Origin of the sequence: Arthrobacter ginkgonis, from assembly GCF_039540195.1 — a bacterium.
GTDB lineage: Bacteria > Actinomycetota > Actinomycetes > Actinomycetales > Micrococcaceae > Zafaria > Zafaria ginkgonis.
The window spans coordinates 173015-288357 of sequence record NZ_BAABEO010000019.1 but is presented as its reverse complement, the minus strand read 5'-3'; the positions used below and the strand labels follow the sequence as shown (position 1 = coordinate 288357).

Annotated in this window: 93 protein-coding genes (2 of these 93 running past the window's edge); 30 read left to right on the top strand and 63 right to left on the bottom strand. The window is 71.2% G+C overall.

What is annotated here, in order from left to right; all coding sequences use genetic code 11:
- Positions 1-255: the beginning of a Na+/H+ antiporter NhaA gene (gene nhaA / locus ABD912_RS14380; protein WP_345151747.1), read on the bottom strand. 1080 nt of this gene lie to the left of the window's left edge; 255 of the gene's 1335 nt are visible here — the first part of the coding sequence; it begins with the start codon at positions 253-255; its stop codon lies off the left edge, out of view.
- Positions 256-547: 292 nt separating this feature from the next.
- Here nhaA and ABD912_RS14375 point away from each other — a divergent pair, with 292 nt between their 5' ends.
- Entirely contained in the window at positions 548-1801 is a 1254-nt protein-coding gene (locus tag ABD912_RS14375; protein WP_345151745.1) for an ammonium transporter, read from the top strand.
- A gap of 12 nt (positions 1802-1813) precedes the next feature.
- On the opposite strand, the gene ABD912_RS14370 is transcribed toward ABD912_RS14375, so the two are convergent.
- From ABD912_RS14370 to ABD912_RS14360, 3 genes are read right to left on the bottom strand one after another with little or no spacing between them, the layout of a single operon-like run.
- Complete coding sequence (locus ABD912_RS14370; RefSeq protein ID WP_345151744.1) at positions 1814-2788, bottom strand: MaoC family dehydratase; 975 nt, start codon at positions 2786-2788, stop codon at positions 1814-1816.
- Positions 2785-4125, bottom strand: coding sequence for a 3-oxoacyl-ACP reductase (locus tag ABD912_RS14365; protein ID WP_345151743.1), 1341 nt, complete (start codon positions 4123-4125; stop codon positions 2785-2787). The genes ABD912_RS14370 and ABD912_RS14365 overlap by 4 nt, the downstream gene beginning before the upstream one ends.
- A gap of 2 nt (positions 4126-4127) precedes the next feature.
- Positions 4128-5462 (bottom strand): acetyl-CoA C-acetyltransferase, encoded by a 1335-nt coding sequence (locus tag ABD912_RS14360; RefSeq protein WP_345151742.1) that lies wholly within the window; start codon positions 5460-5462, stop codon positions 4128-4130.
- Between the two features lie 76 nt (positions 5463-5538).
- Here ABD912_RS14360 and ABD912_RS14355 point away from each other — a divergent pair, with 76 nt between their 5' ends.
- From ABD912_RS14355 to ABD912_RS14345, 3 genes are all read left to right on the top strand, one after another.
- A complete protein-coding gene (locus ABD912_RS14355) occupies positions 5539-6330 on the top strand; it encodes a TetR/AcrR family transcriptional regulator (protein WP_345151740.1) in 792 nt (263 codons plus the stop codon).
- 68 nt (positions 6331-6398) lie between these two features.
- Positions 6399-8441, top strand: coding sequence for an acyl-CoA dehydrogenase family protein (locus ABD912_RS14350; RefSeq protein WP_345151989.1), 2043 nt, complete (start codon positions 6399-6401; stop codon positions 8439-8441).
- A 233-nt stretch (positions 8442-8674) separates the two neighbouring features.
- Positions 8675-10258 carry a glycosyltransferase family 39 protein gene (locus ABD912_RS14345; RefSeq protein ID WP_345151738.1) on the top strand — a complete coding sequence of 528 codons (1584 nt, stop codon included), beginning with the start codon at positions 8675-8677 and terminating at the stop codon, positions 10256-10258.
- A gap of 74 nt (positions 10259-10332) precedes the next feature.
- Here ABD912_RS14345 and glgA read toward each other — a convergent pair whose 3' ends face one another.
- The gene (glgA, locus tag ABD912_RS14340; RefSeq protein WP_345151736.1) at positions 10333-11532 is read right to left on the bottom strand and encodes a glycogen synthase; all 1200 of its coding nucleotides are present in this window, start codon (positions 11530-11532) and stop codon (positions 10333-10335) included.
- A 102-nt stretch (positions 11533-11634) separates the two neighbouring features.
- Between glgA and glgC the strand changes: the two genes are divergently transcribed.
- Positions 11635-12876, top strand: a complete 1242-nt coding sequence (glgC, locus tag ABD912_RS14335) for a glucose-1-phosphate adenylyltransferase (RefSeq protein ID WP_345151735.1) — start codon at positions 11635-11637, stop codon at positions 12874-12876.
- 73 nt (positions 12877-12949) lie between these two features.
- Positions 12950-14437, top strand: coding sequence for an SDR family NAD(P)-dependent oxidoreductase (locus tag ABD912_RS14330; RefSeq protein WP_345151734.1), 1488 nt, complete (start codon positions 12950-12952; stop codon positions 14435-14437).
- A 28-nt stretch (positions 14438-14465) separates the two neighbouring features.
- Here ABD912_RS14330 and ABD912_RS14325 read toward each other — a convergent pair whose 3' ends face one another.
- The 3 genes from ABD912_RS14325 to ABD912_RS14315 are packed head-to-tail and all read right to left on the bottom strand — an operon-like array spanning position 14466 to position 17852.
- Complete coding sequence (locus ABD912_RS14325; RefSeq protein ID WP_345151732.1) at positions 14466-15311, bottom strand: transglutaminase family protein; 846 nt, start codon at positions 15309-15311, stop codon at positions 14466-14468.
- Positions 15308-16234, bottom strand: coding sequence for an alpha-E domain-containing protein (locus ABD912_RS14320; protein ID WP_345151730.1), 927 nt, complete (start codon positions 16232-16234; stop codon positions 15308-15310). The genes ABD912_RS14325 and ABD912_RS14320 overlap by 4 nt, the downstream gene beginning before the upstream one ends.
- 52 nt (positions 16235-16286) lie before the next feature.
- Entirely contained in the window at positions 16287-17852 is a 1566-nt protein-coding gene (locus tag ABD912_RS14315; protein ID WP_345151728.1) for a circularly permuted type 2 ATP-grasp protein, read from the bottom strand.
- Between the two features lie 154 nt (positions 17853-18006).
- On the opposite strand from ABD912_RS14315, the gene pepN reads away from it, so the two are divergent.
- From pepN to ABD912_RS14300, 3 genes are all read left to right on the top strand, one after another.
- Positions 18007-20679, top strand: coding sequence for an aminopeptidase N (gene pepN / locus ABD912_RS14310; RefSeq protein WP_345151726.1), 2673 nt, complete (start codon positions 18007-18009; stop codon positions 20677-20679).
- A 74-nt stretch (positions 20680-20753) separates the two neighbouring features.
- The gene (locus ABD912_RS14305; RefSeq protein ID WP_345151724.1) at positions 20754-21230 is read left to right on the top strand and encodes a hypothetical protein; all 477 of its coding nucleotides are present in this window, start codon (positions 20754-20756) and stop codon (positions 21228-21230) included.
- 7 nt (positions 21231-21237) lie between these two features.
- Complete coding sequence (locus ABD912_RS14300; RefSeq protein WP_345151723.1) at positions 21238-21921, top strand: dihydrofolate reductase family protein; 684 nt, start codon at positions 21238-21240, stop codon at positions 21919-21921.
- Between the two features lie 9 nt (positions 21922-21930).
- Here the strand turns inward: ABD912_RS14300 and ABD912_RS14295 are convergent, their stop codons facing one another.
- From ABD912_RS14295 to ABD912_RS14275, 5 genes are all read right to left on the bottom strand, one after another.
- Complete coding sequence (locus ABD912_RS14295; RefSeq protein WP_425548072.1) at positions 21931-23022, bottom strand: lipoate--protein ligase family protein; 1092 nt, start codon at positions 23020-23022, stop codon at positions 21931-21933.
- Positions 23023-23156: 134 nt separating this feature from the next.
- Positions 23157-23411, bottom strand: coding sequence for a type B 50S ribosomal protein L31 (locus ABD912_RS14290; RefSeq protein WP_345151721.1), 255 nt, complete (start codon positions 23409-23411; stop codon positions 23157-23159).
- 157 nt (positions 23412-23568) lie between these two features.
- Entirely contained in the window at positions 23569-24375 is an 807-nt protein-coding gene (locus ABD912_RS14285) for a TrmH family RNA methyltransferase (RefSeq protein ID WP_345151719.1), read from the bottom strand.
- The gene (locus tag ABD912_RS14280) at positions 24375-25172 is read right to left on the bottom strand and encodes a sulfite exporter TauE/SafE family protein (protein WP_345151718.1); all 798 of its coding nucleotides are present in this window, start codon (positions 25170-25172) and stop codon (positions 24375-24377) included. The genes ABD912_RS14285 and ABD912_RS14280 overlap by 1 nt, the downstream gene beginning before the upstream one ends.
- A 17-nt stretch (positions 25173-25189) precedes the next feature.
- Positions 25190-25981, bottom strand: a complete 792-nt coding sequence (locus ABD912_RS14275; RefSeq protein WP_345151716.1) for an ABC transporter ATP-binding protein — start codon at positions 25979-25981, stop codon at positions 25190-25192.
- Positions 25982-26115: 134 nt separating this feature from the next.
- Here ABD912_RS14275 and serB point away from each other — a divergent pair, with 134 nt between their 5' ends.
- Together serB and ABD912_RS14265 are read left to right on the top strand one after the other, a co-directional pair.
- Positions 26116-27009: a phosphoserine phosphatase SerB gene (serB, locus tag ABD912_RS14270; protein WP_345151714.1), complete on the top strand. Its 894-nt coding sequence runs from the start codon at positions 26116-26118 to the stop codon at positions 27007-27009.
- 193 nt (positions 27010-27202) lie between these two features.
- The gene (locus tag ABD912_RS14265) at positions 27203-28924 is read left to right on the top strand and encodes a VanW family protein (protein ID WP_345151713.1); all 1722 of its coding nucleotides are present in this window, start codon (positions 27203-27205) and stop codon (positions 28922-28924) included.
- A gap of 75 nt (positions 28925-28999) precedes the next feature.
- On the opposite strand, the gene ABD912_RS14260 is transcribed toward ABD912_RS14265, so the two are convergent.
- Complete coding sequence (locus tag ABD912_RS14260) at positions 29000-29746, bottom strand: SDR family oxidoreductase (protein WP_345151712.1); 747 nt, start codon at positions 29744-29746, stop codon at positions 29000-29002.
- 175 nt (positions 29747-29921) lie between these two features.
- The gene (gene fabG / locus ABD912_RS14255) at positions 29922-30644 is read right to left on the bottom strand and encodes a beta-ketoacyl-ACP reductase (RefSeq protein WP_345151710.1); all 723 of its coding nucleotides are present in this window, start codon (positions 30642-30644) and stop codon (positions 29922-29924) included.
- Positions 30645-30824: 180 nt separating this feature from the next.
- Between fabG and ABD912_RS14250 the strand changes: the two genes are divergently transcribed.
- The 4 genes from ABD912_RS14250 (at position 30825) to ABD912_RS14235 (ending at position 33250) form a co-directional block, all read left to right on the top strand.
- The gene (locus tag ABD912_RS14250; protein ID WP_345151709.1) at positions 30825-31424 is read left to right on the top strand and encodes a DUF3099 domain-containing protein; all 600 of its coding nucleotides are present in this window, start codon (positions 30825-30827) and stop codon (positions 31422-31424) included.
- Positions 31421-31684, top strand: coding sequence for a hypothetical protein (locus tag ABD912_RS14245; protein WP_345151707.1), 264 nt, complete (start codon positions 31421-31423; stop codon positions 31682-31684). The genes ABD912_RS14250 and ABD912_RS14245 overlap by 4 nt, the downstream gene beginning before the upstream one ends.
- A gap of 3 nt (positions 31685-31687) precedes the next feature.
- On the top strand, positions 31688-32599 hold the full coding sequence (locus ABD912_RS14240) for an SURF1 family cytochrome oxidase biogenesis protein (RefSeq protein ID WP_345151705.1): 912 nt from the start codon (positions 31688-31690) through the stop codon (positions 32597-32599).
- A 165-nt stretch (positions 32600-32764) separates the two neighbouring features.
- A complete protein-coding gene (locus ABD912_RS14235) occupies positions 32765-33250 on the top strand; it encodes a hypothetical protein (RefSeq protein WP_345151703.1) in 486 nt (161 codons plus the stop codon).
- On the opposite strand, the gene ABD912_RS14230 is transcribed toward ABD912_RS14235, so the two are convergent.
- Positions 33247-34848, bottom strand: coding sequence for an ABC-F family ATP-binding cassette domain-containing protein (locus ABD912_RS14230; protein ID WP_345151702.1), 1602 nt, complete (start codon positions 34846-34848; stop codon positions 33247-33249). The genes ABD912_RS14235 and ABD912_RS14230 overlap by 4 nt on opposite strands.
- Before the next feature lie 337 nt (positions 34849-35185).
- Between ABD912_RS14230 and ypfJ the strand changes: the two genes are divergently transcribed.
- Positions 35186-36091, top strand: a complete 906-nt coding sequence (gene ypfJ / locus ABD912_RS14225; protein WP_345151701.1) for a KPN_02809 family neutral zinc metallopeptidase — start codon at positions 35186-35188, stop codon at positions 36089-36091.
- Positions 36092-36171: 80 nt separating this feature from the next.
- Here ypfJ and ABD912_RS14220 read toward each other — a convergent pair whose 3' ends face one another.
- The 5 genes from ABD912_RS14220 to ABD912_RS14200 all read right to left on the bottom strand — a co-directional run bounded on the left by ABD912_RS14220 (position 36172) and on the right by ABD912_RS14200 (position 40844).
- Positions 36172-36513: a metal-sulfur cluster assembly factor gene (locus tag ABD912_RS14220; protein ID WP_345151700.1), complete on the bottom strand. Its 342-nt coding sequence runs from the start codon at positions 36511-36513 to the stop codon at positions 36172-36174.
- Positions 36514-36515: 2 nt separating this feature from the next.
- Positions 36516-37274, bottom strand: coding sequence for a Fe-S cluster assembly ATPase SufC (gene sufC / locus ABD912_RS14215; protein WP_345151698.1), 759 nt, complete (start codon positions 37272-37274; stop codon positions 36516-36518).
- A 68-nt stretch (positions 37275-37342) separates the two neighbouring features.
- Complete coding sequence (sufD, locus tag ABD912_RS14210) at positions 37343-38593, bottom strand: Fe-S cluster assembly protein SufD (RefSeq protein ID WP_345151696.1); 1251 nt, start codon at positions 38591-38593, stop codon at positions 37343-37345.
- Between the two features lie 2 nt (positions 38594-38595).
- Positions 38596-40056 carry a Fe-S cluster assembly protein SufB gene (gene sufB, locus ABD912_RS14205; RefSeq protein WP_345151693.1) on the bottom strand — a complete coding sequence of 487 codons (1461 nt, stop codon included), beginning with the start codon at positions 40054-40056 and terminating at the stop codon, positions 38596-38598.
- Positions 40053-40844, bottom strand: a complete 792-nt coding sequence (locus ABD912_RS14200) for a helix-turn-helix transcriptional regulator (RefSeq protein WP_425548071.1) — start codon at positions 40842-40844, stop codon at positions 40053-40055. Before ABD912_RS14200 ends, sufB begins: the two co-directional genes overlap by 4 nt.
- A 102-nt stretch (positions 40845-40946) precedes the next feature.
- Between ABD912_RS14200 and ABD912_RS14195 the strand changes: the two genes are divergently transcribed.
- Genes ABD912_RS14195 through ABD912_RS14185 form a run of 3 tightly spaced genes read left to right on the top strand, consistent with a single transcriptional unit; the run spans position 40947 to position 43597 of the window.
- Positions 40947-41900, top strand: coding sequence for an ABC transporter ATP-binding protein (locus ABD912_RS14195; RefSeq protein ID WP_345151691.1), 954 nt, complete (start codon positions 40947-40949; stop codon positions 41898-41900).
- Positions 41893-42642, top strand: a complete 750-nt coding sequence (locus ABD912_RS14190; protein ID WP_345151689.1) for an ABC transporter permease — start codon at positions 41893-41895, stop codon at positions 42640-42642. The genes ABD912_RS14195 and ABD912_RS14190 overlap by 8 nt, the downstream gene beginning before the upstream one ends.
- Positions 42643-42661: 19 nt before the next feature.
- The gene (locus tag ABD912_RS14185) at positions 42662-43597 is read left to right on the top strand and encodes a COX15/CtaA family protein (protein WP_345151685.1); all 936 of its coding nucleotides are present in this window, start codon (positions 42662-42664) and stop codon (positions 43595-43597) included.
- A 20-nt stretch (positions 43598-43617) separates the two neighbouring features.
- Here the strand turns inward: ABD912_RS14185 and ABD912_RS14180 are convergent, their stop codons facing one another.
- From ABD912_RS14180 to ABD912_RS14170, 3 genes are all read right to left on the bottom strand, one after another.
- Entirely contained in the window at positions 43618-46836 is a 3219-nt protein-coding gene (locus ABD912_RS14180) for a bifunctional cytochrome P450/NADPH--P450 reductase (RefSeq protein WP_345151684.1), read from the bottom strand.
- A 177-nt stretch (positions 46837-47013) separates the two neighbouring features.
- Positions 47014-47424, bottom strand: coding sequence for a hypothetical protein (locus ABD912_RS14175; RefSeq protein ID WP_345151682.1), 411 nt, complete (start codon positions 47422-47424; stop codon positions 47014-47016).
- A 161-nt stretch (positions 47425-47585) separates the two neighbouring features.
- Positions 47586-48569, bottom strand: coding sequence for a heme o synthase (locus ABD912_RS14170; RefSeq protein WP_345151680.1), 984 nt, complete (start codon positions 48567-48569; stop codon positions 47586-47588).
- 315 nt (positions 48570-48884) lie between these two features.
- Here ABD912_RS14170 and tkt point away from each other — a divergent pair, with 315 nt between their 5' ends.
- The 6 genes from tkt (at position 48885) to pgl (ending at position 57183) form a co-directional block, all read left to right on the top strand.
- Positions 48885-50972, top strand: coding sequence for a transketolase (tkt, locus tag ABD912_RS14165; protein ID WP_425548070.1), 2088 nt, complete (start codon positions 48885-48887; stop codon positions 50970-50972).
- Positions 50973-51065: 93 nt separating this feature from the next.
- The gene (tal, locus tag ABD912_RS14160; RefSeq protein ID WP_345151677.1) at positions 51066-52184 is read left to right on the top strand and encodes a transaldolase; all 1119 of its coding nucleotides are present in this window, start codon (positions 51066-51068) and stop codon (positions 52182-52184) included.
- 3 nt (positions 52185-52187) lie between these two features.
- Positions 52188-53837, top strand: coding sequence for a glucose-6-phosphate isomerase (locus tag ABD912_RS14155; RefSeq protein ID WP_345151676.1), 1650 nt, complete (start codon positions 52188-52190; stop codon positions 53835-53837).
- A gap of 79 nt (positions 53838-53916) precedes the next feature.
- On the top strand, positions 53917-55458 hold the full coding sequence (gene zwf, locus ABD912_RS14150) for a glucose-6-phosphate dehydrogenase (RefSeq protein WP_345151675.1): 1542 nt from the start codon (positions 53917-53919) through the stop codon (positions 55456-55458).
- Complete coding sequence (locus ABD912_RS14145; RefSeq protein WP_345151674.1) at positions 55455-56396, top strand: glucose-6-phosphate dehydrogenase assembly protein OpcA; 942 nt, start codon at positions 55455-55457, stop codon at positions 56394-56396. The genes zwf and ABD912_RS14145 overlap by 4 nt, the downstream gene beginning before the upstream one ends.
- Positions 56386-57183 carry a 6-phosphogluconolactonase gene (pgl, locus tag ABD912_RS14140; RefSeq protein WP_425548079.1) on the top strand — a complete coding sequence of 266 codons (798 nt, stop codon included), beginning with the start codon at positions 56386-56388 and terminating at the stop codon, positions 57181-57183. The genes ABD912_RS14145 and pgl overlap by 11 nt, the downstream gene beginning before the upstream one ends.
- A gap of 51 nt (positions 57184-57234) precedes the next feature.
- On the opposite strand, the gene ABD912_RS14135 is transcribed toward pgl, so the two are convergent.
- From ABD912_RS14135 to rapZ, 10 genes are all read right to left on the bottom strand, one after another.
- Positions 57235-58428 (bottom strand): low temperature requirement protein A, encoded by a 1194-nt coding sequence (locus tag ABD912_RS14135; RefSeq protein WP_345151672.1) that lies wholly within the window; start codon positions 58426-58428, stop codon positions 57235-57237.
- A complete protein-coding gene (locus ABD912_RS14130; RefSeq protein ID WP_345151670.1) occupies positions 58425-59069 on the bottom strand; it encodes an isochorismatase family protein in 645 nt (214 codons plus the stop codon). Before ABD912_RS14130 ends, ABD912_RS14135 begins: the two co-directional genes overlap by 4 nt.
- Before the next feature lie 191 nt (positions 59070-59260).
- Positions 59261-59512, bottom strand: a complete 252-nt coding sequence (secG, locus tag ABD912_RS14125; protein ID WP_345151669.1) for a preprotein translocase subunit SecG — start codon at positions 59510-59512, stop codon at positions 59261-59263.
- Between the two features lie 38 nt (positions 59513-59550).
- Positions 59551-60366 (bottom strand): triose-phosphate isomerase, encoded by an 816-nt coding sequence (gene tpiA / locus ABD912_RS14120; RefSeq protein ID WP_345151668.1) that lies wholly within the window; start codon positions 60364-60366, stop codon positions 59551-59553.
- Between the two features lie 9 nt (positions 60367-60375).
- Positions 60376-61602 carry a phosphoglycerate kinase gene (locus ABD912_RS14115; RefSeq protein WP_345151667.1) on the bottom strand — a complete coding sequence of 409 codons (1227 nt, stop codon included), beginning with the start codon at positions 61600-61602 and terminating at the stop codon, positions 60376-60378.
- A 29-nt stretch (positions 61603-61631) separates the two neighbouring features.
- On the bottom strand, positions 61632-62642 hold the full coding sequence (gene gap / locus ABD912_RS14110; RefSeq protein WP_345151666.1) for a type I glyceraldehyde-3-phosphate dehydrogenase: 1011 nt from the start codon (positions 62640-62642) through the stop codon (positions 61632-61634).
- 222 nt (positions 62643-62864) lie between these two features.
- The gene (locus ABD912_RS14105) at positions 62865-63494 is read right to left on the bottom strand and encodes a superoxide dismutase (protein ID WP_345151665.1); all 630 of its coding nucleotides are present in this window, start codon (positions 63492-63494) and stop codon (positions 62865-62867) included.
- Positions 63495-63583: 89 nt separating this feature from the next.
- Positions 63584-64564: a DNA-binding protein WhiA gene (gene whiA / locus ABD912_RS14100; protein WP_345151664.1), complete on the bottom strand. Its 981-nt coding sequence runs from the start codon at positions 64562-64564 to the stop codon at positions 63584-63586.
- Positions 64565-64577: 13 nt separating this feature from the next.
- Complete coding sequence (locus tag ABD912_RS14095) at positions 64578-65618, bottom strand: gluconeogenesis factor YvcK family protein (protein WP_345151662.1); 1041 nt, start codon at positions 65616-65618, stop codon at positions 64578-64580.
- 6 nt (positions 65619-65624) lie between these two features.
- Positions 65625-66518, bottom strand: coding sequence for an RNase adapter RapZ (rapZ, locus tag ABD912_RS14090; RefSeq protein WP_345151661.1), 894 nt, complete (start codon positions 66516-66518; stop codon positions 65625-65627).
- 138 nt (positions 66519-66656) lie between these two features.
- Here rapZ and dtd point away from each other — a divergent pair, with 138 nt between their 5' ends.
- Positions 66657-67097: a D-aminoacyl-tRNA deacylase gene (gene dtd / locus ABD912_RS14085; protein ID WP_345151660.1), complete on the top strand. Its 441-nt coding sequence runs from the start codon at positions 66657-66659 to the stop codon at positions 67095-67097.
- A gap of 1869 nt (positions 67098-68966) precedes the next feature.
- Here the strand turns inward: dtd and uvrC are convergent.
- From uvrC to ABD912_RS14060, 5 genes are all read right to left on the bottom strand, one after another.
- Positions 68967-70931, bottom strand: a complete 1965-nt coding sequence (gene uvrC, locus ABD912_RS14080; protein ID WP_345151659.1) for an excinuclease ABC subunit UvrC — start codon at positions 70929-70931, stop codon at positions 68967-68969.
- A gap of 10 nt (positions 70932-70941) precedes the next feature.
- Positions 70942-71610 carry a lysophospholipid acyltransferase family protein gene (locus ABD912_RS14075; protein ID WP_345151657.1) on the bottom strand — a complete coding sequence of 223 codons (669 nt, stop codon included), beginning with the start codon at positions 71608-71610 and terminating at the stop codon, positions 70942-70944.
- Positions 71611-72324, bottom strand: a complete 714-nt coding sequence (locus ABD912_RS14070; RefSeq protein WP_345151654.1) for an HAD hydrolase-like protein — start codon at positions 72322-72324, stop codon at positions 71611-71613.
- A gap of 87 nt (positions 72325-72411) precedes the next feature.
- On the bottom strand, positions 72412-75306 hold the full coding sequence (gene uvrA / locus ABD912_RS14065; RefSeq protein ID WP_345151652.1) for an excinuclease ABC subunit UvrA: 2895 nt from the start codon (positions 75304-75306) through the stop codon (positions 72412-72414).
- 63 nt (positions 75307-75369) lie between these two features.
- Complete coding sequence (locus ABD912_RS14060; RefSeq protein ID WP_345151650.1) at positions 75370-75747, bottom strand: GntR family transcriptional regulator; 378 nt, start codon at positions 75745-75747, stop codon at positions 75370-75372.
- Between the two features lie 145 nt (positions 75748-75892).
- On the opposite strand from ABD912_RS14060, the gene ABD912_RS14055 reads away from it, so the two are divergent.
- Positions 75893-76564, top strand: a complete 672-nt coding sequence (locus ABD912_RS14055) for an MBL fold metallo-hydrolase (protein ID WP_345151649.1) — start codon at positions 75893-75895, stop codon at positions 76562-76564.
- Between the two features lie 21 nt (positions 76565-76585).
- Here the strand turns inward: ABD912_RS14055 and ABD912_RS14050 are convergent, their stop codons facing one another.
- Together ABD912_RS14050 and ABD912_RS14045 are read right to left on the bottom strand one after the other, a co-directional pair.
- A complete protein-coding gene (locus tag ABD912_RS14050) occupies positions 76586-77293 on the bottom strand; it encodes a PIG-L deacetylase family protein (protein WP_345151648.1) in 708 nt (235 codons plus the stop codon).
- A 64-nt stretch (positions 77294-77357) separates the two neighbouring features.
- Complete coding sequence (locus ABD912_RS14045) at positions 77358-78251, bottom strand: methyltransferase domain-containing protein (protein ID WP_345151647.1); 894 nt, start codon at positions 78249-78251, stop codon at positions 77358-77360.
- 48 nt (positions 78252-78299) lie between these two features.
- Between ABD912_RS14045 and ABD912_RS14040 the strand changes: the two genes are divergently transcribed.
- Positions 78300-80834, top strand: a complete 2535-nt coding sequence (locus ABD912_RS14040) for a DEAD/DEAH box helicase (protein WP_345151645.1) — start codon at positions 78300-78302, stop codon at positions 80832-80834.
- A gap of 162 nt (positions 80835-80996) precedes the next feature.
- On the opposite strand, the gene ABD912_RS14035 is transcribed toward ABD912_RS14040, so the two are convergent.
- The 20 genes from ABD912_RS14035 to ABD912_RS13940 all read right to left on the bottom strand — a co-directional run bounded on the left by ABD912_RS14035 (position 80997) and on the right by ABD912_RS13940 (position 110872).
- Positions 80997-84656, bottom strand: coding sequence for an eCIS core domain-containing protein (locus ABD912_RS14035; protein ID WP_345151642.1), 3660 nt, complete (start codon positions 84654-84656; stop codon positions 80997-80999).
- A 6-nt stretch (positions 84657-84662) separates the two neighbouring features.
- On the bottom strand, positions 84663-85649 hold the full coding sequence (locus ABD912_RS14030; protein WP_345151641.1) for a hypothetical protein: 987 nt from the start codon (positions 85647-85649) through the stop codon (positions 84663-84665).
- Positions 85650-85724: 75 nt separating this feature from the next.
- Positions 85725-89183 carry a hypothetical protein gene (locus tag ABD912_RS14025; protein WP_345151640.1) on the bottom strand — a complete coding sequence of 1153 codons (3459 nt, stop codon included), beginning with the start codon at positions 89181-89183 and terminating at the stop codon, positions 85725-85727.
- Positions 89184-89193: 10 nt separating this feature from the next.
- Positions 89194-91431: a hypothetical protein gene (locus ABD912_RS14020; RefSeq protein ID WP_345151638.1), complete on the bottom strand. Its 2238-nt coding sequence runs from the start codon at positions 91429-91431 to the stop codon at positions 89194-89196.
- A 1-nt stretch (position 91432) separates the two neighbouring features.
- Complete coding sequence (locus ABD912_RS14015; RefSeq protein ID WP_345151635.1) at positions 91433-93811, bottom strand: baseplate J/gp47 family protein; 2379 nt, start codon at positions 93809-93811, stop codon at positions 91433-91435.
- A 1-nt stretch (position 93812) separates the two neighbouring features.
- On the bottom strand, positions 93813-96374 hold the full coding sequence (locus ABD912_RS14010; protein WP_345151633.1) for a baseplate J/gp47 family protein: 2562 nt from the start codon (positions 96372-96374) through the stop codon (positions 93813-93815).
- On the bottom strand, positions 96374-96751 hold the full coding sequence (locus tag ABD912_RS14005; protein WP_345151631.1) for a GPW/gp25 family protein: 378 nt from the start codon (positions 96749-96751) through the stop codon (positions 96374-96376). The genes ABD912_RS14010 and ABD912_RS14005 overlap by 1 nt, the downstream gene beginning before the upstream one ends.
- A gap of 2 nt (positions 96752-96753) precedes the next feature.
- Entirely contained in the window at positions 96754-97050 is a 297-nt protein-coding gene (locus ABD912_RS14000; RefSeq protein ID WP_345151630.1) for a hypothetical protein, read from the bottom strand.
- A 12-nt stretch (positions 97051-97062) separates the two neighbouring features.
- Positions 97063-97593: a phage baseplate assembly protein V gene (locus ABD912_RS13995; RefSeq protein WP_345151629.1), complete on the bottom strand. Its 531-nt coding sequence runs from the start codon at positions 97591-97593 to the stop codon at positions 97063-97065.
- On the bottom strand, positions 97590-98756 hold the full coding sequence (locus ABD912_RS13990) for a hypothetical protein (RefSeq protein ID WP_345151628.1): 1167 nt from the start codon (positions 98754-98756) through the stop codon (positions 97590-97592). Before ABD912_RS13990 ends, ABD912_RS13995 begins: the two co-directional genes overlap by 4 nt.
- On the bottom strand, positions 98756-99040 hold the full coding sequence (locus ABD912_RS13985) for a hypothetical protein (RefSeq protein ID WP_345151625.1): 285 nt from the start codon (positions 99038-99040) through the stop codon (positions 98756-98758). Before ABD912_RS13985 ends, ABD912_RS13990 begins: the two co-directional genes overlap by 1 nt.
- Positions 99041-99065: 25 nt before the next feature.
- Positions 99066-99764, bottom strand: coding sequence for a hypothetical protein (locus ABD912_RS13980; protein WP_345151622.1), 699 nt, complete (start codon positions 99762-99764; stop codon positions 99066-99068).
- A complete protein-coding gene (locus ABD912_RS13975) occupies positions 99757-101670 on the bottom strand; it encodes an ATP-binding protein (RefSeq protein WP_345151620.1) in 1914 nt (637 codons plus the stop codon). The genes ABD912_RS13980 and ABD912_RS13975 overlap by 8 nt, the downstream gene beginning before the upstream one ends.
- A 1-nt stretch (position 101671) precedes the next feature.
- The gene (locus ABD912_RS13970; protein WP_345151619.1) at positions 101672-103033 is read right to left on the bottom strand and encodes a DUF4255 domain-containing protein; all 1362 of its coding nucleotides are present in this window, start codon (positions 103031-103033) and stop codon (positions 101672-101674) included.
- Positions 103034-103037: 4 nt separating this feature from the next.
- Positions 103038-104048, bottom strand: coding sequence for a hypothetical protein (locus ABD912_RS13965; protein WP_345151616.1), 1011 nt, complete (start codon positions 104046-104048; stop codon positions 103038-103040).
- Positions 104045-104809, bottom strand: coding sequence for a hypothetical protein (locus ABD912_RS13960; protein WP_345151615.1), 765 nt, complete (start codon positions 104807-104809; stop codon positions 104045-104047). Before ABD912_RS13960 ends, ABD912_RS13965 begins: the two co-directional genes overlap by 4 nt.
- 10 nt (positions 104810-104819) lie before the next feature.
- On the bottom strand, positions 104820-105320 hold the full coding sequence (locus tag ABD912_RS13955; RefSeq protein WP_345151613.1) for a phage tail protein: 501 nt from the start codon (positions 105318-105320) through the stop codon (positions 104820-104822).
- 20 nt (positions 105321-105340) lie between these two features.
- Positions 105341-107782 carry a phage tail sheath family protein gene (locus ABD912_RS13950; RefSeq protein ID WP_345151611.1) on the bottom strand — a complete coding sequence of 814 codons (2442 nt, stop codon included), beginning with the start codon at positions 107780-107782 and terminating at the stop codon, positions 105341-105343.
- 464 nt (positions 107783-108246) lie between these two features.
- Positions 108247-109842, bottom strand: a complete 1596-nt coding sequence (locus ABD912_RS13945; protein ID WP_345151609.1) for an AAA family ATPase — start codon at positions 109840-109842, stop codon at positions 108247-108249.
- Positions 109843-110017: 175 nt separating this feature from the next.
- Positions 110018-110872: a metal-dependent hydrolase gene (locus ABD912_RS13940; RefSeq protein WP_345151607.1), complete on the bottom strand. Its 855-nt coding sequence runs from the start codon at positions 110870-110872 to the stop codon at positions 110018-110020.
- A 280-nt stretch (positions 110873-111152) separates the two neighbouring features.
- On the opposite strand from ABD912_RS13940, the gene ABD912_RS13935 reads away from it, so the two are divergent.
- Together ABD912_RS13935 and ABD912_RS13930 are read left to right on the top strand one after the other, a co-directional pair.
- Positions 111153-111674: a GNAT family N-acetyltransferase gene (locus ABD912_RS13935; RefSeq protein WP_345151604.1), complete on the top strand. Its 522-nt coding sequence runs from the start codon at positions 111153-111155 to the stop codon at positions 111672-111674.
- A 170-nt stretch (positions 111675-111844) separates the two neighbouring features.
- Positions 111845-113146 carry an alpha/beta fold hydrolase gene (locus tag ABD912_RS13930; RefSeq protein WP_345151985.1) on the top strand — a complete coding sequence of 434 codons (1302 nt, stop codon included), beginning with the start codon at positions 111845-111847 and terminating at the stop codon, positions 113144-113146.
- Here the strand turns inward: ABD912_RS13930 and ABD912_RS13925 are convergent.
- Entirely contained in the window at positions 113143-114615 is a 1473-nt protein-coding gene (locus ABD912_RS13925; RefSeq protein WP_345151601.1) for an MFS transporter, read from the bottom strand. The two genes, ABD912_RS13930 and ABD912_RS13925, sit on opposite strands and share 4 nt — an antisense overlap.
- Positions 114616-114858: 243 nt before the next feature.
- Positions 114859-115343: the final stretch of a TerC family protein gene (locus ABD912_RS13920; protein ID WP_345151599.1), read on the bottom strand. 580 nt of this gene lie beyond the right edge of the window; only the last 485 of its 1065 coding nucleotides appear in the window; its start codon lies beyond the right edge, outside the window — the gene reads right to left on this strand; it ends in the stop codon at positions 114859-114861.

Below are 115343 nucleotides of genomic sequence, written 5' to 3'. Positions count from 1 at the left end.
CAGGAGCCCGTCCGCGGCCCAGGCGCCGAGGCTCAGTTCCAGGTGCCAGGGCGCGTAGCCGACCTTCAGGTCCCGCAGGGCGAAGTAGCTCTCCGCCGCCGGGGAATTGGCCCAGACCAGGGCGATCGCCGCCGCGGCGACCAGCAGCGCGCCACCGACGGTTTCCTTGCGGAGGATCTCGCCGATGCGCAGGGCCTCGGCGTAGCTGCCGTGTCCGATCAGCGGACGGGAGGGACGGCTCTTAGGTGCGGTCATGGGATTCCTTTGCGGGAGGGGTCGGCAACGAACGTGCCGACCAGACTTCCCGGCTCACCTGCCAACCACTTTACCGCCTATGCCCCGCTCCCTTCCTGAGGCCGGCCCCACCGGGCGTTAAACATTTCCGAAACATGGATGTCACCGGATTTTCACCTGCGAGCCGCGTCCGTAATCTTCCCGCAATCCCGCCAACAGGGTGCCGAAACACGGGATGGCCAATATTAAGGACAGATAACGCCGGGCCGCAGCGCCGGGCCAGGTACGGCGGATGTGACGGGAAGGGACGCAGGTGGAACTCACTGCGCAGGACGTGTGGATGATGGTCTCGGCGGCGCTGGTGCTGTTGATGACACCGGCGCTGGGACTGTTCTACGGCGGCATGACCCGGGCGAAGGCCATCCTCAACATGATGATGATGAGCTTCAGCGCGGCAGGCATCGTCGGCGTCGTCTGGGTGCTCTGGGGCTACTCCGTGTCCGTGGCCGGCGACGCCGGCGGCCTGTTCGGGAGCCCCTTCGCCCACTTCGGCCTGCAGGACCTGATCGGGACCCCCGAGCTGATCAAGGCCGGGTTCAGCGCAACGTTCGCGATGATCACCGTGGCCCTGATCAGCGGCGCCATCGCCGACCGCGCCAAGTTCAGCGCCTGGGCAGCCTTCGTTCCGGCCTGGGTCACCCTGGTCTACGCGCCGCTGGCGTTCATGGTCTGGGGCGGCGGCCTGCTCGGCCCGGACGGGGCCCTGGGCTCCGTGTTCGGCCCGGTGATCGATTTCGCCGGCGGCACGGTCGTGGAGATCAGTTCCGGCACCGCCGCGCTGGTCCTGGCCCTGGTCCTCGGCCCGCGCCAAGGCTTCGGCCAGGATCCGGCCCACCGCCCGCACAACATCCCCTTCGTCATGATCGGTGCGGGCCTGCTGTGGTTCGGCTGGTTCGGCTTCAACGCCGGAGCGGCCACAACGGCCGAACAGGCCGGACTGATTTGGATCAACACCCTCGCCGCGCCGGCGGCGGCCCTGCTGGGCTGGGTCGCCACGGAAAAGGTCCGCGACGGCCACCCCACCTCCCTGGGCGCGGCCTCCGGCGTCGTGGCGGGCCTGGTCGCGATCACCCCGTCCTGCGCCAACGTCAGCCCCCTCGCGGCGGTGGGCCTCGGCCTGGTCGCCGGCGTCGTGTGCGCCCTGGCCGTCGGGCTGAAGTACCGGTTCGGCTTCGACGATTCGCTCGACGTGGTGGGCGTCCACCTGGTTGCCGGCATCGTCGGCACCCTGGCGCTGGGTTTCATCGCGCTGCCGCTCGACGGCGCCGGCGGGCTCCTCTACGGCGGCGGGCTCGGGCAGCTCATGGCCCAACTGGTGGCGGTCCTGGTCGCCGTCCTGCTCTCCGGCCTGGTCACGCTGGTCATCGGGCTGGCCATCCACGCGACCATCGGCTTCCGGATCAGCCACGAGGACGAAATCGCAGGCGTCGACGTCACCGAACATGCCGAGACCGCCTACGAGTTCGCCCTGGACGGGCTGGGCGGCAGTGAACGGGTCCGCCACTAGGGTCAGCGCCATTCAGTCCGTCCAGGACCCGTCCGGCCGCAGGGCGTCGACGCGGCCGGCGAAGTGCCGCCGCCCGGACGCCGCGTTCCAGCCCTCGAAGGCCAGGGCGCCGTCCCGCGGGTGCAGGGCGACCTCGACCGTGCCCGGCAGGAACACAGGCGCCTCGAAGGAGATGCTCCAGCGGTAGGCGCGGTCGTTGGGCGCGGCATTGGCAAGGACCCGCCCGGCGAGGTACATCCCGTGGGCGATGTGCCGTTTCAGGCCCAGCGCCTTCGCCGGCAGGGCCCCGAGGTGGATGGGGTTGTAGTCCCCCAGCACCGCCGCATAGGCCCTGCCCGTGTCCGCTCCCAGCCGCCACCGCGCGGTGGGCACCGGCGGGACGTAGGCCGGCCGCTTCCCCGGCTCGGGCGCGGACCCTCCTTCCCGGACCCCCTGCCCGATGCCCTTGGCAAGGTAGGTGGAGACGCCGCGCCAGGCCGTCTCGCCGCCGGCGGAAACCTCGACCACCATGTCCAGCTGCGTTCCGGCCCGGTGGGGGCGCAGGTTTTCCGCCCAGGCGGCGATCTCCAGCTCCTCCGCCGTCCCGAGGGGCCGCCGGTGCTCCACCACGTTGTCCAGGTGCACCATGCCCAGCAGGGGCAGGGGAAAGTCGGCGCGGACCATGAGGTCCATCGCCACCGGGAAGGCCATGCCGTGGACGAACACGCTGGGCAGCGTGTCCCTGACGGTGTCCCCCACCAGCCGCTGGTAGGCCACCAGGCGTTCGGGGTCGGCCGCCACCCCGCGCACCACGTGGCGGACCGCGGGCAGCCGCAGCGCCTCCTGCGCGGCGCCCCGGTCCGGGGTCCCGGCGGCCTGCCGACCCAGCCGCCCGGCAGCCAGTCGTCCCAGCGCGGTCGCGTAGAGGGAAGCGAGTCCGGGGACGGATCCGAGCACGACGTCCGTGCGCTCCGGCCGTCCGGCAGCCTGTTCGTTTGGCGCGCTCATGCGCCCACCAGGCTTTGTCCGCACACCCGCAGCGTCTGCCCGTTGATGCCGGCGGCCGCGTCCCAGGCCAGGAAGCCGACGGCCTCGGCCACGTCCACCGGCAGGCCCCCTTGCATCAGCGAGGGCATCAGCAGGCGTGCGACGCTGCGGGTCGCCAGCGGGACCGCTGCCGTCATGTCCGTCTCGATGAATCCCGGCGCCACGGCGTTGATGCCGCCGCCCCGGGCAGCGAACGCCGCGGCGCTCGCCCCCACCATGCCGATCACGCCGGCCTTGGAGGCGGCGTAGTTGGTCTGTCCGCGGTTGCCGGCGATGCCGCTGGTGGAGGCCAGGGAAACGATGCGCAGCCCCTCCAGTCCGGCGTCGAGGAAGGCGCCGTTCATGCGCAGCTGGGATTCGAGGTTGACGGCGAGCACGGAATTCCAGCGGGACTCGTCCATGTTGGCCAGCAGCTTGTCGCGGGTGATGCCGGCGTTGTGCACCATGATGTCGAGCCGTCCGTGGCGGTCCCGGGCGTGGGCGAGGACCGCTTGTCCGGCGTCGGGCCGCGTGACGTCCAGCTGCAGCGCGGTTCCGCCGACCTCGTTGGCCACGGCCGCCAGCGCCTCGCCCGCGGCGGGGACGTCGACCGCGACGACGGTGGCGCCGTCGCGGTGCAGGGTGCGGGCGATGGCCGCACCGATGCCCCGGGCGGCTCCGGTGACGACGGCGACCTTGCCCTCCAGTGGATGCTCCCAGTTCCGCGGCAGGGTGCCGGCGGTGGTGTCCACGCGCACGAACTGCCCGTCGACGTAGGCGCTGCGTCCCGAGAGCAGGAAACGCAGGGCCGCGACGGCGGAGGGAGCATAGGCGGTCAGCGTTTCGCCGCCGAGCACGATCCCGTTGGCGGTGGCGCCCCCGCGCAGTTCGCGGCCGAGGGAGCGCAGGAATCCTTCCGCGCCGCTCCGGGCCGCGGCGCGGGCGGGGTCGCCGGCGTCGTCCCCGGCACCGTGCAGGTAGGCGGCGATCCGGCCGCCCGGCGTCAGCCGGCGCACCGCCTCGGCGGTGGCCAGCGCGGGGGCGGAGAGGTCGGCGGGCGTCCGCAGCGCGTCCAGGGCGAGCACGATCGCCCCGATCCGTTCGGCATCGGCGGCGTGCCGGCGCACGTCCAGCCCCCACCCGAGCAGGATGTCCGCGGCGGCTCCGGCCGCGGGGCCCTCGCCGAGGATGAGCACGGGCCCGGGCACCAGCGGGTCCCCGGGCCGGTGCCGGCGCAGGATGGCCGGCCGCGGCAGTCCCAGCTTCCTGGCGATTTCCTTGGTCAGGCCGGAGTTGACGAGGGACAGGTAGGTATCCATCCTCAGCGCGCCTCCAGGATCGCGGCGACGCCCTGCCCGCCGGCCGCGCAGACGGAGACCAGGCCGCGGCCGGAACCCTTCTCGTGGAGCAGTTTGGCGAGGGTGGCCACGATGCGCCCGCCGGTGGCGGCGAACGGGTGTCCGGCGGCCAGCGAGGAGCCGTTGACGTTGAGCCGGCCGCGGTCGATCGGCCCCAGCGGGGCGTCCAGGCCCAGCTTGTTGCGGCAGAAGTCGGCGTCCTCCCAGGCGGCAAGGGTGCTCAGCACGGTGCCGGCGAACGCCTCGTGGATCTCGTAGAAGTCGAAGTCCTGCAGGGACAGGCCGTTGCGCTCCAGCAGGCGCGGCACGGCATAGGCCGGGGCCATCAGCAGGCCTTCGCGGCCGCGGACGAAGTCCACCGAGGCGGCCTCGAAGTCCACGAAGTTCGCCAGCATGGGCAGGTTGTGCTCCCGCGCGAAGTCCTCGGAGCCCAGCAGCACGGCGGCGGCGCCGTCGGTGAGGGGGGTGGAGTTGCCGGCGGTCATGGTCGCCTCGGTTCCGAGGTCCTTGCCGAAGACGGGCTTCAGGGACGCGAGTTTTTCGGCGGTGGTGTCCGCGCGCAGGTTGGCGTCCCGCACCAGCCCGCGGTAGGGGGTGAGGAGGTCGTCGAAGAAGTTCCTCTCGTAGGCCGCGGCCAGGTTGCGGTGGCTGGCCAGCGCCAGCTCGTCCTGCGCCTCGCGGGTGATCCCCCACGCGGCAGTGGTCAGGGCCTGGTGCTCCCCCATGGACAGTCCGGTGCGCGGTTCGGCGGTGCTCGGGGCGTCGGGAGCCAGGTCCTTGGGGCGCAGCCTGGACAGGGCGGCGAGCTTCTGCTGGGCGGTCTTGGCGCGGTTGAGTTCCAGCAGCACCTTGCGCAGGCCCTCGCTGACCGCGATGGGAGCGTCGGAGGTGGAGTCGACGCCGCCGCCGATGCCGGATTCGAGCTGTCCGAGGCTGATCTTGTTGGCCAGCGAACCGATCGCCTCCATCCCGGTGGCGCAGGCCATCTGCACGTCGTAGGCGGGGGTGTCCGGGGCCAGCGCGGTGCCCAGCACCGCTTCCCGCACCAGGTTGAAGTTCCGCGAATGCTTCAGCACCGCGCCGCCGGCCACGGCGCCCAGGCGCTGGCCCTGCAGCCCGAAGCGGGCAACGAGCCCGTCGATCGCCGCGGTGAGCATGTCCTGGTTGGAGGCGTGTGCGTAGGGGCCGTGCGCCCTGGCGAACGGGATGCGGTTGCCGCCGATGACGACGGCGGGGCGCACCCGGCGCGCCTCGTGCGGGGATGCCTGCGGGGCGGGGGTCTCGGGGGACGCGGCCATGGGTCGAGCTCCTTCGGAATCGTGCCAAACGGCGGAAGGTTTACCGATACCGAGCGTACCTGATACTCTCCGTAACGTGAAGCAGATCACTGTGGCGGGAGCGGCCCTCCCGGACGGGCGCTCGGCCCGCTGGGACGGGCACCGGCAGCAGCGGCGCCTGGAACTGGTCAAGGTGGCCCGCAAGGCCGTCCACCGGCTGGGCCCGGGCGCCCCGATGGGGGACATCGCCGCCGCTGCCGGCACCAGCAAGTCCGTGTTCTACCGCTACTTCGGGGACAAGGACGGCTTGCGCCAGGCCGTGGGCGAGGTGGTGATCGGGCAGATGCGGGCCGAGGTCCTCGCGGCCGGACGCGGCGCCACCTCGGCCGAAGAAGGCCTGCGCGCCATGGTGTCGGCGTACCTCCAGATGGCCGAGACCTCCCCGAACGTGTACTTCTTCGTGACCGCCGACCGCGAGGCCGGCTCCGGGCCGGCAGCCCGGGCCCACGGCGAGGTGCTCGATGCCTTCTTCGACGAGGTCCTCTCCATCATGCGGGAGGGGATGCAGGCCTACCTCGCCTCCCGCGACGCCGAATTGGACGGCGTCGGCCCGGAGCCCGCCACCGCCCGCACCGCCTCCCCCAACGGCACGGGCTCCCCCGACGGGCCAGACCTTCCCAACGGGCCCGTCGGGACCGGCGCGGCGGTCGCCTACTGGCCGCGCGCGGCGCTGGGCATGGTCCGGGCCGTCGGCGAGGACTGGCTGCGCCAGCCCCCCGGCCCCGTCCGCCCCTCCGCCGGGGAACTGACAGACACCCTCACGGGATGGCTTGCCCGCGGCATCGCCGGCAGCCCCTTGCAGGAAACCGCAGAAAGGCAAACGAAGTGACGCAGGCACCCGAAATGAGCAGCGCCTCCGAAACGGACCAGGCACCCCCAATGCACCGTGCCGCCCGGATGGTCCAGGCGCCCGGAACCGCCGGCGAATCCGCCGCCGCGCGCGTGGACGTGGAGGCCCTCGGTGCGCAGTTGCTGGGCAAGTGGGCCGACGCCCGCCGCGCCGCCCGCGACCTGGCCGGCCGCCCCGAGGTCCAGGGCATTCCCGGCCTGGACATGGAGGGGCACCGGGCCCGGGTCCTGTCCCAGCTGTCCTGCCTGGTGGACAACGGGGCCATCCAGCGCGCCTTCCCGGCCCGCTTCGGGGGCGCCGACAACCACGGCGGCAACGTCGCCGCCTTCGAGGAACTGGTCCTCGCCGACCCCTCCCTGCAGATCAAGGCCGGAGTCCAGTGGGGTCTTTTCGGTTCGGCGGTGCTGCACCTGGGCACCGCCGAACACCATGAGAAGTGGCTGCCGGGCATCATCTCCCTGGAGGTCCCCGGCGCCTTCGCGATGACGGAGACCGGGCACGGGTCCGACGTCGCCAGCATCGCCACCACGGCCACCTACGACGGCGGGACCGGCGAGTTCGTCATCGACACCCCGTTCCGCGGGGCGTGGAAGGACTACCTGGGCAACGCCGCGCTGCACGGGCGTGCCGCCGTCGTCTTCGCCCAGCTCATCACCCGCGGGGTCAACCACGGCGTGCACGCGTTCTACGTGCCGATCCGCGACGCGAACGGCTTCCTGCCGGGGATCGGCGGCGAGGACGACGGCCTCAAGGGCGGCCTGAACGGGGTCGACAACGGCCGCCTGCATTTCAGCCGGGTGCGCATCCCGCGGACCAACCTGCTGAACCGCTACGGCGACGTCGCCCCGGACGGAACCTATTCCTCCCCCATCGCCAGCCCTGCCCGGCGCTTCTTCACGATGCTGGGCACCCTGGTCCAGGGCCGGGTCTCCCTGGACGGGGCAGCGATCGCCGCAAGCAAGGCGGCCCTGCAGATCGCGGTCACCTACGCCAACCAGCGCCGCCAGTTCAACGCCTCCTCCGGCACCGCCGAGGAGGTGCTGCTGGACTACCAGCGCCACCAGCGCCGCCTGATCCCGCGCATCGCCACCACCTACGCCGCCGCGTTCGCGCACGAGGAACTGCTGGAGAAGTTCGACGGCGTCTTCTCCGGGGCCCTGGACACCGACGCCGACCGGCAGGACCTCGAAACCCTGGCCGCCGCGCTGAAGCCGACCTCGACCTGGCACGCCCTGGACACCCTGCAGGAGTGCCGCGAGGCCTGCGGCGGCGCCGGCTTCCTGGCCGAGAACCGCCTCGTCTCGCTGCGCGCCGACCTGGACGTCTACGCCACCTTCGAGGGCGACAACAACGTGCTCCTGCAGCTGGTCGCCAAGCGCCTGCTCGCCGATTACGCCGAGGAGTTCCGCCACGTCAACGCCGGCGTGCTGGCCAGGTATGTCGTCCGCCAGGCAGGCAGCACCGCGCTCAGCCGCACGGGCCTGCGCCAGCTGGCCCAGACGGTCACCGACACCGGGTCCGGGGCCCGCGCGGCGACGGCCCTCAGGGACGCCGACACCCAGCGCGACCTGCTCTCCGACCGGGTGCGGACCATGGTCTCCGAGGTGGGCGGAACCCTGCGCGGGGCCTCCCGGCTGCCGCGGGCCCGGTCCGCGCAGCTGTTCAACCGGCACCAGGAGGAGATCATTGCCGCCGCCGCCGCGCACGCCGAGCTGCTGCAGTGGGAGGCCTTCACGCGGGGCCTGGAGCAGGTGCGGGATCCGGGGACCAGGACGGTCCTGACGTGGCTGCGCAACGTGTTTGGCCTGTGCCTGATCGAGAAGCACCTGGCCTGGTACCTGATGCATGGCCGAATCTCCGCGCAGCGCGCCCGCACCGTGGGCCCGTACGTCAACCGGCTGCTCGAGCGCCTGCGGCCCCACGCGCAGGACCTGGTCGATGCGTTCGGCTACGGCCCCGAGCACCTGCGCGCCCCGATCGCCACCGGTGCGGAAGGCCGGCGCCAGGCCGAAGCCATGGAGTACCTGCGCCGCCTGCGGGCCTCGGCCGACGCGCCGGTGGACGAGAAGACGCTCCGGGCCGCCCGCTAGCACGCGGGGCAGGCCCTCTCGTGTCGACTTCGTCGCCACGCAGGGAACCCGGCTGCCCCGCGCTGGCGAGGGAACGGCCCTCTCGTGTCGACTTCGTCGCCACGCAGGGAACCCGGCTGCCCCGCGCTTACCCGCGCGCCACGCCCGGGAGTGGCGGCATACCTCCCCTCGGGGCGGCGTTCGCGCTACTCTGGGCCGCGGAAACCGGCCCCGAACATCAGGACGCTGGCAACATGGCGACTACCCAGACCCAGTTCCCGCCCTCCTCCGGGCCCGCCCGGTCCCTCGACCCCGGCAGGGGCCAGGGACGCGTCCATCCCGGCGATGCCTGGCTGCTGGCGACGGCGGCCTTCACGGTCGCGTTCGCGGGCAGTTGGGCCCGCAGCATGTGGTACGACGAGGCGGCAACGGTCACCGGCGCAACCCGGCCGCTGGCGGAGCTGTGGCGGCTGGCCGGTCACGTCGATCTGGTCCACGCCGCCTACTACGCGGGCATGCACTTCTGGACCGGCTGGTTCGGCGTGTCCGAGGCCGCGCTGCGCGTGCCCTCGGCGCTGGCCGCGGCGGTGGCCTGCGGGTTGACGGTGGTGCTGGGACAGCGGTTGGGGACCCGCGCCACGGGGGTGCTGGCCGGGGCCGTGCTGGCGGTCATGCCGCGGATGATGTGGGCCGGCACCGAGATCCGCCAGTACGCCCTGACCGCGGCCCTCTCCGCCCTCCTGGCGCTGGCGCTGCTGCGGGCCTGGCGGACCGGGCGCTTCCGCGACTGGGCGGCCTACGTGGCGGTGGCGGTGGCCGGGGTGGTCGTGTTCATGTTCTTCGCCTTCGGCGTGGCGGCCATGGCCGGCGCCGCGTTGCTGCTGCGCCGGCGTCCGGTGGCGACCCTGGCGGCCTCGGCCGCGGCCGCGGCCATCTGCCTTCCGTTCATCCTCCGCTGCATCCAGCAACAGGGGCAGGTCTCCTGGATCCCCCCGCTCAGGAACGGGCTGTTCGAACTCGGCGTGAACCAGTTCTACTCGGGCACGACGCGGGCCACCGGGTGGATCGGCCCGTGGATGGCCGCGCTGGCCGTGCTGTCCCTGGTGCTGGCCCTCGTGGGGCTGGTGTCCGCGGTGCGGGCGAGGCCCGTCAGGGACGGGTCCGGCCAGTACCGGCCCAGGCCGGCCAACCGGCAGTTGGCCGGCCTGGCCCTGTGCGGATTGGCGGTTCCGTTCCTGTGCATCCTGGCGCTGCAGGTGTTCGGGGACCCGGCCTACCGGAACCGGTACCTGACCTACACGGCCCCGTTCCTGGCGCTTCTGGTCGGATCCGGCCTGGCCGTCCTGCTGTCCCGGCGCCCGCGGCGGCCGGCGGACAGGGTGGCCGGGCTGGCCAGGGCCACCGGGGTGGGCGCGCTGTGTGCGCTGGTGGCCTTGGGCCTGCTCTTCCAGCCGTGGGTGAGGCTGCACAACGGCGGTTCCACGGTGCCGACCCGGGACGTCGCGCAGACGGTTGCCGCCTTCAGCGGGCCGGGTGCCGCGATCGTGCCCAACCGGGCGCACGACCGCTACCGCTTCATCGCCTACCCCGCGCTGTATGCCGCCGTGGAGGACCTCACCCAAAGCCGGGACAGGGTGGCCGCCGGCACCCTGTGGGGCAGCTACCGGAAGATCACCGCCGAGCGGCTGGCGGGTCGGGGCCAGGTGTGGTGGATCGCCGACACCCGCCGGAAAACCCCGGAGCTGGAGGCGTTCGAGGAGGCCGGCTGCACCCTGGTGCGATCCTGGGAACAGTTCCGCGGCACGCGGCTACGCGAATACGACTGCACGGACCAATAAGGCTGCACGGTCCAGTACGACCCCGCGACCTCGGCCGCGCCGCCCCGGCCGCCAGGGGCCCCGGCGGCGTACCGCTAGCCGGCGAGGGCGGCCCGGTAGACCTCCAGAGTCTTCTCGGCGATGGAATCCCAGCTGAAGTGCGCGGCGGCCCGTTCGCGGCCGGCCCGGCCCATGGCCGCTGCCCGGTCCGGATCCTCGAGGGCGCGGTTCAGCGCGGCCGCGAAGTCGGCCACGAACCCCTCCGCGTCCAGCGGCGTGCCGGTGCCGTCCTGGAGCTGCTCCAGCGGGACCAGGTAGCCGGTCTCGCCATCGGCGACGACCTCGGGAATGCCGCCCACGGCGCTGGCGACGACCGCCGTGCCGCAGGCCATGGCCTCCAGGTTCACGATGCCCAGCGGTTCGTAGACCGAGGGGCAGGCGAAGACGGTCGCGTGGGAGAGGATCTGCACGACGTCGGCGCGCGGCAGCATGCCCTCGATGACCACCACCCCGTCGCGGGTGGCGCGCAGGCCCTCGATGAGGCCGTTGACCTCATCCGCCAGCTCGGGCGTGTCCGCCGCGCCGGCGCAGAGCACCAGCTGCACGTCCTCGGGCAGCAGGGCGGCGGCGCGCAGCAGGTACGGGACGCCCTTCTGCCGGGTGATGCGTCCCACGAACGCGACGGAGCGCTTGTCCGGATCGATCCCGAGACGGACCAGGGCGTCGGTGTGGGGGTCGGGCCGCCAGGTGTCGACGTCGATCCCGTTGTGGACCACGTGGACCTTGGCCGGGTCGATGGCCGGGTAGGCGCGCAGGATGTCATCGCGCATCCCCGCCGAGACGGCGATGACCGCCGCGGCACCGTGGTAGGCCGTGGACTCCGCCCAAGAGCTCAGGGCGTATCCGCCGCCGAGCTGCTCGGCCTTCCAGGGCCGCAGCGGTTCCAGCGAGTGGGCGCTGACCACGTGCGGGATTCCGTGCAGCAAGGAACCGAGGTGGCCGGCCATGTTGGCGTACCAGGTGTGGGAGTGGACCAGGTCGGCGCCCTGGAGGTCGGAGAGGATCGCCAGGTCGGTGCCCAGGGTCTGCACGGCGGGATTGGCGGTGGCCAGGTCGGCCGGCACCCCGTAGCTGCTGACGCGAGCGCCATGGTAGTCCTCGGGGCGGGGATCGCCGAAGGCACGGACCCTCAGGTCCAGCAGCGGGGCCAGCACCCGCCCGAGTTCGGCCACATGGACCCCGGCGCCGCCATAGATCGCGGGCGGGAATTCTTTGGTAACAATGTCTACGCGCACCTTTACAACGTAGTCGAAAATGTGGGCTTTCCCATAGTGTGAAGCGGTAGTGTCCAACATGGTCACAAGGACCGGACAAACCAGATCCATGGGGGATTAAGCATGGCACCAAGGAAGGTACTCGCCGTAGTGCTGGCGGGAGGCGAAGGCAAGCGCCTGATGCCGCTGACGGCGGACCGGGCCAAGCCCGCGGTTCCGTTTGGGGGAAGCTACCGGCTGATCGACTTCGCGCTCTCCAATGTCGTCAATTCCGGCTATCGGAGAGTCGTCGTGCTGACCCAGTACAAGTCGCACAGCCTGGACCGGCACATTTCGGAGACGTGGCGCATGTCCACCCAGCTGGGCAACTACGTGGCCTCGGTGCCCGCGCAGCAGCGCATGGGCAAGGATTGGTTCCTCGGCTCGGCCAACGCCATCTACCAGTCGCTGAACCTGATCTACGACGACCAGCCCGACTACGTGGTGGTGGTCGGCGCCGACCACGTCTACCGGATGGACTTCTCCGCCATGGTCGAGGCACACATCGCCTCCGGGCTCTCCGCCACCGTGGCGGCCGTGCGCCAGCCGCTCGCGCTGGCCAACCAGTTCGGCGTCATCGAGACCGATCCCGCCCATCCCGGACGCATCGCCGCGTTCGTCGAGAAGCCGGAGACCACGGCCGGGCTGGAGGACGACCCGAACTCCTTCCTGGCCTCCATGGGCAACTACGTCTTCAACACGGACGCCCTGGTCGAGGCCCTGGAGCGGGACTCCACCAAAGAGCACACCAAGCACGACATGGGCGGGGACATCGTGCCCTGGTTCGTCTCCCAGGACGACTGCGGGGTCTACGACTTCGACACCAACGACGTCCCGGGCGCCGCCCCCGGCGCGGACCACTACTGGCGCGACGTGGGCACGCTGGATTCCTACTACGACGCCCACATGGACCTCATCTCCCCCATCCCGCAGTTCGACCTGTACAACCACGAGTGGCCGCTGTACACCCGGCAGACCATCTCCCCGCCGGCGAAGCTGGTCCGCGGGGCGGACGGCACCCAGGGCGAGGCCCACGACTCGATCCTGGGCAACGGCGTCGTCATTTCCGGCGCCCGGGTGCAGCGGTCGGTGCTCGGCACCGACGTCACCGTCCTCCAAGGCGCCCACGTGACCGGGTCGGTGCTGATGGACAACGTGACCGTGGGCGAGGGAGCCCGCGTGCTGCACGCCATCCTCGACAAGAACGTTGTGGTCCCGCCCGGTGCGCGGATCGGGGTGGACCGGGACGAGGACCTGGCCCGCGGGTTCCTGGTCACCGACTCCGGCCTGACCGTGCTCAGCAAGGGGCAGAAGGTCACCGCTTAGGGACCGCCGGGACCGTCCCCGCCGGGCCATGCAATGGGCGGGCGCGGTCCCGGCGCGGTAGAGTTTTTCCGTCATGACTGAACAGCTCTCCCCCCAAACCGCCTTCACCGCCGAGGACCTGCAGACGTGCCTGCGGGTCCTCGGCGCCGTGCACACCCTGCCCGACGGCGACGACAGCTACATCGCCGTACGCGACGCCACCAGCAAGATGTTCAAGGAAGTGAAGAAGTACCGCCGCGCGATGGCCCGCCAAGAGGTGCGTGACGCCGACCGGCGCACCATGGAACTGACCGCCACGGGCGCCGCCGACCGCCTGGACGACGAGACCGAGGGCCTGCCGCTGGTGTCCTCCGCCGCCGGGGCCACCGCCGGCGAGTACCTCCGCCCGCGCGGGTGCTACGTCTGCAAGACCGACTTCACCACGGTCGACGCCTTCTACCACCACCTGTGCCCCGACTGCGCGCGGGCGGGACGGGACCGCCGCGACGCCCGCACCGACCTGACCGGCCGCCGCGCCCTGCTCACCGGCGGGCGGGCAAAGATCGGCATGCACATCGCCCTGCGCCTGCTGCGCGACGGCGCACACACCACCATCACCACCCGCTTCCCGCGCGACGCCGCCCGCCGCTTCGCGGCGCTGCCGGACAGCGCCGACTGGCTGCACCGGCTGCGCATCGTCGGCATCGACCTGCGTGATCCCGCCCAGGTGGTCGCCCTCGCCGACCGCACCGCGGCCGAGGGCCCGCTGGACATCCTCATCAACAACGCCGCGCAAACCGTGCGGCGCACCGGCAACGCCTACCGCCACCTGGTCGAGGCCGAGTCCGTGCCGCTGCCGCCCGAACTCGGACCCGGCAACGGCGGACCCGAGGTCTGGGGGGCCGGGCACGCTCCGGAGGCCCACCCGCGCACCCTGGCGGCTGCCTTTGACCTGGCGGCCGGGGCCCTGGAACAGGGCCGCACCGTCGCCCCGGAGCGGCTGGCCGCCCTGGCGATGACGGCCGGATCGGCCTCCCTGGAACGCATCGCCGCGGGGACGGCGATCGACGCCGGCGGGCTGGTCCCGGACCTGGTCAACGAGAACAGCTGGACCCAGGTCCTCGGTTCGGTGGAGGCGCTGGAACTGCTGGAGGTGCAGCTGTGCAACGTGACGGCGCCGTTCCTGCTGGCCAGCCGGCTGCGCCCGGCGCTGGCCGCTTCCGCGGCCCGGCGCAAATACGTCGTGAACGTCTCGGCCATGGAGGGCCAGTTCTCCCGGCGCTACAAGGGCGCCGGCCACCCGCACACCAACATGGCGAAGGCCGCCCTGAACATGATGACGCGCACCGCCGCGGAGGAACTGTTCGAGACGGACCGGATCCTGATGACCGCGGTGGACACCGGGTGGATCACTGACGAGCGCCCGCACGAGGCGAAAATGCGCAAGGCCGCCGAGGGGTGGCACGCGCCGCTGGACCTGGTCGACGGCGCCGCCCGCGTCTACCAGCCGATCGTGGACGGCGAACGCGGGATCGACCTGTACGGCTGCTTCCTCAAGGACTACCGGCCGTCCCCCTGGTGACGGGGACGGCCGGTACTCCGGCTTCGCGTCAGGCGACGCGGGTGATCTCCACGGAGACGCTCAGGGTCGAGGCCCCGCCGCCGGTCTGGATGCCCTTGAGCGGGGTCACGTCCCGGTAGTCGCGGCCCCGGGCCACGGAGACGTGGAAGTCGCCGGCTGGCTTGTGGTTGGTGGGGTCCCAGGAGCGCCACTCGCCGTCCCACCATTCGATCCAGGCGTGCGACTGCCCGGCGACGGTCTCCCCCACCGCGGCGTCCGGGCGGGGATGGATGTACCCGGAGACGTAGCGGGCCGGGATGCCCAGGCTCCGCAGCGCGCCGACGGCGACGTGGGCCAGGTCCTGGCAGACGCCGCGGCGTTCGCGCCAGGCGTCCTCGGCGTTGAAGTGCACCGCGGTCACCCCCGGCACGTATTCCATGGTGTTGCGCAGCCAGGCGAAGACCGCGTGGGCGGCGGCGTGCGGGTCCTCCAGGTCGCGGAAGCCGGCGACGGCGGCGCGCACCTCGGGTCCCGGGTCGCTGAGCTGGGACTGGGGCAGCCAGTCGGAGAAGTCGTTGAGCACCGACTCGGTCCCCAGCGCCGCCCAGGCCGCCACGTCCTCCGCGGGACGTTCGTGGCGGTGGATCTCCACGGTGGCCTTCGCGTCGACCTCCAGGAAGTCGTGCGGCGCCGTCATGTCGAAGGACGTGACCCGGGTGCCCCAGTAGTCGCGGTAGCTGCCCATCACGGCGAGGTTGGGCGAGACATCCAGGGTGGCCTCGAGGACCACCTGCTGGGAGTCCGTCAGCGGTGACATCCTTGCCTCGTTGTAGGTCAGGCCGACCCGGGAGGCGTAGCTGTAGCGGGTGAGGTGGCGGATCTTCAGGCGGGTCACGAATTCTCTCCTACCCACGCGGCGTCGGCGGCCGGCGAGAAGTACTTGCGGCTGATGGAATTGGAGGCCTGGGCCACGGCCTTCTGCACGCGGTCGGTGTGCTCGGGTAGCACGTGGATCAGGTTCTCGGGCTCGTGGAACTCCAGGAAGGAGCGCACCTCCCCCACGATGCGGCGGGCATCCGACTGGAACCCCACGCGCTGGGTGCTGGGATCCAGTTCCTGCAGGGTGCGCTCGGCGACGCTGAGCGAGTGCACGATCGAGCGCGGGAAGAGGCGGTCCAACAGCAGGAACTCGGCGGCGTAGCGTTCGTCGAACGCGACCCTCCGGGTCCGCAGGAAGGACTCGTAGGCCCCGGCGCAGCGCAGCATGGTGACCCAGGACAGGCCGCCGCCCTGCGTCTCCGCGGTCGAGAGCATGCGGGCCGTCATGTCGGCCTGCTCGAGGCTGCGCCCCAGCATCAGGAACTGCCAGGACTCGTCGTGGCTCATGGTGCTTTCGGCCGAGCCGCGGACCATCGCCGTGCGCTCGAGCGCCCAGTGGCAGAAGCGGAAGGTCCCTACCACGTCCTTGCGGTGCTGGCTCAGCCCGTACCAGGTGGTGTTCAGAGTCTCCCACACCGCGGCCGAGACCGTCTCGCGCGCCCGGCGGGCGTTCTCGCGGGCCGCCCCGAGGGATCCGGAGATGGAGGTGGCGTTGGTGGTGTCGTACGCCATCCGGTGCAGCAGTTGGGGCAGCCCGAAGTCCTCGGTGTCCGGGAGGGCGCCCATGATGGCGAGCAGTTCGCGGGAGGCCTGCCGCTGCTGGCGCAGCGGCATCTGGTTCAGCCGCTCCAGGTGGACATCGAGGATGCGGGCGGTGCCGTCGGCGCGCTCGATGTAGCGGCCGATCCAAAAGAGCGATTCGGCGATGCGGCTCAGCATGCTGCGGGTCCTTCCCCGGCGCGCACGCCGGCGTGTTCGTTGCGGGCGGAATTCACTGCTGCTGCTCCGGCTGCTCTTCGGCGACATCGTCGGCCCCACCGACGTCGATCGGCCACAGGTGGGTGCGCTCCCGGGCTTCCGGGGTGGCCGGCAGCGGAACCTCGGGCTCCTGCGGGGTGTCGGCCAGGACCCAGGTGTCCTTGGAGCCGCCGCCCTGGGAGGAGTTCACGATCAGCGAGCCTTCCTTCAGCGCGACGCGGGTCAGTCCGCCCGGCAACACCCAGACGTCCTCGCCGTCGTTGACCGCGAACGGGCGCAGGTCGACGTGGCGGGGGCTGAATTGGCTGCCGGACATGGTGGGGACGGTGGAGAGCTGCAGGACCGGCTGCGCGATCCAGCCGCGCGGATCCTTCAGCACCCGGGTCCGCAGCGCGTCCAGCTGTTCGCGGCTGGCGTCCGGGCCGACCACCAGGCCCTTGCCGCCGGAGCCGTCCACGGGCTTGACGACCAGTTCGTCGAGGCGGTCCAGGACCTCCTCGCGGGCGGCGTCCTCCTCGAGGCGGAAGGTGTCCACGTTCGGAACGATCGGCTCCTCGTTGAGGTAGTAGCGGATCAGGTCCGGCACGTAGGTGTAGACGAGCTTGTCGTCGGCGACGCCGTTGCCCACCGCGTTCGCGATGGTGACCCCGCCCGCGCGGGCCGCGTTGACGATGCCCGGGCAGCCGAGGACGGAGTCGGAACGGAACTGCTGGGGGTCCAGGAACTCGTCGTCGATGCGCTTGTAGATCACGTCCACGCGCCGTTCGCCCGCGGTGGTGCGCATGTAGACGCGGTTGCCGCGGCAGACCAGGTCCCGGCCCTCGACCAGCTCGACGCCCATGAGGCCGGCCAGCAGGGTGTGCTCGAAGTAGGCGCTGTTGAACACCCCGGGGGTCAGCACCACCACGGTCGGGTCCTCGATGCCGCCCGGGGCGGTCTTGCGCAGCGCCGACAGCAGCCGGCGCGGGTACTCCTCCACGTGCCGGACGTTCTGCTGGCCGAACGCCTCCGGAAGGCCCTTGGCCATCGCCCGCCGGTTCTCCAGCACGTAGGAGACGCCGGAGGGAACCCGCACGTTGTCCTCAAGCACCCGGAAGGTGCCCTCCTGGTCCCGGACCACGTCGATGCCGGAAATGTGCACCCGCACCCCGCCGGCCGGGCGGAAGCCGTGGACCTGGCGGTGGAAGTGGGCGCTGGAAGTGATCAGCCGGCGCGGCACGACGCCGTCGGCCACGACGTTCATCCTGTCGTAGACATCGTCCAGGAACGCTTCAAGGGCCTTCACCCGCTGGGTGACGCCGCGCTCGAGGATGTCCCAGTCGGAGCTGGAGATCACCCGGGGCACGATGTCCAGCGGGAAGGGGCGTTCCTCGCCGGCGAAGTCGAACGTGACGCCCCGGTCCAGGAAGGTCCGGGCCATGGAGTCGGCGCGGGCTTTCACGTCGTCAAGGGTCAGTTCGCCGAGCGCGGCGGCCACCTGCGCATACTCGGCACGGACCGAGTGGTCCCTGCCGAACATCTCGTCGAACGCGGCGGACCGGCCCTGCGCAGCGGCGTAGTCCTCAAATAGATCTGGCATAGGAGCAACCTTTTCACGCCGGTGCACCAACGCGCACATCGGCCCCCGCCGCAGGTCCCTGTGTTGCACCGGCACCGGACGCGTCACATTTTCCGGCGCACCCGGGCCCGGCCCGGCGCGCGGCAATCCCGGCCCTAGCTGGTTGAATGGGCCTGTGGACGACGCGAAGAACCCCCCTGCCGGCAACCGCAACCTCGGCCGCGCCGAGGCCGCCGAACGGGCCCGCATCCTGGCCGTGGATTCCTACCAGGTCCACCTGGACCTGTCGGGGGCCCGCGACCCGGAGCGCGGCGGATACCCGTCGCTGACCCGGGTCGGCTTCTCCTGCTCCGAGCCGGGTGCCGAAACGTTCCTGGACTTCATCCACGGCGGAGTCTCCGCCGTCACCCTAAACGGCCACGAGCTGGACCTGGACCGCTGCGTGGCGGGTGACCGCATCCTGCTGCCCGGCCTGGCCGCGCACAACACCGCCATCGTCGAGGGAACCGCCCTGTACAGCACCAGCGGCGAGGGGCTGCACCGCTACCGGGATCCCGCCGATGGGGAAACCTACCTGTACACCCAGTTCGAGCCGGCCGATGCCCGCCGCGTCTTCGCGAACTTCGAGCAGCCGGACCTGAAGGCCGAGTTCGACTTCACCGTCACCGCCCCGGCCGGCTGGCACGTGGCCTCCAACGGCGCCGCCCGCGGCCGCGAGGAGAACCCGGACGGCAGCACCACGCACTTCTTCGAACCCACCCGCCGCATCTCCACCTACATCACCGCCGTGCTGGCCGGGCCCTACCACCGCGCCACGGACAGCTGGCGGCGGGAGCAGCCGGACGGCACCGTCCTGGAGGTTGGGCTGGGGGCCACCTGCCGCGCCTCGCTGGCCCCGCACTTCGACGCCGACGCCATCTTCGAGACCACCAAGCGCGGCCTGGACTTCTTCCACGACCTCTTCGGCTACCCCTACCCGTGGGGCAAGTACGACCAGGCGTTCGTGCCCGAATACAACCTGGGGGCCATGGAAAACCCCGGCCTGGTCACGTTCACCGAGTCCTACGTCTTCACCTCCCGCGCCACGGAGGCCCAGTACGAGGCCCGGGCCACCACGCTGCTGCACGAGATGGCGCACATGTGGTTCGGCGACCTGGTCACCATGCGCTGGTGGGACGACCTGTGGCTCAAGGAATCCTTCGCGGACTACATGGGCACCCTGGCCGCCGCGGAGGCGACCGGCCGGCAAACCGCCTGGGTGACCTTCGCCAACCGGCGCAAGGCGTGGGCCTACGTGCAGGACCAGTTGCCCACCACGCACCCGATCGTCGCGGACATCCCCGACCTGGAGGCGGCCCGGCAGAACTTCGACGGCATCACCTACGCCAAGGGCGCCTCGGTGCTCAAGCAGCTGGCCGCGTACGTGGGACGCGAGGCGTTCACCGCCGCCGCCCGCGGCTACTTCCGCCGCCACGCCTACGGCAACACGACGCTGCGCGACTTCCTGGACGCCCTGGAGGACGCCTCCGGGCGGGACATGGGCGCGTGGGCGGACGCCTGGCTGCGCACCGCCGGCGTGCCCGTGCTGGGGGTGGAGCTCGCGGACGACGCCGGCGGCCGGCCGGGCGCGGCGCTGACCTCCGCGACGCTGCGCCAGGAGGGCTGGGACCCGGTGGCCGGCGCGCAGGTCCTGCGCCCGCACCTGCTGCGGCTGGGCCTGTTCGAGCTGCGCGGAGGCGCGCTGGAACGCACCGGATCGATCGACGTCGAAGCCACCGGCGCCGCCACGGAGCTGGCGGGGCTGCCGGGACGTCCGCGGCCGGCGCTGCTGCTGCCCAACGACGGGGACCTGACCTACGCGAAGGTGCGCCTTGACGAGGTCTCGGTGGAGACCCTGTTGGAGCACCTGGACACGCTGGAGGAACCGCTCGCCCGGGCCACCGCATGGGCCGCCCTGTGGAACATGGTGCGCGACGCGGCCCTGCCGGCGCCGCGCTTCCTGGCCGCCGTGCGGCGGATGGCGGCCTCGGCCCGGGAGGTCTCGGTGCTGCAGCAGCTGCTGGAGCAGGCCGCCACGGCGGCCTCCTTCTACTGCTCCCCCGCGATCCGCGCCGGCGAGCACCAGTTGCTGGTCGACGCCGTGCACGGGCACCTGGCCGCGGCGGAACCGGGATCGGACCACCAACTGGCGTTCGCGCGCAGCCTGGCGCTCCTGGCCCGGACGGGCGGGGCCGACGAGACGGTGGTGGACCTGCTCTCCGGGGACGCCGTGATCCCGGGCCTGGCCGTGGACGAACAGCTGCGCTGGGCGCTGCTGCAGGCCGCCGCCGCCCGGGCCCTGGTGGATCCGTCGCGGCTGGACGATGAGCTCGCCGCCGGGCCCTCCGCGGTCGCCACGGTGGGCCACGCGCTGGCCCTGGCCGCCCGCCCCGTCCCGCAGGCCAAGCGGGAGGCCTGGGACGCGGCGCTGTCCGGGACCGGGACCGACGGCAAGGCGCTGTCCAACGACTTGCTCTCCGCGGCGGTCAAGGGTTTCGGGATCGGCGGGCACGAGCTGCTGGACGGCTTCCAGGCAGGCTACTGGCCGGAGCTGGCGGGCATCTGGGCCCGCATGAGCATCGGACAGGCCACGCGCGTGGTGGAGGGCCTCTTCCCGTCCCGCCAGGACCTGGGCCCGGAGGGCCCCGCGGCCCACCCGGTGCTGGGGGCCGCGGATGCGTGGCTGCGGGAGAACGCGGAGGCTCCGCGCGCGCTGCGCCGGATCGTCATCGAACAGCGTGACCACCTGGCCCGCTCCCTGCGGGCCCAATCGGTTTCCGCAGACTGGCGAGCGGCCTCCGGAGGCTAGCCGGGCTGGTGGGGCCGGGGCCGGCGCATTAGGCTCGGTGCCGGCAGGGACATCCACACCTCCAGGAGGCCGTCATGAAGCTCAGCCACATTCCGCTTCGCCTCAGCGCGGGCGCGTTCATCCTCAACTCGGGCCTGTCCAAACGGAAGCTGGACCGCGAGGGCGCGGCCGGGCTGCAGTCGATGGCCTCCTCGGTCTTCCCCGCGCTGGGCCGGATGGAGCCGGAGAAGTTCGGCAAGCTGCTCAGCTACGGCGAGACGGCCCTGGGCGCGTCCCTCCTGCTGCCCATCCTGCCCAGCCGGCTGGCGGGGCTGGGACTGGTGGCGTTCTCCGGCTCGCTGCTGGCGATGTACCGCAAGACGCCCGGCATGACGCTGGAGGGCAGCATCCGCCCCACCCCGGAGGGAATCGGGCTGGCCAAGGATGTCTGGCTGCTGGGCATGGGCCTGGCGCTCCTGCTCGACCGCAAGATCCCCAAGGCCGCCACGGCAGCCCTGGCCGCCGCCGCAGCCCCAGTCGCCGCGGCCGCCCCGGCCGCCGCCCAGCCCTGAGCCCCCGATGCCCCGGCTCAGGGTCCACAACCTCTCGATGTCGCTGGACGGCTACGTCGCCGGACCGCGCCAGGACATGGAGCATCCGTTGGGCCTCGGCGGCGAGCAGCTGCATGGGTGGCTGTTCGCGACGGCGTTCGGCCAGGCGATGCTCGGGCACGACGGCGGGTCCGCCGGCGTGGACCATGCCTTCGCCGTCGCCGGAACCACCGGCATCGGCGCCACGATCATGGGGCGGAACATGTTCGGTCCCGTGCGCGGGCCCTGGTTGGACAAGACCGGGCTGGAAGGGACCGGGCTGGAAAAGTCCGGGCCCGACGAGCAGTGGCGCGGCTGGTGGGGCGCAAACCCGCCGTTCCACCACCCCGTGTTCGTGATGACCCACTACTTGCGGCCGGCCCTCGCGATGGAGGGCGGCACCACGTTCCATTTCGTTGACGCCCCGCCAGAGGTGGTGCTGGAGCTGGCCGTCGAGGCCGCCGGTGGAGGCGACGTCCGGCTCGGCGGCGGAGCGGCAACGGTGCGGGCGTTCCTCGCGGCCGGGCTGGTCGACGAGCTGCACGTGGCTCTGGTCCCGGTGCTGCTCGGCGGTGGAGAGCGGCTCTTCGACGGGCCCCTCGAGGGCTACGCGGTGCTGCCGCCCGTGCCCGGCGAGGGGGCCACGCACTTCCGCCTGGCCGGCCACGGCTAGGCGTACCGGTCAGGGAACGCGGGCGGTCCACTCCGGGGTGCGGAACTTGGCCGCCGCCAGTTCGCGGGCAGCGGCCAGGGACGCCTCGTCCAGGTGCGTCCGGCGGGCACCGTAGCGGGCAGCGAACGTGGACATCATGTGGTCGATGATCTGCGCGCGGTCCAGCCCCGTCTGCCGCTTGAGCGGGTCCACCCGCTTCTTCGCGCTGGCGATGCCCTTGTCGGAGAGCTTTTCGCGGCCGATGCGCAGGACCTCGGTCATCTTTTCCGCGTCGATGTCGTAGCTCATGGTGACGTGGTGCAGCAGCCCGCCGCCGGCCAGGCGCTTCTGCGCGGCTCCGCCGATCTTCCCCGCCGGGGTGGCGATGTCGTTCAGCGGCTTGTAGAAGGCCTCCACGCCGACCCCCGCCAGCGCCTCTATGACCCAGGCGTCCAGGAACGGGTAGGAGTCCGCGAAGCTCATCCCGTCCACCAGCGAGGCCGGCAGGTAGAGGGAGTAGGTGATGGCGTTGCCGGGCTCCATGAACATGGCCCCGCCGCCGCTGATGCGGCGCACCACAGTGATGCCGTGGCGGCGTGCGCCGACCGGATCGACCTCGTTGCGCAGGGACTGGAAGCTGCCGATGACCACGGAGCGCTCCTGCCAGTCCCACAACCGCAGCGTCGGGTTGCGGCGGCCGGCGGCGACCTCGCGGGTGAGGACCTCGTCCAGGGCCACCTGCTCGGCGATGGGCAGCGGCACCGGGGGCAGGATCTCCCAGTCGTGGTCGCCCCAGGTGGTGGCGTGCCCGAGGGCGCGGCGGACCGCGACGGCCACGGCCCCGGCGTCGAACCCGAACATCACCGCGCCGGCGGGCACGGCGGCGGCGACCGCGTCGCGGAGGGTTGCGTGGAGGGCGTCGGTGGGCAGTCCGGCCAGCGCCGCGTTGATCTCCGCCAGGACCTCGTCGGGCTCGAGGAAGAAGTCGCCGTTGATGCTGGCCGAATGGATCAGCCCGTCCCTGGTCAGCAGGTCCGCAACCACCAGCTTTCCGCCGGGGACCTTGTATTCGCCGTGGCGGCTGGATGCGGAGGGACGCAGGATGTCGGGCATGTCAACCATTTTATCGATCAATCTTGCGGTCATGGACCGCACGGGGAAGCCCGCAGGCCGCGCAAACAATGACCCGGAAACAGTGCCCCGGAAACGAGGAAGGGACCCCCGAGGAGGTCCCTTCGCTGCGTGGGCGTGAAGACTTACTTCTTGCCGAAGCCCTTGAAGCGGGCGTTGAAGCGCTCGACGCGGCCGGCGGAGTCCATGATGCGCTGCTTGCCCGTGTAGAACGGGTGGGAAGCGGCGGAGATTTCGACGTCGATGACCGGGTAGGTGTTGCCGTCCTCCCACTCGATGGTCTTGTCGGACTTCGCGGTGGAGCGGGTCAGGAACTTCTCGCCGGAAGCCAGGTCGTTGAAAACGATCAGGGCGTACTGCGGGTGGATTTCAGCCTTCATGCGTAAAACCTTTGTTCGCGCCCCTGGATTTTGCCAGGGGCCAATGGATGATCGGCCCAGTCCGGGCCGACTATCCACTATATCCCACGGGTCCGGACGCCCCAACCTGGACACGCCACCCCCAAGCGCGGGGCAGCAGGGTCCCCTGCCCAGCGCCCTAACGGGCGCGCAGCTCCCAGAAGGCGACGGCGGAGGCGGCGGCGACGTTGAGCGAATCGACGCCGGGCCGCATCGGGACCAGCACCGTCCGGTCCGCCCCGGCCAGGGCCGCGGGCGACACCCCGGCTCCCTCGGTTCCGAGGATCAGCGCCAGCCGCTGCGGATTCTCGGCCGCCAAAACGTCGATCGGGACCGCGTCGTCGGTCAGCTCCATGGCGGCGACAGTGAACCCGTGCTCGTGAAGCAGTCCGAGGCCCTCCGGCCAGGCGTCCAGCCGCGCCCAGGGAACCTGGAACACGGTGCCCATGCTGACCCGGATGGACCGGCGGTAGAGCGGGTCGGCGCTGCGCGGGGTCACCAGCACGGCATCGAACCCCAGCCCGGCCGCCGAGCGGAAGATCGCGCCCAGGTTGGTGTGGTCGACGATGTCCTCCAGCACCGCGATGCGGCGGGCCCCGGCCAGCAGCGACGCAGGGTCGCGGGGTTCGGGCCGGTTCATCGCGGCCAGCGCGCCGCGGTGCAGATGGAATCCGGTGATCTCCTCCAGCACGCCGGGGCTGCCCACGAACGCCGGCACGTCCGGATGGGCGCGCAGGACGTCGGCCAGCCCGTCCAGCCACTTCTCCGCCAGGAAGAAGGAGCGCGGCACGTGCCCGGCGGCCAGGGCGCGGCGGAGCACCTTGGAGCTTTCGGCGATGTAGAGGCCGCGGGCCGGGTCGGTGCGCTGGCGCAGGGCCGCGTCGGAGAGCGCGACGTAGTCGGCCACGCGCGGGTCGGCCGCGCTTTCCAGGCGGATGACGGGCATCAGGCGGCCACCAGCTGTCCGACCATGTTCACCAGCGCCACCAGGCCCAGCACCACGATGACGGCGCGCAGCCAGCCCGGGGAGAGCCGGCGCCCCACCTTCGCTCCGACGAGCCCGCCCACCAGCGAACCCACGGCGATGAGCACCACGACGGTCCAGTCGATGCGTTCGAAGGCGAACAGCAGGTAGGACACGGCGGCAATCAGGTTCACGGCCAGGGAGAGGATCACCTTGATCGCGTTCGACTGCTGCAGCGTCCCGTGCAGGAAGACCCCGAAGATCGCCATCAGGATCACGCCCTGGGCGGCAGTGAAGTAGCCGCCGTACACTCCGGTGAGGAACACCAGGACGTACAGCACCGGGCTGATCGGGTGGGAGTCCACCGAGTCCGGGGTGACGTGCTCGGCGGCCTGGCGCCGCTTCACCCACGCGGCCAGCCGGGGCTGGAAGATCACCAGCAGCACCGCCATCGCGATCAGCACCGGAGCGACGACGGCGAACACCGTTTCTGGCAGGTGCAGCAGCAGCCACGCGCCGATCAGGCCGCCCAGCAGGGACAGCGGGAGCAGGCGCAGCAGCGTGCGCTTCATGGTGGCGGCCTCGCGCCGGTAGCCCCAGGCGCCGGAGAATCCTCCGGCGACCAGGCCCATCGCGTTGGAGATGACGGCGTTGACCGGGTTGTAGCCCAGCGCGACCAGGATCGGGAACGTCACCAGCGAACCGGAACCGACGATGGTGTTGATCGTGCCGGCCCACAGGCCGCCGAGCAGGATGAGCGCTTCGCTCCAGAAATCCACGCGCCGAAGGTCCGCGGCTAGGCGGAGCGGCGCGCGACGGCGGTGTAGCGCCCCTCGCGCTCGGTAACGTCCAGCGGGGTGCCGAAGGTCGCCCCGAGGTTGTCCTCGGTGAGCGTGGTGCCGATCGGTCCCGCGGCGACCACGGCGCCGTCGCGCAGCAGCAGGGCATGGGTGAAGCCCGGCGGGACCTCCTCCAGGTGGTGGGTGACCAGCACGATCGCGGGGGCGTCGTCGTCGGCGGCCAGCTCGGACAGGCGCTGGACCAGGTCCTCGCGGCCGGCCAGGTCCAGCCCGGCGCCGGGCTCGTCCAGCAGCAGCAATTCCGGATCGGTCATCAGCGAGCGGGCGATCTGCACGCGCTTGCGCTCCCCCTCGCTCAGCGAGGCGAACGGACGGTTGATCATGGTGGACATGCCCCACTCGTGGAGCAGGCCGAAGGCCCGGCGCTGGTCCATCCGCTCGTACTGCTCGCGCCAGCGGCCGGTGGTCCCGTAGGAGGCGGTGACGACGACGTCGAGCACCGTCTCATGCTCCGGGATGTGGGTGGCCAGGGCCGCGGAGGACAGGCCGATCCGCGGACGCAGCTCAAACACGTCCACGGCGCCCATGACTTCCCCGAGGATTCCGGCGCTGCCGGAGGTGGGATGCATCCGGGACGCGGCGATCTGGAGCAGGGTGGTCTTGCCCGCGCCGTTGGGGCCGAGCACCACCCAGCGCTCCCCCTCGTTGACCTGCCAGTCGATGTCCTTCAGGAGCCGTTTGCGCCCGCGTACCACGTTGACGCCGGCGAAATCCAGCACTTCATTCATAGGGAGAACACTAGGTCAGCGTCGCCTCCAACCGCGAACCGGGACGCCGCGAGGGGCCTGTGCGTCGCGCGGCGGGACCCGCGCCCCGGGCGCCGATTGGCGCGGTGGCGCCCCGAACGGGGAGAATCGCAGGCATGCAGACCTCCGCCTACGTCGTCCACTACCGCCCTGTCGCCGACCCCGCCGCGCCCGAGGGGTTGGATGATGCGATCGCCGCCGCCGGCTTCACGGTCCTCGGCACCGAGGAATTCAGCCGCCCCGGCCGCATCGGCGCCCGCCTCGCCGTCGCCGGGGACGATTTCGCGGCCCTGCGCGCGGCGGTCTACGACGCCGTGGAAGGCATCGAGGGCGGCTCGGGCGCCGGCGCCGCCGTCGTGCCCGCGGCCCTGGCCGCCGCCCCGAAGCTGCTGCTGGTCATGGATGTCGACTCGACGCTCATCCGCCAGGAGGTCATCGAACTGCTGGCCGCCCACGCGGGCAAGGAAGAAGAGGTCGCCGCCGTCACCGAGGCCGCGATGCGTGGGGAACTGGACTTCGCCCAGTCGCTGCACGCCCGCGTGGCCACCCTGGCCGGCCTGGACGCCGGAGTCATCGAGCAGGTGCGCGCCGCCGTCGAACTCTCCGAAGGTGCCCGCGAACTGGTCGCCGCCTTCCACGCGGCCGGCCACCACGTCGGCGTCGTGTCCGGCGGCTTCCGGCAGGTGCTTGACCCGCTCGCCGCGGACCTGGGGCTGGACTTCGCCCGCGCCAACGACCTGGGCATCGAGGACGGGGTCCTGACCGGACGGGTCAACGGGGCCGTCGTGGACCGCGCGGCCAAGGAGGACTCCCTGCGCGAGTGGGCCGCCGGGCTCGGCATCCCGCTGGAGCACACCATCGCCGCCGGCGACGGCGCCAACGACCTGGACATGGTCCGCGCCGCCGGCCTGGGCGTGGCGTTCAACGCGAAGCCGGCGCTTCGCGTTGAGGCCGATGCCGCGATCGACATGCCGCGGCTGGACATCATCGGCGACATGCTGGGCCTGTAGCGTCACGATCGCGCAACATCCGGCCGAACACCCAGCCTGGTCCCCGTTTCCCGTCAGGATCCGGGGCTAGGCTTTCCACGCGCACCCGGCTTTGCGGGCGCGCATTGCTTTGCGGGCGCACGTTGCCTTCAAGCGCAACCGGTCACCCGTGCAGGAACAAGCCAATGCGGGCACAAGGGGAATGGAACGAACTGTGGTCGAAAAGCCCGAGACGGTTGAAGCCGGGGATCCGCGCAGGCGGCTGGCCAAGGGGTGGCTCATCGCCGGCGCGGCGGTCGTGGCCGCAGCCGGCGCGTACGCCGGAGGGGCCGGCCTGCTGTCCGGCTCGGTCGCGGACGGCACCACAGTGCACGGCGCCGAAATCGGCGGCCTGGGCGCGGACGAGGCCCGCACGCGCCTGGCCGAGGACCTGGACCCCGTGGCCGCGGCCAAGTTCAAGGTCGAGGCCGCGGGAACCGCGCGCAAGGTCGATCCGGCCGAGGCGGGCCTGGGCCTTGACGTCCAGGCCACCGTGGAGGAGCTCACCGGCTACACGCTGGACCCGGCCACGCTGTGGACCCGGCTCACCGGAGGCGGGGAGACCGCACCGGTACTGACGGTGGACCGCACGAAGCTGGACGCCGTCGTGGCGTCGCTGGTGCCGAAGCTGGAGAAGGACCCCACGGAGGGGTCCCTGAAGTTCCGCGGCACGGATCCGGTGGTCACCGCGCCGGTGCCCGGCGTGGACATCGATCCGGCGACGGCGGCCAACACGATTGCGGACCGGTGGTTCGGCGCCACCGAGCCGGTGGCGCTGCCGGTCGGCGAAACGGCCCCCGAGGTGCCGGCGTCGGCGTTCGAGGACGCCGCCGTCACGCAGGCGGAGCCCCTGGTCGCCGACGGCATCACGGTGACCGCCGGGGACCTGTCCGCGGAACTGACCCCCGCCGTCCTGGCCGCGCACGCCACCTTCGAGGTGGCCGACGGCAAGGTCTCCCTGGTCCTGGACAACGACGGCCTCGCCCAGGCCCTGCTGAAGGCCAACCCCCGGATGGGGTCCACCGCGAGGGACGCGCGGATCGTGCTCAGCGGCGGCAGGCCAACCGTCGTGCCCTCCAAAAACGGCACCGGCGCCGACACCACCGACCTGGCGGCCAAGGTGCGGGAGGCCTCCACCGACGACAAGCGCACGGTCACCCTCGAGCGCGCCGACACGGAACCGGACCTCACCACTGAGGAAGCCAAGGCCCTGGGGGTGAACGACGTCGTCGTCGAGTTCTCCACCCCGTACCCCACCTACGACTCGGTCCGCACCAAGAACCTGTACGCCGGCACCCGGAAGCTCAACGGCACGGTCGTGATGCCCGGCGAAACCTTCTCGCTGCAGCGGGCCCTGGGGCCGATCACCACGGCGAACGGCTTCTACGACTCCGGCGTGGTGGTGGACGGGTTCTCCTCCAGCGCCGTGGGCGGCGGACTGTCGCAGATCTCCACGCAGATGTTCAACATCGGCTTCCTGGCCGGCATGGACGACATCGAGCACCAGCCGCACAGCCGCTGGTTCGACCGCTACCCTGCCGGCCGCGAGGCCACGCTGTGGGAGGGGCAGATCGACATGAAGTGGAAGAACAACACCGACTACGCCGTGATGATCCAGGCCTGGGTGGGCGACGGTCGCGTGCACTCGCGGCTGTGGGGAACCAAGGTGTGGAACGTGAAGACCACCACGTCGGAGCACTACAACCTGACCAACCCCACCACGGTCTACAACACGGCCGATGACTGCGTCGCCGAGTCCGGCGGCCAGAAGGGGTTCACCGTCACGGTCACCCGCTCGCGCAGTTCCGCCGCGAAGACGCTGCCGGCGGAGACGCTGCGCTGGACCTACCGCCCGTGGAACGAAGTGGTCTGCGGGCCCGACCCCAAGAACGGCTGAGCAAACACCTCACTCAAACGCCTCGGGGGCAGCCAGTGGCTGCCCCCGAGGCGTTTGTGCTTGCCTGCCGCGTGGTCAGGCGGAGAGGAAGTGTCCGGCTCCGCCGACGTATTCGGTGTGGCCGGTGGGGACCTCGGCCGAGGCCATGCGCGCGACCTCGGCACCGAACTCCTCGACGGAGTACAGCTTGCCGGCGGCTTCGCGGCGGGCCTCGATGGCGCCCGGCTGCGCGCGGTCCAGCAGCGTCGCGGTCACGGTGCCCTCGATCATGTCGCCGGAGACGACCACCAGGGAAATGCCCTTGGCCTCGAGCGCCGGGATGCGCTCGCGCAGCGCGAGTTCGCCGGCGCGCTTGGAGCGGGCCACCGGCTCGTAGGCGTCCATGGTGGCCACGGTGTCGATGAAGTGGGCCTGGTGGCTGGTCACGAAGACCACGCGGGAACCGGCCGGCATGACCGCGGCGGCCGCCTCGAGCATGTTGACCTGCGCGTCGCGGTTCAGGCGCAGCGCGTAGTCCTCGCCCAGGCCCGATTCCATGCCGCCGGAGGCGTTGAGCACCAGCAGGTCCAGGCCGCCGAAGTTCTCCACCGCGGCGTCGACCAGCGCCTGCGCCCCTTCGGTGGAGGTCAGGTCGGCCCCCACGGCCACGGCGCGGCCGCCGGCGGCCTCGATGCCCGCGACCACCTTGTTGGCGCGCGGTGCCTTCTGGCGGTAGTTGATGACGACGCCGGCGCCCTGGGCGGCGAGGATCTTGGCGACCTCGGCGCCGATGCCGCGGGAGGACCCGGTGACGATCGCGGATTTGCCGGTGAGCTCGGACATGGAGGCTCCTTGTGGGGGTCGAAGGGGTGGTGGGCCGACTGGCCGCAAGGCGGGCGCCCGAAACCATCTTGCCAGTCCCGGACGCCCGCCAGTTTGTAGGAATCCTCCAAGTTACAGGAATCCTCCAAGCTTGGCGGGCGAGGGGCCCGCGCCGAACGGGGAGCCCGGTAGGCGGTTAGTGGCCCATCCCGAGGCCGCCGTCCACGGGGATCACTGCGCCGGAGATGTAGCCGGCCTCCGGGCTGGCGATCCAGCGGACCACGTTGGCGACTTCCTCCGGCGCGGCGAACCGGCCGGCCGGGATGGACGCGAGGTAGCCCTTGCGGGTGTCCTCGGGCAGCGCCGCGGTCATGTCGGTGTCGATGAAGCCCGGGGCCACGACGTTGGCGGTGATCCCGCGGGAGCCGAGCTCGCGGGTCAGCGAGCGGGCCATGCCGACCAGCCCGGACTTGGAGGCCGCGTAGTTGACCTGGCCCGGGGATCCGTACAGGCCCACCACGGAGGAGATCAGCACCACGCGGCCCTTGCGCAGCTTGATCATGCCCTTGGCCGCGCGCTTGACCACGCGGAACGCTCCGGTGAGGTTGGTATCGATGACCGAGGTGAAGTCGTCCTCGTTCATGCGCAGCAGCAGCATGTCCTTGGTCACGCCCGCGTTGGCGACCACGACCTCCACCGGCCCGTGCTCGGCTTCGACGGCGGTGAACGCGGCATCGATGGACGCCGCGTCGGTCACGTCGGCCTTGACCCCGAACAGGCCCTCCGGCACCTCGCCGCTGCGGTAGGTGATGGCGACCTTGTCGCCGTTGGCCTCGAAGGCGCGGGCGATGGCCAGCCCGATGCCTCGGTTGCCGCCGGTGACCAGGACGCTGCGGGCCGGGGACGGGGTTTCGGTCATGCTTCCTCCAGGGATTGGGGTGTGGGGTCCGCAGACATCCTAGCGCGCGGGGCAGGCCCTCCCGTGTCGACTTCGTCGCCACGCAGGGAACCCGGCTGCCCCGCGCTTGCGGGGGACGGCACGGGTTCGTCCGCACCGCCGTCTGGTGAGAGAATGGAACGACCGAATCATGGAAGTGACATGACGCAACCCGCACACTCCGACCGCCACCGCGGAACGCACGGCCAGCCCGTGCACAGCATCACCGACGCCGACGAGGCGCGCTCGGCCGAACAGCATTCGCGCATCGTCAAGTACACCGTGTCCATGTCCGTGCGCCTTGCCTGCTTCATCGCGGCGTTCTTCACCTCGGGATGGGTGCAGTGGACTCTGCTGGCGGGAGCGGTGGTGCTGCCCTACTTCGCGGTGATCATCGCCAACGGCGGGGCCGACCGAAGCAAGAAGGTCCACAGCGACGCGCTGCTGGACGCCCCGCCGCGCTGGGCCCTCGGGCCCGCCCCCGCGGGCGCTTCGGGTTCGGGATCCGCGGATTCAGGCACGGCGGATTCGGGCGACTGGGATTCGGGTGTCTGGTCCGGCGGAGGCGACGCCTCCGCTTCGACGGCGGAGCCCGACGCCGGCGCCTCCACGGACGGGAGCGGCACCGCTGGCAACGGGACCACCCCGGTCCTGCTGGAGGGCGAACTGGTGGAAGACACGCAGCCGGACGACGGCCAGGCGGATCCCCCCGGCTCTTCCGGCACCACCGGCCCATCAAGCACTGCGCAGGGCCGCCCGTGAGCCTATTCGACCAGCTGGCCGGAGCCGCCGGCCCCGAGGCTCCCACCTGCTCCCGCAAGGGCTGCCGGGCCCCCGCCGAGTGGCAACTGCTCTGGAACAACCCGCGGCTGCACACCCCCGAACGGCGCAAGGCGTGGCTTGCCTGCGCCGCCCACCGCGACTGGCTTCAGGACTACCTGGTCCAGCGCGGGCTGTGGAAGGAAACGCTTCCGCTGGAACCGACCGCCGGCACCGCCGCCGCGAACCCCAAGGAGTCCTGACCCGTGTACCGCTTCCTCGCCAGCACCCGGTGGCTCGGCTGGTTCCTCCTGGCCTGCGTGTTTGCGGCTGCCTGCTACGGGCTCGGGAACTGGCAGATGAGCCGGCTGGATTCGGCGCGCGTAGAGAACCAGCGCGTGGCCGCCAACTACGATGCGGCCCCGCTGGCCTTCGAGGACGCCCGGGCCCTGTTCGGCGCGCTGCCCGAGGACAGGAAGTGGGTTCAGGTGGCCATGCACGGGGAGTACCTCGCCGAGGACACCGTGGTGGTGCGCAACCGTCCGCTCGGCGGGGCCCCGGGCTACGAGGTGCTGGTGCCGTTCCGCACCAGCACCGGCGAGACGGTGGTGGTCAATCGCGGCTGGCTGCCGATCGGCAACGATTCGGCCGGCCACCCGGACACCGTTCCGGCCCCGCCCTCCGGGACGGTCGACGTCGTCGTCCGCCTCAAGCCCTCCGAACCGAACCTCGACCGCAGCGCCCCCGAGGGCCAGCTGGCCACCATCAACCTGGAGTCGTACGCCGGGAAGCTGTCCTACCCGATCGCGACCGGAGCCTACGGCATCATGGCCACCGAGGACCCCGCCGTGGCGGTCGTCCCCGCCGCCTTGGAGAAGCCGGAGCTTGACGAGGGCAACCACCTCTCCTACGCCTTCCAGTGGTTCGCCTTCGGCGTGCTGGCCTTCGTTGGCCTCGGCTACGCCGCGCGCCTGCAGGCACGCATCAACCGCGAGGACCGCGAGGCCGCCGCGGAGGCGGCCGCCGCCGGCACCACCGTCCTGCATTCGGCGTACCGGGCCCCCCGGCGGACGGCGCGCAAGGGCGGCAGGCCGACGGACGAGGACGCCGAGGACGCCTACCTGGACGCGCTCGAGTCGGCCGACCGGGCCGCCCGGTCCACGCCCCCACGGAACTGATCCCACTGGACGGATCCCATTGAACCGGCGCCGGGGACACGGCGCCGCCGTTCCGGCCCGGCGTGAGTGACGTCCCGTGCTAGCGTGTGACCATAGGTGTCAAAGTCGACGCGCGCCGACTGCTGCGCGCACGGAACAAACCGCGCACGCGCTGAACGGGGCCCCATGAACGCACGCACCATCCGCTCCGCCGCGGACCGCGTCATGTGGCTGGTTCCCGTGGCCGCCCTCGCCGGCGGGGTGCTGGGCCCGCTGACCTACCTCCTCTTCGACGCCGAAGGCGCTCCGCTGGAGGTGGTCGCCGGCGTCGCCGGGTTCGGGGCGGTGCTCGGCTTCACCGTCGGCATCTTCTCCGGGGTCCTGGCGGCGGCGCCCGCGTGGCTGCTGCTGCGGGCCCGGCTCCCCGTGGCCTGGGCCGCGCTGGCGGCCGGCGCGGGGGCGGCCTCTCCCCCGGCCCTGCTGTCCTCCCTATGCGGGACCACGGGCCAGGCGCCCCGCCTGCAAGACGTGCTGGTCCTTGCGGTCGCCATACTGGGCGCGGCCGGCTTCGTTGCCTGGTCGCAGAGCGTTGCCCGGACACAGAACAGGCCGGCCGGACCCCGCGCAGGGGGCCCGGCCGGCCTGGACCGCGAAACCGCCGCCGGCCGCTAGGCCAGCGTGACCAGTTCCAGGTAGTCGTCGTTGAACAGGTCCTCGTCGCCGTCCGGCAGCAGCACCACGCGCTCGGGGTTCAGCGCCGACACGGCACCCTCGTCGTGGCTGACCATCACCACGGCCCCCGGGTAGTTGCTCAGGGCGTTGAGGATCTCCGCGCGGCTGGCCGGGTCCAGGTTGTTGGTGGGCTCGTCAAGCAGCAGCACGTTGGCGCTGGAGGCCACGATCGTGGCCAGCGCCAGGCGGGTCTTCTCGCCGCCGGAGAGGACACCCGCGGGCTTGTTCACGTCGTCCCCGCTGAACATGAAGGAGCCGAGGATCCCGCGCACGTCCGCGTCACCGAGGTGCGCGGGAGCGGCCGAGCGCATGTTCTCCAGCACCGACCGGTCGTGGTCCAGCGTCTCGTGCTCCTGGGCGTAGTAGCCGACCTTGAGGCCGTGGCCCGGAATGATCCGGCCGGTGTCCGACTCGGCCACCCCGGCCAGCATCCGCAGCAGGGTGGTCTTGCCGGCGCCGTTCAGGCCCAGGATGACCACCTTGGAGCCGCGGTCGATGGCCAGGTTGACGTCCGTGAAGATCTCCAGGGATCCGTAGGTCTTGCTGAGCCGTTCGGCCATCAGCGGCGTCTTGCCGCAGGGCGCCGGCTCCGGGAAGCGCAGGGCAGCCACGCGGTCGGACTGGCGGGCCTCCTCCAGCCCGCCCATCAGCCGATCCACGCGCTTGAGCATCGACTGCGCGGCCGAGGCCCCGGAGGCGCGGGCCTTCATCTTGTTGGCCTGGGCCAGCAGCGCGCCGGCCTTCTTCTCCGTGTTGGCACGCTCGCGCTTGCGGGCGCGTTCGTCGGTTTCGCGCTGCTGCAGGTACCGCTTCCAGCCCAGGTTGTAGAGGTCCATGGTGGCGCGGTTGGCGTCCAGGTGGATGACCTTGTTGACCGTCGCCTCCAGCAGGGCGGTGTCGTGGGAGATCACCAGCAGCCCGCCCTGGTGGTTCTTCAGGAACTCGCGCAGCCAGGTGATGGAGTCGGCGTCGAGGTGGTTGGTCGGCTCGTCCAGCAGCAGGGTCTCGGCGTCGGAGTACAGGATGCGGGCCAGCTCAACGCGGCGGCGCTGGCCGCCGGAGAGGGTCTCCAGCGACTGGTCCAGCAGGCGGTCCGGCAGGGCCAGGTTGTTGCAGATGGCCGCGGCCTCGGACTCGGCCGCGTAGCCGCCGCCGGCGATGAACTCCGCCTCGATGCGGTCGTACTTGCGCATCGCCTTGGTGCGGACGGCCTCGTCCTCGCTGGCCATGTCCTCCTGGGCCTTGCGCAGCCGGCCAACGATGACGTCGAGGCCGCGGGCGGAGAGGATGCGGTCGCGGGCGAGCTGCCCCATGTCCGGGGTACGCGGATCCTGCGGCAGGTAGCCGAGGGTGCCCGTGCGGTTCACGGTGCCGCCGGCCGGCAGCCCCTCCCCCGCCAGGACGCGGGTCATCGTGGTCTTGCCGGCGCCGTTCCGGCCAACGAGCCCGATCTTGTCCCCCTTGTCGATGCGGAAGGACACGTTCTCCATGAGGAGACGGGCCCCGGCGCGGAGTTCAAGGTCGGAAACGGAAATCACGTAAGGGGCCTCTTTCGGGCAAGGGGATACGGGCCGTGGGCGCGATGCGCGGAACCCAACCTTTCCAGTTTACCGGTTTTGGCGCCGCCGTGGGGCCCGGAGTAGGCACCGTCACTGCCGCCGGCCCCGCCTCCGCGTCCGCCGCCGGAACCCGGTCGCGCTGGCCGCCCCCGTCGGCGTCTCCACCGTCGCCTTCGCCCGCCAGACCGGAGACGACTTGGCGGCGCGCGGCATCCTGGACCGGGACCCGCAGGCCCCCTGACCCAGGCCCCCTGACGTGGGTCCACCGGCGGCGTCCAAGGAAGACGATCCACAGGCCAGCGGCTATGGTTGCGGCATGAGCTTCAACGACGACGCCCGGCTGAATCCTTCGCGGGTCCGCGACACCCGGGGCAGCAGGCGCGGAACGAAAATCGCCGTCGGAGGCGGGAGCATCCTGCTGCTGATCGTCGCCAGCCTCCTGGGGATCAACCCCGGCCTGCTGGAGGGACTCGGCATCGGCACCACGGACACCGCCCCGTCCGGTCGGGCCACCGACACCCCGGCCATCAGCGAATGCGCCACGGGCGCGGACGCCAACGAACGCGCCGACTGCCGCATCCTGGCGACCGCGCAAAGTCTGGACGCCTTCTGGGTCCCCTACCTCGAGGGCTACGGACAGACCGTGCAGCTGCCCGGCATCGAGATCTTCTCAGACGCGGTGGACACCGCCTGCGGGACCGCCTCCAGCCAGGTGGGCCCCTTCTACTGCCCCAGCGACACGACCGCCTACTTCGACACCGGCTTCTTCACTGAATTGCGGGACAACTACGGGGCCGAGGGCGGTCCGCTGGCCGAGGAGTACGTCGTGGCCCACGAGTACGGGCACCACATCCAGAACACCATCGGAACCCTCAAGTACTCCCGGCAGGGCGGCACCGGCCCCACGTCCGGCTCGGTGCGGGTGGAACTGCAGGCAGACTGCTTCGCCGGCCTGTGGGCCGCCCACGCCGCGCGGACCGCGGATTCCTCCGGACAGATCTTCCTGGAGCCGTTCACCGAGGCTGACCTGCGCTCGGCCCTGTCCGCAGCCGCCGCGGTGGGAGATGACCGCATCCAGGAGGCCGCCACCGGCCGGGTCAGCCCCGAGGGATGGACGCACGGGTCGGCGGCGCAGCGGCAGGCCTGGTTCCTGGAGGGCTACCGCAACGGGGACATCAACCGGTGCAACACCCTCGCCGCGGAAGACCTGGACAACCCGTAGGCCGCCCGCGGCCGGGCCAACAAGCAACGACGGAGGCTCCCCACCGAATGGCGGGGAGCCTCCGTCGTCGTGTGCGAACGTCAGATGTTGAAACCGAGCGCGCGCATCTGGTCGCGGCCGTCGTCGGTGATCCGCTCCGGACCCCACGGGGGCATCCAGACCCAGTTGAGGCGGTGCGAGTCGACGATGCTCTCGAGGGCGCTGGCCACCTGGTCCTCGAGGATGTCCGTCAGCGGGCAGGCCGCCGTGGTCAGGGTCATGTCGATCAGCAGCGCGCCGTCCTCGGCGTACTTGAGCCCGTACAGCAGGCCCAGGTCCACGATGTTCACGCCCAGCTCGGGATCGATCACGTCCCTCAGCGCCTCCTCGACGTCCTCGAGGGAGGCCTGCGCGGCTCCGGCCGCCGGCTTTTCCACGGTCATGGCTAGGCCTGGACCTTCAGGTAGCGGTCGTAGCCCTCGTCCTCGAGGCGGTCGGCGAGCTCCGGGCCGCCCTGTTCGGCGATCTTGCCGTCCACGAACACGTGCACGAACTGCGGCTTGATGTAGCGCAGGATGCGGGTGTAGTGGGTGATGAGGAGGGTGCCCATGCAGTTCTTCTCCTGGGCGCGGTTGACGCCCTCGGAGACGACCTTCAGGGCGTCGACGTCGAGGCCGGAGTCGGTCTCGTCGAGGATGGCGAACTTCGGCTTGAAGAGTTCCAGCTGCAGGATCTCGACGCGCTTCTTCTCGCCGCCGGAGAAGCCCTCGTTGACGTTGCGGTTGGCGAACGCCGGGTCGATCTTCAGGTCGGCCATGGCCGTCTTGACGTCCTTGGTCCAGTGGCGCAGGCTCGGGGCTTCGCCGTCGATGGCGGTCTTCGCGGTGCGCAGGAAGTTGGTCATCGTGACGCCCGGGACCTCGACCGGGTACTGCATCGCCAGGAACAGGCCGGCGCGGGCGCGCTCGTCCACGGACATCTCCAGCACGTCGTCGCCGTCCAGCGTGATCGAGCCGGAGGTGACGGTGTAGCGCGGGTGGCCGGCGATGGTGGAGGCCAGGGTGGACTTGCCGGAGCCGTTGGGGCCCATGATCGCGTGGGTCTCGCCGGTGTTGATGGTCAGCGAAACGCCCTTGAGGATTTCCTTGGTCCCCTGCTCGGTCTCGATGCTGACGTGCAGGTCCTTGATTTCCAGAGTAGACATCGTGTCGGTTCTCTCCTGTGTGCCGGTCCGGGCCGGCATGGTGGTCTGGTGGGGGAAGGCCAGCGGAACTAGCTGTCCGTGGCGGCGAGCTCGGCCTCGACCGTCTCGTTGAGCCGTTCCTCAAGCTCGGGAATGCCGATCTGCTGGATGACCTCGTTGAGGAAGCCACGCACAACAAGGCGGCGGGCCGCCTTCTCCGGGATGCCGCGGGCCATCAGGTAGAAGAGCTGGTTGTCGTCGAAGCGACCCGTGGTGCTCGCGTGGCCGGCGCCGTCGATCAGGCCGGTCTCGATCTCCAGGTTCGGGACCGAATCGGCGCGGGTGCCGTCGGTGAGGACCAGGTTGCGGTTGGCCTCGTAGGAGTCGGTGCCGACGGCCTCCTTGCGGATCAGCACGTCGCCGACCCACACGGTGTGCGCGTCCTGGCCCTGCAGGGCGCCCTTGTAGAGGACGTTGGACTTGCAGTGCGGCTGCGCGTGGTCCACGAAGAGGCGGTGCTCCAGGTGCTGGCCGGCGTCGGCGAAGTAGAGCCCGTACAGCTCGGCCTCCCCGCCCGGGGCGGCGAAGCGCGCGGAGGGGGTGACGCGGACCAGGTCCCCGCCGAAGGAGACGGCGATGTGCTTCAGGTGCGCGTCCTGGCCGATCTTCGCCTGCTGCGAGCTGGCGTGGATGGCGTCGGCGGCCCAGCCCTGGAGGGTGACGAAGGTCAGCGCGGCGCCGTCGCGGACGTCGATCTCGACGTTTTCGGAGACGACGGCGGAGCCGACGTGGTCCAGCACGACGACGGCGCGCGAGTTCGGCTCGGCGACGACGACCAGGTGCTGGGCGGAGGCCTCGAGCCCGGTGCCGGTCACGGTGACGGTGACGGTGACGTCCTCGGCGTTGGCCGGGACGGTCACGACCGTCGCGCCGGCGGCGGAGTTCCAGCCGTTGGCGGAGACGCGGTCCTCCGGGATGCCGGCGGAGCCGACGCGGGCGTCGTCCATGCCGACGGTCTCCACGGTCACGCCCGCGGTGGCCTGCACGTCCACGGTGGGGGCGGCACCGGTCAGGGCGTCCTTGTGGAGGCCGCCGAGGCGCTTGAGCGGGGTGAAGCGCCAGTCCTCCTCGCGGCCGGTCAGCTGGGCGAAGTCCTCGACCTTGTAGCTGGTGGGACGGCCGGCGCGGGAGGAGTCCGGGATCCGCACGGTCGGGCGGCCCGCCTTGCCGGCGGGGTCGTTCAGCGGGGAGAGGTTTTCGCCCTCCTCGGTGAAGCCGGCGATGGACGGGGCGCCGATGCGCGCCTTCTCGCCCGGAATTGCGGTTGCGGTTTCAGTCATGGCTAACCGACGGATCCTTCCATCTGCAGTTCAATGAGGCGGTTCAGTTCGAGGGCGTATTCCATCGGCAGCTCGCGGGCGATGGGCTCGATGAAGCCGCGCACGATCATGGCCATGGCCTCGTCCTCGGCCAGGCCGCGGGACATCAGGTAGAACAGCTGCTCTTCGCTGACGCGGGAGACGGTCGCCTCGTGGCCCATCGTGACGTCGTCCTCGCGGACGTCGATGTACGGGTAGGTGTCCGAGCGGGAGATCGTGTCCACCAGCAGCGCGTCGCAGACCACCGAATTCTTGGAGCCCTTGGCGCCCTCGCGGACCTGGACCAGGCCGCGGTAGGCCGAACGTCCGCCGTTGCGGGCCACGGACTTGGCCACGATCGAGGAGGAGGTGTTCGGCGCGATGTGGACCATCTTGGAGCCGGTGTCCTGGTGCTGGCCCTCGCCGGCGAAGGCGATGGAGAGGGTCTCGCCCTTGGCGTGCTCGCCGACCAGGTACACGGCCGGGTACTTCATGGTGACCTTGGAACCGATGTTGCCGTCCACCCATTCCATGGTGGCGCCGGCCTCGCAGACGGCGCGCTTGGTGACCAGGTTGTAGACGTTGGTGGACCAGTTCTGGATGGTCGTGTAGCGGACGCGGGCGCCCTTCTTCACGATGATCTCCACCACGGCCGAGTGCAGCGAGTCGGACTGGTAGATCGGGGCGGTGCAGCCCTCGATGTAGTGGACGTAGGAGTCCTCGTCGGCGATGATCAGCGTGCGCTCGAACTGGCCCATGTTTTCCGTGTTGATGCGGAAGTAGGCCTGCAGCGGGATCTCGACGTGCACGCCCTTGGGGACGTACACGAAGGAGCCTCCGGACCACACGGCGGTGTTCAGCGAGGCGAACTTGTTGTCGCCCACCGGAATGATGGTGCCGAAGTACTCCTTGAAGATCTCCGGGTGTTCCTTCAGCGCCGTGTCGGTGTCCAGGAAGATGACGCCCTGGGCCTCCAGGTCCTCGCGGATCTGGTGGTAGACGACCTCGGATTCGTACTGCGCCGCAACGCCGGAGACCAGGCGGGAGCGCTCAGCCTCGGGGATGCCCAGCTTCTCGTAGGTGTTGCGGATGTCTTCCGGCAGGTCCTCCCACGTGGCGGCCTGCTTCTCGGTGGAGCGCACGAAGTACTTGATGTTGTCGAAGTCGATGCCGCTGAGGTCCGGGCCCCAGGTCGGCATCGGCTTGCGCTCGAAGTACTTCAGGCCCTTCAGGCGAAGGTCGAGCATCCATTCGGGCTCGCTCTTCTTCGCGGAGATGTCCCGCACGACGTCCTCGTTGATGCCACGCTTGGCGTTGGCGCCGGCGTCGTTCTTGTCGGACCAGCCGTATTCGTAGTTGCCGATGCCATGGAGTTCTGGGTTCTTCTCCAGGATCTCGGCAATCACGCCGGGGTCGGCGGACTCCTGTGCAATCTGATCCGTCATCGCGGCCTCTCCTGCTTCGTGATCTTGACTCGAGTTCTCTTCTCAGCGCGCTGAGGAGCATGGTTGCGGCCCACGGGAATGTGGGTCGTACAGACGTGGCCGCCTCCGGCCAACGTGGACAGGCGCCGCACGTCGACGCCGAGGAGGCGGGAAAAGGCCTGGGTTTCCTTCTCGCAGAAGACCGGGAATTCCCGGGCCAGGTCCTGGATGGGGCAGTGCCCTTGGCACAGCTGGACGCTGAGCATGGTGGCGCGGGGCAGGTTCGTCCCGACGGAGCGGGTGGAGCCGACGAACCCGTCGGCGCTCAACGCGGCGGAGAGCGCGTCGGCGCGGGCGGCCAGCGACTCGCCGGCGGCCTCGACGGCGGGGCGGTAGCGCCGCTCCATGGCCTCGAAGCGGCGCGCGGCGAAGGCGTCGACCGCCTCGGGGCCGGCGGCGCGGCCGAGTTCGGCGAGGGCTTCGGTGGCGATGTCCAGGTAGTCGTTGCCGAGCTTGGCCTGGCCGCGGTGGCTGAGCACGTAGCGGCGGGCTGGCCGTCCGGCGCCGGTGGACTGGTTGGCGACAAGCTTCACCTCAACCAGGCCTTGGCGGCTGAGGGCATCGAGGTGGCGGCGGACCGCGGCGGGCGTGAAGCCGAGCAGTTCGCCGAGTTCCGCGGCGCTGACCGGCCCCTCTTCCAACACCGCGTGCAGCACGCGGTCGCGGGTGCGCTCCTCGTTTTCCGGGAGCCCGGCCGTTGCGCGGACCACAGGGTCCGGCCCGGGCACGGTTTGCTGGGAAGAATACACAACACAATCATGCGCTAATGACCATCCCGCCGCTAGTAAGGACGGGCTTAGTCGAACCAGTCACGCGCCGGGCGCCCGCCGCGTGTCCAGTAGAATGGTTCGGTGCCCGCAGCCGAACCCAGCCTCGTCGTCGACCGTCTCCGCAAGGACTTCGGTCCCGTCGCCGCCCTCGACGGGCGCATGGTGCGCGTCCTGAACGGCATCAGCCTCAGCGCCTCCCCCGGCCGGGTCACCACGCTGCTGGGCTCCAACGGCGCGGGCAAGTCCACCACCCTCGCCTGCGCGCAGGGGCTCCTGAAGGCCGACGGCGGGACGGTGCGCCTGCTCGGCGAGGACCCCGCCGCAGCCGGCAGCCAACTGCGTTCGCGCGTGGGAGTCATGCTCCAGGACGGCGGCCTGCCGCCCTCGGCCAAGCCGATGCAGCTGCTGCGCCACGTGGCCGGGATGTACCGCCACCCGGCCGACGTCAACGCGCTGGCCGAGCGGCTGGGCATCCACGGCTTCTCCCACACCAGCATCCGGCGGCTTTCCGGGGGCCAGCGCCAGCGCGTTGCCCTGGCCGCGGCCCTGGCCGGAAACCCCGAGGTCGTGTTCCTCGACGAGCCCAGCGCCGGCCTGGACCCGCAGTCGCGCCAGACGGTCTTCGACCTGATCGGCGAACTCCGCGACCGGGGCCTGTGCATCGTGCTGACCACGCACCTGATGGAGGACGCCCAGCGCCTCTCCGACTACGTCTACATCATCGACGGGGGCGTGAACGTCGCCCAGGGAACCGTCGCCGAGCTGACCGCCCGCGCCTCGGCCGACGCCGACGCGCGCACCCTGGAGTTCTCCGCCCGCCCGGGTCTGGAGCCCCCACTGTGGACGGAGGGGCGCTCGGTCGTGGAGGTGTCGGCGGGCCGGTACCTGGTGAACGGGCTGCGCACCCCCGCCGACCTCGCCGACCTCGCCGCCTGGTGGCAGCGGCTGGGGGTCTTCCCCGACGCCGTCTCCATGCAGCCGCGCACGCTCGAGGACGTCTTCCTGGAAATCGCCGAAGGAGGCACCCGTGCCTGAGGGCAACGCCGCCCCGCAAGTGGTGCGGATCCTGCGCCACGGGGGGTATGAGACCCGCGCCATGCTGCGCAACGGCGAACAGCTGGTGCTTGCCGTCGTCCTGCCGGTCATGGCCCTGTTCGGTCTGGTCTTCACCGACCTGATCGACGGCGTCGCGGACAGCCGCATCGACGCGGCCGCGCCTGGGGTGCTGGCGCTGTGCGTGATGTCCACCGCCTTCACCGGGCAGGGCATCGCGACCGGCTTCGACCGCCGCTACGGCGTGCTCCGCTTCCTGTCCACCACCCCGCTGGGGCGCGCCGGGCTGGTCTTCGGCAAGGCGATCGCCGTGGTGGCCGTGCTGATGGTCCAGCTTGTCGTGGTCGGCGGCACCGCCCTGGCCATGGGCTGGCGTCCCGACCCGGCCGGCATCCCGCTGGGGCTGTTCCTGCTGCTGCTCGGGGCCGCCGCCTTCACCGCGCTGGGCCTGTGGATCGCCGGCACGGTCCGCCCGGAGGCGACCCTCGCGATCACGAACCTGGTCTGGGTGCTGCTCGCGGCCGCGGGCGGGATCCTCATCCCCGGCACACGGCTGCCAGGAGCCATGCAGTCGGTTGTGGACCTGCTGCCGTCCGCGGCGCTGGGCGATGCCCTCCGCGCCGCCCTCATCGAGGGCCGCCTGGACGGGGCAGCCCTTGTCATCCTGCTGGTGTGGGCCCTCCTCGCCGGTTTCGCCGCCACCCGCTGGTTCAAGTGGAACTAGCCCAATTGGAGCTGAACGCATGACCACCGCCACCGCGCCCCTCGCCCGCCTGGGCGACCGCCTGCCGACCCGGATCACCCCCGGCGTCCACCGCCTCGCCGTGGCCTCGCTGGTCTCCGAGGTCGCCATCATCGTCACCGGCGGGGCGGTCCGCCTGACCAAGTCGGGCCTCGGCTGCGCCGAGTGGCCCAACTGCATGCCGGGGACCATGACCCCCACCGCGGAGATGGGCATCCACGGCCTGATCGAGTTCGGCAACCGCATGCTCACGTTCGTGCTGGCCGCCATCGCCGTGGCCATGCTCGTGTCCGTCTGGAAGGGCCGCAAGGAGCACCGCACCGTGTTCGGCCTGGCCACGGCCCTGCTCGCTGGCATCCCGCTGCAGGCCGTCATCGGAGGCATCACGGTGTGGTCGGACCTGAACCCGTGGGTGGTGGGCCTGCACTTCGTGGCCTCGTCGCTGATGGTTTCGGCGGCCACCCTGATGGTGAACCGCACCGGGAGGGTGGTGCGCGGGGAGGCGTCCATCGCCGTTCCCCCGCTGACCGGCACCCAGCGCAGTCTCGGCTGGGCGATCCTGGTGGTCTCCGCCGTCGCGATCTACCTCGGCACCATCGTCACCGGCACCGGCCCGCATGCCGGTGACGCCGCCGCCCCGCGCCACGGCTTCGATGCTCTGACGGTCACCCGCCTGCACGCGGTCCCGGTCTACCTGCTGGTGGGGGCAACGGTCCTGGCGCTGTTCCTCGCGTTCCGCTCCCCCACCTCCGCCGGACTGCGCCGGGCGCTGGTGCTGCTGTCCGCCGTCCTGGTCCTCCAGGCCGGCATCGGCTACTGGCAGCACTTCACCGGCCTGCCCGTGGGGCTGGTGCTGGCCCACATGCTCGGCGCGGCGCTGCTGGCGGCCGCGGCCACGAACGTCTGGGACCGCTCGACGGGCCGCTTCCCGCTGTAGCGCGCGGGGCTTTTCCGGCTTCAGCTGAAGATGTCCGCCACGTACCGTCCGTGGCGGCGCTCCACCTCGTCCATCCAGGCGTTGGCCTCCGCCTCCGTGGCACCGGTGGCCTCCCGGTAGATCCGCACGCAGGTGTCCCGCACGCGCGGCGCCATGTGCTTGCCGTCGCCGCAGAGGTAGAAGGTGGCGCCCTGCCGGACCAGGTCCACGACGTCGGCCCGGTCCGCCCAGAGCCGGTCCTGGACGTAGCGCTGCCCGTCCTCGGGGGCTGCGGAGAACGCTGGCCGGATGTCCAGGTTGGCCTCGCCGGCCCACCCGGCCAGCTCGTCGCGGTACAGGAAGTCGGTGTCCGGGGCGCGGCAGCCGAAGAACAGCAGCGACTTCGCCGGAACGGTTCCCTCCGTCTGGGCCTGCAGCGCCCGGTCCTGGATGAAGCCACGGAACGGGGCCAGCCCGGTCCCGGCGCACACCATCACCAGCGGCGTCTCCAGCGATTCCGGCGGATGGAAGGCCGCATTGGAGGGCCGGACCGCGACGGCGACCCGGGTTCCGAGCCGCGCTTGGGCCAGGTAGGTCGAGGCGGCCCCCTCGAAGGTTCCCCGGCCGGACCAGGCCGGTTCCCGCACCACCGCGAAGGTCAGCGCCACGTGGTCGGGGCTCCAGCGCGGGGAGGATGAGATCGAATACCGCCGCGGCGCCAGCTGGGTGAGCATCTGCAGGTACGAGGTGAAGGACAGCAGGCAGGAGGGGTAGGCCGCCAGCAGGTCCAGGACGCTGATCCGCTTCTCCAGGATCTCCGCCGCGTGCCGCGCACGGTCCTCGGCGAAGGCCTCCAGGTTCGCGCGGTGCCCGGGGTCGCCGGCGACGTCGGCCAGGTGCTCGATCTGCTGCCGGGTCGCCGGCGCGGCCAGCTCGACGTAGCTGCTGAGCAGTTCCCCGACCGCCACCGGCGTGCCGGTGGGCAGGAAGGTGTCCCCCCGCTCCATGCCCAGGACCACCTGGGCGTCGTAGTCCAGCCCGAAATGGGTCAGGGCGCGCTGGATGAGGCCACTGGGGTTCAGCGGCAGCACCGCGAGGTAGTCGCCGGTGCGGTAGGTCATCCCGTCCGGCAGCGCGATCTCCAGGTGCCGCTTGGAGCGGGCCCCCTCCCGGCTGGTGTCCACCAGTTCCCGATTCGCCACCACGGTGCCCATGGAGAGCCCGTTCTGGCGCAGCAGCGGCTCCCGGATGCTGCCCACGAACCTGACCTCCAGCTGCGGCTGGGCGGGCGGAGCGGCCGTGCTCTGCCCCAGGGCGGCGTCCACGGCGGGCCAGAAGCCGGCGTACCACTCCTCGAAGTCGCCGAAGAAGTCGGCCCGGGCGTCCGCCGCCCCGCGCCGGTACACCCGGGTGGCGCCGGCCGCGGCCAGCCTCTCGTCGATCTCCGTGGGTATGGCCTGGTAGGTGCGGGCCCAGTCCCGATTTCCGTTGCCGAAGACGGCGTAGCGGACCCCCTCCAGGTCCCCCGGGGCCAGATGCGCGGCCCAGGCCACGAATTGGCGGGCGTTGTCCGGGGGCTGCCCCTCGTAGGAGGAGGTGACGATCGCGACGATGCCCTCGGCAGGCAGCCCGGCGGCCCGGCCGCGGGCGGGGCCCTCCCCCACGCCGTCCACGGCTGAGTCCAGCGGAGCCAGCGTCGGGGTGTAGCCGCGCCGGCCGGCGTCGTTGGCGATGCGCTGGGCGAACTCCTTGGAGGTCCCGGCGTTGGAGCCGTAGAGCACCCGGACCGGGATGCCGTTGGGCGCGGCGGCCGGGGCGGGTGCGGCCCGGGTGGCGACGGCGGCACCCGATCCCCTGGCCTCCCCGGCGCGGATCCGCACGTTGCGCCGCCGCACGTGGATGTAGAGGCCTTCCGGCTTCATGGTCAGGGTGTGCTTGATCTTCAGCTCGTAGTCCGGGTCCGCCGCGGTGATGTCGAACCGCTGCAGCAGCTTGGCCAGCATCAGGGTGGCCTCCTGCAGGGCGAATCCGCGGCCGATGCAGGAGCGCTGGCCGTTGCCGAAGGGCTTCCACGCGTTGGCGGGGATCGTCACGGCGCGCTCCGGGGAAAACCGGTCAGGGTCGAAGATCTCGGCGTCCTCGCCCCACGCGGCCTTGTCCCGGTGCAGCTGCGGCAGCAGCACCATGATGGTCTGTCCGGCGGGCACCCGGTAGCGGCCGCCGAGGACGGTGTCCTCGTACGGGGCGACGTTGAACGCCGGCGCCGTGGGCCACAGCCGCAGCGTCTCCTTGAGGATTTGGTCGAGGTACCCCAGCCGCGGGAGGTGCTCGAAGCGGACGGCGTCGGCGCCCACCACCTCATCCACCCGGTCGCGCGCCGTGGCCAGCACGCCGGGATGGCGCAGCAGCTCGTAGATCGCGAACGTCAGCAGCCCGCTGGTGGTCTCGTGGCCGGCCACGAGGAAGGTGACCATCTGGTTGCGGATGTTCTCCTCGGAGAGCCGTTCGCCCGTCACCGGGTCGGCGGCGTTGAGCATGGTGTCCAGGATGTCTTCCTGGCCGGCCGGACTCGGGTTCCGCCGCCGGTCGCTGATGATCTGGTCGGCGACCTCGAACATCAGGGCGTTGTCTTCCTGGAGCTGGTGGCGGCTGCGCACCATGATCCTGTTCTGCACCGGCAGCCGGCGCGACCGCTCCCGGGAGGCCACCAGCGCGCGGACCATGGCCCCGACGAACGGATGCATCTCCTCGCGGTAGAGGCTGTTGAACCGGTAGCTGAACGAGCACAGGGCGATCGTGTCCAGCGTCAGGCGGGTGGCGTTGTCCGAGACGTCGATCCGGGCCGCCGGGCCGAGCCGCTCCCACTTGAGCATCAGCTGCTCGGCGATGTCGTCCATGCCCGTGAACATCCGCCGCAGCGCCGCGGGCCCGAACGCCGGCATGAGGATCCGGTGCGCCTTCTGCCAGTTGGGCTCCTGCGTCTCGGCGGTGAACAGGCCGTCGCCGATGAACCCCCGCACCTCGCGCAGGGCAATGCCCAGCACCTTGCCGAAGCGGGTTTCGTCGCACACCTCGTTGACCAGCTCCTGGGAGGAGACCACGACGATGTTCCGGTTGAAGACCTGCATGCGCACGATCGGGCCGTACTCCTCGGCCACCTTGACCATGCCCAGGACGCCCTGGCTGGCGTCGATGTCGTTGAGGTTGCCGACCACCGGGCGCGTGGGCGGCTGCGGGATGGGGGTTTCTGACGGGGGCATCGCTTCTCCTCGGCGGTCACGGGCCGTCGCTGGAGGGAAGTGAGTGCAGCCGGCCCCGGTGTTCCTTGCCAACCGGCACCCACGATACGCCGACGCGCGAAGCTGGAGTAGGCCGGCGCCGAACCTGAATCCGGGATTCACCCGCTCCGAAGACGGAACGGTGCGCCGTACGCCGCGCTAGGAGTCAAAGCCAAAATCGAGGCGCGTGTAAAACCGGCCCTCAAGCAGCACGCGATTGCGCTCCGGCGGACTCTCCAGCCCGTCATAACGACGGCCGTAAACCACGAGCGCGGCGGCCGCCCTGTGTTTCCAGAAGGACTCGTCCCGCGGTTCCAGGGAGCCGGTGCCCGGCTTGTCAGTGGGCAGGCAGCCGAAGGCTTCGAACGTGTAGTAGCGGTACTCGTCTCCCGTGACGGGATCCGCGGCATGGTTGAGTCGCGCCTCGAAAGGTATGCGGGTTTCGCCCTGCGTCATCAGGAAGACCTTGACATGCGACCTCTGGGCCGTTCGGGTCAGCACCACCGAGGTCTCCGACTCGGGTTCGAAAACCCGCTTTCCGCCGTCTTCGGCCACGTCGATCCGGAACATCCATCCCCCAGCATCCCCCCATGGCGTCGGGACATGACACCACGCCCATCCTAGGGAGTTGCCGCTCGTCAGGAAATGGACATTCCGGAATGGCCGTGGCGCCGGTGGCCGTCCTGGCGCGCGCTCACGCGCAGGTCCTTCAGCGGGGACCTGCGGCAAGGTCAGCGCTGGAAGAGCGGCTCTCCGACGAAGGGGTCGATCGCCAGGGCGACGAAGACCAGCGTCAGGTAGGTGATGGAGATGTGGAAGACCTTCATGGCCTTCTTGTTCATGTCCTGCGGGCTGTGTTCGCGGCGGGCCTCGCGGTAGAGGACGTGCGATTCGTAGATGAACCAGCCGCCGGACACCGCCGCGATGACGGTGTAGACGATGCCGGCGTAGCCCATCGGGGCCAGCAGCAGCGAGCAGACCACCGTGGCCCAGGCGTAGAGCACCACCTGCACGGAGACGGTGCGCGCGTTGGCGATGGCGCCGAGCATCGGAACCTGGGCGGCCGAGTAGTCCTCCGCGTACTTCATGGACAGCGGCCAGTAGTGCGGCGGGGTCCAGAGGAAGATGATCAGGAACAGGATGATCGCCGGCCACTCGACCGTGTTGGTCACCGCGGCCCAGGCGATCAGCACCGGCATGCAGCCGGCGATGCCGCCCCAGACGATGTTCTGCGCGGTGCGGCGCTTGAGGATCAGCGTGTAGAGGACCACGTAGAACAGGATCGCGGCCAGGCCCAGCCCGGCGGTCAGCACGTTGGTGCCGGCCCACAGGACGGCGATCGAGGCGACGCCCAGGGCCCAGGAGAACACCAGCGCCTCGCGCGGGGTCACCTCGCCGGTGACCAGCGGACGTCCCTCGGTGCGGTGCATGACCTTGTCGATGTCCCGGTCGAAGTAGCAGTTGAAGGCGCCGGAGCTGCCGGCGGCCATGGCGCCGCCGAGCAGCGTGGCGACCATCGTGACCACGTCCGGGAAGCCGCGCTGGGCGAAAATCATCGTGGGCAGGGTGGTGACAAGCAGCAGTTCCACGACACGCGGCTTGGTCAGGGCCAGATAGGCCTTCGCCTTGCGTCCAACGAAACCGCCCAGGGCTTCTCCGGGCTGGCGCGCCGCGCGGCTCGGAGCCGCGGCAGCACGAACGGTGTTCACTGACATGCCACTCAGTTCTCTGGGGGATTTGGACAGACTGGGTAATCATACCCTTTTACGCGCGGTAGAAAACGGCGCGGTGGGGCGGCCCCGGCCACGGGCCCGCCGGGAACACCCATTTCGGGCGCCGCAAAAAACGGAAATGCCCGGCCCCACCGGGATAAGGTGGGAAAGGATGCGCCGGTGCCCAGTCTCCCTTCCTTCCGGCGGGGCGGACACAGGCGGCGCAATCGCATGTCCCGGAGCTGGGCCCGGGGAGTGCATCATGCTGATCACACAGAGAGGGACCACACCGTGGCGCCACAGTCAGACGTTCGGGAATTGACATGGACCGAGCTGGACCAGCGGGTGGTCGACACCGCGCGCGTTCTGGCCGCGGATGCCGTCGAGAAGGTCGGCAACGGCCACCCCGGCACCGCGATGAGCCTTGCCCCGGCGGCCTACCTGCTCTTCCAGCAGCACCTGCGCCATGATCCGTCCGATCCGGAGTGGGTGGGCCGGGACCGCTTCGTCCTCTCCCCCGGGCACACCTCCCTGACCCTGTACCTGCAGCTGTTCCTTTCCGGCTACGGCCTGGAGCTGGAGGACATCGAGTCCCTGCGCACCTGGGGCGCCAAGACCCCGGGCCACCCGGAGTACGGCCACACCGCCGGCGTGGAGATCACCACCGGCCCGCTCGGCCAGGGCCTGGCCTCCGCCGTCGGCTTCGCCTACGCGCAGCGCCGCATGCGCGGGCTGCTGGACCCGGAGGCCCCGGCCGGCACCAGCCCGTTCGACCACACCGTGTGGGTCATCGCCTCCGACGGCGACCTCCAGGAAGGCGTGACCTCCGAGGCCTCGTCGCTGGCCGGGCACCAGGAGCTGGGCAATCTGGTGGTGGTGTACGACGAGAACCACATCTCCATCGAGGACGACACCGACATCGCCTTCACCGAGGACGTGCTGGCCCGCTACGCGGCCTACGGCTGGCACACCCAGCGCGTGGACTGGACCGAGACGGGCGAGTACGTGGAGGACATGGCGGCGCTGCACGACGCGCTTCTGGCCGCGAAGGCCGAAACCGGGCGCCCGTCCATCATTTCGCTGCGCACCATCATCGGCTGGCCGGCCCCCACCAAGCAGAACACCGGCAAGATCCACGGTTCGGCCCTGGGCGCGGCCGAGCTCGCCGCCCTCAAGGAGGCCCTGGGCTTCGACCCGGCCGCGAACTTCGCGGTCTCCCCCGAGGTGCTGGACCACGCCCGCGAGGTGGCCACCCGCGGCGCCGAGTCCCACGCCGCCTGGGAGGAGTCCTTCGCCGCCTGGTCCGCCGCCAACCCCGAGCGCGCCGCCCTGCTGGAGCGGATCAACGCCGGCACGCTGCCCGACGGCTGGGAGGATGCCCTCCCGGTGTTCCCGGCCGGCCGCGACGTCTCCACCCGCGCCGCCTCCGGCAAGGTCCTCAACGCGATCGGCCCGGAACTGCCCGAGCTGTGGGGCGGCTCCGCCGACCTCGCCGAATCGAACAACACCACCATCGAGGGCAGCGGCTCCTTCATCCCCGCCTCCCGCCAGACCCACGCCTGGAAGGGCGGCCCGTACGGGCGCGTGCTGCACTTCGGCATCCGCGAGCACGCCGCGGCGTCGATCGTGAACGGCATCGTGCTCTCCTCCGGCACCCGCGCGTTCTCCGGCACCTTCCTGATCTTCTCCGACTACCAGCGCCCCGCCATCCGGCTTTCGGCGCTGATGGGCGTGCCCTCCATCTACGTGTGGACGCACGACTCGATCGGCCTGGGCGAGGACGGCCCGACGCACCAGCCGGTGGAGCAGCTGGCCTCCCTGCGCGCCATCCCCAACCTGGACGTGGTCCGCCCGGCGGACGCCAACGAGGTCGCCTGGGCCTGGAAGACCATCCTGGAAAACACTTCCAACCCGGCCGGCATCGTCCTCACCCGGCAGAACCTGCCGGTGTACGACCGTCCCGCCGACGGCGGCATCGGCGACGCCTCCGGCGTCGCGCGCGGGGCCTACGTGCTGGCCGAGGCCACCGCCAACGGCGAAGCGACCCGGCCCCAGGTCCTGCTGCTGGCCACCGGCTCCGAGGTCCAGCTGGCCATGGAGGCCCGCGAGGCCCTGCAGGCGGACGGCATCGCCACCCGCGTCGTGTCCCTCCCGTGCCTGGAGTGGTTCGCCAAGCAGGACGCCGCCTACCGCGAGTCGGTCCTGCCTTCGGAGGTCCGCGCCCGCGTCTCCGTCGAGGCCGGCGTCGGCCAGGGCTGGCGCGAACTGGTCGGCGACGCCGGCCGGATCGTCTCCCTGGAGCACTTCGGCGCCAGCGCCGACTACAAGACGCTCTTCCGCGAGTTCGGCATCACCTCCGAGGCCGTGGCCGCGGCCGCCCGCGAAAGCCTGGCCGCCACCCGCTAGCGCCCACGGGCGGGCGCCGGACCCGGCGCCCGCCCTGGCCGCTCCACCGGGCCCCGCCCGCCCCACCTGACGTACAACGGAAGGACACGACCCGTGAGCAACCCCAACACCCAGGCACTCTCCGATGCCGGAGTCTCCATCTGGCTCGACGATCTCTCGCGCGAACGCCTCGAATCCGGTTCGCTGGCGGCCCTGGCCGCCGAACGAAACGTGGTCGGCGTGACCACCAACCCCTCGATCTTCGCCGCCGCGCTGAAGAACGGACACGCGTACGAGGGCCAGGTGGCCCAGCTGGCCGCGGCCGGCGCCGACGTCGAGCACGCCGTCTTCGAGATCACCACCGACGACGTCGCGGCCGCCTGCGACCTGTTCGCGCCGGCCGCCGCCGCCACCGGCGGCGTCGACGGCCGCGTCTCGATCGAGGTCGATCCCCGGCTGGCCCGCGACACCGAGAGCACGGTCGCCGAGGCCGTGAAGCTGCACGCCCGCGTGGACCGCGACAACGTCCTGATCAAGATCCCGGCCACGGTCGAGGGCCTGGAAGCCATCAGCGCTACCCTGGCCGCCGGCATCAGCGTCAACGTGACCCTGATCTTCTCCCTGGAGCGCTACCGCGCCGTCATCAACGCCTTCGTGCTCGGCCTGGAGCAGGCCCGCGAGAACGGCCACGACCTGTCCGCGATCCACTCGGTCGCCTCCTTCTTCGTCTCCCGCGTCGACACCGAGATCGACAAGCGGCTCGACGCGATCGGCACCGACGAGGCCGCAGCCCTCAAGGGCAAGGCCGGGCTCGCCAACGCCCGCCTGGCCTACCAGGTGTACGAGGAGCTGTTCTCCTCCGAGCGCTGGAAGCTGCTGGCCGAAGCCGGCGCCCGCCCGCAGCGCCCGCTCTGGGCCTCGACCGGCGTGAAGGACCCGGCCTACCCGGACACCCTCTACGTCACCGGGCTCGTCGCCGCGCACGTGGTCAACACCATGCCGGAGAAGACCCTGGAGGCCACCGCCGACCACGGCGAGGTCATCGGCGACACCATTGCCGGAACCTACGGCGCCTCCGAGGCCGTGCTCGACGCCCTCGCGCACCTGGGCATCGACTACAACGAGGTCGTCGGGCTGCTCGAGGAGGAGGGCCTGGCGAAGTTCGAGGCCTCCTGGGACGAGCTGCTCGAGGACGTCGCCCTGGCCCTGAACTCCTCCAAGATCGGGGGCTAGGACATGACCTCACTTGGATTCGAAGCCACCGGCGCGGCCCTGGACGCCATCGAGGCGCACGTCCCGCAGCTGGTCGCCGACCGGGTCGCCTCGCGGCTGGCCGCCAAGGACGCCACGCTGTGGGGCCCGGACGCCGTCGCCGAGGCCTCCATCCGGCTCGGCTGGATCGACCCCACGGCCGCCGCGCGTGCGCTGGTGGAGCCGATCCTTGCCCTGCGCGATGAACTGCGCGCCGAAGGCGTCGACCGCGTCGTGCTCGCCGGCATGGGCGGCTCCTCGCTGGCGCCGGAGGTCATCGCGGCGACGGCCGACGTCGAGCTGGTGGTGCTGGACAGCACCGACCCGGAGATGGTCGGCAACGCGCTCGGGGACCGCCTGTCCTCCTCGGTCCTGGTGGTTTCCTCGAAGTCCGGATCCACGGTGGAGACGGACTCGCAGCGCCGCGTCTTCGAGCAGGCCTTCAGCGACGCCGGCCTGGACCCGGCGACCCGCATCGTGGTGGTCACCGACCCCGGCTCCCCCATGGAGGAGCAGGCGCGCGCCGCCGGCTACCGCGCCGTGTTCACCGGCGACCCGCAGGTGGGCGGACGCTTCTCCGCGCTCACCGCGTTCGGGCTGGTCCCCACCGGCCTGGCCGGCGTCGACATCGAGGAACTCCTCGACGACGCGGAGGAAACCGCCGAGTTCCTGGCCGAGGACGACGAGGACAACATTGCGCTGTGCCTCGGGGCCGCGCTGGCCGGAACCCGCCCCCTGCGCGACAAGCTGGTCTTCGTCGACGAGGGGTCCGGGATCGTCGGATTCGCCGACTGGGCCGAGCAGCTCATCGCCGAATCCACCGGCAAGCTGGGCACCGGCGTGCTGCCGGTGGTCGCCGAACCGGGCGACCCCGAAACGGTCGCGGACGTGGACGACGTCCTGCTGGTCCGCCTGGTCGGCGAAGCCGCCGGGGAGGAAGACGCCATCGCCGAGGGGCCGCTGAGCCAGATCGCGGTGTCCGGGTCCCTGGGCGGGCAGCTGCTGCTGTGGGAATGGGCGACCGCCGTGGCCGGGAGGCTGCTGGGCATCAACCCCTTCGACCAGCCTGACGTGGAGGCCGCCAAGATCGCCGCCCGCGGCCTGCTGGATTCCACGCCCGAACAGGTTCCGGCCACCCTGGTCGACGGGGACGTGGAGCTGCGCGCCACCGACGGCCTGCTCGACGGCGTCTCCGGCCTGGATGGCGCCCTGGAGGCGCTGCTGGACGCGCTCCCGGAGAACGGCTACCTGAGCGTCCAGGCGTACCTGGACCGCTTGGGGTACGCCCCGCTGCAGGGGATCCGTCCCGAACTGGCCGCGGCCTCCGGGCGCCCCGTGACCTTCGGCTGGGGCCCGCGCTTCCTGCACTCCACCGGCCAGTACCACAAGGGCGGACCGGCGATCGGTGCCTACCTGCAGATCACCGGGGATTCGGCCGCGGACCTGAGCATTCCCGGCCGTCCGTTCACCTTCGGCGAGCTGATCGCGGCCCAGGCCGCAGGGGACGCCCAGGTCCTGGACAGCCTCAAGCGGCCGGTCCTGCGCCTGCACCTGGTGGACCGCCAGGCCGGCCTGCGCCAACTGCGCGATGCCGTCCGCCGGCTCGGCGCGCCGCGCGCGGGCGGCATCGGCTAGGGTCTAACACCGGCACAGCATTTCCGCGCACGGCATATTCACGCACGGCGCGGCACAACGAAAGCAGCACAACCACCCCATGCCACACACCACGTCAAGCAACCCGTTGCGTGACCGGAGGGACCGGCGGCTGAACCGCATCGCCGGCCCCTCCGCGCTGGTCTTCTTCGGAGTCACCGGCGACCTGGCCCGCAAAAAGCTCATTCCGGCGGTCTACGACCTTGCCAACCGCGGGCTCCTGCCCCCGGGCTTTGCCGTGGTGGGCTTCGGCCGCCGCGACTGGTCCCACGAGGACTTCAGGGAGCAGGCCCGCGAGTGGGTGCGCTCCAGCGCGCGCACCCCGTTCAACGAGACGGTGTGGGAGCAGCTCTCCGGCGGCTTCCGCTTCGTCAGTGGCGGCTTCGGGGACGACGACGCGTTCGACCGGCTCAGCGAGACGCTGGAGGAGCTCAAGGGAACGCGCGGCACGCGCGGCAACCACGTGTTCTACCTCTCCATCCCGCCGAACTCCTTCGAGCAGGTCTGCGAGCAGCTCTCCCGCCACGGCTTGGCCCGTGACGAGTCGGAGCACCCGGGGTGGAGCCGCGTGGTCATCGAAAAGCCCTTTGGGCACGACCTCGCCTCGGCCCGCGAGCTGAACGCGATCGTCGAGTCCGTCTTCCCGGCCGACTCGGTGTTCCGCATCGACCACTACCTGGGCAAGGAGACGGTGCAGAACCTGCTGGCGCTGCGCTTCGCCAACCAGCTGTTCGAGCCGATCTGGAACGCCAACCACGTCGACCACGTGCAGATCACCATGGCCGAGGACATCGGCATCGGCGGCCGCGCCGGCTACTACGACGGCGTCGGCGCGGCCCGCGACGTCATCCAGAACCACCTGCTCCAGCTGCTCGCGCTGACCGCCATGGAGGAGCCCATCTCCTTCGACGCGGACCAGCTGCGCGCGGAAAAGGAAAAGGTCCTCGCCGCTGTCCGCCTGCCCGATGACCTGTCCCGGCATTCGGCCCGCGGCCAGTACACCGGCGGCTGGCAGGGCGGCGAGAAGGTCACCGGCTTCCTGGAGGAGGAGGGCTTCAACCCGGCCTCGACCACCGAGACCTACGCGGCCATCCGGCTGGACATCAACACCCGCCGGTGGGCCGGCGTCCCGTTCTACCTGCGCGCCGGCAAGCGGCTCGGGCGGCGGGTGACGGAGATCGCCATCGTCTTCAAGAAGGCGCCGAACCTGCTCTTCCGCGACGTCTCCGACCCAGACTTCGGCCAGAACGCCGTCGTGATCCGGGTGCAGCCGGACGAGGGCGCCACCATCCGCTTCGGCTCCAAGGTCCCGGGCACCCAGATGGAGGTCAGGGACGTGACCATGGACTTCGGCTACGGCCACTCCTTCACCGAATCCAGCCCGGAGGCCTACGAGCGGCTCATCCTCGACGTCCTGCTGGGCGAGCCTCCGCTGTTCCCGCGGCACCAGGAGGTGGAGCTGTCCTGGAAGATCGTGGACCCGTTCGAGAAGTACTGGGCCTCGCTGCCCGACCAGCCCGAGCCCTACGCCCCCGGCAGCTGGGGCCCCGCCTCCGCCGACGAACTGCTCGCCCGCGACGGAAGGACGTGGCGCCGGCCATGATCGTCGAACTCAAGGACACCACCACCTCCCAGGTGGGCAAGAAGCTCGTCGAACTGCGCGAAAGCGGCGGCGTGGTGGCGCTGAGCCGGGTGCTGACCCTGGTGGTCATCAGCCGGGCCGGCTTCGAGGAGGACGCGATCGAGGCCGCCAACCTGGCCAGCCGCGAACACCCCTGCCGCGTGATCGTGGTCATCGAGGGGCGCAAGAACGCCAAGACCCGGCTGGACGCGCAGATCCGCGTGGGCGGCGACGCCGGCGCCTCCGAGGTGGTGCTGCTGCACGGGTACGGCGCCCTGTCGTCGGCGGACGAATCCCTGGTCGCCGCGCTGCTGCTGCCGGACGCGCCGATCGTGGTCTGGTGGCCCCACGGCGTTCCGGAGAACCCTGCGGCCACGCCCTTGGGCCGGATCGCACACCGCCGCATCACCGACTGCGCCAGCGAGAAGGACCCGCGCGCCGCCCTCTTCCGCATCGCGCGCACCGTCACCGCCGGCGACACGGACCTGGCCTGGACCAGGCTCACCCTCTGGCGTTCCCAGCTGGCCTCGGTCTACGACCAGCTCGACCCCACGCAGGTCAAGGCCGTGACGGTGAAGGGCGCCAGCGACTCCCCCAGCACGGTCCTGCTCGCGGCCTGGCTGACGCTCTGCCTGCGGCTGCCCGTGACCATCGCGTCCACCCCGGCCGGCACGGGCGTGCGCAGCGTCCGCTTCAGCAGCCTCGGCGGCGACATCGAGCTCTCCCGCCCCCACGGCGACGTCGCCGAGCTCTACCAGCCCGGCCACCCGGTCCAGCGCATCTCCCTGCCCCCGCGCGAACTGCCCGAGTGCCTGGCCGAGGAGCTGCGCCGGCTGGATCCCGACGAGGTTTTCGGCGAGGTCGTCCGCGCCGGATTGCCCCGCACCAACCTGAGGAGCGTGCGTGCCAGTGAACGCTGACCCGACCCCCGTTTCCCGTTCCCGCGTCCCCGGTGCCCGGGTGGTGGTCCATCCGGACGCGGCCACCCTGGCCGCCGCGGCCGCCGCCCGCCTGGTGGTGGCACTGCAGGACGCCCAGGCCGAGCGGGGAGAGGCGACCCTGGTGCTGACCGGCGGCAGCGTCGGCATCGGCACGCTGAAGGCGCTGGCCGGCTCCCCGGCCCTGACCGCCGTGGACTGGTCCCGGGTCAACCTCTGGTGGGGGGACGAACGCTTCGTCGAAGCCTCCAGCGCAGACCGAAACGCGGGCCAGGCCGAAGTGCTGCTCTCCGTGCTGGACGGGCTGGGCCTGGACCGCGGCCGGGTCCACCCGATGGGGCCCTCCGACACCTTCGCCACCCCGGAGGACGCCGCTGCCGACTATGCGCGGCAACTCGCTGCCGAGGCGGCCGACGGCGCCGACACCGACCTGCCCGTGCCCGTCATCGACGTGCTGCTGCTGGGCATGGGCCCCGATTCCCACGTCGCCTCGCTGTTCCCGGACCATGCCGGGGCCAGGACGCTGGAGGGAACGGCGATCGCCGTGCACGACTCCCCCAAGCCGCCCCCGCTGCGCGTCTCGCTGACCTTCGGGGCGATCAACACCGCCCGCCAGGTCTGGTTCCTCGTGGCCGGCCAGGACAAGGCCCCGGCCGTCGCCGTTGCGGTGAACGGCCAGGCCCCGCGCGAACGCGTCCCCGCCGCCGGGGCGGCCGGCACCCGGGCCACCCTGTGGCTGCTGGACGCCTCCGCGGCCTCGCTGATCTGATCCCACTCGCCGATTTGATCCCGGGCCTGCCCCGTTCCCGGACGTGGCGGATCAGGCCGTGCGCCCGGCGCGGGGGCCCCGGAACGACTCCCACAGGTTGAGGGCAACCAGAACCACGGACAGCCCGCCGATCGCTGCCAGGGCCGGTACGTGCTGCGCCGCGGGGATCGCGAGCACCAGTACCCCCGCGACCACCAGGCGGAACGGGCCCAGGACGGTGTGGGCCGCCCGGGCGAAGGCCGCATGCGCCGCCAGGAAAAGCGCGGTCCCTCCCAGGAGCGCCGCCGCCGGGAGTAGGGAAAGCCCCTCCGCGAGGGAATGGTGGGTGGAGTCGGAGACGTACTCCAGCACCTTTTTCATGCCCAGCGCCGCCAGCACGATGCCGGCCACCATCGGCAGATGCAGGTAGGTGTAGGCCAGTTGGGCCATGCGCGTCCGTTGCCTGCCCCCGGAAACCGCCAACTGGTGCTCTCCGTCCGCGGAGACCCTGTTGAAGTAGGCCCACCAGATGCTGGCGCTGACCGTAAGCCCCAGAAGGCTGGCGGCCAGCACCGGCCAGGACACCGGCGTCCCTGACATTCCCACCCCGATGGCCACGATGGATTCGCCGATCGCCACGATGACGATCAGCCCGTGCCGTTCGGCGAAGTGCTTGGCGGAACGGACCCGCCAGCCCTTGTTCCCGATCAACAGGGTGCCCCCGTAATCGACGAGGATCACTCCGGCCCACAGCAGGCTTTCCGCCGTCCCGTCCAGCGGCGCGGCCGCCAGCAGCAGCAGCGTCGACCCGCACATGGTCACGGCGAACAGCGATACCTGCTTGCGTAGAGCGGGATCCCCCTTGCTCGCGAAGGCGAACAGGATCAGATGCACCAGCCGGACCACCAGATAGCCGAGGGCGAAGACCAGCGGTCCGAGGAATCCTCCGCCGAGGTCCTCGAAGGCCTCCGGAATGGACAGGGCCATCACGAGCATCCCACCCATCCCGGCGAACATGGCGATTTCGGTGGGTCCTTCGTCGGCCTTGACCACATTGGCCACCCAGGAGAAGCAGACCCAGCACCACCACAGAATGGCCGTGACGCACAACCCCCGCAGGACGCCGGCGGCGCTGAGATCGTGCGCCATCGTCGCGGTCACCTGCGTCAGAGCGAACACGAACACCAGGTCGAAGAACAGTTCAAGCGTCGTCGCACTGCTGGTCTCGACGACTTCCCTGAACCGCGGTCGGGCAGGGCGGCTCAATGCTGCCCCTGCCCGCTCAGGCGCTTCTTCTCCTCGAAGTACCAGCGCATCACGGCTCGCAGGTTGTCCGCGTCGTCGCGGGCCCAGTTCCTCATGATCTCGCACCCGAAGGCCAGGGCGGTCACGGGCCGGGCGCCGGCGGCAACCATCCTTTCGAAGGCTCGGTCGTGTGCCACGGGGCTGATCCCTCCGACCGCATCGGCGACCGGATAGACCTCGTATCCCTCGGCCAGCATGTCGAGCGTCGGGAACGTCAGACACACCTCGGTCCACAGGCCGGCCATGACCACCTTCCGGCGGCCCGTGCCCTCGATCGCCGCCCGAAAATCGGGATCCTCCCACGCGTTGACTCCGGTCCTGTCGATTTCGACGGCACCGGGCAGCTCGTCCATGATCTTCGTGGCCGTCCCTTGGTTGACCCCCATGTCCACCGCGACCGTGCTGACGACCACGGGAATCCCGTACGCCGTTGCGATCTTGCACAGGGCCACCACGTTCAGGTCGATTTCTTCGCGCGTGGCCGAGGTCACCGTCGCATACTGGCCCGGCTGGAAATCGATGAGGGCCACGACTGAGTTCTCCGCCGTGAGCAGATGGTCCGTCGAGGGATCGCGGATGGGTTCCGGCTGGGTTTTCGGCATCAGGCCTCCTTGAATCGGGACCGGTTGGCAGGCCGTCCAACCGGACACTCACGACAAGAAGCCTAGTCGCCCCGACGGCGACGCCATGCACCGGACCCGCTCAAGCGCACCCGTTCCGGTCAAGCCAAGAGGGCGGCTTCCCCGCGGGAAGCCGCCCTCTTGGCGTATGTGGTGAGTCCTGCCGTCCGCCGCTAGGCGTCCGTGGAGAACCGCATGATCAGGCCCAGCGCCACGATCACGGCGCCCCAGACCAGGCCCAGGACAACGGTGATCCGGTTGAGGTTCCGCTCGGCGACGCCGGAGGATCCCAGGCTGGTGGTCATGCCGCCGCCGAACATGTCGGACATGCCGCCGCCCCGGCCCTTGTGCAGCAGGATCAACAGGGTCAGCAGCAGGCTGGTGATACCCAGCAGAACCTGCAGGACGATCTTCAGTGCTTCCACTTCGGCCTTTCGCTCGAAGCCGTGCCGACGGGCACGGTCTACTCGGTCACCAAGTGGTGCTCGAACCTGACAATGCTAGCAAATTCGGCCGCGTCGAGGCTGGCGCCGCCGACCAGCAGGCCGTCCACGTCCCGCTCGCGCAGGATCGCCGCGGCGTTGCCGGCCTTCACCGAGCCGCCGTACAGCAAGCGCACCGCGGCGGCCGTGCCGGCGTCGTACAGTGCCTCCAGTTCGGCGCGGATCGCGGCGCACATCTCCTGCGCGTCGGCCGGACCGGCCACCTCGCCGGTGCCGATCGCCCAGACCGGCTCGTAGGCGATGACCAGCCGGGCCGCCTGCTCGGCGGTCACGTCCTCCAGGTTGGCCCGGAGCTGCGCCAGGGTGTGGGCGACGTGGGTGCCCGCGGTGCGGACCTCCAGTCCCTCGCCCACGCACAGCACCGGCACCAGGCCGTGCCGGTAGGCCGCGGCCATCTTGGTGCTGAGCAGGGCGTCGTCCTCGCCGTGGATGGTGCGCCGTTCGCTGTGGCCGACCAGCACGTAGCGGCATCCCAGCCGGGCCAGGAACTGCCCGGAGATGTCGCCGGTGTAGGCGCCGGAGTCGTGCGGGGACAGGTCCTGGCCGCCGTAGGCGACCGGCAGGTCATCCCCGGCCACCAGCGTCTGCACGCCGCGCAGGTCGGTGAACGGCGGGAACACCGCCACCTCGACCCGCTCGAAATTGTGCTTGGCGTCCTCGAGCGTCCACACCAGCTTCTGCAACAGGGTGATGCCCTGGACATGGTCCATGTTCATCTTCCAGTTGCCGGCGATCAGCGGCGTGCGGTCGAACTTCCCGTTTGTGGAGGTGGTCATGCGGCCCTTCTAGCGGTCGAGTGCGGTCAGGCCGGGCAGTTCCTTGCCCTCGAGGTACTCGAGGGAGGCGCCTCCGCCGGTGGAGATGTGGCCGAAGTCGTCGTCGTGGAACCCGAGGGTGCGCACGGCCGCGGCGGAGTCGCCGCCGCCGACGACGCTGAACGCCTCCGACTCGGCCAGGCCCTGCGCCACGGCGCGGGTGCCGCCGGCGAAGGCGTCGATCTCGAACACGCCCATGGGGCCGTTCCAGAACACGGTGTTGGCCGAGCGGATGTAGCTGGCGAAGTTCTCGCCCGACTCCGGGCCGATGTCCAGGCCCAGGCCGGTGGCCCCGAAGGCGCCTTCCTCGAGCTTGTCCGCGGGCAGGATCTCGTGTTCGGCGTCCGCGCCGAACTTGGAGGCCACGACGATGTCGGTCGGCAGGATGATGTCGCAGCCGACCTCCTTGGCGCGGGTCAGGTAGCCGCGCACGGTGTCCAGCTGGTCCTCCTCGAGCAGGCTGCCGCCGACGGCGTGCCCCTGGGCCTTGAGGAAGGTGAACGCCATGCCGCCGCCGATGAGCAGGTGGTCGGCGCGGCCGAGCAGGTTGTCGATGACGGCGAGCTTGTCGGAGACCTTCGATCCGCCCAGCACGACGACGTAGGGCCGCTTGGGTGCCTCGGTGAGGGTCTTGAGGACCTCCACCTCGGTGCGCACGAGGTCGCCCTGGTAGGAGGGCAGCAGCGCGGCGATGTCGAACACTGAGGCGTGCTTGCGGTGCACGGCGCCGAAGGCGTCGTCCACGTAGGCGCCGTTGCCGCCGGTCAGGGCCGCGAGCTCGGCCGCGAAGGCGGCGCGTTCGGCGTCGTCCTTGCTGGTTTCGCGGGCGTCGAAGCGCACGTTTTCCAGCACCAGCACCTCGCCGTCGCCCAGCGCGGCGGAGGCGGCGCGGGCGCTGTCGCCCGTCACGTCCTCGGCGATGGCAACCGGGAAGCCGGCCAGTTCGCGCAGGCGCTCGGCGGCGGGCTTGATGGAGTACTTGGGGTCCGGGGATCCCTTCGGACGGCCCAGGTGGGCCATAACGACGACGCGGGCGCCGGCGTCGGCCAGCTTGGCGATCACGGGGAGGGACGCGCGGACGCGGCCGTCATCGGTGACGGTGGACCCGTCGAGCGGCACGTTCAGGTCGCTACGGACCAGGACGTGCCGCCCGCGGACACCAACGGCGAGCAGTTCGTCGAGAGTGTGAGAAGTCATGGGTCTAAACCTAGCCGATAAGCATCGGCCTAACCGAGCCGCGACCCGACATACTCGGTCAGGTCCACCAGCCGGGAGGAGTAGCCCCACTCGTTGTCGTACCAGGCGACCACCTTCACGGTCCGCCCGATCACCTTGGTCAGCGGGGCGTCGAAGACCGCCGAGGCGGGGTCGCCGGCGATGTCGGTGGACACCAGCGGATCCGTGCTGTACTTCAGCAGCCCCTCCAGCCGTCCTTGGGCGGCTTCCAGGAAGGCCGCGTTGACCTCGTCGACGGTGACGTCCCGGTCCACCTCGACGGTGAGGTCGGTGGCCGATCCGACCGGAACCGGCACGCGCATGGCGTAGCCGTCCAGCTTGCCCTTGAGCTCGGGGATCACCCGGCCGATCGCGCTGGCCGCTCCGGTGGAGGTCGGGACCACGTTCAGGGCCGCGGCGCGGGCCCGGCGCGGGTCCTTCTTGTGCGGGGCGTCGTGCAGGTGCTGGTCGGCCGTGTAGGCGTGGATGGTGGTCATGAGGCCGTTGACGATGCCGAAGGAGTCGTTGAGCACCTTCGCGACCGGAGCCAGGCAGTTGGTGGTGCAGGAGGCGTTGGAGATGACGTCGTGGCTTGCGGGGTCGTACCGGTCCTCGTTGACGCCCATGACCACGGTGAGGTCGTCGCCCGTGGCCGGCGCGGAGATGATGACCTTCCGCGCTCCCGCCTGCAGGTGCTTGCGGGCGTCCTCCCCGTCGGTGAAGCGTCCGGTGGATTCGATCACGACGTCGACGCCGAGTTCGCCCCACGGCAGTTGGGCGGGGTCCTTTTCGGCCAGGACCTTGATGCGGTGGTCGCCAACGACCAGGAAGTCGCCGTCCACCCGCACGTCCTCGGCGAGGCGGCCGAGGATGGAGTCGTATTTCACGAGGGGGGCCAGGGATTCGATCGAGCCGAGGTCGTTGACCGCGACGATCTCCACGTCCGCCCCCTGGGCCAGCGCGGCCCGAAGGTAGTTGCGTCCGATGCGTCCAAATCCGTTGATGCCAACACGGGTAGTCACGAGCTGTTCTCCTTGCGGACGGGTGCCACTTCCGTGGGCGCCTGCTGCCTAAGACCCGGAAGCGACGTGTGCAAAAAGGGGTGGGACACTCCGTTGTGCCGCCGGCCGGGAGGCCGGCCGCCGCCGCGGGTTCCACGCACCCGGCCGGGTGCGTGGAACCCGCGGCGAACGTTGCCGCCATCCTACGTCATGCGGCGCAGGGTGTGACGGCTGCCACAAGGGCTACTTGCCCGGAACGACCAGGGCCTTGGCGCCGGAGCGTGCCGCCTCGAAGCGGGCAGACACGTCGGCCCAGTTCACGATGTTCCAGAACGCCTTGACGTAGTCGGCCTTCACGTTGACGTAGTCCAGGTAGAAGGCGTGCTCCCACATGTCCAGCATCAGCAGCGGGGTGGTCGCGACCGGAATGTTGCCCTGCTGGTCGTAAAGCTGCTCAATGAGCAGGTTGCCGCCGATGGCGTCGAAGGCCAGCAGTGCCCAGCCGGAGCCCTGCAGGCTCAGGGCAGCGGCGGTGAACTGGCCGCGGAACGCGTCGAAGGAACCGAACTGGTCGTCGATGGCGGCAGCCAGCTCGCCGACCGGCTTGTCGCCACCCTCCGGGGAGAGGTTGTTCCAGAAGATCGAGTGGTTGGTGTGTCCACCCAGGTGGAAGGCGAGGTCCTTGGAGAGCTTCGGGATGTTGCCGAACTCGCCCTTGGCGCGGGCCTCGGCCAGCTGCTCCAGGGCGGTGTTCGCGCCGGCGACGTAGGTCGCGTGGTGCTTGCTGTGGTGCAGCTCCATGATGCGCGCGGAGATGTTCGGCTCCAGAGCGGCGTAGTCGTACGGCAGCTCCGGGAGGGTGTACTGGGACATGCTTCCTCCAATAGTTTTCCACCCCATTGCGGGGGTGATCGGTGGGTAATGCATCCCGCGCCGCAACGGGCACGGAAAACTGGTTTCGGTCAGCCGTCCAGCATGTCGGCGGTGACGCTGGCCTCGGTCCCGGGGATCCCCAGGTCCGCGGCCTTCTTGTCGGCCATGGCAAGCAGGCGGCGGATGCGCCCGGCGATGGCGTCCTTGGTCATGGGCGGATCGGCCAGGCGTCCCAGCTCGTCCAGGCTGGCCTGCTTGTGGGCCACGCGCAGCTCGCCGGCGTACTTGAGGTGCTCGGGGACCTCGTCGGCGAGGATCTCCAGGGCGCGCTCCACGCGGGCGCCGGCGGCGACGGCGGCCTGCGCCGAACGGCGCAGGTTGGCGTCGTCGAAGTTCGCCAGGCGGTTGGCGGTGGCGCGGACCTCCTTGCGCATGCGCCGCTCCTCCCACACCATGAGCGCGTCGTGCGCGCCCATCCGGGTGAGCAGGGCCGCGATGCTGTCGCCGTCGCGGATGACCACGCGGTCCACGCCGCGCACCTCGCGGGCCTTGGCCACCAGCCCCAGCCGGCGTGCCGCCCCCACCAGCGCCAGGGCCGCCTCGGGACCGGGGCAGGTCACCTCGAGGGCGGCGGAGCGGCCCGGCTCGGTGAGCGATCCGTGGGCCAGGAAGGCCCCGCGCCAGACGGCTTCGGCGTCGGCGGCGGATCCGTTGACGATCACGGACGGCAGGCCGCGCACGGGCCGTCCCCGCCCGTCCAGCAGGCCGGTCTGGCGGGCCAGCGACTCGCCGTCGCGCACCACGCGCACCACGTAGCGGCTGCCGCGGCGCAGGCCACCGCCGGAGACGACGATGATCTCCGAGGTGTGCCCGTAGACCTCGGCGATCGCCTGGCGCAGCCTCCGGGCGGTGGATGCGAGGTCCACCTCGGCCTCGATGACGATGCGGCCGGAGATGATGTGCAGGCCGCCGGCGAAGCGCAGGATTGCGGAGACCTCCGCCTTGCGTTCGGAGGATTTCTTCACGTCCAGCCGGGAAAGTTCGTCCTTGACCGATGCGGTCAGTGCCATGGGATTCCGCTTCCTAACTGCTTGGCGAATCTTTGTCGAACGAGGTGAATACGTCGTGGTAGGCGGCGGCAAGCCGCAGCGGATCATGGGTCGCACGACCGGCACCGCTGCCTACTTTACCGAAAAAGCACCGGGCTCCCAGCCGGGCGGCGGCCTGCCGAAACGTTTCTTCGTCATCGATCGACAACGGGTCCGCCAGCACCGCGTCCAGCCGAAGCTCGGGCGCGTACCGCGCGATCACGTCAAGGTGGTCGGCGGCGTTCATGCCGATCGTTTCCTTGGTTTCCGTGGCCAGGTTCATGGTGAGCAGGCGGCGGGCCTCCGTGTCCTGGAGCGCCTGGCGCATCTCCGGCAGCAGCAGGTGCGGCAGGACGGAGGTGTACCAGGAGCCCGGGCCGAGCACCACCCAGTCGGCCAGCTCGATCGCGGAGAGCGCCTCGGCGCAGGCGGGGGCGTCGGCCGGCTCCAGGCGCACGTTGCTGACGATCCCGATCTGGCCGGCGGTGGCCAGCTTGGCCTGTCCGACGACGCGGCGGCGCACCAGCTGGCCGCCCTCCCCCGGGCCAAGGACGTCCCCGGAGATCGTCAGCGGAACCGTGCTCATCGGCAGGACCGTCCCGCGGGCCCCCAGCAGGGCGCCGGCCCAGCGCAGCCCGGCCACCGGATCGCCCAGAAGCTCCCACAGGGTCGCGATCAGCAGGTTTCCCAGCGCGTGGTTGTCCAGCGAGCCCGGGCTGCCCGGCTTGGAGGTGAAGCGGTGCTGCATGACGTCCCGCCAGGTGCGGCCCCAGTCGGTGTCGTCGCAGAGGGCGGCCAGCGCCATCCTCAGGTCGCCCGGGGGCAGCACGTCGAGTTCCTGGCGCAGCAGGCCGGACGATCCGCCGTCGTCGGCCACCGTCACGATCGCGGTGATCTCCGTGGTCAGCCGGCGCAGCGCGGACAGCGAGGCGGACAGGCCGTGCCCTCCGCCGAGGGCGGCCACGCGCACGGTTCCGTTGCCCTCCCGCGAAGCAGGACGCGGAACCAGCGGGAACTGGCTGGTGTAGAAGGACATCCCCGCCTACTCCCGCCCAAGGTCGCGGTGGGAGACCTGGACCGTGACGTTCGGCAGCTGGCGCAGCCGGCGGGCAAGTTCCTCGCTGATGGCAACGGAGCGGTGCTTGCCTCCGGTGCAGCCGACCGCGAGGGTCGCGTAGTGCTTGTTCTCGCGGCGGTACCCCTCGAAGACCGGCTCCAGGGCGCGCAGGTAGGCGGAGATGAATTCCTCGACGCCCTCCGCCGCGAGCACGAAGTCGCTGACGTCCGCCTCGAGGCCGGTGTGCCGGCGCAGTTCCGGAACCCAGTGCGGGTTGGGGATGAAGCGCATGTCCGCGACGTAGTTGGCGTCGGACGGCAGCCCGTACTTGAAGCCGAAGCTCATCACGTTCAGGCGCAGCACCACCGTGCCGGTCTCGGAGAACAGCTCCGTGATGGCCGTCGCCAGGGCATGGACGTTCATCGGGGTGGTGTCCAGGACGATGTCGGCGGCCTCGCGCAACTCGCGCAGCACCTCGCGTTCGGCGGCGATCCCGTCGAGGATCCGGCCCGGTCCCTGCAGCGGGTGCGGGCGGCGCCCCATCTCGAACCGGCGCACCAGCAGGTCGTCACTGGCGTCCAGGAACAGCACCCGGTAGTTCACCCCCGCCGCGCTCAGCAGCGCCAGGTTTTCGCGCACCTGCGGGAACAGCGCCTTGCTGCGGACGTCCATCACGACCGCGAGCTTCGGGATCGCCCCGTGCATGCGGGCAACCAGTTCGGTCAGCGTGCCAAGCATCTGCGGCGGCAGGTTCTCCACGACGTACCAACCGTGGTCCTCGAGGGCGTGCGCCGCGGTCGTGCGTCCGGCACCGGACATGCCGGTAATGATCAGAAGTTCGGAATCGACGGCGGTGACCTCGGACTGCTCGGTGGACATGGCCCAAGCCTATCCCGCGCTGGGACGCGGCAACGCCTTTTCGCCCTCGGCACAGACGCCGGGCCCGGACAGCCGCGTAAAGTCGGAACCGGCCCGGCGCCCGGGGCCCACTAGGACCGATACAGGAGAATCCGCATCATGAAGGCCGTACTGCAGCGCGCCCGCACCGCTTCCGTCAGCGTCGACGGGGAAACCGTCGGCTCGCTCGACCGGCCCGGCCTGCTGGTGCTGCTCGGGGTCACGCACACCGACGGCCCGGCGGAGGCGGCCCGGCTGGCCGAAAAGGTCTGGAGGTTGCGCATGCTGGAGGACGAGCAGTCCTGCGAATCGGCCTCCGCTCCCCTGCTGGTGGTCAGCCAGTTCACGCTGTACGGCGAGGTGCGCAAGGGACGCCGCCCGTCCTGGACCGCCGCCTCCGGCCGGGACCACTCCGAACCGCTCTACGAGGAGTTCGTCTCCTGCCTGCGCGCCCTCGGGGCCAAGGTTTCCACCGGCGTCTTCGGCGCCATGATGGAGGTCGCCCTGGTGAACTCCGGGCCGTTCACCCTGATCGTCGACACCGCGGACCTGCCTGGCTGAGCTCACGCCGCCGCGCGCCGTTCCCCGGACCTGCCGCGCCGTCCCCGTGCGGCAGGTCCGCCCCCTGCGTCAGTGATGCTGTGCTGGGTCGTGAGGTTTGGCTGGGACTTTCCTGTCCCATGAAATGACTAAGTCAGAAACCGATCTAGATTATAAATAACTCCAAACCTTTCCACATTTCCACAACGGAGCCACCAGGGAGCATTGCCGCGACGCCGGCGTTTCCCGGCGCGCCGGGTGGCAGTTGTCGCCGGCGCTGCAACCCGCCAGGCCCTCGCACCCGCGATCCGATGGCCTGGGACGGTCCCCTGCTCGCGGGCAAAGGCCCCTCTGTGCACCCACCCCTGCGCGTCCAACCCTCCACCCCCTGCCAGCGACTACGCCTGGCACCGGCGGGCAGTCGCTGGCGGACTCCCCCGCTCAGGGGCAACCGGCCCAGCCGACGCCCCTGGCCCCAAAGAGCCGTGTGCAATCGCGCTTCCGCACCGGAAACGGCGAGGGCCCCTCCCCCGTCAGTGGATTTTTGACGTTCGGAAAGGAGTAGCTGGAACCTGTGACATTCAAGGGATGGTAAGTCAGAAACCGATCTAGCATATATATTTCTCTACTGTCACACCCCCGGATTCCCCGCACCCGCTGGCGGCACCGCCCGCCACACATCCCATCGCCGCGGGCCCGCGCCTGAACTCCGCCCAGCTTGCGGCGTGTTCGCACGGCCGTCCTCTCCTGCAGGCCGCCGGGCCGACCACGGTGCTCCATGCCGGGCGCTATCCCGCGGGAGCGACCCTTCCCGTAGACGGGCGCCCTCCCCTGCCGAGGCCCCGGACGCGCACAGTGCCCTTTCATGCAGTGCCCTTTCGCACTCCCGCCTTTCGCGACTCCCCCGCTCCTCCGTTCGTCCGTTCGTCCGTCCAGTCAAGGGGCACCAGCGCAGGGCAGGTTGTCGCCAACGCGTGCGGGCGGACCCGCTGGTCAACCCTGGCGCTGCCGCCGGAGGCGCACGTACCCCCTGCCACCCCTTCCCCGTTCTCGGATTTCTTGCTGACTGGATTTTGCGAAGTGAAGCCAAACACGGACTGGTCGACTAAGTCAGAAACCGATCTAGAATATATAATTCTTTACTTGGGGGAGCGCGATCGACCCAGGACCGGACCCTGCGGGCGGCCCCGCACCCGCATCCTCGCGCCGCCGTCGCCCTACTACCTTCCGCCTTCCGCCGGCGGGCTCCTGGGGCGGAGTTGTCGGGGACAGAATCGTTGGGGACGAAATCCTGGCGCGGATTCCTGATGCCCGGCTGCGACGCAGGACTACCCCACCCCGGCCCGCCGATGCCGCTGCCGCTGCCCCACATCCCGGATCGCGGACCACACCTGAGCCGCTCCGGCGACCCCGCCACACTCGGCATTCCCGCTCCCCTCGGCTTCTCCGCCCCGCCAGTCCCCCGACTCGCGCCGGCCGCCCCCGAGCATCCGCGGCGGATGCGGGCCGGCCCCCTCCCCCGTCCGGGCATCTTTCGCCTGGCCAGCGGTCCCATCCAAGCCGCGGACATCCGGAGGCCACTAAGTCGGAAACCGATCTAGCATATGTATTTCTTTAGTGGGGGAGCGTGATCGCTCCATGGAGTCGGTCCGTGCCGCTTGCCACGCTCTTTTCCGCGCTCCGGCATCCGCGCCGGCTCACGGCGCGGATGCGCGGCACGTCGGCACGTCGGCGCGGCGTTGGGGGGCATGGGTTCGCGCTTCCGGGCACGCGCGCCGGAGGACCGGTCCCGGAGGGGGCGATCCGAGTTCCCGGCTCCCAGCAAAGGAACGCCTGCGGGCACGGAACGGCCGCGGGCATCGCCGCCCGCGGCCCGTCCCGTCCCGGGACCTAGTCGAGCACCTCGCCGGTGGTCATGTTCACCGCCGGCGCGGCCGGCTCCCCCTCGGCCAGGATGGCGACCAGCTGCGCCGCGAGGGCGGGTCCGACGCCGGGCACCTCGCGCAACTCCTCCTCGGTGGCCGCGCGCATGCGCTTGAGCGACCCGAAGTGCTTCAGCAGCGCCGCGCGCCTGGCAGGGCCGAGGCCGGGCACGTCGTCGAGCGTCGAGGCGATCATGGAGACCGAGCGCTTCTTGCGGTGGAAGGTGATGGCGAAGCGGTGGGCCTCGTCGCGGATCCGCTGCAGCAGGTACAGCCCGTGGGAGGCGCGCGGGAGGATGACCGGGAACTCGTCGTCGGGCAGCCACAGCTCCTCGAGCCGCTTGGCCAGGCCCACCACATACACGTCGTCGATGCCCAGGTCCTCCAGCGCCCTCACCGCCGCGGCGACCTGCGGCGGGCCGCCGTCGACCACCACCAGCGACGGCGGGTAGGCGAACTTCCGCGGCGCGCCGAGACCAATCTCCTCCTCGTCGGGGTCGATGGCGCCGCTGATCGCCGGCGCCATGTGCGTCTGGTCCTGGAGGTAGTGGCGGAAGCGGCGGGTGATGACGTCGTACATCGAGGCGGTGTCGTCGCGCGCGGCGTCCCCGGTGATGTTGAACTTGCGGTAGTCGGACTTCTTGGGCAGCCCATCCTCGACCACCACCATGGAGGCGACCACGTTGGTGCCCTGGACGTGGGAGATGTCGTAGCACTCGATGCGCATCAGCGGCACGGGCAGCCCAAGCGCTTCCTGCAGCTCCTGCAGGGCGGCGCTGCGGTTGCTGATGTCCCCGGCGCGCCGGGACTTGTGCAGGCGCAGCGCCTGCTCGGCGTTGTCCCTCACCGTCTCCAGGAGCGCCGCCTTCTCCCCGCGCTGGGGCACGCGCAGGCTGACCGCGGCGCCGCGCAGGCCGCGGAGCCATTCGGCGAGGTCGACGGCGTCGGCCGGCTCCACCGGCACCAGCACCTCGCGCGGGATGCGTTCGGTCCCGGCCCCCTCGCCGTACACCTGCTGGAGCAGGTGCTCGATGAACTCCTCGGGGGTGGAATCCTCCACTTTCTCCACCACCCAGCCGCGCTGGCCGCGGATGCGGCCGTTGCGCACGTGGAAGACCTGCACGGCGGCCTCCAGCTCGTCCTCGGACACGGCGAACACGTCCGCCTCGGTGTCCTCGGCCAGGACCACCGCGTTGCGTTCGAACACGCGGCGCAGCGCGGCGATGTCGTCCCGGTAGCGGGCGGCGTTCTCGTACTCCATGGCCGTGGCGGCCGCGGCCATCTTCGCCTCGAGGTCGCGGATGAACCGGGTGCCCTCGCCGCCCATGAAGCGGCAGAGATCGGCGGCCAGCTCCTTGTGGTCCTCCGGGCTGATCCGGCCCACGCAGGGGGCCGAGCACTTGTCGATGTAGCCGAGCAGGCAGGGCCGCCCGCTGGCCTCGGCGCGGCGGAACACGCCCGCGCTGCAGGTGCGCACCGGAAACACGCGCAGCAGGGTGTCCAGGGTGTCGCGGATGGCCTTGGCCGGGTAGAACGGGCCGAAGTACTTCACGTCCTTGCGCCGGTCCCCGCGCATCACCTGGGCGCGCGGGTACTTCTCCCCCATCGTGACGGCCAGGTAGGGGTAGGACTTGTCGTCGCGGAAGACGATGTTGAACCGCGGCGCGAACTCCTTGATCCAGGTGTATTCGAGCTGGATCGCCTCCAGCTCGCTGCCCACCACGGTCCACTCGACGCCGGCGGCGGTGTGCACCATCGCATGGGTCTTGGGGGTAAGGGTGGAGACGTTCGCGAAGTAGGAGTTGAGCCGCTGGCGCAGGCTCTTGGCCTTGCCGACGTAGATGACGCGGCCGTGCGGGTCGCGGAAGCGGTAGACGCCGGGGGCCGTGGGGATCTCCCCCGGCCGCGGCCGGTAGCTGGACGGGTCGGCCATGGTGAAGAGGCTACTCCGCCGCCGGGGCCTGGTTGTACCCCTCGGCGCGCTGCTGGCCGGTGAGGGCGGCGATGGCGTCCACGATCGTGTCCGTGGCTCGGCGGCGTTCCGGCAGCGGGTGCTTGGGGCCGACCTTGTCGAAGCGCAGCGGCTCGCCGACCTTGAGCGTGAAGTGGCGCGGCACGATCCGGTTGCTGCCGGGGCGCTGCAGCTGCTCGGTGCCGATCAGGCCCACGGGCACCACGGGGGCGCCGGTGGACAGTGCCAGCCAGCCGACGCCGGTGCGGCCGCGGTAGAGCAGGCCGTCGCGGGAGCGCGTGCCCTCGGGGTAGATGCCCACGGCTCCCCCGCCGTCGAGCACCCCCACCAGCGAGTCGAGGGCCGCCACGGAGGCGGCCTGCTCGCCGCGCTCGACCGGGATGGAACCGACCGACTCGAAGAACGCCTTCATGACCGCCCCCCTCGCCCCGGGGGTGGTGAAGTACTCGGCCTTGGCGAAGAAGGCGACCGGGCGCGGCATCAGGGCCTGGATGATGATGCTGTCCAGGAAGGACAGGTGGTTGGAGGCGACGATGAACGGCTCCTGGGCCGGAATGTGCTCCATGCCGGTGACCGTTGGACGGCACGTGGCCTTAATGGTCCCGCGGAAGGATGCGCGGACGACCTCGAAGAATGGCACCTACTCTGCCTTGCCTTTCGTTTCGGGGACCTGGGTCCCGGGGAGGCCTCCGAAGAGGATGTCCTCCAGTTCATGGGCCGAATGGACGATGGCGGCGGCACCGGCCGCCTCCAGCTCGCCGGGCAGGGCGAAGCCCCAGGCGACGCCGATGCACTCGAGCCCGCAGACGGTGGCGCCCTGGACGTCGAAGTGCCGGTCCCCCACCATCACGGCCGTGTCGGGCCCGGCATCGAGGGCTTCCAGGGCGGCCCGGACGATGTGGCCCTTGCCCGGACCCTCGGCCAGCGAATCCTGTTCGGCGGCGGCGGCTCCGCGGACGGCGTCGAACTTGTCCAGCAGCCCCTGGGCCTCCAGCAGGGCCAGGGCGATGTGCTCCGGCTTGGAGGTGGCCACGGCCAGGGTGATCCCCGCCGCGCGCAGCCCGTCCAGCAGCCCGGGAATGCCGGGGTACGGGCGGCTCCTGAAGATGCCGTGCCGCGAGTACTCGGAGCGGTAGTCGCGGATCACGGCGGGCAGCCGGGCCTCGGTCATGCCCGGGACCGTCATGAGCCCGTGGGCCAGCGGCGGACCGACCAGCGTGTCCAGCAGCGCCTGCCCGGGATCGGGGATTCCGCTGCTCAGCAGCGCGTGCCGGATCCCTCCCGTGATGGCTCCGGCGGGGTCGACGAGGGTTCCGTCGAGGTCGAAGAGCACGGAGCGGGCGGGAAACTTCACCCCGACATTCTTGCACGTCGGACGCGCCTGCCCGGCGCCCATGCCGCGCGCGGAATGCGTCGCGGCACGGGCGCCCCGGTTCCCGGCCTAGAGGATCCCGGCCAGGAAGCGCCCGGTGTGGCTTTCGGCGACCTTGGCGACCTCCTCGGGGGTGCCCTGGGCCACCACCTGTCCGCCGCCGGAGCCGCCCTCCGGGCCCATGTCGATGACCCAGTCGGCGGACTTGACGACGTCCAGGTTGTGCTCGATCGTGATGACCGAGTTGCCCTTCTCGACCAGCCCCTGCAGGACCAGCAGCAGCTTGCGGATGTCCTCGAAGTGCAGCCCGGTGGTCGGTTCGTCCAGCACGTAGATGCTGCGCCCGTTGGAGCGCTTCTGCAGCTCCGCCGCCAGCTTGACGCGCTGGGCCTCGCCGCCGGAGAGCGTGGTGGCCGGCTGGCCGAGGCGGACGTACCCCAACCCGACGTCGACCAGGGTGTTCAGGTGGCGGGCGATCGGGGTGAAGGCGGCGAAGAACTCGGCGCCCTCCTCGATGGGCATGTCCAGCACCTCGGCGATGTTCTTGCCCTTGTAGTGGACCTCCAGCGTCTCGCGGTTGTAGCGCGCGCCGTGGCAGACCTCGCAGGGGACGTAGACGTCCGGCAGGAAGTTCATCTCGATCTTCAGCGTGCCGTCGCCGGAGCAGGACTCGCAGCGTCCGCCCTTGACGTTGAAGGAGAAGCGGCCCGGCTGGTAGCCGCGGACCTTGGCCTCGTTCGTCTCCGCGAACAGCTTGCGGATGTGGTCGAAGACGCCGGTGTAGGTGGCGGGGTTGGAGCGCGGGGTGCGGCCGATGGGGCTCTGGTCGACGTGGATGACCTTGTCCAGGTGCTCCAGGCCCTCCACCCGGGTGTGCCGGCCGGCGACCTGCTTGGCGTTGTTGAGCTTGTTGGCCAGGACCTTGTAGAGGATGTCGTTGACCAGCGTCGACTTGCCGGAGCCGCTGACGCCGGTGACGGCGGTGAACACGCCCAGCGGGAACTTGACGGTGAGGTCGCGCAGGTTGTTTTCGCGGGCACCCAGGACGGCGAGCTGGCGCTTCTTGTCGACCTTGCGGCGGGCGGCGGGGACCTCGATGCGGCGGCGGCCGGAGAGGTAGTCGCCGGTGATGGACTCGGTGTTCTCCCGCAGGTCGGCCAGGGATCCCGAGTGGACGACCTGGCCGCCGTGCTCGCCGGCGCCCGGACCGATGTCGACGATCCAGTCGGCCTCGGCGATCGTGTCCTCGTCGTGTTCGACGACGATGAGCGTGTTGCCGAGGTTGCGCAGCCGGGTGAGCGTCTCGATCAGGCGGCGGTTGTCCCGCTGGTGCAGGCCGATCGAGGGTTCGTCCAGCACGTACAGCACCCCTACCAGCCCGGAGCCGATCTGGGTGGCCAGCCGGATGCGCTGGGCCTCGCCGCCGGAGAGCGTGCCCGCGGCACGTTCCAGGTTCAGGTACTCCAGGCCGACGTCGAGCAGGAAGCGCAGGCGCGCCTGGATCTCCTTGAGCACCTGGGCGGCGATCTGCGCCTCGCGGCCGGTCAGCTCCAGCCCCTCCAGGAACGCGGAGCACTCGCGCATCGGCAGCGCGCAGACCTCGGCGATGGAGCGGCCGTTGATGCGCACGGAGAGCGACGCCGGGTTCAGGCGGGCGCCGTTGCAGTCCGGGCAGGGAACCTCGCGCATGTACTCCGCGTACCGCTCGCGCGCGTTCTCCGATTCGGTTTCCTCGTGCTTGCGGTGGATGTACTGCACCACGCCCTCGAAGCCGGTGCTGTACTTGCGCTCGCGGCCGAAGCGGTTGCGGTACTGGACCACCACCTTGTGGTCCTTGCCGTGCAGGATCGCCTGGCGCGCCACGGCCGGCAGCTTGCCCCACGGGGTGTCCAAGGAGAAGTCCAGCTCCGCGGACAGCCCCTCGAGCAGCCGGTTCCAGTACTCGGTGGTGGCCGTGCCGAGGGACCACGGGGCGATCGCTCCCTCGCGCAGCGAGGCGTCCGGGTCCGGAACGATCAGGTCCTCGTCGACCTCCAGGCGGGTGCCGATGCCGGTGCAGGCCGGGCAGGCGCCGAACGGGTTGTTGAAGGAGAAGGACCGCGGTTCGATCTCGTCGATGGCCAGCGGGTGCTCGTTCGGGCAGGCCAGGTTCTCCGAGAAGGCGCGAACCCGCTCGTCGTCGGACGCGTCCAGGTCCACGAAGTCGGCCAGCACGCGGCCATCGGCGAGCGCGAGGGCGGTTTCGATGGAGTCGGTGAGGCGCTGGCGGATGCCGTCCTTGGCGACGAGGCGGTCGACGACGACCTCGATGGTGTGCTTGAACTGCTTGCCGAGTTTGGGGGGGTCGGTGAGTTGGATGGTTTCGCCGTCGACGCGGGCGCGGGAGTAGCCCTTGGCGGCGAGTTCCTTGAAGAGGTCGGCGAACTCGCCCTTGCGTCCGCGCACGACGGGAGCGAGGACCTGGAAGCGGGTCTTTTCGGGAAGTTCGAGGAGCTGGTCGACGATCTGCTGGGGGGTTTGGCGGGTGACGGGTTCGCCGCATTCGGGGCAGTAGGCCCGTCCCACGCGTGCCCAGAGCAGGCGCATGTAGTCGTAGATCTCGGTGATGGTGCCGACGGTGGAGCGGGGGTTCTTGCTGGTGGACTTCTGGTCGATGGAGACGGCCGGGGAGAGTCCTTCGATGAAGTCGACGTCGGGCTTGTCCACCTGGCCAAGGAACTGCCGGGCGTAGGCGGAGAGGGATTCGACGTAGCGGCGCTGGCCTTCGGCGAAGATGGTGTCGAAGGCGAGGGAGGACTTGCCGGAGCCGGAGAGGCCGGTGAAGACGATCATGGCATCGCGGGGCAGGTCGAGGTCCACGTTGCGCAGGTTGTGTTCGCGGGCGCCCTTGACGATGATCCGGGTGAGATCGTGGTGCTTGGCGGGGGCGGGGCTGACGTCGAAGATGCTGTTGGTGTTGGCCACCCACTTATGGTAGTCGAAAAGCTTTTCGAAGACACATTCGAACCACCTGCGGGCGGGGCTCCCCTAGCGGGCGCGGAAGGCGGCCCGCACGTAGTCGAGGGCGGCGTCCTCGTCGATTCCCCAGCGCACGGCTTCGGCCGCGAAGGCGGCGGCCGCCTCGCCCAGGTGGCGGCCGGCGTCGTCGCCCGAGGCTTCGACGACGGTGCCGTTGCGCCCCCGGGTGGAGACGGCCCCGGCGTGTTCGAGTTCGCGGTAGGCGCGGGCCACGGTGTTGACGGCGACGCCCAGGTGTCCGGCGAGCGCGCGGACGGGGGTGAGGCGGGTTCCGGGCAGGAGGGTGCCTTGGGCGATGGCGTCGAGGATCTGGTGGCGGATCTGGTCGTAGGGGGCGCGGGGATCCTCGGGCCTGACGGTCACGAATGCAAGCACCTCGGGGTCCATGGTTCCTCCGTTCCGGGTGGTCCGGCGGGCGCCGGGTCCCCGGCAAGCGTACCGTTCGGGCGGGCGGGGCGGCAGGTGCGGGGATCGGCGCCGCCGTGGTCCGGGGCGCACGGGTCCGGGGTGCGGGCGTGGGTAGGGTGGGCGCATGACTAGCACATCGACACTGCTTCACGACCTGGCCCGCGTGAGCATCCGCTCCGTCGCGGTGTCCGAGCACAACAACAACGTCTACCTGGTGACCGCGAAGGATTCGGGCGCGCAGGTGCTGATCGATGCGGCGGACGACCTGCCGGCGATCCGGTCCCTGCTGGCCGAGGGCGCGGCGGATGCCACCGTCCCGGCCCGGCTGGAACTGGTCGCCACGACCCACCAGCACTGGGACCACGTGCGCGCGCTGCCGGAGCTGGTGGAGCGGACGGGGGTGCGCACGGCGGCGGGTGCGGAGGATGCGCCGGCGATCCTGGCGGAGAAGGGGGTGGCGACCGATACCGTGCTCCACCACGGGGACGTGCTGGAGTTCGAGGGCTTCTCCTTGGCGTGTGTGCACCTGCGGGGGCATACCCCGGGCTCGATCGCGTTCGTGTACACGGACCCCGAGGGGCCGGTGCACATCTTCAGCGGGGATTCGCTGTTCCCGGGCGGGGTGGGCAACACGTGGAAGGACCCGGAGCGCTTCGCGTCGCTGCTCGAAGATGTTATCGAACGTTTGTTCGAACGGTACCCGGATGACGCGCTCGTGCACCCCGGCCACGGGGCGGGAACCACCTTGGGTACCGAGCGTCCGCACCTGGACGAATGGCGGGAGCGCGGCTGGTAGCCGGTCCCCCGGCGGGGGTGCTCAGCCCTCCAGCAGCTCGTACCCGTACAGCTCGAACCCCACCCTGGGGGACTCCCCGCCGCCGGTGACCAGATCCACCTGGCGGCGGGCCTGTTCCTCGACGGGGATATCGGCGAGCGCGCGCAGGTAGCGTTCGTGGGCCATCAGCGAGCGCACCGCCCTTTCCAGGGATTCCGGGGAGACGGTAACGGCGTGCGTGGGCCAGGGAGATGAGACCGCGGTCCACGCCACCGTGTGCGGGGCCAGGCCCTCGGCGGCGAGCTCGGGGAAGATCCATTCGTTGGCGGCGTCGGCGACGGCGTTCAGGACGGATCGGCCCAGCACCTGGTGGTCCTGGGAGTTCCAGGCGCCCGGTCCCCAGGTGTCCCGGTGGTTGAGCGTGACGACGCCGTCGGGGCGGTGGATGCGGATGGCGCGCGCGATGTCCCGGCGCAGCGCCGGGCTTTCCTGGAGCCGTCCGTCCGGGTACTCGAGGAAGTCGACGCCGCTCACGCCCACCTGCGCGGCGGCGCGGCGCTGCTCCGCCTCGCGCAGCGGTCCGGACTGGGCCGGGGGCAGGCCCGCGATCCCGGCCTCGCCGCGCGTGGCCAGCAGGTAGGAGACCTCGCGGCCGGCGGCGGTCCACTCGGCGACGGCGGCCGCCACCCCGTATTCGGGATCGTCCGGGTGGGCCATCACCACCAGGGCGCGGCGCCAGTTTGCGGGCATCGGTTCCAATGCGGGGCGGTCATCCATCCGTTCCTCCGCGGGTTCGATTTTTCCAGGGGTTCGGTCAGCCCTGCTTGCGTCCCACGAAGAAGATCCTGCGGAACGGGAACACCGTCAGGGCGCGCCCGTCGGGGCCGGGGAACGCCGGGTAGGCGGTGCGCAGCGCCGCGCCGTATTCGGCCTCGAAGGCGGCGGCCTCCTCCGCATCCAGCGCATCGAGCACCGGGCGCAGCGTGGTCCCGCGGACCCACTCCAGCACCGGGTCGGTTCCCTCCAGCACGTGCTGGTAGGTGGTCTCCCAGACGTCGGCATCGAACCCGTGGTCCAGCAGCAGCCGCAGGTAGCCGGCCGGCTCCGCGACGGCGTCACCGTCCGGGCCTGCACTGCCCAGGCTGGCACTGTCCGGGCCTGCACCCTGCCGAAGGATCCCGTGCCGCACGATCCCGCCCAGCCTGCCGGCCCACCGCGGGGATTCGGCCAGCCGGCGCAGCAGCGCGTGCGAGGGTGCCGTGAAGTTCCCCGGCACCTGCGCGGCGAACCAGGCGCCCGGGGCCAGGCCGTCAAGCCATCGCCCCACCAGGTCCAGGTGTCCGGGGATCCACTGGAGCATGGCGTTGGTGACCACCACGTCCGTACCGGGATCCGGATCCCAGGCCCCGGCGTCGGCCTGCGCGAAAGTGAGGTTGGGACGGTGGGCGTCCGTCCCGGCGTCGTGCGCCGCACGGGCCGTGGCGACCATCCGCGGGGAGGAGTCCAGGCCCAGCACCCGGGCGCCGGGCCAGCGGTCGGCGAGCGCGGCCGTCAATCCGCCGGGACCGCACCCGAGGTCCACGACCGCGCGGGGCTCCCAGGCGTGGGGCGCGGTGGCGCCGATGCGGGCGGCGAGGTCGAAGAAGGGACGCCCGCGCGGGTCCGCGTGCCTCAGGTACAGGTCCGGGTCCCAGCTGGTGGAAGGCATGGGGCCAGCCTACGGGGCAACGGGAGGGGGCTATAGGGTGGGAAGACCATGAAACTCACCGAGCTGATCCCTTCCACCGCTCCCCGCGGCACCACCCCCGAATCGACCTACGCCGCCTTCCTCGAATGGGTGGAGGACCGGGGCATCGGCCTGTACCCCGCCCAGGACGAGGCGGTCATGGAACTGGTGCAGGGCAACAACGTCATCCTGGCCACCCCCACCGGGTCCGGGAAGTCGCTGGTGGCGGTGGCCGCCCACTTCCATGCGCTGGCCCGCGGCGAGGTGAGCTTCTACACGGCCCCGATCAAGGCGCTGGTCTCGGAGAAGTTCTTCGACCTGTGCGGGATCTTCGGGGCCGAGAACGTGGGCATGGTCACCGGGGATTCCTCCGTGAACGCCGACGCGCCGATCATCTGCTGCACCGCGGAGATCCTGGCGAACATCGCGCTGCGCGAGGGCCGGGAGGCGGACGTGGCCACCGTCATCATGGACGAGTTCCACTTCTACTCCGATCCGCAGCGCGGCTGGGCCTGGCAGGTGCCGCTGCTGGAGCTGCCGCAGGCGCAGTTCCTGCTGATGTCCGCCACCCTGGGCGACGTGTCCCGCTTCGAGGACGAACTCACGCTGCGCACCGGCCGGCACACCGCCACCGTGGCCCATGCCGAGCGGCCCATCCCGCTGCACTACTACTACTCGCAGGACCCGGTCCAGGAGGCCATCGAGGAGCTGCTCTCCACCCGGCAGACCCCCGTCTACGTGGTGCACTTCTCCCAGCTGGAAGCGATCGAGCGCGCGCAGAACCTGATGAGCATCAACGTGTGCACCCGCGAGGAGAAGGACCGCATCGGCGAACTCATCGCCGGGTTCCGCTTCTCCGCGGGCTTCGGCAAGACGCTGAACCGACTGGTGCGCCACGGCATCGGCGTGCACCACGCGGGCATGCTGCCCAAGTACCGGCGCCTGGTCGAGCAGCTGGCGCAGGCGGGGCTGCTGAAGGTCATCTGCGGCACCGACACCCTGGGCGTGGGCATCAACGTGCCGATCCGCACCGTGCTGCTCACCGCACTGAGCAAGTACGACGGCGTGCGCACCCGCCTGCTCAACGCCCGCGAGTTCCACCAGATCGCCGGCCGCGCCGGGCGGGCCGGGTTCGACACGGCAGGCACCGTCGTGGTGCAGGCCCCCGAGCACGCGATCGAAAACAAGAAGTCCATGGACAAGGCGGTCGCCAAGTTCGGCGACGACCAGCGCAAGCTGCGCCAGGTGGTGAAGAAGAAGCCGCCGCAGGGATTCGTCACCTGGGGCGAAAAGACGTTCGAAAAGATGGTCGAGTCCGTCCCGGATCCGCTGTCCTCCTCCTTCACCGTCACCCACGCGATGCTGCTGAACCTGCTGGAACGCCCCGGCGACGCGTTCGCCGCGGCCCGCCGCCTGCTCACCGAGAACCACGAGCCCCCGACCCGCCAGCGCGCCCTGCAGCGCCGCGCCCTGGGCATCCTGCGCGAACTGCTCGCCACCGGGGTGGTGGAGCGCCTGGAGAAGCCGGACGCGTACGGCAACCGGCTGGCCCTGACGGTGCACCTGCAGCAGAACTTCGCGCTGAACCAGCCGCTGTCCCCGTTCGCGCTGGCGGCGCTGGAACTGCTGGACAAGGAGGCGCCCTCCTACGCCCTGGACGTGGTCTCCGTGATCGAGGCGACGCTGGAGAAGCCGCGCCAGGTCCTCAACGCGCAGGAGAAAAAGGCCCGCGGCGAGGCGGTGGCCGCGATGAAGTCCGAGGGCCTGGACTACGACGCCCGCATGGCCGCCCTGGAGGAGGTCACCTACGCCCAGCCGCTGGCCGAGATGCTCGGGGAGGCCTTCGAGACCTACCGGCGCGGCGCCCCGTGGCTGGGCGACTTCGAACTGGCGCCCAAGTCCGTGGTCCGGGACCTGTACGAACGCGCCATGAGCTTTGGCGAATACATCCAGTTCTATTCGCTGGCCCGCTCCGAGGGCATCCTGCTGCGCTACCTCACCGACGCGTACAAGGCGCTGAACCAGACCGTGCCGCAGGACGCGCTGCGCGAGGACCTGGCCGACCTGATCGCCTGGCTGGGGGAACTGGTCCGCCAGATCGACTCCAGCCTGCTCGACGAGTGGGAGCAGCTGGCCTCCGGCGCCGTCCCGGAGAACCCGGCCGAGGACATCCTGCCCCCGGCCCCGGACCGGCTCACCTCCAACGAGCGCGCCTTCCGCGTGATGGTCCGCAACGAGATGTTCCGCCGCGTGCAGCTGTTCGCCGACGAGAAGGACGAGGAGCTCGGCGCCCTGGACGGGGCCGCGGGGTTCGACGCCGATGCCTGGGCCGACACCATGGACGCCTACTTCGAGGAGCACGGGGACATCGACGACGGCCCCGGCGGCCGCGGCCCCCAGTACCTGCTCATCACCCCCGGCCGCGAGGCCTGGAAGGTGCGCCAGATCTTCAAGGACCCGGCCGGCAACAACGACTGGGGCATCGACGCGACCGTCGACCTGGCCGCCTCCGACGAGGCCGGCTCCGCGGTGGTCACCGTGACCCGCGTCGGACGCCTGGACTAGGGCGCATCTCCCAAGGGTGGTCCGTCCGTCTTGACGCGGGTACGTCGCGCTGATCGATCTCGATGAGCTTCGCGCCGCCAGCGTCGGCGAACCACACCGACCCGCAACTGAGCGGCGCCCCCGCCTCAGCCGAAGCGGCAACGCCCGAGCTCCCAGCCCGGATCAGCCAGCCAACTGGTCGAAGACGCTGGTTATCAGGCCGCCGGCATCGAGCGTGGGTTGGCGGACGATGATGTTGTCCAGGCTGAGGTCAAGTCCCTTGGCCTCGGACCAGCGGACGGGGATCTCGACGCCGAGCTCCACGCCGGGGCCGAACTCGCCGAGGGTGCGCTGCCAGGGGCCGAACGTGTGGGAGACTTCGGTGACGCGGAGGTCGACGCCGATGGTCACCGACGCGTTGGCGGCGAGCCGGAACTTGGGGCGGACATTGGCCGCGACCCGGGTCTCGAGGGCGAGGCCGGCCGTCGGGCTCCAGTCGACCTCGAGGCCGGCGGAGGTGTCGGCCTGGATGCCAAGGGTGCCCCGGAGGCCGACGCGGCCCTGGGCGTAGGCGACCGCGGCGCGGGCGCGGAGGCCGCCGCCGACGTCGAGGGTGAGGCCGGCGTACACCGGGAGGAAGAACTCGCCCTGGCCGTGCACGGTGGCGAGCTCGGGGCGGTCGAGGTCCAGCTCGGCGGTGATGGCGGCGCCGCGGATGAGGCCGGCTCCGACGTACGCTTCGAAGGCGATGCGGGCGTCGACGAACGCGAACACGCCGACACCGACACCCGCGACCGAGACGCCCCAGATGGGGAACTCGGGGGGCTCGAGGTGGAGCAGGTCCTTGCTGTAGTCCCGCCGGGGGAACACCTCGAACTCGGGCGGGAGGGCGATGGTGCCGCTGAGGATAACCCGGTTGTCTGGCGTGAGCTCGACGCCTGCGGTGCCCTGCAGGATGTTGCCGAACCGGATGGTCACGCTTCCCCGGCCCCAGGCCCGGATCGTGCCGGTCGGCGGACCGTCGACCGGGTTGCCGTTTTCGTCGACCGGAGCGTTGGTGGCGGTGAAGTTGATGGTGCCGTTCGCGGGGCCCTTGGCGACCTGACCCGCGGCGGTCATGGTGATCCGGCCGTCGAGGTAGCGCAGGTCGATGGTGCCGGTTGCTCCGGGGACGGCGAGCGTCGCCTGGCCGGTGCCCCCGAAGCTCCAGCCGCCCTCGGGACTCCTGGTCGCGGCCAGCGACATTGTCGCGTTCCGGACCGCCGGCAGGTTCGCGAACGGCAGCCGGATGTTGTCGGCGCCGATGCGCAGCCCCTGGTCGGGGGTGTAGGCGACGGTGAGCACCGTGCCGGCCAGGGGCGCGGCCATGTTGATGGTGCCGTTGAAGTCGAGCCGGTCCCGCGAGACGAGCACGGTCACGGTGCCCGAGTCGACGCCGGGGATCTTGCCCTTGTCTACCCGAAGCGTCCCGCCGGCGGTCAGGGTGTCGGTGGCCAGGTCGTACGTCGCGGTGACCTCGGCGGGGGTGAAGAAGTCGGTGTCGAAGCTGAACGCGCCAGCGAGCCGCGGACCGGCGCGGTCCATCTCGGCCGTTACCGATCCCGAGCCGAGGCCGTTGACCAGGAATCCGGCGTACCCCTCGATGAACAGCCCTTGGGCGCCGACGCCCAGCGAAAGCGCGGCCTCGCTGACCGTGAGCGGCCCCAGGTTGAGGTTCTCGGTCGGCACCGGGAAGCTGATCATGACGCGGTCGCCGTACAGCACGAGCGGGACGTTCAGTCCGGGGATCAACGCCTTGGACGACAGGATGCTGCCCGTCCCGACCGGCACCCCCTCGGCGTTTAGCCCGAGATCCGCGAACGTCAGCGGGCTCAGCCCCGAGAAGTTCAGCGTGCCGAACGCCGCTTTCAATGATTCGCGGGAGACCACACCAGCGATGCCGAACCGCGGATCGCGCAGCACGTCGATGGGCTTGGTCATCGGGCCGAGCGGGTTGGATGTATCTGGCCGCTGCTTGTTCATCGTCACGGTGAGCGTAGCCAGCTTGGTCTGGCCCTCGTTGGTGGCGGCGTCGAAGTATCTGCCGCCGACGACCCATAGGTTGGGGAACAGCCAGTTGGCACCCTCGACATTGCCCTCGGAATTGAGCTCGACGTTCGTCATCTTCCCGCCCGCGGGCGTCGGGAAGACCCGCAGCCGGGGCGGCCGTGCTCCGCTGTCGGAGAGGCGCAGATTGGCGGCGACCAGGTCGGGCTCGGTCATGAATTTGAGGTGGTCGAGGTGGATCCCCTCTTCGATCTGTTTCGGTGTCCAGAAGACGGTCGTGGTGTTTCCGAAACCGGTTCCCGCCATCACCGTGCTGAAGCGGAGGATCCAGCCGCGCTTTGTCTTGGTCACGTTCGTCGGCTTCTCGGTGTCGGGGATGCTCTTGTAGTCCTGGACCTCGTCGATGAGGGTCTTGAGATCGCGGTTGATGTTGGCCTTCAGCTTGCTGCCAACGAGCTGGTTGTAGGCGCCCCGGAGCAGCCACATGTTGTCCCCGGCGTCCTTACCGCCGATCTGCAGCTCGAGGAAGTGGTCGGCCTGCAACCCGGCGTCGCGGCCCGACACGGGGGCCCCGCTCGGGCTCCACTGCGGCCTGAGGAGGGCGCTCTGGTCGGCCAGCTCGTTCAGGGTGCCGATGAACACGTGCTGGTTGCTGTTCTTGAACTGCAGATAGTAGATCGGCTGGCCGCCGGCGCCACCTGGGAGCTGGGGCACGTTCGGCGTGCCGGCGAGCATCTTGTCCAGCCTGGTGCGCACGCCGGTCTTGAACTTGGTGCGCGCGTGGCTCTCCCAGACCTCGAACGCCTTGCTGCCGCCTCGCTCGTCGACCGGGCCCAGCGTGTACGGCTGACCGATGGCAGGAGGCTCCCGGCCATCGGTCGTGACAGGTGTTACGTCCCCGCCGGCGGTGCCCTTGAGGGCACCCGCGATGGCCGGGAGGGCCAGCACCGGGAGGGTGATCGTGCCCAGGGCGTTCCCGACATCGGTGGTCTCGATGGCACCCCCCGGCAGCTTGGTGGAGGCGAACTTCGTCGCCGTCAGCGCCGTCGACTGGTCCTGCTGCTCCTCCTGCTTCGGCGAGGTCGTGCCGGTGCCCGGAGTGGTCGTCCGCTGCACCTTGGTCCGTGCCGTGCCGCCGGTACCGGCCTGCTGCACCGTATGGGTCAGTTCGTGGGCGATCAGCTCTCGGCCCGACGGGGTGTGCGGGCGGTACTCTCCGGCATTGAAGAATACGTCCCGCCCGACGGTGAACGCCCGCGCATGCAGGGCCTGGGCCGCGCTGGCCGCGCCGCCGTCGTGATGCACCCGCACGCCGGAGAAGTCATGGCCGAGGCGGCTCTCCATCAGGCTCCTCGCACCGCCGTCGAGAGCCTGCCCGCCGCTCGCCTGCATCCGGCCGATCGAGCTCTCCACCCCTGCCGGCGCGACGCCCACGCCGCCGCTGCCCGTTGCGTCGCGTTGGGCGCGCTTGCCCGGCCGCTTGTCGTCGTCGACCCGCGGCAGCGAGGACGCCGGCTTGCGCTGGGCGGGTCGCGCCCGCTTGGACGCCAAGTCCTCGGGCTTCTCCTTCGTCGCCGGCGGGAGGGGCGCGCACTGCGCTCCCAGCGCGGTGATCGAAGGAGGGATGTACGCCGCCCCCTCACCGCGGCCGATCGCCTGGCGGGCCACGGTGTCGGCCTCGCGCTCGAAGCGGTCGTTGGAAGCGCCGACCGCGAGCTTTTTTTGGATCGGCTTCTTCTCGGCCGGCTTCTTCTTCGGTGCGGCCTTGGCCGGGCTGACCGGCTTGGCGGCGGGCATGGCGGGCTATCCCTCCTCCACGATCTCGATCGTCGCCATCGTGGTGGCGAGAGCCGAGGAGAGGGCGTCAGCCTGGGCGCGGTCGAGACCGAAACGCTCCGCCACGTCCGCCGGCTTCAGCCGGGACACCCGCTCTGCCTCACTCCACCGCGTGACGCGGCCGGCCTTCAGCAACGCGGCGGCCGCAGAGGAACTCCCCACGCCGGCCCGCTCCGCTTCGGGCTGGTGGGCGAGCACGGAGGCGACCACCGACAACCGGCCGGCGTCCGTCAGCCGACCCTGCACGTTCAGGCCGACGCCACCGTCGACCTCCCGGATTTTGGTGACCTTCGGTGTCGAGTCGTCGGAGGCGTACAGCCAGACCTTGGCGACCGGCACGCCGCTCGCCCTGAGTTTCTTGAGGACCTGGGTCAGCGAGCCTCCCGGCTTCGGCAGGGGTCCCGAGTGCTCCGGCTGTTCGTCACCGCCGCACGCGTGCTGGGTCGGCGCCTGGGGCGTCGACTCGCCCAGCTCAACGAGGCGGTACGTCGCCAGCGGTCCCGGCGCGATCGTCGCCTCCTCGTCGCGGTGAACGACCCTCTCGCCGATGCTGACCCTCAGGCCGAGCGCCCGCTCGGAGTCGACGGTCAGGGCGAAGCTGCCCGCCTTGTCGGTGTCGATGCAGACGAGCGCCTCGTCGTCGCCGACCAGGGCCACCACGGCCCCGACGACCGGATCGCCGTCGTCGAGCACGTGTCCATAGACGCCTACGGTGCCTTTGCCGGCCCGGGGTTCGGTAACCCTCAGCCGACGCACCTCGGCCTGCGCGACGCGCACGGCGGCGTCACTCGCCTCGGCCTCGGCGCGGCGGGCCGCCACGGACGGCGATCCGCGGGCCTCGGCCCGGGCGAGCTCCAGCCTCGCCTGCCGGGACCGCATCCCGGCCATCGCCTCCCCCAGCCCGTTGCCGAGCAGCATCACCAGGCCGTGGGCCTCCTGCGGCTCCGGTATCATGCCCTGCAACTTCCGCAAGGCAGCGAGGGTTTCGTTGTTCTCCCTCATCGGCGTCCTCCCCCTCTCGTTACTACGCTACGCGTTCAGGTTGAGCTGTACCTGAGAGCCAACCAGTCCGACTGCATGGATGGGCCGGGTCGTCTGGTTCAGGGCCGCGGAGTTCCACACCCGGGCGAGGCTGGCCACCGACAGGACCGTCGGCACGGCCTCCTGCCCGCGGTTCCCGGTGATCCGCACCGTGACACCCAGAATGAGGGCATCGATGACGGCGAAGCGGCTGTCGGGCTCGATGCCGAACTGGTTGTCGGCGAAGCCGACGTCGTCGGATGACCCGATGAAGATCGCCGACAGCGTCATGGGCGGTCCGTCGGGGAGCGGCCGGTGCAGGCTCACCTGGTTGTCGTGGAACATCGTGGGCCCGCCGCATCGGAACTGGAACGCCGCGTTCGTTGCCGGCAGGTGGGTGACGGACGTGGAGGGACTCACCACCTGGGCAAAGATCTCCGCCAGCCCCATGCCACGACCGCTCGCGTCCTTCTGGATCAGCGCCAGGTCGGTGGCGACCGCCAGGTTCACCAGGTTGACCGCGTCGCCACCGAGAAGGTCGAGGATCAGCTCGACCCGGCTCAGGTCGAAACCGGACCCCGACGTGCGGATTCCCTGGGCGTACTGCAGGTGTGTCGCTGCGCTCTGCAGCGCCGCGAACAGCCGGCTCCGGTTGCCCCCGACCAGCCGGTTGTCGTTCACCATGACCGGCCCCAGGGCCAACGCCCGGAGGGCCCGACCCGCAGGCTGGCTGACGATGTTGCCGTGCATCGTCAGCGCCGGGGTGTCGCTGCCGGCCATCGCGCCGGCGCCCTCGGCGCCGATGCCGGCCTTCACGGCCGACAGGTGGACCCCTGCGTTGGGTCCGGCCACCACACGCTCGGCATCGAACCGGCCATTGTCCTCGATCCGGTTGTCCGCGACCCGGACGTCCTCGCCGTACACGATCCCGATCCCGCACGTCCCGCCGCCGAATTCGCTGCCGTTGCGCAGGATCTCGTTGCCGCGCAACACGCAGTCGAGCGCGACGGCGAGCGCGATCCCGCCAACCGGAAAAAAGGCCCGCAGGAGCTTGTCGTCGACGTTGACCTCGAACTGGAGGTTGTCGGCGACCAGGTTGTCGGCGATGAGCAGGCGGCTGACGGTGACGGCGTCGCCGATCGGACGGTCAGGCAACAGTCCGAGCGGGTACGTCGCGATGCCGCTGCTGCCCATCCCGAGGACCCGGTTGTGCAGGATCTCGACGTCCTCGACCATCCCCTCCGAGACGGGCACTTCCACCTCTTCGCCGCCGCCGGTGGGGTCCGGGTCCACCGGCTCGACGCCGATGCACCCCGCCTCGCCGGTGACGTGGCGGAAGCCCTGGAGCATGTCCTGCCAGCCATGCTTCACCGAGCCGGCGTCGCTCGAGGCGTGGGCCTTGACCGCTTCCACCAGGACGATGTCGCCCTCCCTCTCGAGCCTGGCTCGGCCGACTTTCAAGAACATGATGGATCCGAGCGTAATGCCGATGCCGGCGCCGTCCTCGATAAGGCAGTCACGGATGGTTACGCCCAGTGAGCCTCCGCCGATCTGGACGCCGCCCAGGACCAGCCGCCCGGGGACCATCCCCTGCTCGCGCCGGGCACGGACCTCGCAGCGCTCCACGACGAGGCCCTTTCCCTGCAGGAAGACCGCCGGCAGGCTCTCAAAGTCCTGGAGCCGGGTGGCCTCCGGGAACGGGCCCGCCAGCACCCGGCACCGCAGGAGGGTCGTACCCTCCATGGAACGCGCCAGAACGGCGCACCCCGCAGGCGCGACGAAGACGCAGTCCTGCACGAGCAGCCCGCCGTGCTCGACCACGTCATCGGACGGGTCCCGGCGACCGGCCACGATGGCTGGCGCCGTACCGGATTCGAAGACGATGTCGGAGAAGCCGATGCCCATCGTGTCGATCACGCAGACCAACGGCTCGTCGGGATCCTTGGGCACCCAGGTGGTTTTGCCCGGGCAGCCGGTGAACCGGAGGTCGCGCCGGCCGTCGACCACCACGTTGGCTGGGTGCCTACCCGCTAGCAGGCACACCGTGCCGCCCTCGGGCGGCACGAGTGCCAGCGCATCGGCGATCGAGTCCACGTCACCGACGTGGGTCCCGGGAGGACCGACGGTGATCGTGCAGCACGTTCGGATCTTGTGCAGCGGCCGGAACCGCTCCCGGCAGTCGTGCACGTCGCCGGTCTTCAGGTCGACGATCGCCAGTGCGGCCACGTGCCTGCGCGGCCCGTGCGCCCGCATCCCCTCCCGCAGGGCCCACGGCAGCACCCGCGCCGGAGCGTCGGGACGTGCGGAGACGGTCCAGCCGTCACCCGGCAGGGTGGCGCCGTCGAAGGTGACGGTGAGCCCGGTGCCGACCAGGGTGCGCCCGGTGCCGATGGTGAAGGGCACGGCGGGGTCGGCACCGACCCCGCCCCCGGTCCAGACCCGCACGTAGAGGTGCCGCTTGGTGCCCGCCGGTGCCGCCGGGTCGAGGGGCGAGGTGGCCAGCCAGGTGAGCCAGGAGGGTTTGACGTCGGACCCGACCTGGATCGACCCGTCCTGGTAGCCGCCCGTCACCCGGAAGTAGTCTCCGTCGAGCTCGGCGATCCGTTCGTAATTGGGCAACAGGACGTCGCCGCGCAGCAGTTCAACGGTCTGGCCGGGGCGGGGGCGCAGGTACTCGTCACGCGGCTCGGTGAGGAACCGGATGGTGCGCTTGTCCGCGCCGACGGTGACCCGGTAGAGCTGGGCCGCGTTGTCCTCGCCCCACACGAAGAAGCCGGGGCGGGTGCGCTTGATCCGGTAGCAGTTGTTGCGGTTGCCGAGGTACCCCGGCTCGACCGCGGGCTTGCAGAGGTCGAGGTCGGCATCGGTGTCGTCGAAGCCGATCGTCAGTGTTCCCGGGGACGCGATCGCACCGGTCAGCGGATCGAGCGCGTCGGCGGCCTCGGGCGCCAGTACCTCGGCCAGGGCTTTGCCGCAGTCGTCCCACGTGGTCGGCGCCTGACGCACCCGCCAGCACAGGCGGGTACGGCCGGACCCGTCCGCCCCCCGCAGGGCCGGCTCCAGCAGTTCGGCGTCCTGGACCCCGGTGACGACGCGCTCCTCGACCTCCAGCCAAACCAGCACCCGGCTTCCGCGGCCCACCGGCTCGTCCTGGGTGAGCCAGTTGCCGTCGACCTGGTCGGCGTACGCGAGCCGCCCGGGGTTCTCCACCCGGGCTCCGCCCAGGTAGTAGCTGCCGGGCAGGATGGCGAAGCCGTCGTCGACCCCGGTGGGCACGACGATCTTGAAGCCGTCGTCCGGCGTGCCCAGCGGCGTGATCGTCTCGACGAACTCGGAGTCGTGCGTCCAGTCACCCAACTCGGCGGAGTGGGTCTCCTCCGCGTCGGTGGGCAGCCGCCCCTGCTGGCGGACGACGGCGTGGAACAGCTTGTCGCGGTCTGCGAAGCTGCGGGAGACATCGGCGGTCATGGCGCTTCCTTCACGTCTGGACGATCAGCTGGACGACGGCTTGGACGGGTGCGAACTCGGCGACCTTGGCGGACAGGTCGGCTAGCTTGATCGATACGAACGCCCGGTTGAAGACGCCCATCTCGGTGCCGCCCTCCGCGCCCTCCCGCACCTGCTCGGGGCACGTCGGGGTCAGGACGCCCAGGCCGGCGTCCCCGAAGCGGACCGACTCGAAGCTCCCCAGCGGCAGCCCGCCGGGGAGCACGACGCACTCGTACGGAGAGGGCGTACGGCCGCCGCTGCGCACCATCGAGAAGCGCAGGCAGCTGTTCTGGGCGTCCTGCACCTCGAGAACGCCATCGATGATGGAGTCATTGATGTCGGCACGGCCGAGACGGCAGTCGCCGAGCACCGTGGACCGGTCGATCCGCACCTTCGCGCCGGCGAGCGAGAGCACGGGATCGGCGCCGAGCGGCAGCAGGATGGAGTCGGTCACCGCGACCTGGGCCGCGGTGCACGCGACGGACGAGCCCGTGCTGCCCGCCGCCTCGTGGATCGAACCGAGGACGCACCGGTCAATGACGAGGTCCTCGACCCGGCCGGCGAGGACCAGGCGCAGGTGCGGGATGGCCTTGGGCGTCTGGCCGGCCAGGGCCGCCTGCGTGCCGCCGGGGTCGAGCGTCAGGTCGCTCAGCTGGATCCGGTCGAAGGAGCCGGTGAGCCGGAGTTCGCACAGCGGCCCGCCCTGGGCCGTCCCGCGCAGCAGCGAGCCGAGCCAGAGGCCGTTCAGCGCCAGGGAGGCTCCGGCGCCCTGGGCCCGGACCTCGATCGATGTCCCGTTCGGGGCGGGGCGCAGCAGCACGAAGGGCCGTTCACGGTCGGCTGCCCAGAGCCGCGCGGTCCCGGTCACGTCCATCTTGGAGCCCGCCGTCGTCGGCGTGTAGGTCCGGCTGTCCCCGAAGACCCGGTCCCCGGTAACGGCGGACAGCACCGGCGAGGTGGTGGCGATGGGCGCGGGCCCGGCGTCCGGGATCCGGTTGCTGCGGTCGTGGGTTCCGGCTCCGACGGGGAAGAGGATGCCGTAGTGGGCCCGGCGCACCTCCAGGACCGGGCCCGCGGCGTCGGTGAGTTCGACGAGGCCGAGCGCCGGGTCGACGAGGACCTCGACGCCTGCGGCGACGGTGGTGCCGTCGGCCCAGACCTCGAGGCCCGCACCGGCCACGGCGTGCGGTCGCAGCGGCGTGCCGCCGTCGAGCGCGAGGCTGATCGACGGGCCGGCGGCGTCGGCGAGCAGCCGCGCCTTGGGGGTGTCGGCGACCAGTGCCGCGGCGAGAAGGGCCGGCAGGTTCCCGGAACCCGCGGCGGCCGCCGCCGCGCGCAGCGCCTCGGCGGATTCGAAGGTCCGGCCGGCCAGGCCGCCCCAGCCCGGTCCTCCGCTCGCCTGGGATATGGGCAGCCGGTAGAGCACCGCGTTGAGGCGGCGGCAGGTGATCGGCATGCGGACGTCCCACTCGGCCGGCTTCTCGCAGTCGCGCCGGGTGACGTCTCCGGACTGGAACAGCGGGACGTGGCCGCGGCCCGACGGGTCGATCGCGTAGTGGGTCGCATCAAGCCGGAAGGGTGTGACGTCCGCGAGCAGGAAGGCGTACTTGCGGTAGAGGGCCAGGTTGACCTTGGGGATGTTGTAGCGGCCGCGCGTCCCCCGCCCGGGCCGGAACTCCGGCCGGTAGGCGAGGTCCTCGAACGGCCCGCCGGCGACGTCGCCGATCCGGGCCCGCCGCAGGTCCGGGAAACCGCCCTGCGGCGTGTGGGTGACCGGACCGGCCGGGAACGTCCTGTCCAGGGCGTGCGGGTAGCGGAGCAGGTGGACGAACGCCTCTTGGACCACGGCGTCCCAGTCGGCCACCTCCTTCGCGAGGGTCTCGAGCAGCCGCGGAGTGCCGGCGCGGCGGCGGTTGGCGAGGGTGTGCCCCACGTCCTTCCGGCGGCCCGCCGAGTTCAGGCGGTGCAGGAGGCGCGTCCCGAGCAGTTGCCCGAGGTAGGCCACGGCCCAGTCGTCGGCCTCGTCGATGCGGCTGTCGGCCAGGACCCGGTCGATGCTGCGCCGTTCCACCGCCGCCTGCTCGGCGAGGATTTCGACAAGCGCCCGCAGCTGGCCGGGGTGCCCTGCCAGGCCATCCTCGTGCCGGTAGATCTCGGGGATCAGGGCCCAGATCTTCTCGGCGTAGTGCCGCTCGTAGTCGTCGTGGGCCTCACGCGCCTGGACCATTTCACACCACCGTCCCGTGGGTCAGGAAGTCGAAGTACGCCCCGGCTCCGGGCACCATGGCGGCCGGCATCGGACCGGACACCAGGCTGATGCCGACGACCCCGGCGACGCCGCCGACCGCGTGCGCCGCCGCCACGACCTGGCTGTGGAAGACGGGCCGGCCGATCTGCAGCCGGGCGGGAGCGAGGAACCCGTGGTCGGGGTCGAGGAGCGCGCGGGCCACCTGCGCCAGCACTGCCTCTGCGACGTAGCCGTCTGCGACGGCGATCGCCACGTCGAAGCGGGGTACGTCGACCGCCGTTGCCGGCCTGGCGGTCACCGGGACACCGGGCGCGGACCGCTGCCGCAGGTACTCGGCCAGCTCGGGCGACGGGTCCCCGGAGTCGGCGATGATCGCGACGTCGATCGTGACGCCCAGCCGCTCGGGGTCCCAGCGCTCGGCGACGGAGGCGTTGACGACGCCGCTGAACGCACGAGCCAGCGCCAGGTAGTCCGCGGCGGAGACCGCCCGCCCGAGGCTGAGCATGGCCGCCGGCGCGGTCTCCCGGATGGCGTCGGCCGGCTCTGCGTCGGCCCCGCCGTACGGCGCCAGCGGGGACCATACCCGGGTCAGGTCACGGACCGCGGCGGCCGCCTGCTTGATGGCGCCGGGCGGTGGCTTCGCGGCCCCCGCCCCAAAGCGGTAGCTCACGACCACGTTCGCGACGCCGCTCGGCAGCCGGCTGCCCGTCGCTCCATCGCCGAACTGGACCGTCGCGGTCCCGTCGGCGCCCATCCGCACCACGAAGACGCGGTCGTCGGGACCGGTCCCGTACAACGTCTCGACCCACGTCCAGTACCGGCCGTCGACCGCGACGTCGAGCTGCGGGCGTCGGCCGAGGCCGGACGAGGCGTCACTCACCCAGGTCAACGGCTTCTTCTTCAGCGTGAACGCCTGGACGGCCTGGGCGGCGTCGCCCGAGCCCAGCACCTCGCGGGCCACGGTTTCGCCGCGGACGGCCGTCACGACGTTGCCGAGCAGGCGAACCGGGGTGGCCAGCCGTGCCGCGAAGGCGGGGCTGTCCTCCGACGGGACGAATCGGCCCGCGCCGTCGGCCTCCGCGGTGACGGTGCCCCGGAGCAGGGCCCCGCGGCTCGATTGTCCCACCGCGAGGGCGGCGCCGCCGGGCGGCGCCTCCCCCAAGGCGGCCACGGGGGGTACCAGGTCGGGCTGGACCTTGATGTCGGCGAGGTCGCGCTGGGGCTCGGCCGGCCGGACCAGCCGCCCGAGGGGCCGGGGCAGCGCGTGGAGGACCAGGTCGCGTCCGCTGAGGGTCCCGCTGTAGTTGAAGACCACCAGCGACGTCGGGAACGACTGCTTCACCGCGGCGCTGCCCGAACCGACCGTGATCTCGTGGTCGAACCGTGCCGCGCTGGTGATCTTCACCGGCCTGAGCGTCCCGGCCTGCTCGATCGCGGCGACGCTGCCGCCGGTGAGCTGGGGGTAGAACGCGTCGAGGACGACCCATCCCTGTCCGGCAGCGCTGACGCCGGAGACAGTCGCGACGGAGGGGAGGGTGCTGCCGACCGGCGTGCCGGTGACGGCGTTCCCGCTCTTGACCATGCCGGAGAGGGGGGCCCGCAGGCCCAGCACCGAGGGACGCAGCTTCGACAGCTCCAGGCCCACCTTGAGCGGGGAGAGGTCGGCGCCGGGGGCGAACGTGACCCGCAGGTACCGGCCGCCGTCCGGGTGGTTCTCGGCCTCCACGGCCGCGACCTCACCGGCGAACACCGGCTCGTCGCCGGCGGTGACGGCCACGACCGAGCCGCGGTTCGGGCCCTCGCCCGGGCGGAACCGCATCGTGCCGTCGTAGCGGTCCAGCCGGTAGGGCGCGAGGTTCCATGCGCTCCGCTGAGGCCAAAGGACGGCGGGGTCGAGCACCTCGAAGACCTGCGGCGGTTCGCCGCCGAAGGCCTCGCTGCGGAAGCCGGTTCGCCCGGCAAGGGGCACCGGGTCGGCCCCCCGGACCTCCAGGGCGAGCTGGACGGCGGCCGCGAGCGCGGGCCGTGGTTCGTAGCCGAGCAGGGACACGATCTCGGCGATGGTGTCGGCCTCGTGGGCGGTGGGCAGGTAGGCCCGTTCGGCCAGGCGGGCGTCGTAGAACGACGTAACGTCGAGGACATAGGCCCACAACTCGAGCAGCATCACGCCGAGGTCGCCGTCACGGTCAGCGGTCCAGCCGGCGAGCTCCTTGTGCTTTCCGATGGCGGCCAGCATGGCCGCGCGCCACTGGGGGAAGATCGCGGCCTGCCGGGTGGCGAGCGTGCGCTGGCCGGGCTGGATCACCGTGCGCGGGGGGTGGGCGTCCGGCGGGCAGCAGGTCGGCGGGTCGTATTTCACCTCACATCACCCCCGTGGCCCGGATCCGCAACAGGCCGAGCGTGGAGCGGTCGGGGTCGGCCTGCAGGCGAATGATCTCATCGGGGTCGGTGAGGATCGCGGCCTCCTCGAAGGGCCGCCAGTCGCCGACGCCGTGCACCCGCACGTTGATGGCGTCGACGTGGGCCACACCGGGCACGCCCTGGACGGCCGCCTCGATCGCGGAACGGCGCAGCGGATCACCGAAGCTGAAGTTCGCCGGGCCGAAGAACCCCGGAGGCGCCAGCGCGTCACGGACGCGCTCGAGGACGTCGCCCGCGTAGAAGCCGGCGGCGACGCACACGATGACCTCCACGTCGATGTCGCGGTAGGCCGGGTCGACGGGTCGTGCGTCCCTGGCGGCCAGCCTGATGCAGTCGATTTCCGTGGCCAGTTCGGCCCGCTGCTCTTCGGTGACCGCCACCGAGTTGACGGGGTCGACCGCCACGAAGTCGGTCGGCCAGCTGCCCGTCCAGCGCGTGGTGGAGTGGGCGCGGTGGACCCACGGGAGGAGTTCGATGATGGAGCTGTAGTCCTCGGGCCGGACCGCGCGCCGCGGCCGGGCGCGGTAGTGGTGCGGAGCGTTGAGTCTGACCGATCCGGCCGTCTCCTCGGCGCGCGCGTTGGCGAACGGCAGCGGGTTGGTGACCGCGGAGACGAAGCCGGCCAGCTGCGGATCGGGATCGGGGCCCAACGGCCACGACAGTGCGACGGCGAAGCTGGCGACGTTCCCTTCGAGCCCCGGGTCGGTGTAGTAGCGCAGTCGCAGGAGCGTCCCGTCGGCCGGTGCGCGGCCGAGGTCCCCGAACCCGAACTTCACGGTCCAGCCGGCATTCGTCGCGTAGTCGCGGAAGGGGAAGTCCGCGGCCGGCAGCCGGTGGGTCTCCACGGTGCGCCACATGCCGGGCTCGACCGTGAACCCGAGGGAGTCGAGCTTGAGCTCGAGCAGGCCGGGGACCCACGGCCATTCCAAGCCGTCCTCGAAGAGGGCGAGCACCTCGTCGGGGCCTGCCGGCAACGGGTCGGGGAAGCTGACCGGCGTCGCCACCTCGTGGATGGTGATGCGCGGCTCCCCGTCGGCGTCGAAGCGCAGCGACGTCGCCTCGGTCGCGGCCAGTCCCGCGCGCGCGACGACCGTCCGCTCGGTACCCTCGGGGCCGGCGTACGGACCCTGGCGCTCGACGAGGCGCGGGACCTGCAGCACCTTCTCCTTGACCGGCGGCGGCAGCAGGCCGAGGACGGCAGCGACGTCGCCGTCGTCGCCCGCGCGCGCGTATGCCGTCACGGGTTCGCCCGCGGTGACCGCTGCGAGGTTGACGGAAACCGTCAGGCCGTCGAGGGGCAGGTCGAACGGCGTCGCCCAGGCCGCTGCCCAGCCCAGGCGAAGCACGGGCGTCGGAGTCAGGTCCGTGAGGATGAGGGGGTCGGTGAGCTCGTCCACCGACGTGATCGTCACCGGCCAGGCGCGGCGAGGACGAGACGCGTCCGCCGGGTCCGAGAGCACCATCGCGCGGCGCCCGATCAGGAAGTCCCTCAGGGAGAGGCCGTTCCGAGCGCCGGCCGCGGGCGACCCCGCGGCAAGCAGGATCTCCGTCTGCCCGGCCGGGAGGCAGTCCTGCTCCGGGTCCGGGCTGTGCACCGGCAGGCTGTTCCAGAACGGATGCACCCACACGGGCGCGTCGACACTGAAGGGGACGACGGCGAGCGAGCGGCCGGCCGCATGCACCACCGCGTCCGCGGGCACGGTGCCGGCCGCGGACGCCGTGACCACGACCTCGCCACCGGCCGGGTGGCCGACCTCGGGCGGGTATTCCACCAGCCGTGCGTGGGCGAACAGGCTCACCCGCTGGGTGGCGCTGCCGAACCGGGTTTCCGCGTCGCTGCGGTCCTGGGCGTAGGCGAACTCGTCTCCGAGGGCCGCCATGATCTCCAGCATCATCACGCCGAGGTCCGCCGCGATCGGCTCGCGCCAGTCCGGGTGGCGCTGGGCGGCGAAGTCGAGCAGGGCGCGGCGTAGGCTGCCGAAGTCGCGCGCGAGGTAGTCCACGGGGAAGTCGACCCCGGGGTCGTGCGGGCAGCCGCGCTCGTGCTCGCAGTCGAACCCTGTCTCGCACGCCTGCTTGAAGTCGAAGGCGACGCTGGAGGAGAACGGGTCGAGCTGGTTGGGCCGGGTGGCCGGCGGCACGTGGGTCAGTGCCAGACGGTAGGGCTCGAAGCCGCCGGGCTCCTCCACCATGACCTCCAGGCAGACCCGGGTGAGGCTGTCGAGCGTGACGCGGCGCCAGTTCTTGCTCGTCACCGTGACAGGGCCGGAGCCGGCGCGGAGCGGAGTGATCGACACCCTGACGTTGGCGGCGCCGTTCGTGGCGTTGGCGAGGTCCGCCGGCGTGGCCAGCACCGGCGTCACGTCGTCGGGCTCGATGAGGAAGAAGACGCGCAGCCTGGTCTGCACCGCGGGGTTCACGACCTGCACGAAGTCGATGCCGGTGAGGACGCGCGGCGCCTGCCCGCACAGCACCCCCAGCCTGCTCTCGCGGCCCGCCATCAGAGCACCACGTCCTCGTCGAGCAGGCGCCGCTCGCCGCGCGCGATGACCAGGTACTCGACGCTGACGCGCAGGGTCTCGGCCTCGGCACGCACCGCCACCTGCTCCACCCGGATGAGCGTACCGAGCCAGGTGGCCAGCGCCTCGTACACCAGGGTGCGAGTGAGGGCGGCGGACGTGTCGTTCAGGGGGGCGAACACCTGGCGCCGCAGCCCCGCCCCGAAGTCCGGGCGGCAGACCCGCTCCCCCCGCGCCGTGAGCAGGACCTGCCGGATGAGCTGCCGCACGTACGCGTCGTAGTCCGGTTCCTCGGCCACCGTGCCGCCGGTGAGCGCGATCCCGAAGGGGAAGCGCAGGTGTCGGACCGGAGCCACCATCGTCAGCTCCCGCTCACCCGTGTGTCGCCCATGGACACGGACATCGGTGCGGACGAGGGCGTCGGGCTGACCGCCGTACCCGTCGAGCTCTGGAGCACGACCGGGACCTGATTCACGAACACGTGGCTGCCGGCCATGGTCCACATGCCGGTGACCATCGGGCCGCCGAACTGGACGACGTCGGGCTGGAGGCCGAGGTATCCGCTCTGGCTCTTCACCCGCGTGTTGGTGGTGATGAACGCCGTGGCGGGCCCTCCGGCCATAACGCCGGTCGGGAGGGTGACGGTCTGGGTGGCCATGGGTCGTCCTCCTCACATCACCGTGAGTGCGCCGCTCATGGCGTCGAAGCCGCTGGCGGAGAGCTTAACGGCGGCGCCGTTGGCACTCAGGCTGACCTCGGACGCCTCGAGCGTGATGCCGTTGGAGTCGAGCGTGATCTTGGCTCCCCCGGAGGCCTCGATCTCGACGGTGCCCTGGTCGTTGTCCACCCGGATGGTGAAGCCCGGGGTCTTCAGTAACATCACGCCCTCCTTGGCGTCGCCGGACGGGATCTCTCCGTCCTTCCAGAAGCAGCCGGCCCAGATCGGCTGGTTGATCTCTCCCCCCTCGAACTCGACCCACACCGCGGAGCCCGCTGCCGGCAGGGCGAAGAACCCGATCTCCTTGCCGGCGTACGGCACGGACGGCATCGCCCAGACCTCCTGCTCCCCCAAGACGGCCGGGCACTTCACCTTCAGCCGGGCCCGGTTGGTCGAGTCGGCGGTGTCGGTCACCTCGCCGCGGTACTTGCCGAAGAACCGCTGGCTCAGCGCCTGGACGACGCGGTCGATGTCCTCGCTCACAACAGGCCTCCTGCCGTCGCCGTGCGCAGGCCGTTGGCGCGGAGCTTGAAGTCGACGAAGGCGTCCGCGGGGTTGATGATGTGGGTCGCCTTCATCACCTGGTACGGGCCGGACAGCCGGTCGCCCGCATACTGGACGTCGACCACCTGGTGCGGCTGCGGCGGGAAACCGAGGATCTCAAGGGTTGCCGAGCAGTCGACCTGGACGAACCACGCCGCCTCCGTGAGCAGCGCCTCCTGGGCCAGGTAGTGCTCGTCCGGGTCGGTCACCGGAGGGGCCAGGGCGGTCCGCTTGACCCCGTCGATCGCCACGATGCTGCTGCGCTCCTCCCCCAGCGGCGGGTCCGCCGGATTGGTGGTCTGTTCGGCGGTCTCGCCGTTGTCGGCGGCCTGGGCGAAGCCGCGCGCCGCCCCGGGGCGCTCGAAGTCCACGTGCGTGTCGAAGCGGGTGACCGAAGCGCACTCGCCGGGCGGCGGCTGCACGCGCAGCACGGTGTTCCCGGGCGCCTGGAGGACCGGCGGCAGCGGCGGCAGCAATGGGCCGGGCGCCGACGTACGCGTGGGCGAACTGCGCACGTTGACCGTCGTGGTGACCGAGAAAGAGCCGGGCGGACCGGACGTGTCATAGCTCAGCCAGAGCTCCAGGTTGTTCTTGCGGGCGATGTCCTCCAGGAAGGCGAGGTCGGTGCCACGCTGGTTGAGGGCGTTCTGGCCGTCCGAGTACTCCTTGCGGGTCTCCTCGCAGGCGGTGCCGTAGCCGTACGCCGAGATGATGCGCTCGGCGGCCGCGGAGGCCTTTCCCGTGTAGGTTGCCTGCACGCCGACCCGGTCCATCTCCACGCGGCGGTCCTGCCCGCGGACCTCGACCCACGAACCGGTCCCGCCGATCATCGACGCCGTGCGCTGCCGGGTGATGGGCCCGTGGACCAGGCACTGGTACGCGTCGCCCGACTTGACGAAGATGCCCAGGACCTTGCCGGCCTGGAGCTCCTTGCGGCCGGCCACGACCGGGTTCCCCTCGCACAGATCGTCCTCGAAACGGACAGCGTAAATCGTCGGCTTGCTCAGCTCCTGCTCGACACGTACCTCCACGATCCAGCGCATGACCTCCTCGTCCAGCGGGGCGAACTCGTCGCCGGTGGTGAGGATCGCTCCGAAGCCCATCAACCCTCCCGAACCGGGATCCGGACACGCGGCAGATCGGCAATGGCCTCCACTGTCAGCGCGTCGTTGATCGCGGCGATCCGCCAGAAGCCGGTCGGGTCGTCAAGGTAGTGCGCCGCGATCCGGTCGAGCCGGTGCCCGTCCCTGCGGCGGTGCTCGCCCAGCAGCCGCTGCGGTGGGATGCGCGCCGGGGTCACCCAGCCGACAGCGCGGCCCCGGGCGTCAACGGCCTCAAGAGCGTGCGCGTACTTCAGGTAGCGACTCTTTTCGTCAAAGACCGACACGGTCTCTCCTTTCGTCGGTGGGTGGCTAGATGGGCAGGATCGAGACGATCGCGGCGGCCCCGCCCGCGGCGGCGGCCAGGGCGAGCGCGTCCTCCTGGAGCTTGGTGAACCGGTACGCCGCCACGGCCACGCTGATGGCCGTGCCCTGCTTGCACTTGAAGACATCGGGGGTGAGCACCTGCAGGGCGAGTGTCACCTTGGCCATGTGCGGGTGAAGGGACGGCAGGAACTCGGTCACCTCGATCGACAGCGACGTGATTCGGACCGGGACGATCGTCCCCGGCCCGAGCACGAACAGCGTGATGGGCACCGCCGGCCGGTCCGCCTGCCGGGCGGCGCCGCCGCCCAGGGCCCTGGCCGAGGCGACCAGGTCGCCGACGACGCCCTCCGTGGGCTCAATCAGCTTGCGCAGGGCGGCGATCCTCGAGGCGACACCGGTCGTGACGGCCAGCGGGTTGCCGGCGGCCAGGTCGTCGGTCGCGTCCAAGTCAAGCTCGAAGCCGTAGGTCTCGTGAGGGTCGAAGGGCTGGACGAGCGGGGACTGCGCGGCCTGGTTCTGCGGATCCGTGGCGAAGGGATTCCACGGCTCGAAGCCACGCGTCACCTTGGCCGGGTTGTACTGGAAGGTGATGACCAGAGGCACGATGGTGCCGAGGTCCTCGGCGAGCTGGACCAGCGCGCCGTGCATGAGCGCGGGTGAACGGGGGTACCCGGTGTCAACCACGGGCCACCGCCCGCGGGCCCGGCACGGCCGTGTCCGGGACGGCGCTGATCAGCCGGCCCTCCTTCTGCAGCTCCAGCCGGGCCGCCCACTCGACGTCGTCGCTGGTGATGCCGAGCTTGGGGTCCGTGCGGTACGCCGCGGTCAGGGCGGCGCCCTTGATCTGGGCCGGGGTGAGCTCGTGCGCGGCCGAGACCTTCGGCACCAGCTCTTCACGCACGGCGTCCGGTACCCCGAGGATCGCAAGCGTCCGGTCCCACAAGCGCTCCCGCTCCGCCTGGCCCGGATTGCGGAACTCGACAATGAACCGGAGCCGGCGGGTGAACGCGGGATCCATGCTGGTCCGGCGGTTGCTCGACAGCATCACCACGCCGTCGTGGTCCTCCATCAGCTGGAGCAGGTGCCCGATGTCGGCGTTGCTGTGCCGGTCGTTGGCCGTCTCCACCTTCACCCGCGTGGTGAAGAAGGTGTCGGCCTCCTCGAACATCAGCGCACACTGGGCGTCGCGCGCAACCTCGAAGGCCAATGACAGGTTCTTGGCGGTCTCGCCGATGAACTTGCTCGTGATCGCCGCGGAGTCCACGATCAACAGGTCCAGCCCGAGGGCGTTGGCGATCACCTTCGCCGACATCGACTTGCCCAGGCCCGGCGGGCCCGAGAACAGCGCGCTCAGCTGGGCGGTGTCGCCGAACAGCCGACGCCGGTCGCCGTCGGCCAGCAGCACCGCGCGGCGCCGGGCCTCGTCGACGAACGCCCGGAGGGTCTCCTCGGTCTGCTCCGCGAGGACGAGGTCGTCCCAGGAGTACGTCGCCCGCTCGACGCGCCCGATCTGCGCGGTGCGGGCGCCGTTGCGCTGCCGCAGGAAGCCGCGCAGCTGCTCCGGTGTCGAGATGAGCTGGGCGGCGGCGTCGGCGAGGTCGCCGACGCGCGGCTGGCCCACCACCACGCCGATCTGGCCGGCGACGTCGGGGAGGTAGCGGCGGTAGAGCGCCCCGAGGGTGTCCTCGCCCAGCAGCGGCATCGGGATGTCGATGTCGACGATTCCGTCGACCGGGGCGAGCGCCTCCCCGGGCTCCAGCGTCACCGCCTGGAGCCCGGCCACCGGGAGCGCGGCCGGCCACGAGGCGGGCGCTCCGCGCCACACGAGGACGAGGTCGCCCAGCAGCGCCAGCCGTTGCAGACGCAGGAACGTGCTGTACCCGGCGTCCTGGGCGAGCGACTCCGGGTCGACGCAGATCGCCTGGCGGCCGAGTGCCCGGGCGATGGCCCCCGCCAGACTGGCGCGGCCGGTCCCGCGCCGTCCGACGAGCGCGATTCGCACTGGTTTCCTGGCCGCGAGGATGCCGTGGATCCGCCGGGCGTGGTCGGCCACCCGCCATTCCTCCAGCGGTTCCACCTCGGGCGCCCGCCGGAGGGGGATCGAGGCGGCGGACAGGGTTCCGAAGTACCAGTCGACGACGGCGGGGTCGGCGCGGAACAACGGCGGCTCGTCGGCCACGAACTGCACGACGTCGACGAGCCCCCACGCGAGCAGCGGCGAGCCTCCCCGGACGACGGGCATCGGTCCGTGACCGAGCAGCAGCCGCAGCGCGATCTCCCCCGGCAGGTGCCGGGAGGGCATGCCCTGCGCCCGGCCGACCTCGGGACCAAGCGACGGCTCGACGGCAACGGCGACCGCGCAGTCCAGGGCGTCGAGCTCGGCCGCCGTGAGGCCGAAAAGGTCGCCGAGCCGGCGGCGGTAGGCGCCCTCCGGTCCGGCGAGCCGCTCATCGACCGCGGTCAGCGCCGCCGTCAGCTCGTCGCTCCGGCCGGCGTCCTCGTGCTCGGCGAGCAACAGCCGGAGCCGCTCCACGACGAGTTCCGCGGCGGACGCCTGCCGGGACGTGGTCCTGCGCTTGGCCGGGGTCATCTCAGGCCACCTCCAGCCAGAACGGTTGGGAATCGGCGCCATTGACGCTGACCCGGACCGGGTAGGTGCGACCGGCCAGCGTGGGGTCGAACAGCGGCACCGCAGCGTAGGTATGGCCGTTGACCACCCGGAACGAGCCGCGGTCGGCCGCCGTCCCCGCGAAGGCGGCCACCAGCCGGTAGACGTCTCCGCCGATCGACAGCTGCGGCACCGCGGCGGCCGCCCGGGCGTCGTACGCCGCGTCGACCGTCACGACGACGCGGTTGTTGGCGTCCACCACGACCGCCGCGACGTGCGGCGCCACCGCGAACGGCTGCCTGTTGCTCTCGACATCCACCGTGCGGGCCTGTCCGCTCTCGCTGCGTGACTCCACGGATCGGCGCACCGCGAGCGAATATGAGCCGGGCAGGACGTCCACCGCCACCACGCCGGTGGCGGTGGCTGCCTGGCCGGTGGGACGGACCGAGAAGCGCACCTCGGTGTCGGTCACCACGATGCCCCAGCCCGGGTTGTCCGCGGGGCGGAGCACCGCGGCATCAGCGGGCAGCCCCACCCCGGAGGTCGGTTCTCCCCGCAGGACCACGGCGGCGTCGCGGCCGTCGCCGAGCCCCTCGCCGCCCGCGGTGACCGTGGTATCCGCGTCGGCCGCGGACTTCAGGGCCGCCACCGCCGGGGACCGGCCCGGGGCCAGGGTCGCCCCTCCGAGCGTGGCGGGCAGGACGAACCGGACCACCGACGCGGTGGTGAGCAGCGTGGGTCGTCCGGCGGGGCGCACGGACAGCATCACCTGGCTGGTCACCCCCGGCGTCGTGCTCGGCGCCTCCGGCGGGAGCAGGAGGGTGCGCACCTCGTAGTACGCCGAGAGCCGGACGGTGCGGACCTGGTCGGTCGCCCAGAAGCTGATCGCTTCCTCGGGCGTCACCGGGCGGAGCACGACCTGGAGGCGCTGGTCGCCGATCTTCGGGAAGATCTGCACCGTGCCGACCGTCAGTGCGCTGTCGATGACCGGGTTGTCGTGCAGCGCCTTCATGGCCCAGCCCATCAGCGTCTGCTGGCCCGACACGTCCTCGACGGCGCCGATCATCGCGTGCGCGGTGAGGAGGTAGAACAGCTTGAGGGCGAGCGGTCGGGTCGCCACGGGAACGGCGCCGCCGGGGCCGCCGCGCACCAGGTCGTTGCCGCCATCCATGTCCTGCGCCACGTGGTAGAGGTAGAGGTTGAGCCGGGTGTCCCCCACCTCCTCCGCCTTCTCGGGAGGCAGGGTGGAGACTTTGACGGTGGTGCCACCCAGCAGCCGTCGCACGATCTCCTCGACCAGTCGCGCGATCGCTGCGGTGACCTCGTTGAGGTTCGGCGAGGGCACGTCGTCACCTCAACCGCAGGCCGTAGAGCGTGGTGGCGCGCTCCGGCCGGTCGAGCGGCCCGATCACGGAGACCGCCTCGGCCCTGGTCGGGCGCGACGCGGATGCGCCGCTGTCCGCGGTGCCGCTCTCCCGTTCGCGGGTGGCTCCCGGGCGCGCGGCCTCCCTCGACATCGCCTCGCGCACGAGGCGGCGAACCTGCTCTGCGAGCCCTACGGGCTCGGCGGCACGCGGCACCGCCGGTGTCGGCAGCGCCTCGCGGGCGGCGGCGGGGACGCGGTGGAGCAGAGGCGCCGGTCCGTCGGGCTCGGCGGCACGAGGTGCCGCCGGTGTCGGCAGCGCCTCGCGGGCGGCGGCGGGGACGCGGTGGAGCAGAGGCGCCGGTCCGTCGGGCTCGGCGCGCGGGCCCGCCAGCGCGGGCGGCGGGGCCACCGCGGCGACCGGCTCGGTGGGCCCGGGTTCGGGACGTGGAGCCAGCGGGGCCGCCGGGTCGATACTCCGGGGCAGCGGCTGGACCTGCGGCGGCGGAGGCTGCGCCTCTTGGAGCCGCCGGGTCCCTTCTTCCGCCACCGGCTGCCGCTCCGCCCGCGCCGCGACAGCCGCGTCCGGGGGCATGGGGCCGGGCTCCCGCGACGGTGCCGGCCTCGCGGGTGAGCCCGCGGGTAGGCCGATGTCGCCGTCGATGCGAGGACGAAGGGCAACCCGCTCCTCGATGTCCGGCACCGGGATCCCCGCAGGCGCCGGCCGGGGTACCGGGGCGCGGACCGGGGTCTGGTCGCGGCTGGCGACGGCGTCCCGGCGCGGCGGATCGGGAAGGGTGAGGGCCTCGAGCGCTGGACCCTGCCCGGCGTCGGCTTCACCCGGCAGACTCAGCAGGAACGACGCGGCGTACGTGGCGGAAGCGAGCCGCTGGTCGACGGCGAGTAAGGGGGACGACGACCGCTGCGCGGGCCTGGCCTCGACCGCGGTGGCCGCCCCGGCGGCGGCGTCGTACAGGCGTTGCAGGTAGGCGCTCATCCGGCACTCCGCGGCCCGGTCGCGCTGCGTTCGCCCAGGATCAGGCCGGCGTACGCCCGGCGGTCGGGGCGGGTGAGCGACATGATCGTGGCGTGCCCCCAGCCGTAGCGGGAGGCGATCAGGTGGGTCTCGCGAATGAGCAGCGGGCGCTCCGCAGCCAGGCTCTCCAAGGTGTAGCTGACCATGTCGAACCGGAGGACCTGCGGTTCCTCGCACCGCGGGCACCTCGTCTCCATGTCCAGGATCAGCAACGGGGCCGCCTCATCCAGGACCGTCTCGACGCGGTCACGCCGCAGCGTGCCGCCGCACAGCGTGTCGGCGAGGGCACACGGATCGGCGTGCTCGGCGACGTCGCCGATCGTCGGCGGCCGGACCCAGGCGCCGTCGTCGACCGCGAGCCGCCCGCCGCCGTCGAGCGACAGGCCCGTCGCCGCGGCCGCGGCGTCCTGCGCCTGCAGCACCGCCGCCAGTTCGAACCCGAAGGCGTACTCCTCACCACAGGCCCGGCACGCGGCCTGGGAGTCGACCCGCCCCCCGAGTTCCCGCTCGAAGATCGCCGCGAACACCCGGTCCCGCCACGCGCACAGCAGCCCGGCGACGTCCACCTCGGCCCCCGAAGCCTCCGCGAGCAGTCGGCCCAGCAGCCGCGGCGCCCCCTCCGGGTCGCCGGGGTCCACGAGGAGCTCGGCGTGACCGTCGAGCTCCTTGAGCAGGAGCCGCCGTTCGCCCAGCGTCGGCAGTGAGAGTAACAGGCGTTGCATGCGGCCTCCGTCAGGTCTCGGCGAGTTCGACCACGGCGAGATCGCGTGCGAATCCCTCCGTCTGCAGGACGACGCTCTCGAAGGCGATCGCGTTGGCGTTCGCGTCCAGCTCAGGCACGGCCGTGAACTCACTGACCCAGCACCGGAAGGCGTTCCAGGCACGGACCTTGACCCCCTGCAGGTTGTAGAGCTCGATCGTGATGTCACGGCGGAAGTTCTTCAGCGACACCAGCCCCGGGCCCTCCGGCGAGTAGGCGAGGTTCGCCCACTCCTCGAACGCCGGGTCGTAGCTGATCCCGCGCTCGATCGTGATCGGTTCGAACGTGGTGAGCCCGGGGGACTTCCGTTTCGTGGAGAGGTCGCCGCCGTCGCGGTGCTCGACGACTTCGATCGTCTGTTTGAGACCACTCACCTTGCTTGCGCCCGCCACCACGTCGCTCCCGAAGACCACCAGGAAGCGGAAGTTGGCGTAGGGATCGATCCGGGTCGAGTTGACCGAGAACATGGCCATCGTCTGTCTCCTCCTGGTGCTCAGGCCTCGACCTGGCCGGCGAGCTGGGTCACGATCAGGTGCACGAACTCGGCCGGCTTGTTGGGGGCGAACCCCACGAGCACGTTGACGATACCGAGGTTGATGTCGTCGGGCGTCGTCGTGGTGCTGTCGCAGAGCACGTAGTAGGCCTTGCTCTTGGTGGTGCTGGCGAAGGCACCTTGCAGCATCAGGCCGTTCATGAACGAGCCGGCGGCCAGGCGGATGCTGGCCCACAAGGGTTCGGCGTTGCTGCGGAAGACCGCGAAGCGCAGGCCTTGGTAGAGGCTGTTCTCGATGAAGAGCATGGTCCGGCGGACGTTGATGTACTTGTCGTCGACGTTGCCCGTGTCGTTCGCGCCGACCATGGTGCGGGCACCCCAGGACGTGATGCCCGACGGGAAGACCCGGATCGCGTTCAGCGCCTTCGGGTTGATGCGGCCGTTCTCGGCGTCACTCATCGGCACCTCGACACGGAGGACGCCTGTCAGCGTCGCCTCGAGCCCGGCCGGTGCCTTCCAGGTGCCGAAGCGGGTGTCGGTACGCGCGTACAGGCCTGCCATCGTGCCGGAGGGGTCGACGGTCACGCCCGCGGAAGTGAGAGGACTCGGGACCACAACGCGGGGCCAGAAGATAACCGCGTTGCGAGTGTCCACGCCCGTCTTGATGGCGCTCGCGCCCTTGTCGGCGAGCTCGATGGTCGTCCAGGTCGAAGGGGGGTCCACGAACAGGATCGCCCGCTGCGCGGCACAGAAAGCGCTCGCGGCGCCCCAGATCGCCTTGCGGTCGGCGTCGGACTGGCCGACCGCACGCGGGAGGACCATCAGGTTGAAGATTTCGATGTTGCTCTCGATCGCGGAGAACGCCGCCTGGTAGTCGGCCGGCAACGGCTTCGTGCCGTCCAGCCCGGCGAGGTTGCCAGACTGCAGACCTCCGACAGCGGCCGTTCCGAGGGTGTACGCCGCGAGGTTGTCCGACGTCCCACGGTCCAGATAGCCGTCGGCCGCGCCGAGATCGGTGGGTTCGGTTTTCACCTCCACGTCGAGCGACGCGACAGCCGCGAGGTCGGTCGCGGGTCGCAGCACCAGGCGCACGCCTTGGCGCTGGGCCGTCCACCGGCCGGGCGTCGTGCGGTTCACCGCCGCCTCGATGCCCGCGCTGATCGCGTCCAGCCCGGCCCGGAGGAACTCCAGCGAGCCGAGCGCGGTCGTCGGCAACGGCGCCACGAGCGTGGCATGGGCGATCGGGTCCCCTCCGGTGCCGTCGATCTTGATACCTCCTGTATACGGCGAGGACGACGAGCCGGGATCGACCAGCGAGACCAGGCGGTTGACCTTATTCCGAGGCAATACCGCGAGCGCAAAGAGCCGGTCCAGCCAAGCCGAGGTCGGCCGGTTGGCCGTCGAGCCCAACCGGGAGATGACGCCGGAGGGTGCCGGCCGCAGACGCGAGTATGCGTCGAACTCGACGCCCCCGTTCGGACTGCCCAGCATCAGCATCCCGGCGAGGTCGTTCGTGGCCGCCGAGGTGATCACGACCGCCCCTTCCGTGGACCGGACTTCCAGGACCTGCCCCAGGTCCGCGGCGGCGGCGGGCTTCGTAGTGACGACTGTCAGCGTGCCCGCGGGCAGCGACCCCTGCTCCAGGTAGGCGTTCAAGATCGCCGTCTCGATGTGCTTGTGCGGGTTGGTGTCGTCGAGGCCGTCCAGATCGACAACCGCCGTCACCGGAGGTCGCCCGTTGACGCTGATCCGGAAGCTGTTGTGCGTGGGGTCGATTACCGAGCGGACGTCGGCCAGCGCGTGCGCGTCCGCAGTCCGGAGGAAGATCCCACCGATGGACGCCCCGCCGGTCTTGGTGGCCCCGGGTGCGGCCGCCAGGTTCTCGACCCGGATGAGCGCGCTCTTCGCGTTGACGACCATCTCGACGTACCTTGCGTCCGCGGGGTTCATGGACAGGTCCGTGTGCGTCTCAAGGTCGGACCGGCCGAACCTGCCGTCGGAGTTGACCACGCTGCGGTAGGCCGTCAGGTTGAAGGTGAGCTCGGGCGTCGCCGTGGCGTAGTCCACCTCGACCCGGATGCGGTCGCCGGCGATGCCTGCGTCGCGGGCCTGGACCTTCAACACCTTCACGTTTGAGGTGAGGTCCTCGTTGTGCAGCCGGATCTCGGACTGCCGCGCGCCCTGCGCTATCCGCATGACATAGCAGTCGCCGCCGCCGTTGACGAAGAACTGCTTGACCTGGTCGGCCATCTCGCCGGCCGAGGTCTCCCCGAAGGTGCGGACATAGCTGGCGAGGCTCTGGATCCTCGTGGGCGCTTCGAAGGGACCAATGTCGGCCATGCCGACGAATACGGCGATTGACGTGGCGGCGGCAGGCACTGCCTGGGCTCCCGAGGGCCGCTCAGTGACGTAGACGCCGGGATACGTGAATGGCGAAGGCACGATAGCGGCTCCTCAGGCGGTAACGCGTTGTGCCGCTCCGTCCTGAAGCAGCGACTTCCATAGGTACGCCGCCACGCATTACCCGCTCATTACAAACGGCCAACCAGATCCCGCCTGCAAATGACCGCCATCCTCGGGAGGCCTGTTGCGCATGACAAAGACAATGCGTCAGCCAGCGTCATCGATTCTTCGCGCTCCGTGCCGTGTCTGCTCCCGTTATTGCAGGGACTGCGGTGTTCACGCTGGGGCGTGTCTGTGGATGCTGCCGGTCTTGCGCGGGCCCGGATGGCGACGCGTTGCGGGACGGCTGCCCAGCGGTGGTCGCGGAACGGCCGCCCGGCCTTGTCCGCGGCAGGCGGCCTCAGCGGGCGACCAGCTCCCGCCGGGCCTCGGAGGGGACCCAACAGCGCGAATTCACCAATCAATCATGCCAACACGGCCAGATCGCCCAGAGGAGATACGCCCTAGTCGCCGTCCCCGGCATCCTCCAGACCGGCGCCGCCCGTTCCCTGGCCGCCAGGCCGGTCCGGGTCCACCCCGATCCAGGAGGAGTACGCGGACGGGGCGCCGGGCGCCTGTCCGGGCCGCGGGGGGTACGCGACGTAGCCGAACGACGGCGGGGCCGCGTAGCTGCCGGCCACGAATCCGAAGTCCTCGCCGTCGCCGTCCTGCGCTTCGCCCTCGGTGCGCGGCGTCCCCTCGCCGCCGAGCAGCGTGCGGGTCAGCGCCGCCGTCTCGTCCATGAGCGCGGCGGTCGCCGCTTCCAGGTGGGCCGGCCCGGGTTCCTCGCCCGCATACGCCGCATTCAGCACGGTCCGCCGGACCAGTTCCTTGACGAAGGAGGCGGTGGCGCCTTCGGTCGCCTCCGCCGCCCGCTCCAGCACCTCGGGCGGCAGCCCCAGGCCCCGTCCGTACAGCCGCAGCAGGGCCAGCCGGCCGGCGGCGTCAGGCCTGGGGATCTCCACCGCCAGGTCCACGCGCCCGGGGCGTTGGGACAGGGCACGCTCGAGCATGTCCACGCGGTTGGTGGTCAGCACGAAGGCGACGTCGGCGTCCGCGTCCAGGCCGTCCATCGCGTCGAGGACCTCGAACAGCAACGGCTGCGGGCCGTGGCCGAAGCCGCGGTCCTCGGCGACCAGGTCGCAGTCCTCCAGCACGACGACGGCCGGCTGCAGTGCCCGGGCCAGCCGGGCCGCCTCCGAGACCAGGGCGAGCGTGCCGCCGGCCAGCAGCACCGCCGTCGTGCCCTCCGCCCGGCCCAACAGGTACCGCACCGTGTGCGTTTTGCCCGTGCCGGGCGGCCCGTACAGCAGCACCCCGCGCTTGAGGTGCTGCCCGTGGGCGCGCAGGTGCTCGCGGTGCTCCCCCAGGCCGACCACGTGCCGTTCGATCCGCTCCAGCGCCCCGTCCGGGAGCACCACGTCGGAGGCGGCCACCCGCGGACGGCGGTGGAAGGTCACCCCCGCGGCCGTGGGCTCGAACTCGTTGGCCGTGAAGGACACCACGTGCCCCTTGAAGATGCTGCGCACCCGCAGTTCGGCCCGGAGCCAGCCCAGGAAGCCGTCGACGGCCCGCGGATCCGTCCCGAGCACCTCCACGCTCACCGCGCCCCGGCCGTACTGCGGATCGGGGCCACGGAACAGCACCGCCAGCGGAGTTCCCTCGCAGTGGAACAGGTGCAGCGCTGACACCGCGATGCGCCGCTGCGTGTCGGGGCCGGTGTCCACGGTGGCGTACCCGGGCTCGGCGAGGGGCGTGCCGTACGCGTTGCCGGCCTGCACCATGTCGGCCAGGGCCGCATGGTGGCGTTCCTGCCCGCCGATCCCGGCCAGCCGGGCCGCCGGATCCGCCGCGGCTGCCTCCTCCACCAGCAGCGCCGCATCGGTGAGCCGGTGCGCCGGGACCGTTTCGGTGACCACCGGCAGCCGTCCCGGGTCCACGCCCAGATACTCCTGCAGCGTGTCCTGCAGTCGCTCGCCGGCCACGTCGGCCACGGAACGGGAGGCGGCCTCCGCCAGGCGGGAAAAATCGGCCAGGAATCGGGACAGGTCTGCATCCATGCGTGTGAGGCTAGCAGTTGCGCCGCCGGCGGCAAGGCCCGCCGCGGACCGGAATTTCGCGCACCACGCAAGGAAGCCGCCGTCGTGCCCGCGCTGGGCACGACGGCGGCTGCCGGATGGCCGGGCGGGCGCGCGGGTCCGCGCTGCCCGCCGGGCGGCCTACCCGCCGAACTGATTACCCTCCCAGAAGGCCCAGGGCCATCTGCGCCCCGGAGCGCCCCCACGCGACGGCGGCCATGCCGATGCCGACCACCGCATAGGCGGCCACCGGAATCCCGAACAGCCACTCGCGCCAGGAGCCGGCGGCGCCCAGGATCGGGAAGGCGACGCGGCCGCTGGGCTTCCAGACGTCCTTGAGCACGGGCACGCGGCGCAGCGCGCGCGGACGGCGCACCTTCACGGGCCACAGCAGGTTGCACCCGCCCAGGGTCAGCATGTCGCCCAGGATATGCACCGCGGCGCCCAGGGCCACGGCGAGGACGAACCAGTACTGCTCCTCGGGGGCGTTGACCGCCACGAAGGCGCCCAGCGGCACCGCGATCACCCACGGCACGCGCTGCATGCGGTCGGGAATGAAGCGCAGCGCCTTGACCGCGAAGGCGATCAGCAGCACGGCGAGGAGCCCGGCGCCGGGATAGACGATGCCGAAGTTCGCGGTGTCCACGGTCCACAGGCTGGCCACCAGGGCCAGCGCGGAGAACGCGGCGATGCCCAGCAGGGAGTGGGTGCCGTTGCGGTGCCCGCCGGAGATGTTCCCGATGCCCGCACAGATCGCGTTGGACACCGGGGGCAGGGACTGGGCGATGGTCGCGTGCCGGTGGTCGGCGTCCGGGGCCAGGGCGGCGCCGGCGCAGACCATGGCGCCGGTGACGACGCCGGCCGGGGACAGGTCCATCAGGCCCAGGCCCAGCGGCACCGAGGCCGGCAGCCAGGGCGCGGCGCCGGCGAGCGCGGTGAGCGGGATCTGGAACGGGCTGGTCGCGGCGATCCACGCGGCGGCGCCGGTGGCGGCGTGGTTTCCTCCCATCATGCGGGCGGTTCCCCTTTGCTTGCTCGAAAGGTGCGCGCAGCGCGGGCGCGGTGCGGGCCGGCCCCTTCCGGCGAGCACGGCAGTCAATGGAGCTCGTGGACTGCCGTTGGGCGCCTGCCGACCATCCTATCGCCTGGTTCGAACTTAAGTACGAATTGCGGTGGCGGCGGGTTGCGTCGGTTCCGGGCGGGTTTGGCGAGTTCCCGGTACGGTTCGGAACCCCCTTTTCCGGCCCGTGGGGAAGGGTCCGGCGGCCACGCCCGCGGGATACGCTAGGCCCATGAACGCCATCCGTGATGCCCGTCCCTCAGACGTCCCGGCGATTCTGGGACTGATCCATGACCTGGCCGCGTACGAGCGCGAGCCCGACGCCGTGAAGAACACGCCCGAACTGCTGCACGAGCACCTGTTCGGTCCCGCGGCGCGGGTGTACGCGCACGTCGTGGAGGACACGCTGCCCGGCGCGCAGGCTCCGCAGGTGGTCGGGGTGGCCGTGTGGTTCCTGAACTACTCCACGTGGGAGGGCGTGCACGGGATCTATCTGGAGGACCTGTACGTGCATCCGGCGGCGCGCGGGGCCGGGCACGGGAAGGCGCTGCTGGCGAACCTGGCCCGGATCGCCGTCGAACGCGGCTACGCGCGCGTCGAATGGTGCGTGCTGGACTGGAACGAGCCCGCGATCGGGTTCTACGACGCGCTCGGGGCCGGGTCCCTGGACGAGTGGACCACCCGCCGCCTGAGCGGCGAGGCGTTGCGGGCCGTCGGAACGGCCGCCGGGGCAGCGGCGGGGGGCCGTTCGTGAGCGCGCCGCCTCCGGACAAGGCACAGGCGGACAGGGCACAACGGGACAACGCGCAGCCCGGCACGGCCCGGCCCAAGGCCCACCACGGGCCGCGGCCGGCGGTGCCCGCCGGCTGGGCGACGCCGGCGGCGGGCGAGCACCGGGTCGGGGCGGTGCACGAGTACCGCGGGATGCGGGCCACCGAGCACCACTTCACCGTGCCGCTGGACCATGACGACCCGGACGGGGAGGCGATCCGGGTGTTCGGCCGCGAGGTCGTTTCCCTGGACCATGCCGATCCGGAGCAGCTGCCGTGGCTGCTGTACCTGCAGGGCGGGCCGGGAGGGCAGGCGCCCCGGGTCAGTTCGCTGTCCGGGTGGATGGCGGAGGCGGCCAAGACGTTCCGCCTCTTCCTGCTGGACCAGCGCGGAACCGGGCTCAGCACCCCGGCGACCCGGCAGACCCTGCCGCTGCGCGGGGACGCCGCGGCGGCGGCCGCGTACCTGGAGCACTTCCGCGCCGATTCGATCGTGCGCGACGCCGAGTGGATCCGCCGCCGCCTCGTGGACGGGCCGTGGACGGCCTTCGGGCAGAGCTACGGCGGGTTCTGCGTGCTCACCTACCTGTCCCTGGCCCCGGACGGACTGGAGCGGGCGCTGGTCACCGGGGGCCTGGCTCCGCTGGCCGGCCCCGCCGAGCGCGTGTACCGGGCGACGTTCGCGCGCATGGCCGAGCGCAACGCCGAATACTTCCGCGCCTACCCGGAGGACCGGGGGACGCTGACCCGCATCCTCCGCCACGTCGGGGACACCGAGGAAACCCTGCCGGACGGGCGCCGCCTCACCGCCGGCACCGTGCAGCTCCTGGGCCAGTTCCTGGGCGGGAACGCGCGCATCGACCAACTGCACTTCGCCCTGGAGGCCGCGTTCGTGCCCACCCCGGCGGGGCCGCGGCTCTCCGACGCGTTCCTGGACCTGCTGCAGGCGCAGGTGTCCCGCAGCTCCAACCCGCTGTACGCGCTGATGCATGAATCCATCTACGCGCAGGGGGAAGCCACCAACTGGGCGGCCTGGCGGGTGCTGGAGGAGTTTCCGGAGTTCTCCCCGGAGTCGCCCGAACCGCTGCTGACCGGCGAGATGGTCTATCCCTGGTACTTCGAGCTGGATCCGGCGCTGCGCCGGCTGGAGCAGGTGGCCGGGCTGCTGGCCCAGAAGGACGACTGGCCGGCGCTCTACGACCCGGCACGGCTGGCGGCCAACACGGTGCCGGTGGCCGCCGCCGTGTACACGCACGACGTCTACGTCGACCGGGACCTCAGCCTGGAAACCGCCGGCGCCGTGCGCGGGCTGCGCGTGTGGGAGACGGACAGGTTCCACCACGACGGGATCTCCGACGACGGCGCCGCGATCTTCGCGCGCCTGCTGGCCCTGACCGAACCGGAAGACGGGTCCGAACCGGAAGGCGGGTCCCGGCGCCGGGCGGCAGACGCCTAGGTGCCGGCCGCCGGACGCGGGGAGTGCCCATGTCCGGGCGCCCTGGCCACGGCGTTGGCCAGCAGCGCCGCGATGGCCAGGATCACGGCCAGCGCGGCGAGGTTCAGCCAGCCGAATCCCCCCAGCGCCAGCACCAGGCCGCCTCCCGCGGCCCCGATGGCTCCGGCGAATCCCATAAGCATGTCGGAGACGCCCTGGACCGGCACGGCCGCCGCCCCGCGGACGCTTTCGGCGATGTAGGCGGACGCGGACACCGTCGCCATCGACCATCCCAAGCCCAAAAGGACGAGCCCCGCGGCGACCAGCCGCGGCCCGGCCTGGCCGAGGCCGGCGGTGAGCACGGCGGCGGCAAACAGCAGTTGGGCCCCTGCCATGAGCCGCAGCCGCCCGTAGCGGTCCGCCAGCCATCCCATCACCGGGGAGAGCCCGAACATGCCTGCCACGTGCAGGGAGATGACGATGCCGACCAGCACCAGGGTGTCGGCGGTGACATGGTGGGTGGCGGGAGTGGGCTGCATCGTGTGGCTTGCCTCCACCAGGTGCTGGAGGTGCACCGGAGTCATCGCCATGACGGCGACCATGGTCATGTGCGCAGCGATGATCGTGGCCACCCCCAGGCGGGCCGGAGCCGATTCGCGCAGGGCCGCCAATCCCGTACCGAAGGCGTGGGGCGATGCGGGCGGCTGCCCCGCCCCCGGCGGACGCTCCTGGCCGGACCGGGATGCTCGCGCCGCGGGATGCGATACCGCGAGGCCCGGTACCGAACGGTCCGGCACCGAGGGGTCCGGCGTGAGGACGTCGGGCCTTCCGGCGTCCCGGGCGCTGAAGGCCCGCGCGGTGAGCAGCGGGTCCGGCCGCAAGCCGATCTCCAGGACGGCGAGCGCCATGGCCAGTCCCACGGTGGCGAGCACGAACGGTCCGCTCAGGGCCGGCAGGCCGAGGGCGAGGCCGAGGTCCGATCCGGCGCGGACCAGGTTGGGCCCGGCGACGGCGCCGATGGTGATGGCCCACATGACCAGTCCCAGGTCGCGGGCCCGGGTGGAGTCATCGGCGAGGTCCGTTGCGGCGAAGCGGGACTGGAGGTTCGCGGCGAACCCGAAGCCGATCAGTGCGGCCCCGGCCAGCATGGCGGGGACGCTCTGCCAGATGGGGGCCAGCAGCAGCAGCAGGGCACCGAGCACGGCCAGCGAGATGCCGGCGGTCAGTGCGGCCCGCCGGCCGCGGCGGACGGCCCGGGACGCCAGCGGCAGGGCGCCGAGCGCACCGCCCAGCGCCAGGGCCGTGGTGGGGGCGCCGCCGAATGCCTCGCTTCCGGTGAGGTCCACGGCCATCAGGGCGCCCACGGACAGCGTCGAGGAGAGGCCGAGGGCGCTGAACAGCTGGCCCAGCCCCAAGGCAAGGAGCATGCGGCGTTGGAGCGATCTTTTGTCCCCCAGAAGCGGGGCCGGGGCGCCGGGTGAACCGGTCATGCCGCAAGGCTAAGCCCGGGCGCGCCCGCAGGCCCTTGTGGGGAAGACACAGTCCGGTGCCGCAATCCTTGGTGCCACGTTCTTTGGTGCCACGTTCCTTGGCGCAGCCTTCCCTGACCCGGGGCGCAGTGGACGGCCAGGCAACGGAACGGCCAGGGGCCGGCCGCTGCGTGCGGCCGGCCCCTGGCCGTGGTGGTGCTGTACCCGAAGGCTGCCGTGCCGAAAGGCTACGGCGCCGAAAGGCTACTTGGAGTCGACGTCCGCGCTGCCGCCGCCATTCGCGTGCTCGGCGATCTCGATGTCCTTGGCCAGGCGTGCGTCCATGGCGGCCTTCTTGCCGGCCGGGGACAGCAGGCTGAGGCCGGTGGCGACAACCAGGGTGCCGATGATGACGGCCAGGGAGACGGCGGTCGAGATGTCCGGAACCCACTCGATGTGGTGGCCGCCGTTGATGAACGGCAGTTCGTTCACGTGCATCGCGTGGAAGACCAGCTTGATGCCGATGAAGGCCAGGATCACGGAGAGTCCGTGCTTGAGGAACACGAGCCGGTCCATCAGGCCGCCCAGCAGGAAGTAGAGCTGGCGCAGGCCCATCAGGGCGAAGATGTTCGCCGTGAACACGATGAAGGCGTACTGGGTCAGGCCGAAGATCGCGGGGATCGAGTCGACGGCGAAGAGCAGGTCGGTCATGCCGATGGTGATGAAGACGATGACCATCGGGGTGAAGA

Bases quoted from the DNA above. Each gene is read 5' to 3' on its own strand.
- ABD912_RS14370 (WP_345151744.1), bottom strand. From the start codon at position 2,788: ATGAGCGCGCCAAACGAACAGGCTGCCGGACGGCCGGAGCGCACGGAC.
- ABD912_RS14365 (WP_345151743.1), bottom strand. From the start codon at position 4,125: ATGGATACCTACCTGTCCCTCGTCAACTCCGGCCTGACCAAGGAAATC.
- ABD912_RS14360 (WP_345151742.1), bottom strand. From the start codon at position 5,462: ATGGCCGCGTCCCCCGAGACCCCCGCCCCGCAGGCATCCCCGCACGAG.
- ABD912_RS14350 (WP_345151989.1), top strand. From the start codon at position 6,399: ATGGTCCAGGCGCCCGGAACCGCCGGCGAATCCGCCGCCGCGCGCGTG.
- ABD912_RS14345 (WP_345151738.1), top strand. From the start codon at position 8,675: ATGGCGACTACCCAGACCCAGTTCCCGCCCTCCTCCGGGCCCGCCCGG.
- glgC (WP_345151735.1), top strand. From the start codon at position 11,635: ATGGCACCAAGGAAGGTACTCGCCGTAGTGCTGGCGGGAGGCGAAGGC.
- ABD912_RS14330 (WP_345151734.1), top strand. From the start codon at position 12,950: ATGACTGAACAGCTCTCCCCCCAAACCGCCTTCACCGCCGAGGACCTG.
- ABD912_RS14320 (WP_345151730.1), bottom strand. From the start codon at position 16,234: ATGCTGAGCCGCATCGCCGAATCGCTCTTTTGGATCGGCCGCTACATC.
- ABD912_RS14315 (WP_345151728.1), bottom strand. From the start codon at position 17,852: ATGCCAGATCTATTTGAGGACTACGCCGCTGCGCAGGGCCGGTCCGCC.
- ABD912_RS14305 (WP_345151724.1), top strand. From the start codon at position 20,754: ATGAAGCTCAGCCACATTCCGCTTCGCCTCAGCGCGGGCGCGTTCATC.
- ABD912_RS14300 (WP_345151723.1), top strand. From the start codon at position 21,238: ATGCCCCGGCTCAGGGTCCACAACCTCTCGATGTCGCTGGACGGCTAC.
- ABD912_RS14295 (WP_425548072.1), bottom strand. From the start codon at position 23,022: ATGGTTGACATGCCCGACATCCTGCGTCCCTCCGCATCCAGCCGCCAC.
- ABD912_RS14290 (WP_345151721.1), bottom strand. From the start codon at position 23,411: ATGAAGGCTGAAATCCACCCGCAGTACGCCCTGATCGTTTTCAACGAC.
- ABD912_RS14285 (WP_345151719.1), bottom strand. From the start codon at position 24,375: ATGCCCGTCATCCGCCTGGAAAGCGCGGCCGACCCGCGCGTGGCCGAC.
- ABD912_RS14275 (WP_345151716.1), bottom strand. From the start codon at position 25,981: ATGAATGAAGTGCTGGATTTCGCCGGCGTCAACGTGGTACGCGGGCGC.
- serB (WP_345151714.1), top strand. From the start codon at position 26,116: ATGCAGACCTCCGCCTACGTCGTCCACTACCGCCCTGTCGCCGACCCC.
- ABD912_RS14260 (WP_345151712.1), bottom strand. From the start codon at position 29,746: ATGTCCGAGCTCACCGGCAAATCCGCGATCGTCACCGGGTCCTCCCGC.
- fabG (WP_345151710.1), bottom strand. From the start codon at position 30,644: ATGACCGAAACCCCGTCCCCGGCCCGCAGCGTCCTGGTCACCGGCGGC.
- ABD912_RS14250 (WP_345151709.1), top strand. From the start codon at position 30,825: ATGACGCAACCCGCACACTCCGACCGCCACCGCGGAACGCACGGCCAG.
- ABD912_RS14235 (WP_345151703.1), top strand. From the start codon at position 32,765: ATGAACGCACGCACCATCCGCTCCGCCGCGGACCGCGTCATGTGGCTG.
- ypfJ (WP_345151701.1), top strand. From the start codon at position 35,186: ATGAGCTTCAACGACGACGCCCGGCTGAATCCTTCGCGGGTCCGCGAC.
- ABD912_RS14220 (WP_345151700.1), bottom strand. From the start codon at position 36,513: ATGACCGTGGAAAAGCCGGCGGCCGGAGCCGCGCAGGCCTCCCTCGAG.
- sufC (WP_345151698.1), bottom strand. From the start codon at position 37,274: ATGTCTACTCTGGAAATCAAGGACCTGCACGTCAGCATCGAGACCGAG.
- sufD (WP_345151696.1), bottom strand. From the start codon at position 38,593: ATGACTGAAACCGCAACCGCAATTCCGGGCGAGAAGGCGCGCATCGGC.
- sufB (WP_345151693.1), bottom strand. From the start codon at position 40,056: ATGACGGATCAGATTGCACAGGAGTCCGCCGACCCCGGCGTGATTGCC.
- ABD912_RS14185 (WP_345151685.1), top strand. From the start codon at position 42,662: ATGACCACCGCCACCGCGCCCCTCGCCCGCCTGGGCGACCGCCTGCCG.
- ABD912_RS14180 (WP_345151684.1), bottom strand. From the start codon at position 46,836: ATGCCCCCGTCAGAAACCCCCATCCCGCAGCCGCCCACGCGCCCGGTG.
- ABD912_RS14175 (WP_345151682.1), bottom strand. From the start codon at position 47,424: ATGTTCCGGATCGACGTGGCCGAAGACGGCGGAAAGCGGGTTTTCGAA.
- ABD912_RS14170 (WP_345151680.1), bottom strand. From the start codon at position 48,569: ATGTCAGTGAACACCGTTCGTGCTGCCGCGGCTCCGAGCCGCGCGGCG.
- ABD912_RS14155 (WP_345151676.1), top strand. From the start codon at position 52,188: ATGACCTCACTTGGATTCGAAGCCACCGGCGCGGCCCTGGACGCCATC.
- zwf (WP_345151675.1), top strand. From the start codon at position 53,917: ATGCCACACACCACGTCAAGCAACCCGTTGCGTGACCGGAGGGACCGG.
- ABD912_RS14145 (WP_345151674.1), top strand. From the start codon at position 55,455: ATGATCGTCGAACTCAAGGACACCACCACCTCCCAGGTGGGCAAGAAG.
- ABD912_RS14130 (WP_345151670.1), bottom strand. From the start codon at position 59,069: ATGCCGAAAACCCAGCCGGAACCCATCCGCGATCCCTCGACGGACCAT.
- tpiA (WP_345151668.1), bottom strand. From the start codon at position 60,366: ATGACCACCTCCACAAACGGGAAGTTCGACCGCACGCCGCTGATCGCC.
- ABD912_RS14115 (WP_345151667.1), bottom strand. From the start codon at position 61,602: ATGACTTCTCACACTCTCGACGAACTGCTCGCCGTTGGTGTCCGCGGG.
- ABD912_RS14105 (WP_345151665.1), bottom strand. From the start codon at position 63,494: ATGTCCCAGTACACCCTCCCGGAGCTGCCGTACGACTACGCCGCTCTG.
- whiA (WP_345151664.1), bottom strand. From the start codon at position 64,564: ATGGCACTGACCGCATCGGTCAAGGACGAACTTTCCCGGCTGGACGTG.
- ABD912_RS14095 (WP_345151662.1), bottom strand. From the start codon at position 65,618: ATGTCCTTCTACACCAGCCAGTTCCCGCTGGTTCCGCGTCCTGCTTCG.
- rapZ (WP_345151661.1), bottom strand. From the start codon at position 66,518: ATGTCCACCGAGCAGTCCGAGGTCACCGCCGTCGATTCCGAACTTCTG.
- dtd (WP_345151660.1), top strand. From the start codon at position 66,657: ATGAAGGCCGTACTGCAGCGCGCCCGCACCGCTTCCGTCAGCGTCGAC.
- uvrC (WP_345151659.1), bottom strand. From the start codon at position 70,931: ATGGCCGACCCGTCCAGCTACCGGCCGCGGCCGGGGGAGATCCCCACG.
- ABD912_RS14060 (WP_345151650.1), bottom strand. From the start codon at position 75,747: ATGGACCCCGAGGTGCTTGCATTCGTGACCGTCAGGCCCGAGGATCCC.
- ABD912_RS14055 (WP_345151649.1), top strand. From the start codon at position 75,893: ATGACTAGCACATCGACACTGCTTCACGACCTGGCCCGCGTGAGCATC.
- ABD912_RS14050 (WP_345151648.1), bottom strand. From the start codon at position 77,293: ATGCCCGCAAACTGGCGCCGCGCCCTGGTGGTGATGGCCCACCCGGAC.
- ABD912_RS14045 (WP_345151647.1), bottom strand. From the start codon at position 78,251: ATGCCTTCCACCAGCTGGGACCCGGACCTGTACCTGAGGCACGCGGAC.
- ABD912_RS14040 (WP_345151645.1), top strand. From the start codon at position 78,300: ATGAAACTCACCGAGCTGATCCCTTCCACCGCTCCCCGCGGCACCACC.
- ABD912_RS14035 (WP_345151642.1), bottom strand. From the start codon at position 84,656: ATGCCCGCCGCCAAGCCGGTCAGCCCGGCCAAGGCCGCACCGAAGAAG.
- ABD912_RS14030 (WP_345151641.1), bottom strand. From the start codon at position 85,649: ATGATACCGGAGCCGCAGGAGGCCCACGGCCTGGTGATGCTGCTCGGC.
- ABD912_RS14025 (WP_345151640.1), bottom strand. From the start codon at position 89,183: ATGACCGCCGATGTCTCCCGCAGCTTCGCAGACCGCGACAAGCTGTTC.
- ABD912_RS14020 (WP_345151638.1), bottom strand. From the start codon at position 91,431: ATGGTCCAGGCGCGTGAGGCCCACGACGACTACGAGCGGCACTACGCC.
- ABD912_RS14010 (WP_345151633.1), bottom strand. From the start codon at position 96,374: ATGGCGGGCCGCGAGAGCAGGCTGGGGGTGCTGTGCGGGCAGGCGCCG.
- ABD912_RS14005 (WP_345151631.1), bottom strand. From the start codon at position 96,751: ATGGTGGCTCCGGTCCGACACCTGCGCTTCCCCTTCGGGATCGCGCTC.
- ABD912_RS14000 (WP_345151630.1), bottom strand. From the start codon at position 97,050: ATGGCCACCCAGACCGTCACCCTCCCGACCGGCGTTATGGCCGGAGGG.
- ABD912_RS13990 (WP_345151628.1), bottom strand. From the start codon at position 98,756: ATGGGCTTCGGAGCGATCCTCACCACCGGCGACGAGTTCGCCCCGCTG.
- ABD912_RS13975 (WP_345151620.1), bottom strand. From the start codon at position 101,670: ATGACCCCGGCCAAGCGCAGGACCACGTCCCGGCAGGCGTCCGCCGCG.
- ABD912_RS13965 (WP_345151616.1), bottom strand. From the start codon at position 104,048: ATGAGCGCCTACCTGCAACGCCTGTACGACGCCGCCGCCGGGGCGGCC.
- ABD912_RS13960 (WP_345151615.1), bottom strand. From the start codon at position 104,809: ATGCAACGCCTGTTACTCTCACTGCCGACGCTGGGCGAACGGCGGCTC.
- ABD912_RS13955 (WP_345151613.1), bottom strand. From the start codon at position 105,320: ATGGCCATGTTCTCGGTCAACTCGACCCGGATCGATCCCTACGCCAAC.
- ABD912_RS13945 (WP_345151609.1), bottom strand. From the start codon at position 109,842: ATGGATGCAGACCTGTCCCGATTCCTGGCCGATTTTTCCCGCCTGGCG.
- ABD912_RS13940 (WP_345151607.1), bottom strand. From the start codon at position 110,872: ATGATGGGAGGAAACCACGCCGCCACCGGCGCCGCCGCGTGGATCGCC.
- ABD912_RS13935 (WP_345151604.1), top strand. From the start codon at position 111,153: ATGAACGCCATCCGTGATGCCCGTCCCTCAGACGTCCCGGCGATTCTG.
- ABD912_RS13930 (WP_345151985.1), top strand. From the start codon at position 111,845: ATGCGGGCCACCGAGCACCACTTCACCGTGCCGCTGGACCATGACGAC.
- ABD912_RS13925 (WP_345151601.1), bottom strand. From the start codon at position 114,615: ATGACCGGTTCACCCGGCGCCCCGGCCCCGCTTCTGGGGGACAAAAGA.